Source organism: Formosa algae (assembly GCF_001439665.1).
In the GTDB taxonomy this organism is placed as follows: Bacteria; Bacteroidota; Bacteroidia; order Flavobacteriales; family Flavobacteriaceae; genus Formosa; species Formosa algae.
In genome coordinates, this window is record NZ_LMAK01000014.1 from 173015 (window position 1) to 275779 (window position 102765).

Genomic DNA, 102765 nt, shown 5'->3' on the forward strand with positions numbered 1-102765 from the left:
TCTCTGGGCGAAAAACAACACTAGTGTATCAGGCTAATACCATTCCAAAAGAAGTCGAATTGTGGTATACAACACATTTTTATAAGTTTCAGGATGAAGTGAATACATTAGCAGATTTAGCTAATAAGTCTACATCTGTTAACGATTATGATGCCTTGAGGACGCAGATAAAAAAGACACGATTAATTTATAAAAACATAGAATTTATATTCGATTATTACCAAACACCTTACAACGGAACATATATTAATGGGGCACCGTTACCTAAAATAAGCGAATATTTTGAAGCCGATCAAGTAATTGCGCCTTGCGGATTACAAGCTTTAGATGAAGCTGTATTTGAAGTAGAATCCATAGAAAACTTAAATCATATAAAAGATTTGGTTACAGGCTTAAAAACGCGTGTAGATTTTATTACAAAAACACATTTACCCATTCAGTTAAAATCCAGTCAAATTATAGAATGCATACGGTCAGGAATGGTCCGTATTTTTACATTAGGTGTTACAGGTTACGATACACCGGGTTCTGTAAACGGAATAGAAGAAAGTTTACAGAGTATGAAAAGTATGGAACAGGCCTTTATGTTTTTTGAACATGGGATGTATGCAGAAGCAAAGCCTAAATTTAAGCAGATAAAACGACTTTTTAAAAGCGGACAAAAAATGCTTAACGGCCAGACTAATTTTAATGATTTAAATAGATTAGTGTTTTTAAAAGAGGTGGTTAATCCATTGTATTCTGAGTTATTAGAATTTCAGAATGAAAATAATATTAAACTAGAGCCATATAAAAAGCATGCGCAAGACTATCAGGCAAAGAACATTTTTAATATCAATTTTTTAAAGTCTAATTTCTTCTCAGAATTGGTGTATTTACCTCTAGATAATCCAAAAACCATTGCATTAGGTGAGCTGTTGTTTAAAGATCCACAGCTTTCCAATAAAAATATAATGTCTTGCTTAACTTGTCATAATCCAGAAAAAGCTTTTACAGATGGTTTACCTAAGAGTAGATCAAATAGAGCAGGCGTTTTTACTTCGAGAAATTCTCCTACAATTTTAAATGCAGGATATTCTACACGTTATTTTTTAGATATGCGTGCTTTTGATCTTGAAAAACAAGTGATGCATGTGGTCGATAACGATTTAGAGTTTAATACCGATTTTAAAACTATTGTTAGAAAGTTAAATTCAAATTCTGAATATGTCAATATGTTTAAAGCGGCTTATGGCGACATCAGTAAGGTTTATATTAATGAAAGGTCGGTTAGCAACGCGCTTGCAGCTTATGTAAATTCTCTAAAATCGTTTAATAGTGCATTCGACCAATATGTTAGAAACGAAAGTGATGAATATCCAGAAGATGCCAAACGCGGATTTAATTTATTTATGGGAAAAGCAGCTTGTGGCAGTTGCCATTTTGCTCCGATGTTTAACGGAACCATTCCTCCGTTTTATTTAGATTCGGAATCTGAAGTGTTAGGGATTACACAAGGTTTTGATAGCATCAATCCAAAATTAGATACAGATTTAGGCCGTATGAATAATGGATTATCAGGAGATCATCAACCTTACTACAAGAATTCATTTAAGACGGTCACGATCAGAAATATTGCTTTAACAGCACCTTATATGCATAATGGGTCTTTTGAAACTTTAGAAGAGGTGTTAGAGTTTTATAATCTTGGAGGTGGAGCAGGAATGGGTTTAGAGGTAGAAAATCAGACCTTGCCGGACACACCATTAGATTTGTCTAAACAAGATATTAAAGATATTATTGCCTTTATGGAAACCCTTACAGATGTTTCTGAATATGTGAATTAATAAGGGAAAAAAGACACCGTTTAATTACATGAAAAAGCCAAATACAATCGTTGCATTTGGCTTTTTTTATACTTTTAAAACACTTGTGTCTATACAGTTTTATTTTAAGGTCTAAATTCTTTTTTCTTGATCCCGAAACGATATTGTAATCCTGTTAAGATAAAACGTTGTTCGTCAGACAAGCTATATTCACCTCTAACCATCCAATTTTTACTAAGCTGTAGATTAAACCCCATCTGAAACGTTAAAGTCTGTGCTAATTCTTTACGAATTTGATAGTCTACTTTTGTAGAAAATAACCCACTTTCATTTACTTTATCTTCAATAGTCTGTAAAGCCTGGTTTTGAGCTTGTAATTTTATTTTTTCGGCTGCACTTGTTCCGGGCGCATCTATGATTTCTTGATTGCTTGCTATTTTTTCATCTACTGCATCATTAAAAGTGGCATCTAATTCAGGAAAGACTTCATCTAATCCTATAGATCCCGAATTTCCTTTGGCACCTACAAAGTTTCTATACATGGTTCCAGCATATGGAGCAATATAAAAATCAGGATTTTTGTCTGATAATCGGAATCGATATCCTGCTCTAGCAGATAAGGTTGCATATCCCACTTGATTTTCTAACAATTCTGTATTGGTACGCGAGTAGTTAAAATCTGTACTTACAAAGTAATTATTCCAACCAAAAACTAAGGTTGTACCAATACCATAAGTTGTGGCATCAAACTCTACCTTAGAAGAAAATTCAGGTAATTGTAAAATGATTTCACCAGTTGCATCTTTCCATGTAGGTTGAAGAGCAACTTGTGTTCCTCCGGTTACTGTAGAAAATAAACCATACACATTCATAAAAGGTAAAACCCAAGCATCTGCTCTAAAATTTACACCGTTTGTGGTGGCAGTTACTTTTGTAAAGTTTAAAGTTTCTACATTCAATACATCAGTAAAATCTTTTCCACCGACTTCTAAACCAAATTCTGTAATGTCTAAATCCATAAACACATTTACATAATTTAGGTTTAAACCAAAAGGAAGTTGTAATTGATCTGCCATACCACGATCTGCAACTTTTTGTCCCCAAACGGGCAACACATAAGGGTAAGCAATAGAATCTTTTTCTTGAGAGTATCCGTTAGTAGCTAAGCAGCATATAGCTAGTAAGCAGAGTATAAATTGTTTCATACTAATTATAAGGTTGGTTTGTGATTTATAGCGAATTAAATATAATTAATTTGTCATGTTTTACTACCAAATTAATTAAAATCTGATCTTAATTTTATGTGTTAAATTTCACTTAAATTGAGTGGACTAAAATATGTAACCTTTTTTTACAAACCAAGAAGAGTAATATAAATATGTATATAGTAAGGTGTTAGTGTGTTGTTTTGTTAATAATTTCGCTTAGCTTTTTCTGCTTAATAGTGCTAATTTAGATGGTTTTAATAGCCTAAGATTAAGATGCTTAATTTTAAATATTGTTTAGTTGTTTTTTTTATTTAATACAGCATTTTCTTCCTCGGTTAACAGTCTAGAATGAATTAAAAATCGTAATCCTAAAGGGATTTCTAAAGAGAAACTCGCACCACGGCCTTCGGTAACATCTACAGTTAAATGTGTGTGTTTCCAATATTCAAATTGATCCTGATTCATATAAAAATTTACACCTTGTAACGTCCCTAACAGAATGTCACTTTCGTCTATATACATATCGTCTTTTTCTAATAACATCGGTGCAGATCCATCGCAACAACCTCCACTTTGATGAAATATTAGAGCTCCATGTTTTGCTTTTAATGTGTTTAAAACCTTTGTGGCGGTTTCAGTTATTGCTATTCTATCCATAATTTTAAAATTAAAAAGGCTACCATATTTTTAATTTATAGGATAGCCTTATTCACTATTAACCAACAACTATTACTATTAAAAGAATCCTAATTTATTTTTATCATAAGAGATTAACATGTTTTTGGTTTGACGATAGTAATTCAGCATCATAACATGGTTTTCTCTTCCGAAGCCAGATTTTTTATAGCCTCCAAATGGTGCATGAGCTGGATACGCATGATAACAGTTTACCCAAACACGACCAGCTTTAATGGCTCTAGGAATTTGATAGAGTTGATGTGCATCTCGCGTCCACACACCAGCACCCAATCCATATAAAGTGTCGTTAGCAATCTCTATGGCTTCAGCTTCATCTTTAAATTTTGCAACACAAGCTACAGGTCCGAAAATTTCTTCTTGAAATATGCGCATTTTATTATGACCTTCAAATAGGGTAGGTTTAATATAGAAACCCTTTGCTAAGTTTCCATCTAGAATATTAGCTTCTCCACCCGTGAGTATTTTAGCACCTTCTTCCTTTCCAATATCAAAATACGATTGTATTTTTTCATATTGATCGTTAGAAGCTTGAGCGCCCACCATAGTATTTACATCGTATGGATCTGCCTGAATAATGGCATTAGTTCGTTCTACCACACGAGCCATAAAGGCATCATAAATATCTTCTTGGACCAAAATTCTTGAAGGACAGGTACACACTTCACCTTGATTAAACGCAAATAATACAGCACCTTCAATAGCTTTATCTAAAAAAGCATCGTCTGCATCCATAACAGAATTAAAGAAAATATTAGGCGATTTACCACCTAATTCCATAGTCACCGGATTTAAGTTTTTAGAGGCGTATTGCATAATTAATTGTCCGGTAGTCGTTTCGCCTGTAAATGCCACTTTATCTACGCGAGCACTAGAGGCTAAGGGTTTTCCTGCTTCTGGTCCAAAACCATGAATAATATTTACCACACCTGGAGGAAAAACATCCGCAATTTTTTCCATTAGAAATGTTGCCGAAGAAGGTGTTTGTTCGGCTGGTTTTAAAACCACACAATTTCCTGTAACTAAAGCAGGAGGTAATTTCCAAGATAACATTAGTAACGGAAAATTCCATGGAATAATTTGTCCAACGACCCCTAAAGGTTCTTTAATATTCATAGATAATGTGTGTTGGTCTAATTCTGTAGCACTTCCTTCTTCAGAACGAATACAGGCTGCGAAATATCGCCAATGGTCTACAGCTAAAGGAATATCTGCATTTAAGGTTTCGCGTATGGGTTTGCCGTTATCGCAGGTTTCAATTAAGGCAAATGCTTCTAAATGTGCTTCAATAATATCTGCAACTTTATTGAGTAATGCGGCACGAGTTGCAGCAGGAGTATGTCCCCAAGAGTCTTTAGCCGCATTGGCTGCATCTAAAGCCAATTCTATATCTTCTTTTTGCGATCGTGGATATTTTGCTATTAAACTGTTATCTACGGGCGAGGTATTCTCGAAATATTGTCCGCCCAATGGCGCAACAAATTTTCCGTTTATAAAATTGTCGTATTTCTCTTTGAATTCTGGCTTTGAATAATTCATTTAAAATGATGTTAAATTATTAAATAAGTAATTTTTTGATTAAATAAATGTGTTATATTTATTTTTAGTAAAGTTATTTTGTTAAATATGAATTCACTTGAACATATTTATCATAATTTTGAACATATCTATTGTTTCCTAATTATCTAATATCATTTTAAAGGTTTGCCCATGAAATCCATATTAAATCATCATAAGAAATTTAGAAAACTTACCACTTTGGTTGAGAATAGGACGACGTATACAGCCGATTATGCCGAATTGAATATTTACGAAACCCATACGTATGCAGAGAAAGTGTCTTTAACATTTAATTTTCCCATTATTGCCAGTATGCTTACCGGAAAGAAAATTATGCATATTGATGGATTTGAAGCATTTGATTTTTATCCAGGAGAATCGTTTGTAATGCCAAAGCAAAAAGAAATGATAATAGACTTTCCGTTAGCGACATTAGAAAATCCTACGCAATGTTTGGCCTTGGGTATAGATGCTTTTAAAATTAATGAAGTGGTCGAAAAATTCAATCAGCAAGTGGCCATTGAAAAAGAAAATTGTAATTGGACACTAGATGATACGGCGTCTCATTTAATAAACAATATAGATGTTAATCATTTAATTAAGCGCTTAACCTATACCTTTATTAACAACAATAAATCTAAAGATGTGTTATTAGATTTAATGATTCAAGAATTAATAATACGCTTGTTGCAAACTAAAGCCAAGTCTTTAATTATTAACGATCCCAATCAGATTTTTAATGATACTAGAATGGGCACAGTTATTAAATACATAAAAAATAATTTAACAAATAAAGATATCACTGTAGATATACTTGCTAAAATAGCATATATGAGTACGTCTCATTTTCATAAACAATTTAAAAACACTCTAGGGATTTCTCCTATTGATTACATTAATTCTGAAAAGATTAAATTTTCTAAAAAGCTTATTAAAGAGTCTAAAGACTTTAGAATGTCTGACATTGCTTTTAAATCTGGTTTTAATAATACGAGTTATTTTAACAGACAATTTAAAAAGATGGAATTAATGACACCTCAGCAATTTAAAAAATCCATAAGTACTTAAATATTGCAGGAACTCTAATAAATATGTGTTTTATTTGTTTTTTAATAACAGTTACATATAATAATGAACGAGTATTTTAAACGTATTCAAAATCTAGTTTATAACCAATTAAATTTGACTGTTTCAGAATTTAGTACAGATGTTGAAAGCAAGTCTTACAATGCTTGTCAATTTAAACTTAATGGTTTACATATTATAAGTAGGCATGCCAAAATAACTCCAAAAAAAATCGGACAATTTGTTACGTGTTGGACACGCGATAAAAATGGTATTACAGTACCGTTTAATGAAAGCGATACCATAGATTATTTTGTTGTTAGTGTGAGTTCAGGTGTGTATTTCGGACAATTTGTGTTTCCTAAATCGGTTTTGATAACTCAAGGTATTTTATCTACAGAAGATAGAGACGGTAAACGCGCATTTAGAGTTTATCCAGAATGGGGTGTTCCACAAAGTAAACAGGCAATACAAACACAGCAATGGCAATTAGAATATTTTTATCAGATTCACGATGATATATATCTGAAAAGTGCATCAAAATTATACACTATATAAAGGCAGAATATACCTTTAAGTTCCGGTTAAAAAAAAAGCTATCAATTTACAATAGATGTAAATTGATAGCTTTTATATTGAACTATAATGGAGTATTTATAATTGGATTATTGTTCCATTAATTCGTAACCTTGATGTATGCCTTTTTCAATAGCAGGTACACCGCGTTCCATCCACATCGGTTTGGCTGCTCCTTTTAAGTAATAATCGAAAAATTGAGCCAATCTGATATTAAAATCTTTTCGGTTTTGAAATTGTAGTGGCCAGTGTGGTTCGCCGTTATAATTTAACAACCATGACGGTTTTCCTAATCGGCGTAATCCTGTAAAGAATTCTATACCTTGGTACCATGGCACGTGTCCGTCTGCATCATTATGCATAATTAACACTGGAGTGTTCACTTTATCTAAGTAAAAAATAGGAGAATTTTCTATATAACGCATTGGGTATTCCCAAGGTGTACCTCCAATTCTACTTTGTGTGTGTTCGTATTGAAACTGTCTGCTTAATCCTGTTCCCCAACGAATTCCGCCATAGGCGCTAATCATATTTGGTACAGGAGCTCCAGATTCTACAGCTTTAAATAAATCGGTTTTAGTTACTAAATACGCGATTTGATAACCACCCCAACTATGACCTTGTAACCCAATATTATCTTTGTCTATAAAGCCTTTGGCAACCATGGCAGAGACACCAGGCATTAAACAATTGTAAGCACTTTCTCCAGGGTATCCATCTTTGTATTCTATATCTGGATTAAAAATTACATATCCTCTACTAGCATAAAAGCTATAGTTTATAGTAGAGCGCCCATATGCAGGAGCTTTATGACGATATAATCCATCTGAACTTTTTTCATAAAAATTCACAATCATGGGGTACTTTTTATTTGGATCAAAATCTTCTGGTTTAATCAGCATACCAGTTAAAGGAATACCGTCTAGAGAGGTCCAAGTCACTAATTCAGCCGTTCCCCAATTGTAATCTTTTTGTTGTGGATTTGCATCACTAATTTTGATTTGCTTTTTAAACGTTAAATTAGAATATCTAATATCTGGAAATTCTGTAAAGGATTCTCTAGAGAAAATAACATCTGTATTATCTAGCGCTTTTATAGGTCTTGAATATCTGTAAGGCCCTTCTAATAATTGTTCTCCTTTCTTACGTTTAGCATTGTAAGTATAATATCCAGAATATTTATTGTCTTCGTTAAAAGTTGAAAACAACCAAGGTGTATTTACATCTAAAAAGCGCTCTTCATCATCTAACTCAACATATCTATATTGTGTTTTAGTAGCTTTTCCCGATGTCAATTTAGTCATATCTCCAGTATCTGGATTAATAGACCACACGTCGTATCTGTCGTAAACCAATAATGCACTGTCATCTGCTGTCCAACCTGCAGCACCGTAAGATCTTGGATAATTAGGCGTGTCGTTAAGTTCGTTATAAAATATTTTACCTTTAGTTAAATCCAGTTGTTTGCCTGTGCTAAGATTGTAGCTCACCCATGTGCTGTCTACTAAATTATAACCATAGGCATATTTTGCTTTCGGACTCAAACGGATACCGCCTGCAAAGTTTGTTATAATCGGTTTTGTTTCTCCTGTGTTTACATCTACAAGCGCATAATCTGATGCTCTTAAAGCGGTCCATTGGCGTGATAAGTCGTAAGGTTCAGACGTGCTCACTAAAACCTGATTGGCATTTCCTTCATCTCCAATTGAGGCATTTGGATATGTAGTAGTTGCTAATTGAACGATTTTTTTAGTATCCAGATGCAATACGGTTTCATAAGATTTCTTTTGATCGCGTTTTACATTCATTTCTTGTACGGTGTATAATTCAGGTTCGTTGTATGTCCATACTTCAACATTTACAATTTCTTCATCAATTAAGGTCGTATCTTTTAGAATAGAAGGTGTTGCTAATCCAAAATAGAGTTTAGATTCATTTTTAGAAAAATGGATTCTTCCGTCTGAAGACACACGGTAGCCTTTAGGCGCCGTTGTATTATTTAAGATTTGAGATGCTTTAGATTCTCCAGCAGACCAAACGTATAATTTGTTAGGACGTTCCTGTACTTTAGTCGAATCTAAATCTGCAATAAATCCAAGTTTATCACCAGAATCACTAAAACGTAATTGGTAATATTTTACCTGATCATGCCCTTCGAAAACCTGAGTATTTTCATTGTTTTCCAAATTCATAACAAAAGCTCCTGCAGCAAGTTTGTCGGCATCTCCTGTAGTTGTATATGCAAATCGTTGGCCTTCTTTTGCAAACGTATAGTTAGTCACATATTTTATAGTGTCTTCTTGTTGCGTCTTTAAATTTCTAAGCACTAAATGGTAACCATTGTCTTTACTCACTTTTTTAGGCCCTTTTTTCTTTTTTCCTTTAGCTAAAGTGTCTTTTACTTTATCATTAGAAAGGGTGTCTTTGCTTTTCTTTTTGTCTTTTTTTACTTCATCTAACATATAAGCCACATAACCAGACCATTTTTCTGGTACTTTATAAGACTTAATGTTTGCAATTTTATTTATGGTTTTAGATTCTAAATTATATATTGCTAAAGTGTCTTTAGGTAAGTCATTTTTCTTAACTTTTTTACGTTTTAGTGCTGTAATACTGTCTTTCCAAGCATTAATGGTAAATAAAGCATATTTAGAATCGGTTGTAAATGTTCCGTTTTTAGCACGATCATGCTCAAAGATTAGTTTAGCTTTAGCATCTTTAATTTTTAAGTAAAGATCTTCTTCACCTTCATTTAAAGTATACATTACATAATCACCATTTGGCGAAATAGTTTCGTCATCAATGGTTCTCCAAAGTCCGATATCGGATTGTTCTAGAGATTTTTTTTGGGAGTAGCTAAAGATGCTACAACAGAGTAATAGAGTAGAGATTACAAATTTCATTTAGTCATTTTTTTTTAAATATAATATAAATCAAAATAATATTCTGTTTTTAGGCTATATCCGACTCAAATTAACATTTATGATAAAAATACCCAGTCAAAATTGAATATTTGCATACCTTTTTGTGTTGTGTTTATGATTTTGTAAATGGCTATAATTTCTTAAATTTATAGATGTTGCTCGATATGAGTTGAAACTCTAATTACTTATGAAAAAAAATTGGCTAATATTAGGTATACTTTGTATGCTTTTACCTTTACAATTCTTAGGACAAACAGCGCAATTAAAAACGAACTTCAGACAATTTTATAACTTAGAAGCTATAGATACGCTTGAAGTAAAATCGTTATTACAAAGTTTATCAAATGATGGTTCTTGGGCCGATATTGATTATACCATGACTAGGAGAAGTAATTGGATGCCGATTAATCATTTAAAACGATTAAAAATGTTAGCCATAGCTTACAATAAAACTAGTGGTAAATATTATCAAGATAACGCAGTATCTGACGCCATCTTAAATGGTCTCAATTATTGGTGTAATCATAAGTTTCGGAGCGAAAATTGGTGGCAACAACAAATAGGTATTCCGCAAAATTTAGGATCTATTTTACTATTAGGCGAAACTTTTATACCAGAACAGACCATGCAGAAGGCTTTAAAACTTATGGATGCTAGTGAAATTGGGAAAACGGGGCAGAATAAAATTTGGTTGAGTGGTAATGTTTTTATGAGGGAATTATTAAGAGATCACGAAGCGGATTACATCACTGCTGCCTCGACTATACGTCAGATTTTAGTCCAATCTAAAGGAGACGAAGAAGGTTTACAGCCAGACTTTTCATTTCATCAACACGGTCCGCAACCTCAATTTGGAAATTATGGATTGCACTTTGCAGAAGATATGGTCATGTGGATGTTTATCTTCAATGGAACAACCTTGTCTTTTCCAGAATATAAAGTCGATTTAATGCGTAACTTTTTATTCAAAGGCCAGCAAAAAGTAGTGTATCACGGTAAATATGATATTTTGGCTAGTGGCAGACAATTGTTTCCGGAGTATGTAGATGGGAAAATTTATCGCGGAGCAAAAACCAAGTATGCGACGTTTGATAAAGTGAAAAATCAGTTTAATGCTTTTGATACTCATGTTAATCCCGATCAAGCTGCTGAAGGGTATACACATTTTCAAAATTCAGATTATTCGGTATATAGAACAGCTCAGTTTTTTTCGCCTGTACGGATGTCGTCTGCACGCATCATTGGTGCCGAAGCAGGGAATGGTGAAAATTTACAGGCGTATTATTTAGGAGATGGCACAAATCTGATCTATAGACGGGGAGATGAATATTATGAAATATATCCGGTTTGGGATTGGAAAAAATTACCAGGAACAACAGTAGTGCAAGACACCGTGAAATTACCTGTATTAGGTTGGGAAGGCTATAGGAATAATTCAGATTTTTCAGGAGGTTTGGCTGTTGAAAATATGGGAATAACAGCTTTTAAATATCGAAGAGATGGTGTGGCAGCAAATAAATCGTATGTGTTTAGAAACAATACGGTATATGCTTTAGGTTCTGGAATAACAAGTGCAAGAACAGATGAAGTAGTTACTTCTATAAATCAATCTCGATTACATGGACAAGTAATAGTAGATAGCACAGAAAAAGGTGTTACTAAAATTTGGCACGATAGCATAGCTTACTTGAGTTTAGACCATAAGGTATTACATTATACACAAGGACAAGTTCTTGGAAGTTGGCATAAAATACTGTCTTGGATGCCAGATATCGAAGTTAAAGATTCTATTTTTTATGCAGGTATTACTCATGGGGCTGAGCCTAAATCAGATCATTATGCTTATGTAAGTATGGTTGATGTTTCTGCTTCAGATATGGCTCAGACTCAAATTAAAGATTTAGCTCGTATCGTTATGCAGACAGATGCCGCACATGTTTTGGCGTTTAATAATGGTGAATTGATAACAATAAGTGCATTCGAACCATGTACAATTTCTTTAGACGCTACACAAGATCTTGTTTTTAATACGGCATGCTTAGCAACATTTAGCAAGCAAAATAAAGGTTGGTTGGTACATATATCAGATCCGACACAGACTTTGACAGAGGTTGTATTTACCATTTCAGGAGCATACACAAGCTCTAGTCAAAACACTTCTACAAAACAATCCAAAACAACAGTTCGTGTTACACTTCCTCAGGGTATGGAGATAGGAACAACAGTAGGTTTTAGTCTTGAAAAATAAAAAATAATTGTTTATCGATAATTAAAATATTGTTTATCGATAATTTTTTGTTTAGTTTTAACAGGTAAATAATTATCTATATGACTAAGACAATTGTATTTAAAACTTTAGTGGATTTTCTTTATATGCTACATGTATTAGGTTTAATCAGTATTTTATTCACGGTTCCTTTAGGGATTATCAACATTAATCAAGCAGATCTTAGTGTTTCAGATTGGACAATTTGGCATTGGAGTATCGTGGTGTTAACTTTTATAACATATACCGTATTTTTAAGAGGACTATATTTTCTTAGAAAAACGGCTAGATTTTTGTTATCCAATAAGTACTTTTCAAATCATATCATCGACAATTTGAAGCAGTCGGGATATCATTTTTTATACACAGGTTTACTTTCCGTAGGTGTTATTCTTATTGTATTTGTAAGTAAATTATATCAGGGTACATTTGAATTAATTTTTGATGACAACTTATTAATTCCGCTATTTATATCTATTATTGGATTGTTTTTTATCATTCAAAGCCATTCTTTACTTTTGGCTAAAGATTTTAAAGAAGAGAATGAATTAACTATTTAAATTATGGCTATAATAGTAAATCTAGATGTTATGTTAGCCAAACGCAAACTAAAAAGTAAAGATTTGGCAGAACGCATTGGTATTACCACGGCGAATATTTCTATTTTAAGATCAGGAAAAGCTAAAGCCATTCGGTTTTCAACATTAGAGGCCATATGTAAAGCACTCGATTGTCAGCCAGCAGATATACTCGAGTATTCGGAATCTGATATTAACGATTAAAAGAAGCACAATTTGAAAGACGCTCAAGAAACAAGTCATAGTTGGACCAAATGTAGCGCATGCCAAGGCCAAGGAAAAAAACGACGCAAACTAAATAAAAAAGCAAGACAACACTATCAGAATGCTTGCTTACATTTTGAACGTACAAAAAAAGGAACAGCTCCGGTAAAACCTAAAGGTAATTTATATACTTGCCCGGTTTGTTCAGGTTCGGGTATTGTAGCATCAGACCATGTGCTTTTGGCAGATACTGCACGCTATCCGCATATAGCTATTATTGGTGGAGGCATAGGAGGTATGGCATTGGCTGTCGCTTGTCTGCATCGGGGTATTCCGTTTACACTTTTTGAGCGGGATTCAAGTTTTAATGCCAGATCTCAAGGGTACGGACTTACATTACAACAAGCAAGTAAAGCCATGTCTGGTTTTGGTATTTCTAAATTAAAAGCAGGTATCGTTTCTACTAAGCATATAGTACATACTACAGACGGAACGATAATAGGGGAATGGGGCATGAGAAAGTGGCTAGAAACTAAAACGCAAGACACTTCCAAACGCACTAATGTACATATTGCACGGCAAGCTTTAAGACAGGAACTTATGGAACAGCTTCGCGGAGACGCTGTCGTAGAATGGAATTATCAATTAATTGATATAAAAGAGACGACAAACCATGAAGTAGATTTAAGTTTTATGGTTAATGGCGCTATAAAACACATTCAGACAAATCTAGTTGTTGGAGCAGATGGCATAAGAAGTACAGTTCGGAAATTAATTATTAAAGAACACATTACACCTTTGCGTTATTTAAATTGTATAGTTATTCTTGGCATTTGCCCATTATCTGAATTAGAAGATATAGAAAGTCCGTTGTTAGATGCTGCTACGGTATTTCAAACCGCTAATGGGAACGAACGTATTTACGTTATGCCATTTTCTAAAGACACTGTGATGTGGCAACTTAGTTTCCCTATGAATGAAAAGGAAGCTATAGCCTTAAGTGCTCAAGGTAAAACCGCTTTAAAACAAGAAGCTTCTAAACGTACACTTTGGCATACTCCAATTCCGGAAATTATTGCAGCCACATCAGAAGCCGACATATCTGGTTATCCTGTGTATGACAGAGCGTTGTTAACGGCAGACCTCATGAAAAACCATAAACAGATGACTTTGATAGGCGATGCTGCACATCCCATGAGTCCGTTTAAAGGGCAAGGTGCCAATCAGGCTTTATTAGATGCTTTGTCTTTAGCACGTGGTATTACTAAAGGTTGTAAGGCAACAGAGTCATGGAAGTTACACGGATTAAGAGCAAATGTGTTAACAGCATTCGAGTCTGAAATGTTAAGACGAAGTGCTACTAAAGTTAAAGATTCTGCTGCGGCAGCAACCTTTTTACATTCAGAGGTGGTATTAGATACTAGTGATGCTCCTAGAGGAAGCCGATTAAAATCAGATTTATAAAACCATTAAATTTTTTTAATCTCAATTCAATATATAATATGATTCAAAATAATGACACATAGATTTTACGCTAAAACTGAAAAAAAACAAAATCAATTAGTATTAAAAATTGGTTTAGGAGCCCTAATAGTCATCATCTTATCTTTTGTCCTAGCCTGGTATTTAGGGGTTTATGTTATCGGTTTTCTGGTGTTTTGGATTGCATTATCAATTATTGCTCCTTTTTTTGATACACCTTCACTTAAGAAAAGCGGAAATATAATCTATCATTCGCCACTGTTTCTGTCTGAAAAACCTAAAAAAGGTGTGGTTGTTATACATGGCGGCACTTTGTTTGATTATATTTTTGTTCTTGAAAATCAAATGAATGGTTCAGAACGTACTAAATTGATTCTTCAGCAGTATTTAGAAGGCCTGCTGAATTTTATAAATTACTGCGAAACTGAAAACGTGGAGCTCTTAAAAATTAGAGGCACGAGTTATATTATTAATGAAAACACAGCGACTCGTATTGGATTTAAAATTGAAAAGACCGATGCGGTTCAAAAATTAATATTAGCGTTTAATTATTTCAATCTATTGGTGTCCGCTTCTGTGGCAAAAAACAAACTTACCTTTCCAAATTTAAATGAAACCAAAACTTTTGAAGCTACACTTAATGCTTTATCAGCGCGTAAAGCGTACATCAGTAATTTGAATGATAAATTAAAGCAAGGAATTACTGAAAAGATATAATCATCATTTTGGAATTAAATAATATGGAACTCAAACTATTTTAAAAAAAGTTTCGTTGTTGTAATTCTATTGTGCTCGCGTTTATCTAAATTTAATCGTATTAATTGTTACCTGAGATTAAAATGATTAGAGAAATGCTACCTACAGATGGTCCTAGAGTTTTAGACATCTATAATATGGGATTAGAATCTAGAAATGCCACATTTGAGACTACGGTTCCGCTTTGGTCGGATTGGGATAAAAATCATTTAAAACATTCAAGATTTGTATGGGACGCAGATGGCGTTGTAATCGGTTGGGTGGCTTTATCTCCAGTATCTGCTAGGGTAATGTATCAAGGTGTGGTAGAAGTTAGTATTTATTTGGATACCAGTTGTGTTCAAAAAGGAATTGGGTCTTTATTAATGAACCATGTAATACAGTCTTCTGAAAATCATGGCATTTGGACTCTATATTCAAGTGTTTTTCCTGAAAATGAAGGCACATTAAAACTTCACGATAAATTCAACTTTAGATGTATTGGTTATAGAGAAAAAATAGCCAAACTAGATGGTGTTTGGAGAGATACGTTACTCTTAGAGCGCAGAAGTAGTGTAGTAGGTAAGGATTAAAAAAAAACAGTCAGATAAAACTATTTTTCATCTGACTGTTTTGGACTTTGTGTTTTAAAAAGCATTTATTGTTTTCTAATCCAGTATTGTGTTCTTCCAAAAAGCGACACGCCAAGAAAACCTCTCACTTTTAATTTGTTAGCATTTACAAGTTTTAAATAGCAGCTGTATACATCTCCAGATTCAGGATCTAAAATAGTACCATCACTGTATTCATCACCGTCCTTTTTTATATCTTCTATAATCACTAAGCCAATCATGGGATGATTTTTCTTTTCTCCTTCACATTTTTCACAAACAGAATCTTTATCACCAACAAATTTATCAATGATTTTAGCCGAGTATACATCGTTCGTTTCAGAAATTTCTATCAGTGCTTTTTTTTCATTGGTTTTATCATCGTAGGTTTCCCACTGTCCAACAATGTTTTGTGCCGAGACTGTAATGCTCATCGAGATTAAGAAAAATAAAAATAAGTGTTTCATCTAGTTATTGTTTTTAGTTTGTTTAATGTTTAAAATAAAAGCTCAAAATATATTAAATTATTAATAAAAGCAATGTTTTGTTGTGAAAACGTGTAAAATATTCCATAAGGTTAAAAATGTGATAGTTTTAAGAATGTTTTTTGATCGAAAACCATCTAGATTAGAACCCATTCAGTGTTAAAGATTCCTTAAAACAAAGTGTCAAATTAAACCTTTATCTAATTTCGTTATCCTAACACTCAGTATAACATATAACTTTATTACATTATAATGAAAAGACAAAAACACGTACTACGTTTAGTTTTGTTATGTATTACCCTTTTTAGCGGTGCAATTTATGCACAATCCAAAACGGCTTCAGATCTTGATACAATTACAGTTTATGATTTTGATGCTATTGAACCATTATTATACACAGATTCAGATACCATACATATTGTGAATTTTTGGGCCATGTGGTGCGCTCCTTGTGTAAAAGAATTACCGATTTTAAAAGCCTACGAAGAAAAACATCCTAATGTAAATGTATTACTCGTTAGTATGGACTTTCCAGAAAATATTGAATCTGATCTTAAACCATTTTTAAAAGAAAAAGGAATAACGTCTAAAGTCGTGATGTTAGACGATCCTGATGCTAATACTTGGATAGATAAAATAGATCCCAATTGGTCTGGAGCCATTCCTTTTACCATCATTTTTAATAAAGATAAACGCACCTTCCACGAAAGGGCATTTAAGAATTTAGAAGATTTAGAACAAGAAATACATAACACTTTAAATAATTAATACCAATGAAAACAAGACACATCGCTTTTGCCATTACTTTTTTAATGAGTAGCTTATTTATTCCTTTTAGTGCAACTGCACAAGATAGAAAAGGACCACCTCCAGGAGGCGGACATAGTCCAGTACAAACAGAAACTTTAGAAGAAGCTGGTGGATATCAGATTGGAGAGGTCGCTACAGATTTTAAACTAAAGAATGTAGATGGTAAGATGTTTTCTTTATCTGATATAAAAAATGCTAAAGGATACATTGTTGTATTCACTTGTAACGAATGTCCGTTTGCCAAAATGTACGAAGATCGTTTAATTGCTTTGCATAACGAATATGCTCCTAAAGGATATTCTGTAGTGGCGATTAACCCTAATGTGAATGAATCTAACACCAAAGAAAATTTTGCAGCGATGCAAAAAAGAGCAGCAGATAAAAAATTCCCATTTGTATATTTAGCAGACGAAGGGCAAAAGATATTTCCTCAATACGGTGCGTTAAGAACACCTCATGTATTTTTATTAGATCAGGATAAAAAAGTACAATATATTGGTACCATAGACGATAATGCAAGATCTGCAGAAGACGTGAAAGTAAAATATGTAGAAGATGCAATTCATGCCTTAGAAAACGGGAAGAAACCAGAACCTAATTTTACAAAAGCTATTGGTTGCCCAGTAAAGGCTATCTAAGAAATTAGGTAAATGTAATACATCAAGCATTCGTATGGCACATTAGCTATGCGAATGCTTTGTTGTTTAGTGTCATATGTTTCAAGTTTACGAGTATACAAGATGCAGATTTACAATTTTTTAAGTAGGAATTTATTATATTAGTTGAATCTTTAAATTGAACACGGTATTACTTATACATTAAAACCCACAGATTTAGATTTTAGAGCTGCAACGGCATCAGATTTAAATTTAACGTATGCGATTAAAACAAAATCTATTAAGCCTTATGTTGCTTCCATTTGGGGATGGGATAACGATTTTCAGTATCAGTACCATACAGAATGTTTCAATCCGTTAAACACACAAATTATTTGTTATAAAACAGAAGCTATTGGTTTCTTTAATCTTATAGAAGCTGAAACATTTTTTATTATTGAAAACTTACTTATCTCTGAAGATTTTCAGGGTTTGGGTATTGGAGAATTTGTTATGAATAGGATTCTTTCAGAAGCAATTAAAGATAAGAAGTCTGTGCGTTTACAAGTGTTCAAAATTAATACGAAAGCACTACAATTTTATAAAAGATTTGGTTTTAAATCCATTTCAACATCAGAACACCACATTCTTATGGAGAAATAATAGCACGATGATGTATTTGTTTTTAGATTATATTTAGTCTTTTAACGAACTAATACGTAAATACATGCTATTATTTGAAACCGATAGATTACAGGTTAAAGGCTTAACACAGAAAGATAAAGCATATTTTGCTGAGTTATTTACAGATCCTAAGGTTTTAGAATTAATTCCACAAAAGGCATTTACAGCAGCACAAATTACCCATCGTTTTAATAATAATTTGAATTTAGATTTAAGTCGGTTACAAAATGAGAAATGTGTTTTTGGGATTTACGAGATTGGACAATCTGAACTTATCGGCTTGTGTTTGTTTTTAATAAATGCTGACCAAGAATACGAATTGGGGTATCGTTTTAGAACAGCATTTTGGGGTAAAGGCTACGCCACAGAAACCACTAAAGGCATGTTAGACTATTATTTTAATATAATGCAAGTTGAAGCAGTGACTGCCGATGTTAATATTGCCAACCCAGCTTCTGTTAAGATTCTTCAAAAATTTATGTCACCAATACAATCGTTTTACAATGATAGAGATCACTGTACAGATAGACGATTTAAAATTCAAAAAGACGATTATTTAAAAGAGAATTATAAATTATAATTACAAAACAAGTTTGAAATTATACTTAACAATTTTTAAAACTAGGCGTGTTTAAAATGCTTTTGTAGCCGGCAAGTTTAGCTTCAATAGTTTTAGCTGTTTTAGTAATGGCCAAACCGCCTAAACCAGTACATCTAAGTGTATGGTGAATTGCATCTCCAACGCGTTTCATAGTTTCAATAACTTCATCTAAAGGTATTACTTGATCATAATCAGATAACGCCATATTAGCACTTGAAATAGCAGTGGAACTCGCCATTACATTTCTGTTTAAGCAAGGTGCTTCTACACGATCTGCAACGGTATCGCAAATTAAACCTAAAGAACTTTGCAATGCTATAGAAGCGGCAGCCAATGCGTGTTGTAAGGATCCGTTTTTTAAAACTACAAGTCCAGCGGCTGCCATTCCTGAAGCCGATCCGCATTCGCCCATACATCCGCCAACTTCAGCCGAAAATGTAGCGTGTTCTGTAATAAATACCCCAATAAGCCCCGCGGCTAACATGGCCTTAACAATATCGTCTTTTGGTAAATGTAGCACATCAGCAGTCCCAATTAAAGTGCCAGGAATGGCGCCACAAGAGCCGGCAGTAGGCGCAGCTACAATAACACCCATAGCACTTTTTACTTCCATAATGGCAGAGGTGTACATCGTACACGTATTTAAAACGTCTCCAGGAAGTAATGTCCCGTTTTCAAACTTCTGTTTAAATGTTAGAGATTGCGGTCCGAGAATACGGTCTTTATACTTGGTACCTTTCAAACCCGTAATCACAGCATTACGCATAACTTCTACAATATTACCCATTTTGTCTAAGACGTCTTGTGGTTTTATATGTCCTCTTATACTTTCATATTCTAAGGCCAATTCCCAAAGGTTTAAATTCTTATCTGCATTATAAATGAGCATGTCTTCTACAGTAATAAAAGGGACGCTTAGGTTTTTTCTAGATTTTATAGGAAGCACTGGTGTTATGGCTTTAATACTTTTAATATCCTTTAAGGTTGTAATCACTTGCTGTAATTCTGCTTGTAATGCTTTACTAGAACGTACAGAAATAAACTTTTGATTTCCAATGTGCATGTTAACTTCTCCTAAATTTTGATCTTGTAAAGTATTATAGATTGCTGAAGGTTTTTGAGTATATAGGAGTGTTACATAAAAATCGCCATACATACTAACTGTCGCTTGATCTATTTCTATAATCTCAATCATCCCACCACCTGTAGATATAGCGATTACTTGGTGTGTTTCCGTATTGTTTTTTAAAGTAATTTTATATGTATTGGGATGTGTTGCCGCGATATCATGAATATCAATTGTAATCTGTATGCCAGCGTCTTGAATATGATGTTCGTAATCTTTTAAGCGTTCGTCGTCTGCTTCCCAACCTAATAATCCGCCAAATAATCCCATATCCGAGCCTTGTCCGGAATGTGTGGTTGCTAAAGAGCCGTTTGGGTCAAATTCAATGTAAACCTCTTTAATATCGTTATTCATAATAGCTCTACATATTTTTCCAATACGTAAAGCTGCTGCACAATGCGAACTTGAAGGGCCTCTCATTACAGGTCCAATAACGTCATTAAATATACTTGGATACGATTTCATATTGATACTTAAATGATTAAGAGATTAGTACTAACAGCGGATATTTTTTGTATCGATTGTTTTAGATACACACATAAGTTGTGTTACAGTTTAAGTTGTTGGTTTCCAGTTCTTAATTTCTGTAGGTTTTAACTGAAATTTTCTTTTATACGAAGACTTTCAATTAAAAATCTAACCATTAAATGTAATAAAATTATCAATAGTCAATCCAATCAATTTTGCTTTGGTTAATATAGTATTAGTATTGGTTAGTATACTCAAAAAATGCAATCAGATAATATCTTAATATTGTTTCTATAAATCAGTTTGTAAATAGTTATACCACGTATAAGATTTTATAGAGCGCTTAACATTCTTACTCACTGAAATTCCAAAAGAATATATACATGAATACACATTCAGTAGCATTAATAGCTATTTTTTTAATGATTTTTCAAGCACAATCGCAGACTCCTAAAACATTAACTTTAGAAGATATTTATAAGAACAATACCTACAAGGAAAAAGGTTTTGGTCCAGTAAGATGGATGAAGGATAATAAAGGCTATTCAACATTAGAATCTAATTCTGAAGTAGGCGGAAAGGATATTGTAAAATATGATGCCAAGTCGGGTAAACGTACCATTTTGGTGTCTGCTACTCAATTAATACCTGAAGGCGAAACCAAAGCTTTAAAAATTTCAGACTATCAATGGTCTACAGACGATAGTAAGCTTCTTGTGTTTACCAATACAAAACGGGTTTGGAGATATAACACTAAAGGTGATTATTGGGTGCTTGATTTAGTAACTAATGAGTTAAAGCAATTGGGACCAAATTTACCAGAATCTACATTAATGTTTGCTAAATTCTCTCCAGATGCGACTAAAGTAGCTTTTGTAAGTGAACTAAATATTTTTGTTCAAGATCTTAAAACACAAACTGTAGAACAATTAACTACAGATGGAGGCGATCATATTATTAACGGAACTTTTGACTGGGTTTACGAGGAAGAATTAAGTTGTAGAGACGGTTTTAGATGGAGTCCAGATGGTGAAAACATTGCCTATTGGCAATCGAATACAGAAGGTGTGGGGACATTTTATATGATTAATAATATAGATTCTATTTACTCTAAACCTATACCAATGCCATATCCAAAAGTGGGAACAACATTGTCTGCTGTAAAAGTAGGAGTTATACCAGTTAAAGGTGGCGAGACTAAATGGTTTGATATTCCAGGCGATCCCAAAAATAATTATTTAGCACGTATGGATTTTATACCGAATTCTAACGAGGTTATGGTACAGCAATTAAATCGTTCGCAAAACGAAAATAAAGTTTGGATTGGTGATATAGAAACCATGAAACTTAATAATATACTAACAGAGACCGATGATGCCTTTTTAGATATCCATGATGATATTCGTTGGTTAGATAACGCCTCTTATTTTACATGGTCTAGCGAACGCGACGGTTGGTTACATCTATACAAAGTGTCTAGAGACGGTAAAGAGATTACACCAATTACTAAAGGTAATTTTGATGTCGTTAATATTAATAATATCGATGCAAAAGGCGGTTATGTGTATTATATCGCATCTCCAGGTAATTTTACACAACGTTACTTATATCGCAGTAAAATAAACGGAAAAGGAACCGCTCAGAGAATAACTCCAGTAAGTCAAGACGGACAAAGCAAATATCAAATATCTTCAGATGCTAAATGGGCCATTCAAACCTTCGAGAATACAACTACGCCTTCAGTGTTTTCACTTGTTAGTTTGCCTGCTCATAAAACAGTTAGAGTATTGGAAGATAATAGTGCTTTAAAACAAAAGTATGATGCTTTAGGTATTAATGATAAGGAATTTATAAAAGTTGATATTGGAGATGATGTGCTTGATGCGTGGATGATAAAACCTAAAGATTTTGATGCTTCCAAAAAATATCCTTTGTTCTTTTATGTGTATGGCGAACCTGCAGGATCTACTGTGCAAGATAATTGGGCTGGCGGAGATCTATGGCATCACTATATCGCAGATCAAGGGTATGTGGTAATTAGTGTAGATAATAGAGGAACAAAAACACCACGTGGTCGCGATTGGAGAAAATCTATTTATGGACAAATCGGAATATTAGCTTCAGAAGATCAATCTAAAGCTGCAACAGAAATTTTAAACACATATAATTTTTTAGATCCAGAACGCGTAGGTATTTGGGGATGGAGTGGAGGCGGACAAATGACGCTAAATTGCATGTTTAGATATCCGGAGATTTACAAATCTGGATTGGCCGTTTCATTTGTATCCGATCAACGTTTATACGATGCCACATATCAAGAACGCTACATGGGCTTATTAGAAGATAATGCAAAAGGGTATCATGATGGATCTCCTATAAACTATGCGCAAAATTTAGAAGGAAACTTAATGGTTATTCATGGAACTGCAGATGATAATGTGCACTATCAGAGTTACGAAATGTTGGTAGATCGATTAATAAAATATAATAAATTATTCTCTATGATGTCTTACCCAATGCGTTCTCATTCTATACACGAAAGAGAAAACACTTCGTATCATTTAAGAGAAACTATGGAAAAATACTGGAAAGCAAATTTACCTGCTGGTGGAAAATAATTAATACGTTTTTTACATTGTTTAAATCCCCCGTAATCACTCTGCATTTTATCTTGTAGAGTGATTTTTTTATGCATTAATATCCTCTAACTCTTCTATATTACTCTTTCTGTGCTGTAGGTAATAAGATGGCGATACGTGTTTTAATTCTTTAAATTTTCTGTTGAAGTTTGAAATGGATCGAAAGCCAGACAGATCAGAGATTTGTGCAACAGATAGGTCTTTATTTGTCTTTAACAATTGGCAAGCATGTTCTATGCGTAATTCAATTAAATATTTAAAAAAGGTTTTGTTTGTGCGTTGTTTAAAAAAACGACAAAAAGCATTTGGTGTCATATGTATTAGAGCCGATACTTTTTCTAAAGTTATATCATTCTGAAAATTATTAATAATATAATCAAATACAATTTGCATGCGCCTATCGTCTGTATTCGACATTTGTTTAGGGTAAATAAAATCGGTCAAAACCGTCATCTCACAATTGCACATTCGCCTCAATAATTTCAGAAAGATAATATACCGTAAAAGTGTAGTCGATTTTGGTAATTTAAGCATCAGTTTTTTTATAGACCTTGTTTTTGTTTTAGGTTTAAACCCAGACGTTGCTTTATTAAAAAACTGATGTAAATCTTCTAATTCAGAAATTTTTAAAAGATGATCTTTAAAAATGTGTTCAGAAAAAAATAATGAAATCATATGAGAATCACCTTCATTTTGTCCCATACTTTTAAATAAGTGCGGACTGTTGCTTCCTATTATAAAAATGTCGCCATCTGTATACGGATGAATACTATCAGATATAATTAACTTTCCATGACCTTTAACAATGTAAGCGACTTGTATCTCTTCATGTTGGTGTAGTTTATTGTAAAAAGCTTGGCCTTGATCCACTTCTACAACAAGATTCTCATTTATTTGCTTAGGAATTTTAAACGGATATACCTTCATGAGATTAAATATACAAACATTGATGATCTGTTTGTTCTGTTGGGTTAATATAGTATTGGTATCAGATAATTTTATATAATTTTTACATCAATACTATCCAAATTGATGCTTTATGAGTTTATAAAGCGTAGAAAAAGGCATCAGCTCTATAAATCTGTTAATATAGTCTCAATGTTGGCTAATATTCTTTTAACCACATACCGTTCTAAAAAGATATTTTTGATAGCTGATAACAACAGATTATATATGTTAGTACAATGGAAAGGCGTTATGCCAGCAGTGACAACTAAATTTACAGCAGAAGATAAGTTAGACTTACCCATGTTTATAAAAAATATTGAAGCTCAGGTAGAAGCAGGAGTTGAAGGTATTATTTTAGGAGGAACACTTGGTGAAGCAAGTACGCTTAATGATGAAGAAAAAAAGATTTTAATTGAAACGACGGTTAAGGTTGTTGATGGTAAAATTCCTGTGATTATTAATGTTGCAGAACAAACTACAAAAGGAGCTATTGAAGCTGCATATAAAGCAGAACAATACGGCGCAGTTGGATTAATGATGTTACCACCTATGCGTTATAAGGCTAACGATAGAGAAACGGTTACCTATTTCTCTGAAGTTGCAAAAAGCACGTCATTACCAATCATGATTTATAATAATCCGATAGATTACGGTATTGAAGTGACCTTGGATATGTTTGATGAACTCCAAAAATTTGAGAATATTCAAGCCATAAAAGAATCGACTCGAGATATCTCTAATATTACCAGAATTCGCAACCGCTTTGGAGATCGTTATAATGTACTTACAGGCGTAGATACTTTAGGATTAGAAAGCACGCTTATGGGAGCAGATGGTTGGGTTGCTGGATTGGTCTGTGCATTTCCTTCAGAAACAGTGGCTGTTTATAAATTAGCGCAAGCAGGCCAGATAAAGGCCGCATTAGACATTTACCGTTGGTTCTTGCCTATACTGGAATTAGATATTAGTCCGCAATTGGTACAAAATATTAAACTTGCAGAGGTTTATACCGGTATTGGTACGGAACACGTAAGAGCCCCAAGATTACCATTACATGGCGAAGAGCGCACACGCGTTATTAAAATACTAGAAGACGGATTAAAGACAAGGCCCGTACTTCCAGAATACAAACATTTATAACGATAATAAAATATATTGGAGCAGACAGATTTGATTACATAGCTGTATAATTTTAATTCTCCCTAAATTAAATATACTAAATATCAATCATTTCTATCTAACCCAATTAGTAAACCCTCTATTACATATTGCAGTGTAAACTGTAATAACATTAACCCTCTGTTTTGAACCGTTGTATGTCGGTTTAAAATTTAAAGCATTAAGTATGGATAAAACCATTATTTGATGCTTTTTTTGTGTCTATTGTTTACATTATATTTTTTAATACAAAACTGTAAGATTTAAGCGTTCTGAATAGGATATTGAAAAAGTAGATTATTATATGTCTATTTGTGATTCAGAATTTAAAAATAATTATTAATCAATGCCTTAGGAGTTAAATTTTATAAAATTTAATGAAAACTTATAACTAAAAATGTTCTATTGATTAGACTTAATGGTACATTTGCAGCAAAATTGTGAGCTGTAAAAGCTTTTAACAACAAAAGAGAAAGATTATGAATGCAATATTCACAGATGCTAGTTTTCAAAACATGATGAATGTAGCAAATCGTTACGGTATAAGCGTTAATGCGGTTACAGATTTAACACATGCACTCATGCTGAGTAATGGTACAATGGCACAATTTAATATTCCTGAATTAGGTGGCGGAGGTCAATGGATGCAAGGCGGAATGACTATGGTAGGAGATATGTTTAATAATCAGTTAAAATCTACTGTAGATGGGTTGTGTTACGAGTTGTCTAATTTAATTAATCAAGGTGCAATCCAATATAAGCCTTTACCAAAAATACAAAACCAAAATGGTTCTCAGTCTTCTGGAAATTGGTGGGGAGATTTAGGGTTTCCTAATTCTACAGGTAGCCAAAACGGTACGAGCTATGCGATTTTTAATAATATTAGACGTTTAGCAATACAAGATCATGGGAAAGTAACAGTATTCGATACGCTTGACAATCAAATTGGTGGAGTAGGACAGCAGCAAGGCGGAAATTATGGTATGAGTTTTACAAGCCAATATGGTACTGTAGATTTAAATACTTTACCTATTGTTTCTGGTGGTGATCAAAAACCACAGCAACAAAATGCACCTATAGTTCAAGACGCTATTCAAAATCAGCCTGAAGCGATAGAATTTACACCTCAAGTTCAAGAAGTGCCTAATGAAAATACTTCAGAATTAGAAGAGGATATTTTTGCTAAAATTGAAAAATTAGCGGGTTTAAAAGATAAAGGAATCCTTACTGAAAACGAATTTAATAGTAAGAAAACAGATTTATTAAACAGACTATAAAACGGTTTAATTGTTTAAGAAATTAAAAAGCGAGGTCCTAATGGCCTCGCTTTTTTTGTGTCATAGTTTAGAAATATGGTTGTAATTACTCATGCAATTTAAGTGATTACGAATCAGTTTTTTTATTTTACATTTCTAACTAATCGCACATAATTATTAATACGTTCTTCATTTTCTATAGCAGGACCATCTTTAATTTTAGTATCAAAACGTACGGCACCTGCACCATGAATATCCTCACCATCATGATCGACTGCATATCCAAAAGCAACGTAATCTGCAAAATACATTCCACTCACTCTTTCGCTACCAGCAGATGTACTTGTCCAGAAATATGGGTAATCTGTATGTCCAGCTTCATTTGTTATTTTAGAGATGTTAAACATAGTAGTGTCAATTGCAGGGAAAGCGCCTGTATATTCTACAATACTTTGTAGTTCTTTTACATTAGGTAAGCGCCAATCAGAATATCCTGCGTAATCTGCATTTTCAGCATAAGCAAGAGCAGCTTCCCAATTCATTCCTTTTCCACTATCGTTTTTAGCCCACATGAGTCCAGTGGCATTATCTGTAACGGTTTGATTACCGTTATCTTTAAAGTTATTTACACCATAAACGCCTCCACGAACAGCACGCACATAACGTCTGCCATCTAAAGCTTTAATATGTCCAGTCCAATCGTTAACAATAAAAGCTACTCTTGTGTTTGCTTCGGGAGTGTTCACTAAATAAAAATTACTAGACCAAGTATGTTGTTCTCTTTGCTCTTTTCCATCTTCACTAACCAAGTGAAAGTAATCTGTATTCACATAAGGCCAACCTACAGATTGATCTCGTATAGACCATAATTCTTTAATTGTTGGCATGCGCCAATCTGAGTATCCGCCAAGAGTAAGCGAATCTGTGTAGGTAAACGATTCTTCCCAACCTTTACTTTGTTCAGATTGATCTTGTGCCCACATTAATCCTGTGACATTATCGGTAACAGTACCATCTCCATTATCTGTATAAGACATTTTTTCACCAGCCTGATAATTTCCATCTTGACCATAATAAGCATCACCAATTTGTAATCCTGTTAATGTTTTTCCATAAGCATCATAAGTATGAGTTTGGCCTGTAGCTGTAAGGACATAATTATTTTCTGAAATATGCTGAGGTGTTTTATTCGGATCCATTTTAGCCAAAACTTCGGCTACTGTAGGTAATTGTTTATCGTTTCTGGGAGGTCTGCCTTCTCCGCCTCCCTCACCATTTGGTTTAGGAGCTTCATTAAATTCTGCTTCGGTAATAAAACCATCAGCATTGGTATCTATTTTTGAAAAGTCATTTTTTAAAGGGCCTTTAACTTCACTTTCTGCTAACTTTCCATCTTTGTTGGTGTCCATTTCTGCCATCATATCAGCAACATTTGGTCGTTCACCTTGCGGGCGATCTCCTTGTTGAGGTTTACCGTCTCCACCTGCATGCTGACGTTCTGTTTGTTCGGGTTCGCTAACTTGATCTTTTTTTTGTTTAGATCCAGAACCACAAGCTGTAAATAGGGCTAATGTTATAACAAGTAAGCCTACTTTAGTTATGCTTTGATATTTCATGATACTATAATTTAATTTTTGTTTCCATATATTTAGACCGATGGAAATTTAAAATCCTTCGCATTAATTTCTTTTTTTTCAAAAATTTTAAAATCAATATGCAAAAGGGAATTTTAGTCTTCTATAATTTTGATTTTTATCATTATTTATGTCCGGATTGTTTTTTAGCAGATTCTGCAACGTGATGATTTGAGTGCGCTGGCTGACTTTCTAAAGACTTTTTTTTAGAATCTGGTTTGCAGGCTGTAAATAGAACAATCGTTATAATAAGTAAGCTTGTTTTAGTTATGCTTTGATAATTCATGATAATATTTATTTTTTGTTTACATCTCTTTAGACCGGTGTAAATTTAAAATCCTTCGGTCACTTTATATTTTAAATAAAAAAAGCATCATCTAGAAATAGATGATGCTTTTACATATAACGCTTAAATCCTTTTTTAGTCTCGTGGCGGACCAGAAGCCGAATTTTTTTCTAATATGCTATTTAATGCTTCCTTTTTAAAACGTGCAAATTCAGAAACCTGATTCGTGTCTAGCATGCTTTTTATATCTAAAAAGTGTTGTTCTGTAGCTTGGATTTTTTCCATTTCAATTTTAGAAATTGTACTTAATAAAGTATCAGACGGTGTTTCAAAATATTGAGTAACAAGTCTCGATTCTTTTTTATATAAATTCACCATTTTGTTACGGTGCTCATGTGCAAAATCTAAAAAGGTTTGTTGTTGTGCTGCTGTTAAATTTAAAATTTCGATTGCTAAATCTTGAAATTTATCTTGCTGTGGTGGTTTAGGGTTAAACATAAATGTACCCATTTGCAAGAGATTAATCCCAAGAAGTAAGCCTATTATTAGTTTGTAAACAATATCTTTTTTCATCTTAATTCGTTTTATAAAGCACGTAATCGTTAAGTAATTCTGTAGTTTCAGAAGTACTATTGGTATCGGTGTTATTTTGTGTATTAAACACATGTATATTTATGGCAATTACAATACTAGCAGCAGCTGCTAACCAAACTAAACGTTGTAACGGAATAATTTTTACGTCATTCTCTTCTGGTAATTGTGCCGTGATTTTAGCAAACAAATCGGCACCTGGTTCGGCTTTTTTTATACCGTCCAAACTTTTTAAAATGTCGTCTGCCCATTGTTCTTCAGTTTCCATGTGTGTTGTTCTTTATATAGTTAGACCTTATTTTTTATGATTTCCTTCGGGATATATCGAAATTAATTTTTTCTTTAAATTGGTTTTAGCACGTTGCAATAAACTTTCTACAGATTTTACGGTTGTCTCCATAATATCTGCAACCTCTTGTTGCGGTAACCCTTCTACATAACTTAAAATAAAAGCTGTCTTCTGGGTAGCAATTAGCGTGTTAATTACCGAAAACAAATACTGTGCTTTTTCTTTATTTTCTAATAAAATACCTGGATGCTGAAAATCTATTTGGTGATAATCTTGAATTTCCAGATTTGATTTTGGTCGCCTGTTTCGCTTCTCAATTTGGTTAAGCGCTTTGTTTATAGTAATTCTATAAATCCATGTACTGACTTTGGATTGGCCTTTAAATGTGTTTGCTCGTTTAAAAATTGAGAGAAATACATCCTGAGTTATTTCTTCTGCTTCTTCTACATTTTGTAAATAGCCTAAGGCTGTATTATACACTTTGTTTTTATACAAAAGGTATAATTCCTGAAAGGCTTTTTGATTGCCTTTTGCTATCTGTATTAAAAGCTTCTGTTCGATGGTTTGGTTTTAAATAGTAAGACGCTGTTTGATATTGAAAAGTAGTAGACTTTGCGTTATTTTCCTAAGGAAAATTAGAAAATTACCAAAGCGTGATTTCACTGCACTACCATATGTTCTATGTTTTGCTTCTGTCTTCTAGAAATGGGTTATACATCATGATAGCGTGATTTTCTACAAGTACAGTTTCTGTTTCAGAGTCTGCAGTAATACAGCGTTTAATAATCTGGTTGTGCCTAGAGTAACCTCCCCATATTTGTTGCTTTATATGGTGATTTCGTTCTTCAATAGCATAAGAGGTGTTAAGTTTATTTTTAGAGAATAATTCGCCATGTAAATGAGTTTTGTCTAACCACAATTTAATGACAAAGCTGTTATGGGTTTCATTTTTAACTTGCAAATCTATATAGTTGTAAGACAAAGTTGCTCCAGCACCAAAAGGCACTTTTCTATTAATATCGGGGAATACATCAAAACCATGCCGATAGCGTTCTGTAATCGTTAGCGGACTGTGAGCGAAAATCCAAAACAGTAAATTTCCTAATTGGCAGAGTCCGCCACCAATGTCTTTATCCATTTTTCCGTTGTTTAAAACCAAACCTTCTAGATAGCCTTTCTGCTGTGTTGGTCTGCCCACCAATTTCCATAACGAAAAGTACTCGTTAGGTTTAATTTCTATCTGATTAAGATGTTGAATTGCTAATCTTAAATTGGTTCTCTTGTTCTCCTGTAAATACATATCTACATCTTTCAGCGGCCTTAAAATCAAAGATTGATGCTTAAATACGGTGTGTTTAAAATCTCTTTCTAAATGTTGTTTAGCATAATGTTTGCCAGCGAAGGCCCATTGCCACTTTCGTTTTAGTATAAAGTATTCCTTCCCTAAAATCTGTCTTAATCGGGTTCTTTTTTTAGGTTTATCAATGGCGTTCACAGGTGTTTTTAATTAGATTTGGTTGCTTTATATCAGGCTTCAAGTTGCTGAAGTACAAAATAAGCTTTTTCTTTTTTTCTACTTCTAATACTCTTCTTTTTTAGTGTTAGAAAGATCTATTTACTGAAGTTATGTCTTTAAGTTAATGAAAGTTGGTAATATGTAAAAAGCTCACCCATTCAAATAACTGAATAGTGAGCCTTCTATAATTGGGTATGATGTTATGTTTAGTCTTTGTCTAATCGGATAAAATCACCGTTTAATTCAAATTCTAATTCATAACCGTTATTTAATTCTACTTGTTGGTAGTTTGTTTCTAACTCCCAATCTGTAATAACTTGATTTGGATAATTGGTTGTAACATATTCTAAAATTAATTCTGGAATTACAGAATCTGGCAATGCTGTTATACCATCAATTTCAACGATTTCTAAATCGCTATTAAATTCTAATTGATAATTCAAATCTAATAGAACTTCGTAGGTTATACCGCTGTTTTCAGTTTCTTTTTCAGCTCGTGTAATGGTAGAAGTGTCGAAATGTGTAGATACATAAGTTGTGATTTCTGAAGGAATTTCATCGTCTGTAAGTAAGACTTCATTCGAGCTTCCATCATCGTCGCTACTGCAAGCGGTAAAAAATACTAAAGCAGAAAAAATCGATAATACTGTTGTTTTCGTTGTTGTTTTCATAGAAATTTGTGTCTTTTAATACTAAATGTGTCTTTTAAAAGTATTGTTTGTACAACAATCTCTTAATTTAAGACGTGTTTTAGTATTGCATTATTTTCTTTTTATAACACAAATATGATATGCAAATCTGGAAAGACTTTGGAATTTAGTTTTAAGATCTATTAATTTTTAAAATGAATAGAAAAATGATGTTCGTTCTGAATAAATTGATAGTTTAGTTTAAACTGATATAAGTCGCAAATAGCCTTACAGACTGCTAAACCAAGGCCTGTACTTTGCGTTTTAGATTCGTTTTTTGTAAAACGATTAAATATAGTTTTAGAATCGAGTGCTGTTTTTGCTCCAGTATTTATTATAGTAAACATTTGATGAGTAATTAAAATAATGATTTTCCCGTGTTCTATATTGTGGAAAATAGCATTCTTAATAAGATTTGAAATGAGTATATCTGCCAGAGAATCATTCATTTGAACCTGTACATTTGCAGCTTCTTCTATTTTAATTTCTATATGTTTAAATGCTGTGTATTCCGCAAACTGTTGGCAATGTGCTTTTGCAATAGTATTAATTGAAATACCTTCCTGTTGTATAAATTGTTTGTTTTCAATTTTAGTGAGCAGTAATAAGGTTTTGTTCAACTTTTTAAGACGGTCTGTCATTTGAATAACTTCAGAAATCGTTTTGGCATCATCGTGATTTAAGTGATCAGATTCTAACAATAATTCTAATTTATTCGTAATAATGGCAATCGGTGTTTGTAGCTCATGAGACGCATTTTCTGTGAATTCTTTTTGAGCTATAAACGCTTTCTTTGTATGATGGATTAAAGCGTTAGAAGCGTCTTGTAACTGTATAAATTCTTTGGTATTTGTAGTTACACTAATGGGCGAATTGTTTGTGTTTAGTCTGTAGTTTTTCAGGCTGTTAAGAATCTCGTAAAACGGATGCCATACTTTTCTTAAAACAAAATTATTTATAATAAATATGCATGCAATTAAAATAATAAAAAGCCAAAAAATACTATAAGAAGCATCTTCAATTAAATCGTCTTCCTCGATTAACGATGAAATTATTTTTAAGCGATAATAGTTGTTTTGATGTTTAAAAGTAGCGTGTAAAATACGTACAGGTTCTAAATCGTCTTCGTTGTGGCGGTACATTAAAGTATCTTTATAGACGTCTTTTCTAAACGGCACTTTTTGAGTAGAAATCGGGTGAATTTCAAAATTATTTCCCCCAAACTCTCGTTGTAAAAGTAGAGTGGAATCTGCTTTAATTTTTTGATAAATGAGGAGTTTATTATTCTCTAGACCGTCATCAATACTATCTCGAATTTCGTCTTTAATATTTATATAAAATAAAATAGACCACACGCCAATAATAACTAAAAAGGCTGATGAAAGATAGGTTAAGGATTGATTAAGTAATCTCATTTTTCAATTAATTTATAACCAATTCCGTACACGGTTTCTATGGCCATTTCAGCATTAGAATCTTCTAACTTTTTGCGTAAGTTTTTGATTTGATAGTATATAAAATCGAAATTATCGGCCTGATCTATATGGTCGCCCCAAACGTATTCTGCCAAGGCAGATTTAGTAATTAATCGGTTTTTATTTAAAGAAAAATAATTAAGAATATCGAATTCTTTTCGGTTTAAATGTACGTCGTGCTGGTTTACTTTTAATGTGCGTTCTTGTATATTGATAGTACAATTACCGAGTTGTACTTCAGACTTTCCATTGAAATATTTACGGCGTAATACAGCAGTTATTCTTGCGGTGAGTTCTGCAATATGAAAGGGTTTAGTTAAATAATCATCTGCACCTAAAGCAAGCCCTTTAAGTTTATCGTCTAAGGCATTTTTTGCAGAAATAATAATTACATTTTCAGATTTCCCCAATTGTTTTAAATGTTTTAGAAGATCTAAACCATTTCCATTTGGTAACATAATATCAAGAAGAATACAATCGTAATTATACATTGTAATTTTATCGCTGGCACTGGTAAAATCATGGGCTGTTTCAACCGTGTATTTTTCCTTCAGAAGCGATTTTTGTATCGTTTCGCGTAATTCAGCTTCGTCTTCAATGATTAGAATTTTCATTCTACAAAAATAATATTGAATTCTGTAAAACTTACGTTATAATGGGTTTATTTACTTGCTTTTAAAAAATTAGAAATCCTTTTTCTTTTGGTCGCACGCATCACAGCTTTTATTGAGATGACATTTAAAGGAAATTCTAAAAGCACATGTAAAAAACTTAAAAAATATAAGGCAATCAAGCCTGTTTTAAAGTCGTAAATACAAAGTCCTACAGCAGTAAGCCAAATCCCTATGATAAAAAACACACTTTTTTTGGTAATGGATGCTTTCCAACCAATGATAGATGTTTTAGAAAACCAATTGAGGTAGTGATACGTGTATGCAAAGGCTATAAAAATTTGAATTCTAACACCTATGTCAGATAAAGTTTCAAAGACATCATTTCGAAAATTGTTACAGACTTTGGCGATAAAAGCCTTAATCCCCATCATGTTTAAACTATTAAATTTTTCAAAAGTTGCTTTAGAAGGCGTATAATTAGTATAATCTAATGGAATATATGTAATAATGAAAGGTACTGAAAGTAGCAGTAATCCTAAATAAATGCCCAACTGACTTTTAGATTTTATAGCACCATAGATGATGAAAAAAAAGGTAAAAATATAGACATGAACTAATGTTGGAAGAAAAGCTCCAATTAGAAAGAATGGTTTAGGGACATATGTTATTGTAAAAAAAGAGACTAAAATAATGAGTGCTAATGCATATGCTAAAGCTTTGTTTGTTTTTAAAAAGAGTAAACTTATGGCAAATAAAAATCCGATAATAAGAAACATTTTAGTCTGTTTTCCTAGAATTAATAAACCATGTTCTATAGTTGGATTAAGGGGGATATTACTGAATATAATAATTGGGGCAATAGCAATTAAAGTAGCTAATACTAAAAAGACTAAAGCCCAATTTTTATGTGCGGTTAAAAAATAATTTTTGTCGCGTAGCCAGGTAATTTCCGTCAAGTAATGTAATGGTCCCAAAAAGGCATATGAAAACAAGAACAACTTAAAAGGCAACATTATCGCTGTAATTAGTGAAATAATTATCAGAAAAATATTTAATACATCTACGCGTTTTGTATTCATTTTGTGGTTAACTCTAAATTAAAATTGTCCTAATCTGTATACAAGTATGGTGTGTCTTTAGTGTACGACCTAAAGCCCCTATAAATATCTGATCTTAATCTTTTTCTATAACCAATTTTGAAAGCGCTCCAGGATAACCACGTTCTACTGCTAACTGCTCTGAGAGTATGTTAATGTCTTGAGTAGAAATGCGATCTAATAACACATTATTGTTGGTATGGTTTGATAGTTTAGAAATAATACCTTCTTCTTCCATATTGTTTATAATCTGGTTAGCAACAGTAAGAGCAGAAGAGGCTTTTATAATTTCACTTCTTGCATACGATTTACTTGGAAATTGTACTTCTCCAACTCTTAAACTTGGATCGTCCCCAGAAATTTGTTGTGCACCATACATTGGTGGTCCACCAACCGTTGCAGAACAAAAAGAAGGGATAAATTTACCCACAAAAGCAATGGCGTTTTCGGTTCTGTTTTTTACTTCTGCAGTATCCCAATGGCGTTCTAATTTCTGCTTAATCCCGGCGTTAAATTCAGGTTGTACTGTATCTGCTTTAGATTGAACTAAACCATTTTCAAATAATGTAATATCCTCGGTCATTCCGTGAATTTGATAATACTCATCACAATAGGGGGTAAGTTGTGCCATACCATGAGGTGTACCACGTTCCCCATGAAAAATAAGTTCTGGAATTAATCCCGGAATGGGATGCCACTTAGAGACATATGCGGCTTTAAATTCTATTAAACGTTCCGAATTTAAGTGCAAAGATTCATCAAAAGTCCCTGTTTTGAATCCGCTTGAGTTTACCAAATAGTTTACTTTGTACACTTGATCTTTGGTGCAAATTTCCCAATTATGGTCTAGATTTAAATCGCGGACATCTTTAATGTCTGTAACAAACGTATTTGTTTTTAAAGTACAGCTCTCAGATGCATTTAAAGCTAATTGTGCTTGTGCTGCCAATCTAAATAAATTCCAACCGTATTCCTGTACTAAAATTACAGGCGTTTTTAATTTATTGTAATCTACTATTTTAATGGCGTTAGACATCCATTCGTCTGCTGTTTGCGGACGTTTTACTGTAGGCGAATCTTTTATAGCATCTAAATCTGCTTGCTTATATATTTTATAATACTGTTCTGGAGCACCCAATATTTGGTTTTCAGGATCTTCTTCTATCAATTCCTTATAATAAGAAACCAACATGTCTAAACGACTCTCGATGTCCTCTACAGCATATTTTTCAGTTTTAGGAATACTTATAAATGTTGGTCTTTCATCTATAGATTGCGGAAACAAACGCGCCATCTCTATAGATTGTTTCATCAGTATTCTGCATTGCTCTTCAGAAATGTCTGGGTATAAGTTTCCACCTGCATGTAAATGGCAAAACGGAGGTCCGTTTACCACGCTGTTTTCTTGTTCAAACAAAATATTTTCAACACCATATTTTGCTAATTCTAGTGCAATTACAACACCAGAAACACCGCCACCAATAATACCAACATTGTAAATTTTATTCATATTAAAAAAGGTCTTGTAATTCTGAAAAAAGATCTGCTACCACTGTCGGCTTGTAATCTGCAATATTTTCGTTATAGTTGTAACCATAACTTACACCAATACTATCCATTTTAGCATTTTGAGCCGCCAAAATATCATTTTTAGAATCTCCAACCATAACGCTTTTCGCTACTGTAGTTTGCATACGTTCTACCAAGTGTAAAAGTGGAGCGGCATCAGGCTTTTTCTTAGATAAAGAATCTTCGCCAATCCAAGCCTCAAAATAATCTTTAATCTCTAGTGCTTCTAAAATTGGAGCAATAAAATCAAAAGGCTTATTGGTACAGATAGCTAAAGTATACCCTTTAGATTTTAATTTTTGTAATGTTTCTAGAACTCCTGGATACAAAAAAGTGTCTTTACAAGTTTCTTCTTTGTAAGCAGAAAAATATATATCGAAAGCTTCTTTTAAAAACGTTTCTGTTAAGTCTCTTTCAGGCAAAGCACGTTCTATAGCACGACGCACCAAAGGTTTTGCACCATTTCCTATAAAGGGTGTAACCTCTTCTATAGTTAAAGGAGCTGCGTTATATTGCGCTAGCATTTTATTGATAGCCAACGTTAAATCGGGAATACTATTGATGAGTGTTCCATCAAAATCGAATATGATTAGGTCTTTGTCTTTAAAATTCAAAATGCTTGTTTTTTATAACAAAGATGGGGAAGATTTAACAAATGAGGTGCTATTTAAGACAATTTTGACATCTAAAATAGGCGACTGCTTTAAGTTTTTTAGTAATAATAATTTATACTGTCAATTATTATTATATTCTTATTAAATGAAGTGTATTTGTGAATTTTACTTTTTATTTTAAGGGGAATTTTAGATGGCTTTTGGAATCTTAAAATATCATTATTTTCTACTTTTAGACTTCGCAAGTAATCTTAATATTTCAAGATATAACCAAATAATAGTAACCATAAGTCCAAAAGCAGCATACCATTCCATATACTTAGGCGCTTTCATTTCGGCTCCTTTTTCAATAAAATCGAAATCTACCACTAAATTTAAGGCCGCTATTATAACTACAAATAAGGAGAATATAATTCCTGAAATTGAATTATCATGAATGAAAGGTAAATTGAATCCTATAAATGAGCCAACCAATGAAACGATATAACACAAAGCAATTCCAGCTGTTGCTGATGCGACTATAAGTTTAAAATTTTCTGTAGCTTTAATTATGCCTAGTCTATAAATTATTAGTAAACTAAATAGTATACCAAAGGTTAATATAATGGCTTGAATGACAATTCCTGGGAACCTGGACTCCATTAATGCAGATAATCCTCCTATAGCTAATCCTTGTAATCCACAATAAATTGGTGCTAAATACGGCGCTGTAGTTTTCTTATAAATAATTAATACCGCTACACCAAAAGCAGTAAGAGAGGCTCCGAGCAAATATGGTTGTATACGTGTTATATCTTGGTTTTCTTGAAACAAGTTCCATGTATAATAAGCAGTGGCTAGTACTATAAATCCTAAAAAGGCTATTTTATTCACCGTACCATTTATGGTCATGACTTCGGTAATCTGACCTAAAGGTTGTGTTTTTGCAGTTGAAAAAACCTCTGATTTTAAGGCGGGGTTTTTAGATTTGAATAGGGACATAAAATATTGTAAAAAAGAGTGTTAAGTTAATGGGATTGTGCTTTTAAATACATACAGTAATCATTCCAAACCGGGGAATAGTTGGGGTCTAAAAACCAATTTATTCTCGATTTAGTGATGGTCTGGTTATTAAATTTTTCCCCATATAAAGCCATACTTTTATCGTTTTCAGATGCTAGCCATGTAACAAACGCCTCTTTAGAATTAAAAGTTATAATCGGGTCTTTAATACCGTAACCATCGTAAACTGTTCCTAAAACGGAGGTGTTTTCTTGGTAAAATATTCCTTGGCCACAATAGTCGCGATGTGCAAAATACAATCCATTTCTAGCAGATGCTTTAGTTAGTTTTTCAGCGACTTGTAAGCTAAGATCTTCACCATAATTTTCAGAATTTAAATTCCGGTATATTTTTAATTCTTTTTTATTGAGTTGTTTGAGCGTCATCTTAGGCATATGAACCGTTAAGTTTAAATTGGTCAGGTCTGTTACGTCTAATTGTACTTTAGAAGGCGTAAAAGTATGTTGTAAAAACCTAAATAAACTAAATTTTGAATGCATGTTGCGAAATTATAATGTTGCAGAAACGGGTTTATAAGTTAAGAGTATAGTCTTCTAGAGATTCTAATTTTTTAGCAACTAAAATGTTCCATTTTTCTTGAACATCTTCTAGGGTTGAATGCTTAGTCTCCGCATCATATAGGCGTTGGTAATTAATATAATCTTGGAATACTGTTTTATGAATGCGTCTGTAATCTGATTCTGAGACCTGTCCTATATTGCGTTTAACAAAATGTATTTCTTTTCTCATTTTTCTAGCAAAGAGTTCTGCAATATCAAAATGTAATTGTTCATGATCTATTATTGCACTACTGTCTGTACTTATCCATGAGAGATGTTTATAGAATTTGGCCAACACCCGATACTCATACTTACCATTTTTGTAAGCGGAAGGTATAATTATGATATTAGCACCTGTTAACGCTTTACCGGTAGCTTCAGCTGTTGCTTTTCCAAGAAAATCTGTTCTTTTTAATTTTCTGTTGGCTGTCCAAATAATACCTTCATCAGTGTCTAGTACTAATTTATCTACAGTCTGAGCACACAAATGAGTTGTATAACTTAAAATGATAAATAAAGGAATAAAGAAGACTTTAATCACGTGATTCATAGTATAAACTTACAAATTCTTAATACGAAACAAAGGTAATTATGTTTGATTTTATGACATGATTACCTTTGTTATATTGTATTTAAAATGTAAGACTGGTCTACAGTCTGTCTGTAAGTGTTTTAGGTAATATTCTTTCTAAAATGGCTTTCTGACTTTTTTCGATGACTAAAAATTTCCAATTGGTTTCTCCATTTTCAGAAATAGCATAAGCATCTTTTTTAGCATAAATATTATACACTTCGGTGTCTTTGTTATAAGAGACATTTTCTGCACCGAAGGTTTGGTCAAAAGAGGCTTTAGTTAGGCTTAATCTGTTGGCAGTTTGTGTTTCAGTTTCTTCTAAATCACTATTAATTTTTATATTCATTTCGCTAGAATACGTCAATAAAGCGTAATATTTAGATTCAATTTGTTCTGCATCTTCAACAGCTATAACCTTCGGGTCTATAATTTCAAACTCCATGGCCGGGTTATTAAATGTTTGTTCTAAAACTGTAATTAATTGCGCTTTTGGAATAATTTCAAAAAACTCTGGTGTAATGTAATCCATAGATTTTTCGAACTCCATATTCACAATATCATTTAAATAATTACTGAATTCAGACTCAATATTTTTTTTATAATCTTGCGCAAATCCAACCGTACAAAAGGTTAAAAATAAAAGTGTAATTACGTTGTGCTTTAAAGTCATAATGTAGATTTAAATTTTGGTTTGTTTTGCTAAAATACCGAATACAAAACTTTTAATTTATGTAAATGCTGAAAATATTAATTAAACGTTACAAATTAAAACAACTGATTGATTGCGATTTAAATGATAACTTATTCTGTAATGTCTTGCTTTAATGCGATGATATCTGAAAGCTTTTGCATTTCGCCTTTTACACCTTTTCTAATCACAATAAATAGAATAACCGCAATCACAATGTACGATACGTCTATAAAAACAATATTCCAAAGTGGCATATACTGACTAAATTCTGGGGTGATAAGGTAGAAGCCAACGGTATATAATATCACAATAATTGGAGCCACTACTTGATGAATCATGGTTCTGAATTTATGAAACGCTATGGTATGTTCTGTAGCCTTTAAAGAATTGTCTAGTATATTAATATGTTTGGCTTTTTGTATACTTTTTAATTCAATACCAATCCTAAATATTAAACCAAAAATCATTAATCCAGCACCTATTCTACTTAAGGTATATTGTACAGGTGCAACAAAATAAAAGAATAAAGAAATAACAATTAGAGTGGTTAGTAAAATGGTTATTGTACCATAATAGAACATGTAATTTTCTTTTTCTTTTGTTCTTATCTTTTTATATAAATTATCAAAATCAATGGTAGAAACATGTAGTTGATTCTTACTTGTATTCCAATGACTTTGTAGGGTTTTAAAATCGCTACTCATGGGTGTTTTGTTTTAAAATAGATTCTAGACGTTTCTTTATTCTGTGTGTTTTTACTCTTACGTTTATGGCGTTAATACCGATTACTTCGGCAATGCTGTTGTAATCCTGATTTTCTAAAACCATCATTATAATTAAACGATCTATTTTTTTTAATTGTCCGATGGCTTTATAGAGTTCTGGTATGTCGCTTTGTTTGCTGCTTTCTGTATGGTTGGTGTCGGATTGATTTTCAAGTTCTGATTCTGAAAAACGCCTCACTTTTTTGTCCTTTTTTACGTATTGTAAACACGTGTTTACTGTAATTCTGTAAATCCATGTTTTATAAGATGAAGCTCCACGAAATTTATCTAAATTATTCCAGACGCTAATAAATATATCTTGAGATAAATCGTTGGCTGTATCCTGATCTCCTTTTACAAAACCCAGACACATTTGTAAAACCATGGGATGATGTTGGCGGTAGATGGTTTCAAAAGATTCGTTTTTATTAGTTTTCATCGACAAGAAAATCATTTACAGATTTATAAAACCATTCCGGCTGATCGAACATTACAAAATGCTTAGAGTTACTAGCCATTTGTATTGTTTTGTTGGTTAAATTGGCATACTGTTTTTCATAATTTTGTTTAGCCACAATGACATCTGGAAAAGAAGCTCCTAAAATTAAAGTTTCGCAGCTAACGTCTTTTAAAGTTGGTCGTAAATCCAATTTTAATAAATCTGTGTAGCCATACACCCAAGTTTTACGATCTGCGTTTATCATCCAATTTGTAATAGCGTCTTGATTGTCTGTGTTAATTGTCATGTTCATGGCCATCATTTTAGCCATAGATTTAAATTGATCGACTTCCATATTTAGCATTTGAGTATTATACGGACTCTCGTAATAAAAATGTTCTGCTGGTACTTGTGGCATCATCACTTCACGCATACAAGGTAAGGCATCAACAATAATAATTTTAGAAATGGTATTTGGAAGTGCTGCAGCAATATCTACGGCTAAATTTCCTCCCATACTGTGTCCTATAATTATTACATTATTTAGTTTTTCAGTAGTAATATACGCTATTATTGCTTTTTTAATTGTGTCATACCAAGGCATTTCAATTGGAGCATGGCCATTAAAACCTGCATAAGATACGAAAAGAGACGAGTGTGCTGTGTTTATATGATTTGCAGTGTCTTTAAAAACAGATCCTGGTGTTGCAAAACCTGGAAGAAATAATATGGGCAGACCTTTACCGACAGTTTCTATAGTTATGGCTTTAGGTTCTGTGCGGTTTATGCATTCTATTTTTGCGAAACATTTAAAATTCAGTGCAGTATTGAATGTAAAAATACTTAAGACGATAATTTTGATACAAGTTTTCATATTACTATTGTTTTTAACGGTTTACACACCTTTGATTAAAAAAACAGTATTTGTTACACTTTAAAATTGATTTTTTTTAAAAATATCTGAATATAACAGATTTAAGTATGTAGAATAGAACTGAAGCAGGTTTTTAATCAATAGTTAATCAGTGTGTTATGTATGACAAATAAAAAAACACTACATCAATACATATTTTTAAGTATGCAGGATATAGTGTTTTAATTATAGGAATTTAAACTAAATATTAAAAAAGTAGTGGGATACGTGTTTTAGTGCTTTAGTTTCAGTTCGTCGCGTTTAGCTTCATCAGCTATGCTTTTTTGTTTCCAATAAGGCTCTTGCAAGCTGGCTTTTAAAGTTGCCGTGGTTACCAAACCATCTCCATTATCTTCAGTCCATCCCATAATTTTGTATGGAAACTGATTTTCTACATCAAAGGTTAATGTTCTATCAAGATTTAAGTATGTCACGGTATATTTAATTAGTTCCTGAGTTTCAGTTTTACTTATTGTGGCTTTAGAAGCATTCATTTTTTTATGAGATGACCGACTATAAATTGTCGACGGAATTATAGCAATTTCGCCTGCTTCTAATTGTCCGTTCTGAATGCGAATACGAGTCATTAAATCCTCTTCCAATAAAGCAACAGCTAATTCTCGAGTGTCGTCCCCTTCAGATTCAAAATAAGAGAATTGTTTAAAATTATACTTTTCTCCATCCAGATTAAGTTGTGTAAAAGTCTGTCCACACCATTCTTGTATACTGGTTGTAGACTTTAAAGTGAACGGATGTGATTTATAATCTATGGGTGTAAAAGTAGACGTGAGTATAGAGTAATCGTAAATTCCAGTTGTAAATTTACGCACATGGTTAAGTTTCATGACAGAAACCTGATCTGCTCCCGCAGTTTGTGGTCTATCTAATTTTACTTGTTTACTTAATGAAAAGGGCTCGGTTACAAAAATTAAAACCACTTCGCCATCACGAATCGTTCCGTATTTAGATTGCTTTAAAGTATAGCTACTAATCTCTGCTTTCCCGGAATACCAATACGATTTAAAATCGGTTGGTTTAGGTGTCTCATTAGTTTTTTTAGTAGTGTTAGATTCAGAAACTTCTGGATTTACAGTGGTCTTTTGCTCTTGTTTAGATTGACAGGATAATGTTGTAAATAAAGCTAAAAGGAGTAATATTTTATACATAAGAATAGTATTAAATTTAGTTTGTAATACGCATATAACTGTGTGAGCTATTTAGATTCAGACGTGTGTCTTGACTATAAATTACAAAAAATACTGTTCTATGTTGTAATCTTTTTCTATTCTGTTGATTTTTTAAATATTCATTTTGAATTTGTTTCCTTTTACCATTCTTCAAGTATAGACTTTTACAAGGCTTTATGCCCATTTTATCATCTTTCATATATTATTTTGAACGCTATTTTGAACTCTAAAGATAGAATGATTGAAGGTAATTAAAGGTTATAATTTTAGAACAATGTAAATATTTCTTTTATTTCATTTTACTTTTTGCGATAAAAAAATTAACGTCTTGCTGTTCTAATTTAGACTTAGGTAAGGTAAAGGCAAAGGTTTTTTTTAGATTTATAGTCAACCAAATTCTATCTTTTTTTACTTCTATATCCTTTACCCAATCCCAACTTTTATTTTCTATGAGATCTTTGTTAACGTGTTTAATTACAATGTTATCAGGATTAAAAGAAACTAAAGCATCAAAGTTTAGATGTTGTCCCATAGTTTTAGTACTATAATACTGTAAAGGCCATAATATAAAGATAATGATAAGAACATATATAGTAGTAGAAACGATGGGATGTGTACTATATATTGGCAATGTAATTCCCATAATTGCTGTAAGGAAGAGATATTTCCAAACAGATTTTTTTTAAAAGAAATGAATTTTAGATCTAAATATATTATTAAAATCAGAAACTAATCTGTATTCTCTCATTGTTGTTTTTTTGTTCAAATTTCAGATATATATACTTAGTATAATAGGCGAAGTGTATTAAATTTCCTGGGCATTTATAAACTGTGTGATTATATTTTCAATTGCACTATTTTTAAAATCAAACCAATCTTTACGATGGGGAGAATTATCTATTGCATATTTAAAATGACTAAAAGGCTTTTTTTGTTCAAGAATGGTGTTTAGTTCCATTTACAAAGGCTTATCTTTTAATTGTTCTGTAAACTTTTCCCATATTTTAAAGGATTGAAAACTATCTAATGGTTCTATTTTAGTAAATCGGCTTTTTTGTCTTCAATAGCATCTAATTGCTCCTGAAAGCTCTCTTTAAAAATATATTCATCTATAAATTCTGAAGAATCTGGAATGGCAATTATTTCGCCTGTTTTCACATTAAAGTAGCACATACATCCGCAATCTAATTCTTGCGCAATGTTTTTAAAAATCTTGCAGAGATACTTTTATTATTTTAAGTTATTTTTAATAATCTAAAGTTATAAGAAAAAATATATAGGAGTCTCAGTATTGTGTTTAAATACCAAACTAATATGTGTTAAACTCATTTATAATATCTTTTAATTGCAGTTTTAAATCTTCTCCGGTATCAAACACCATTTGCTCATTACTAGGAAAATCTATTGGTCTATTACGTAATAGTTCGCGATCTTCTTTAATTAAGGCACGTTCGTCTTTTTGATCGTATCTGTTTTTTCTATAATATTCGGCATATCTGTTTTCAAAAATAAAACCACTATCTATAGGGAAGTTGTCTATAACCTGATTCGTTTTTAAATCGGTATACACCACGTTTGCTAAAATTTGAGCTTCTTTACTTTGTACGGTTTCTATAAACCTGTAATTAATGTTTATAATTTTATCTTCTTTGATGAAATTCCCTAAACTGTCCTTTACAGGATTTCCTTTTCTATCTTTTTTGTAAGTCGTACCATCTACAATTTTACGTTCTCTAAAAATTTCACGCTGATTAATACGCTCTGGAGAAACATTAATTTGCCTTAAATTAAGTTGCATGGCATAGTCATAGTTTACATTTTGTGCTTTTTGAGCATGATACACACTCCATTGTTTGTCTAAACCGTAGGTTTCAAAATTCAATAAGTCGTTTTGTAAACGGTTTGGAATTATTTGCCGTGTTTGATTGTTTATGGTGACCAAAATATAATCTATACCTCTTATCTGTGCATCGTTTATAAGTTGATAGGTGTTTTTGTAATTTGGAGATATTTGATTTAAATACACTAAATTATCGTAGGCTTGACGAATATCTGTTTTGTTTTTAGACGCAATTAATTTTAAGCTACTTGTATAAATATAACCTGAAAGATTTTTTTTAGATTCAATAGTTAATTGGTTATAATCTTTAAAATTGAAAGTTACATCTTTGCCATCGACGCTTAATGGTAAAATAGGTTTTATAGCCTCTTGTCTTGAGCTTAAAGTGTTATATAAGTCGAAAATTTCTTGATAATTTTCAGGATTACCATCCATTTTTAAATAAGTTATTTTACTTAAATCTCGTGCTTCCCCCTTCGTAAATGCATCTTCAAGCATGATAATAAATTCAGCTTTACGTTTTTTTTCTTTATTGTTTTGAAGCTTATCTATTGCTGTATATATGGCATAATCGTAATCTCCAGAATACACTGCCTTTTCTACCTGTTTAGCCGTGTTACAAGCTATTAAAGTTAACGATGTTAAAAGTATAAGTAAAGTTCTTTTCATAGTTTGGAAATGTAATGATAATTACTACATGTCAATAGTAGTGCCAAAAAAACTTTCTAAATTACTTTAGAAGATTATAAGTGTTTTCTAATTGTTGTTTTGTGTTTTTATTAATCAGTCTGAAGAGATAACAAAATATTTGATTTTAGACATTTAAATAAAGTTATTAATTTGATAGCTAGAAACTTATGTAGTATTCTTAATACGCGCTAAGATTTTGTGTTTCAGAACTAAAGTTCAATAAATTCCTCATCACTTAAAGTTTTTAAGAATGCGATAAGATTTTCTTTTTCTGTATCTGTAAGCGGAATTCTGTTTTCATTTTCTTTTAAAATCGGATCGAGATTATCGGCATCTAAAACGCCTGCATCTAAATAATCTAATAGATCTGTTAAGCTTTGAAACTGACCGAAACTTCCGTAAGGAGCTGTATATTCAATATTTCTTAGCGATGGGACGCGGAAACTCATATAATCGTCTAACTCTAAAGAGACTCTAGCGCGTCCGCCCTCTTCGGTATCTGGATTTAAAGGAAATCCAATATTTCTAAAACTTTGGTCGGTAAATAATTCGGTACTGTGACAACTGATGCATTTATCTTGAAAGACAGTATACCCAGCGGCTTCTTGTTCTGTAAACGTTTCGCCTTCTTCTCGTTTTACTTTATCGTATTTACTGTTAGCAGATATTAAGGTGTACTCGTATTGGGCAATACTATTATAAATCCCATCTGCGGTAATCCCTTCTCCATTAAAAGCCTTGTTAAACAGTTCTTCATAAGAACCTTCGGCTTCAAGTTTAGCAATTACTTCTAAAATTGATGAATCCATTTCTTCATAAGTTATAATAGGTACTAATGGCTGATCTTCTAATTGTAGTTTACTTCCGTCCCAATTATAAAAATTCATAAATGCCATGTTTTGTATAGAAGGTGCGTTTCGAAGTCCGATGCGGCCTTCTATTCCAATTCCTTTTGCATTGTGATCTGCAAAGGCATTTTCTTGCATATGGCAACTCGCGCACGAGATGGTATTATCTGCACTCAATAAGGTTTCATTAAATAGTTTCTCTCCCAATTCTACGCCATAAACAGTAGGTACATTAGTATATACTGTACTATTAAATTCTGGAAAACCGAAAGGAATATCTATGGTGACTTCAGAGTTAACGTAAGACACAATTTCCGAACTATCGTCACTACACCCAAATACTATTAAAAGTAGGGCAATATGTCTTAAGATGTTTTTCATGTTTATGGTTTAGAGAGACTAAATTAAGAGTCGGCTAAATGTATTTTATAGCCGACTCCTAAGATGTTTTGTATTAGTTTTCTACTTCAATGATAGAGAACATTCCAGTGATATCTGTAGTTTCATTTCCACCAATATTATCTACAAACTTCTCCATTTCTGTTGCTGTATGTGCACTTGGAGTAGCATTATTAGTAATATCTGATGTAGTGACTAAAGTAATGCTATAGCTGTTTCCGCTTAATAAATAATCAAAGTCAGCTTCAATTTTAATTGTCGGTCCGTTGCTTCCAACAACAGCAGTAGTTGGTAAGTCTAAGGTGATATCTCTATACGCATCTACACCTTGTGTATAACTACCTTCTTCTCCTTCAAGGGTACTTCCTGAATGGAAAGACAATTCTTTGTTATCTGTATCGTAAAACCCTTCAATTTTAGTAAAACGATATCCTGTTCCCCATTCCCAGTGCATCTCTGTATCGTTTGCTCCAGCAGTTGCATAAAATTCAGGGAAACTAACTTCGTCTAAAGTGTTTAAATCAGATCTTACACCTAATCCAAATTTAATTTGGCTGTACTCATCTGTAGGAATATCACTTAAAACATATTGTAAAGTCTCTTTTTTAGATTGGTCTACTACGGTAGCACCAGTATCTAAATTGTTGATATTGTAAGGAATTTCTGTGCCGTCTGTTTTAATTAAACGAATGTTACTAATTACATATTTTAATTCTGCAAAGTGGTGTACTTGTCCTTGATCTGAAGTGTTTACTGTAGCTTCTGTAGATGTGTCGTCTCCTAATACAATTGTGGTTCCAGAGAAAGTGTTTGTAAATTCTAAGGTCACTTCATTTGCTACGGGCATATCGTCATCACTACACGATAAAATGGATAATGATGCGCATACTAACAAAGCATAAATTTTAAGATTTTTCATTTTTTTTGATTTAATAGTTGATTTGAATTTTGGGTTTGTGTTATAAATTAATTTTTAGAGATGTAAAGATATTACGTCCCATTCTTGGGATATTTCCCCAGTCTGCATACGTACTGTAATACGTGTTAAATACATTTTCGGCACCTACTTGTAAGACTGTTTTTTTGTTTTTAATAAAAAAGGTGTAATCTGCAGAAACGTTCCAATTGGTATAAGACGGTGTTTCGTCTTCACCATATTCTGGACTGTAGTCTATTTGTTTTAAATCGCCATTAAGTGCTGTTAAGATTCCGAATTTCTGATAAGAAAAATGTAACGAGGTTTGATAACTTAACGGACGGATAAAGGGTAAATTATTTTTATTTTCATCTAATCCTCTAGCATAGGTTAAGGTCCCTTTCCAATGTAAATTTTGTAAAATGCTATAATCTGCACTTACAGAAAAATTGAATAAAGTAGCGTGATCTAAAGAGGTGTAGCCTTTAACACCAACCGACTGATAATTCATTGGACTTCCTGAACTAAGTATTCTACCAATAATATAATTCTGAATATAGAAATAGTTTACTTTAGCTTGAATATTTCCTTTTGCATGTGTAAAACCTGCACTAGCATTGGCCTCGTAAGACACTTCGTTTTCCAAATCTGGATCTCCTATATAATCATATCTATCAAAGCTATTGTAGATATAATAGCCATAACCTTCGGAAACCGATGGCGCTCTATGTCCGTAACCACCACCTGCAGAAAAATCGAATCCTCCAGTGTTTAGTTGGTAAGTGGTATATAAGTTTGGTAGAAAACGGGTTTTTTCTTGAGAAGCTCCAGGATGGAAAATACGGTTGAATTCTACATATTTTGAATAGTTATAATTTACACCTAAAGTCCCACCAAAAAGCAACTGACTATGAGCAGAGATGTCCCAAGAATTTGTCATAGATAATCCTGCATAGCGTGTTGTTACCCAAGGCCAACTGTAAGCAAACATAGTTGTTTCGCTATAGTCTTGCGGATACATACGCATTTCTGCAATAGATAAATTATCGTAAGCATTAAGCTGTATTTCTGATGCATAATTTTCGGAATTTAAATTTATTTTAGACACTAAACCATAGGTTGTGCTCCAACCTGGCATATCCATATGCACTAAGTTTTCTGGACGAGTGGTATCGTCCATATAATGCTCTATAGCGTTAAAATATAATTTAGTATCCCAAACTTTTATCAGTTTGTCTTCAAAAAACTGCTTGTAAGCTACAGAAGTTATCAGGGCTCTAGATAGCGATAAATCCATAGGTAAGGCAGGATATCCTACATCATTAGCTCTATCAAAAATAGCATCGACACGTACCGAAGATAAGTCACTTGTTTTATAAGCCAACCCTAAAGACGTATTGAATTTAGTAAATTGAGAGTGGTCTACTTCATCATTATTCCCATCGGTATAATTTTTAGCTTTTCTAAACGAAATACTTCCATCTGCTACGAGTTTTTCACTGGAATATGATACATTTCCAAGATTAAAGAACTGGTTGTTATTAAACTCGTAACCGGCTTGATAGGCACCATCCCATGTGTTTTTAGTACCGAAAGCAGTACTTTTTCGTTTTAAGTCTATACTCCCGGCTACTGTTGCACCGTGTAAACTACCCTGTTGCCCAGATTTAATATCAATTTCAGATAAATTATTGCTTTCTACATACGAGGTTACAGGATCCATTTTATCTGTACAAGCTCCAAAAACATGCATGCCATCAATAGTGACTAAAGAACGCTCTGTACTCATATTATTTAAAAGCGGTTCCCATGCATAAGCTCCACGTTTTATAAAGCTTATATTATCAGACGATGCTAAAAACTCATCTACAGAAACAGCCATTTTCATATCTGTTTCAATTTTGGTTTTCTTAGCTGCAATAACAAGAACTTCGTCTAAAAGCACATCAGAACTATCCCTAACGATGGGTGTGTTTTGTGCTTGAACAAAGCCTCCTAAAAGCAGTAAGATTAGTGTAAGTTGTCTCATCGCTCTAGAATAAAATATCGATATACAGTTCGCTACGTTCACCTTCAATTCCTGGTGTAAATTCTGTAGAAACTTCAGTACCTTTTATCGTGTTTCCATCTGCATCTTGAAAAATAAAATTCAAGGTCCAATTCCCTGTCATGGTATAATTTACTACACCGTGATATAGGCTATCTGTGTCTTGAGTTAAGTCTTCATTATTAGGTGAAGAATGATTTCCCATAGACGGTTCTGGCATTCTTGGGTCTAACACTAACGTATGATTTTGAACTATAGAGTAGGAGTACTGCGTAAGATCTGGGAATGTTCCAGCTTCACTTTCAGGCGTATTGTACTTGTAAATACCGGCAACCAGATCATTTTCCGACACTCCTGGACTTTGCGGAGCCACTAGCGCAATAATATATTGTTCCTGGTCATTTCCAGTAAAGGCAGTCATATTAAGATTCATATTGGTTTGTTCTTCAACAGTAAAGGGTTGATTAATAGCGTACGTTTGCGAACTCTCCTGAAAATCGATATATGCCTGCCAGCTTACTGTACTATCACTTTCACTTGTAAATACCACATAGCCTAAATAATAGCCTTCTGTAGCATCGTATTCTAAATTATATTGGTGCGGACAAGAACTTTTATTTCCGTTAGCATCGGTCTGAATAGGTAAAAAAGTAACCGCTACATCTTCTAAATTTGTAAGCGTTTCTGAATTACTAATTTTTAGATGAATTTCGTTATAGCCCTTATAAAGGGTTCCGTTTAAGGCTTCAATACTAATGGTGTAATCTCCACTATTTGTAGTTGTTACCTCTTCGAATTCTATATATTCTGTAGTATCTGTACTTAATTCTGCCTCGTAATCTGTTTTCTCTACGGTACACGCTGTGAGCACCACGAAAACCACCATTACAATACCTTGTAAAAGTTTCATGTGTTATAGACTTTTTTATTAAAAAACTATTGAAAATACGATAACATAAGCCGTACATACACATTACTTTTCTATTAAAAGTGCAGTGTAGTTTAGGTTTTACTACAGTTGTTATTGTAAATATTATCGTAAGAGATTTTACATAGAAATACACAAATTGAATACACTACGCGACTATTGCTTTATAATGTAGTTAGCTTAATCATATCGTGACATATCATGTTTTTAGTTGAAATACAATAAAACATAACACAACACGAACCACTAACTATATAATATATTTAGTTTATGCGTAATTTAAAATTTAGGAACTTTTATGTATATATTGAAACTATACGAGAGGTGGATGAAATACAAAATTTACATAGTGGAAGTTGTAAATTTTACTGTAAAAAGATGCTGTTTTTAGTGGCTGTTCTTTAGGAAAGAACAAATCATAATTAAATTTTGAGTTCTGAAAGAAAACTAACGTATTTTCGAAAGAAATAGATCCTCCTTTATCGTTATTCCCTTTTTCAGTATCTGAAGCTTTAGCAAGTTGTTCTTTTAAATGACATTTTCCGTTACATTGCAGTTCGGGTACGTCTTTATTTTCACAAAGTTCGTTTACTATATAATCGTAAAATGCAGCGTATTCCACTAAAGGGATTAGTGGTTTTACCATTAGAAATATTGCTAAAAGTAGACTTGCTGTTTTCACTTCGCGAATTTCAATAATTTTTTTAAAGTTTCCTAATCTTAAAACCGCTATAATAGTTAATGTTTTATACGAGGCGTTAAAATAGTGTGAATTAATATGTTGTTAATTACTATAATACAGTGTGTTATATTTGTTTGTTGAAAGTGTTTATGTTAATAAAAATAAAAGACCTTTTAATCTTAATTTAGGTATGATGTCTCTGTAATAGGTCTGTAAAATTTCTCAAATCAGTTTTATTTTAAATCAGAAGCAGTTAAAAGTTGTCGTTTTTCTTTTTTTTCTATAAAATGATTAACCATTTTGTAAATGAAAATAACGGCATTAAGAAGACTAAACCATAGGTGTGTTTTTTCATCATCATATCCAATTGAAGCAATCATACAATCGATTATAGTGCCGTTAATAATAGTGGCATATTTTTACTTGTTTTGCTTTGTCTAATAATTCATGATCTGTTAATTCAGGAGGTTTAAAATTTTAGATATGGACGTCGAATGTTGTCTTTATAACCTTAATCTTGGTTTAGCTTAAATTTTGTCTCTATGGTTTTATGATCTTCATTATAAAAAGTAACGTCAATTTTTATGTTCCAAGTCGTATTAGATATTTTTTCTCCGCTTATGGTTCCTACTGGATCTACGTCTTTAGTTTCATCATATTCAAAAAAACAGAAACACGATTTTGTATATACAGCATCAATAGCGACTAATTCAGTATCAGTGTAAGAGAACTGTTCTAACTCTGGATCGATCTCGAATTTTATCCATTCTGTAAATCCAGAATCTGACATGTTTAAATCTACTCCGGCATCATATCTGTATTCAAAAACTAATTTTTCCCCAGGGTTAACTTCACCATATTGTATATAGCTTTCAGTATCATAAGACACTACAGTTAATTCACTATTTTCAGTAAAGGTATAATCGTAAGTAGGTCCATATCCATCATCATCATTATTACAAGCAAATAAAAATAAACTGAATATAGCAATAAGGTAATACTTTTTCATACTGTATGGATTAAAGGTTAGCGTTGATTTTAAATAGATTGCTTATTCGGTTTTAATTAATTTATAGGTAAAGTTTCCTAAATTATTTTTATAAGCAGAGAATACTAATGAATCTTCAGTCTTTGTATAGGTGTAGCTTCCGCTAAGAATAAGATTCCAATCGAAATTTGCTGTCCAAAAATTTCCATCATAACATTCTAAAGTTTCTGTATTACTACTAAAGCTTCCGCTACCACCAGCTGGGAAATAATTTTCGTTTCCGCTAGATATGTAAGTGTCATCAGTATAAAATTGAACAGTTACCGGGTTAGAATACATTGTACTGTCGTTATATATTACAGTAAATTCTCCGGTATAATTTCCGTATAAAAGGGCATTGTTAGTCGTGTCATCATCTGAATTACAAGAAGAACTTAGTAATAAAAGGACAGATGTTATAACCAGGTAAAAGTTTTTCATCATTGCTGTTTATTAAAAGATGGCAATGTATAAAAAAGGTTGCGTTAAAAACGGTGTTATATTTGTTAACGTACTAAAATATAGACAATTTAGACTCTGTAGTGAAAGCTTCAAGAAATTTCATCCCTTTAAAAGAATTCCCATTTTTATTCAATTTTGGACTCCAAACTGCGATGGTATATTGATCGGGATGAACAGCTACAATACCACCCCCAACACCACTTTTTCCGGGTAATCCAACTTCGAAAGCAAATTCTCCCGACTCGTCGTAAAACCCGCAAGTTTGCATTAAGGCATTAATACGTTTTGACTGACGTTCGGTAAGAATTTCTTCTTTGCTATATGTACAACACCCATTGTTCGCTAGGAATAAAAACAGTTCAGAAAGTTCTTTACAATTCATCTCGAGAGAGCATAAATTAAAATAAAAATCTAAGACTTCGTCAGGTTCATTATTAATATTTCCTAATGACTTAATGAAATTACATAAGGCAATATTTCTGTAGCCTACTTTTTTCTCAGATTCGGCAATTTTACTACAATAATTAATGTTTGGATTATTAGAAATGCGTCTTACAAATTCTAAAAAGTCTTGTTTAGGATGATCTAATTCAGATACTAAGATGTCTGAAATGACTAAAGCACCCGCATTGATAAATGGGTTTCTGGGAATTCCATGTTCAACCTCTAATTGTAATAACGAATTAAAGGCATTTCCAGAAGGTTCTACATCTACACGTTCCCAGATTTTTTTTCCTAAAATTTTATAAGCAAGCACTAACGATAAAACTTTAGCAATACTCTGAATTGAGAATTTTTCAAGCGCATCTCCCATACCAAATCCTTGCTGATCCATTGTGGTAATATGTACTCCAAATTTTTCAGGATCTATATTTGCCAATTCTGGAATATACGCTGCTAAATGGCCTTCGTTTTCTATGCCTTTAACTTGATTGAAGCAGTCTGTAATAATATCTTTAAAATTCACGAGTCTTTCTATTTATTTGTAACTTATGTTAAGTTACGCTTAACAAAGAGCGAATGTAATAAATACAAACGGAATACAAACTATATGATGAATTTAGCACAAATTCTATGTTTTTAAAGCACTTGTCTACATCGGTTTGTATGTATTAATAATAAAGCTTATTTAGTATAAGCACCAGAAGAATAGGTTAACTCGTAACTGTGGGTGTAAATTTCGAATACAATTCCGAAAGGATCTTCTACATAACACATTTTAAAAGGTTTTTCTTCAGGGTAATAGGCTCTAATTGGCATACGTTGTTTTCCGCCGTAAGCCACAATTTTATCTATTAAATCTTCGATGTTTGGATCTTGAATACTAAAGTGGAATAATCCGGTGTTAAACGGACTAAACTCTGGTGCGTCTTTAACGCCATGAGGAAATGAGAAAATCTCTATACCAACACCATCTGAAGTCGAGAGGTGTGCAATTTCAAACGTCTCCCAATCTTCGCCAAACACATCGATACACATAATTCCTATGGCTGTGTCTTTTTCCTTTTTAATGGTTGACGGTTCCATTATGGTGTACCAGCCCATAACTTCTGTATAAAATTGTACTGCTTTTTTAATATCCGGAACGGTGATTCCTATATGTGAAAATGATTTTGGATAATCTTGTTTTACTGACATAATATCTAATTTAGAATACAAATTTAGATTATATTTGTCTGTTTGGCAAGTACTTACTAAAAAGTAGTATAGTTACCTAAAGTAGTAAAATAATGATTATCAAGTAAATAAAAATTAATTTTGAACAAAGAAAATAACTGTCCGCTTAATTACACCATGAATTTAATAGGTACAAAATGGAAGCCTTTAATATTATTTCATCTTTTAGAAGGCGATTTACGTTCTGGAGTTTTACAAAAACATATTTCTGGTATATCTAATAAAATGTTTACACAAACCGTTAGAGAATTAGAAAAAGACGGTTTGCTTTGCAGAACTGTGTATCCTGTTGTTCCACCAAAAGTGGAATATGGTTTAACGGCTCGTGGGAAATCTTTAGAAACTATTTTAAGAGGTCTGGATGCTTGGGGAGAAAAAGATTGGAAACAGTTATAATCTTAGTTAGTAAATAAAGGATTTAATCTAAAAGAATCCCATAAATATACTAACATAATACACACCTGTAAGTATAAAGACAATGCCCGCTAGAAACCGCATGATTTTCTCAATTTTTGTAATTCTACTGTAAAAAACACCAATTTTTCCAGCCGTAAAAGCCAATAGATAGGTGAATAAAATGACAGGTAATCCGGTTCCAAAAGCGAAAATTACAGGTAAATATAAGCCGTCTGCAGAAGTAATTGTCATGGGAATAAGCATACCAAAAAACAGAGCGCCACTATATGGACAAAAAGCTAATGCGAATACCACACCAATTATAAAAGCACCTAAAAGCCCTTGATCTTTAAATTTATTGGTGAATTTTTCTTGAATATTAGATGTCTTGAAAAAAGGAATTTTAATAACGTTTAGCATGATGAGTCCAATAAGAATTAATAACGGACCTAAATATTTTTCGCCATGCTGATTAAAGAACCGTGCCACATGAAATTTATTGGCTCCGAAATATAAAATTATTCCAATAACCGTGTAACTAAATGCTCTTCCTAAAGCATAGAGTATGCCACTTAAAAACACGTTACGCTTGCTAGAAATCTGTTTAGAGATATATGCCGTTGCCGTGATATTGGTCGCTAATGGGCACGGACTAATAGCTGTCATTAGTCCGAGTACAAAAGCCGATAATATGGGAATGTTGTATTGCGCTATTAACAATTCTAATACATCCATTTATAATGTATTTAAGGCTGTGTTAATTTTAGCTTTCAATCCTTCAGAAAAAGCTTCTTGATCGGTACCATTCATAAAGGCAAATTCTGTTAAATCTATGTGTTGTTCTTGTCCGTTAGTAATTACATTTAATATTAAAGCAGTTCCTGCTGCTTCAAATTTTTCAGCAATAGTTGCATTGCCTTTATCATCTACATTAATGACTTGAAACGTCACTTTATTGTCTTTTAATTCATTTGCAAAATAGGTGTCCAAAGTATATTTTGTATTGGCTTCTATAGCTTTACACGTCATACATCTGTGTGTAGAGTGGAAGTCCATCACTTCTATTTTAGATATAGATTGGTCTATAGTTTGGTCTGGTTCCTTTGTTTGTGTGTTGCAGGCCGTTAATAAAAAAGAAAAGATTAAAACGACTAAAAAATTGATTGCTTTCATAGTTTAAAAAATTAATGAGTTACAAGTAGATTTATTTTTGTTGAGGATATCGGTTTTTGTATAATCGTGTTTTACTAACGGATTCCATTTAAAATTTGTGAGTTCGGTAACTGTAAAATTGGTTTCAGAATCTGTAGTGAGTAAATGTTGTGAAAATTGATTTTCTAAAGTTTTAAGTGTCTCTAAATCGCAAGATGAAAGTGTACCTTTAATGGCTTTAGCACCCATAAAATCTATTTCTGGAGGTTTAACACCCAGATTCATCTGGATTCTTACGGTTATTAGATTGTCTATTCTTTGCATAATGTAAAATCCATTTGTTATTGAATCATCTACATAAAAGGAATTGTATTGATAACGTCCTCCGGTAAGATAGATGGCCGCATCTGTAAGGCAAGGCGAACTTTTGCTAACTATACGCGTGTTGGTTCTGTCTATAATTCCATTAGGATATAAGACATGCATTCCGGCTTTAATTCCTAAAAAACCTTGAACAAGTCCGTCGCATAAATGTCCATGATAATGTTCTAAACCCTGAAGATTTATGTCGTGTTCTAGAGTTAACTGTCCTTTAGAAAAATCGGTATCTAGTACAGTAATTTTTGGTGTTGTAGTCTGATTTTGTTGTTCATGACCTTTGGACTGACAACTTATTACTGTACTTAAAATTAGTATCACTACAATATTTTTCATAACACCATATTAAATAAGAATCCAGAAAATATGATGGCAAGTGTTACTACACCAAAGAAGATGGCAATTAACTTTAAAGACATTACTTTTTTAAGTAAAGTAGCCTCAGGCAAGGATAAACCAACAGTTCCCATCATAAATGCAATAGCAGTTCCTAGTGGCACACCTTTAGCAACAAAAACTTGAATAATAGGTACAACACCTGCTGCATTAGCATACATAGGTACGGCAAAAATTACAGCTAGAGGAACAGTCCACCATTGGCCACCACCTAAAAATTCATTAAAAAAGTTTTCAGGAACATAACCATGCATGGCACCACCAATTGCGACACCAATAATAATATATAAAATCACGCCTTTTATAATGTCCCAGGCACTCTGTGTAATTTCTGGCAACCGTTGTTTAAAGGTTCGTTTTTCTTCTTGGTAATGGTCGTGTTGATTTTTTTGAGCCATGATATTTTTAACCCAATCGGAAAGTAGGGGTTCTAAATTAAATTTACCTAAAACCCAACCACCAACAGTTCCTAATATAATACCAGAAACAGTATAAATTAAAGTCGCATTTACACCAAACATACCTAAAAACATAGCTACAGCAACTTCATTGACTAAAGGCGATGTGATTAAAAAGGAGAAGGTGACTCCTAGCGGAATTCCGCCTTGTACAAAACCAATAAATAGTGGTACAGAAGAGCAAGAACAGAAAGGGGTTATGGCTCCGAAAATGGAAGAGAATAGATATTCTAATCCATAGAGTTTGTTTTTATTCAGGTAGTTTTTTAAGCGTTCTATTGGGAAATAGGTATTCACAATTCCCATAATGAATACGATTATAAACAATAGAATTAGGATTTTAATGGTATCGTACACAAAGAAATTTAAGGTTGATCCTAAGTGTGTATCTGCTCCAATATTTAAAACAGAATAAATTAACCAGTCTGCGAAATGTTGTAACCAATCAAACATTTTAAAGCGTTTTTATAGTTCCAGTAATGGCACAAGATAATTTTACTGTATTATAAATTGTACCGTGTTTCTCGATGTTTTTTTTTAGTAAATCTACATTCAGCTTTTCATCGGTGCTGTAAATTTTCAAATCATAATGTATGTTCTCCATCCTTGGCGGATGCTCTAAACGCGCTGCTTGGACATGTACAGTTGCTTTTGTATAACTAAAATTCATCATTTTAGAAAAGCGTTCTACATTTTTAAGCATACATGCAGAAAAAGAACCTAAGAATAGTTCTGCAGGATTTGGTAAAGTGTCTGCAGTTTCGGGTGTCGTACCAAAATCTATTCTTGAAGATTTGATATGGATCTCTGCATCCTGATTTGAAACTGAAGATGCGTTGATTTGGTAGTTCATGGCTTTTATTTTAGAAGATCCAATACTTCAGTTTTTGATGGCACTCTACCTTTTATAGTAATGACATCATCAATTACCAATGCAGGTGTGGTCATGACATTATAGGTCATGATTTTCATGATATCTTCTACTTTCTCAACGGTTGCATCTATATTGTTTTCAGAGATTACATCTTTTACAACGCCTGTCATTGCTTGACATTTTGGACAACCTGTTCCTAAAATTTTAACTACTTTACTCATAATATTACTATTTGTTTATCGCCAATAAACGATATGATTATTAAAAAAATATCAATCAAAAAACTGTTGAAATAGTGATTTAGCCAACTTCCAATTGTCTTGATTAATACAATATTTGATTTTAGGGGATTTTAATTCACCTTGGATCAATCCCGCATTTTTTAATTCTTTAAGATGCTGAGAAATTGTAGACTGTGCTAAAGGGAATACCTCGACTAAATCGCCTGTAAAACAGCAAGACTGTGCGTCTAAATGTTTTAAAATGGCAATACGTGTGGGGTGTGCTAAAGCTTTAGCAAATTTTGCTAGGGCTTCTGTGTCTTCTTTATACTCAATATGTTCTAAACTTCTTTTCATATCTTATATCGCAAATATACGATTTGTTTTTTTATATTATTGTGACTTATGTCACATAAACAGTTTTTTTATAAAAATAAATAAAATAAAAATTCTAAATATTAAAACATATACACCATGATTTAGTTGGGTTTGACGATTATTTTTATTCATTAAACATAACTTTAAAACGTAGTGATATATCTTTTTTTCACTATGAATTCATTTGAAAACACAATTATTAATCGTAATATTACAATGAATAGCTGTGACTCATATATTAAACATTTTGAAATATATATTCAGAGTTATAATAGACATTAGTTGTACGTAAATTAAAATTAAATATCATGAGCAAGAAACAAGATTTAAAAGACATTGTAAAGGCACGATATGCTAAAATAGCAGCACAAGACAAAGCAGAGAATGCTTCATCCTGTTGTGGCGCAACGCCGACTACAAACAAAGTGTATAATATTATGATGGATGATTATTCTGAAACTAAAGGATATGTAGCAGATGCAGATTTGGGTTTAGGTTGCGGATTACCTACACAATTTGCTAAAATTAAAGCTGGAGATACTGTAATTGATTTAGGATCTGGTGCAGGTAACGATTGTTTTGTAGCTCGACATGAAACCGGTACAACAGGTAAAGTGATTGGTATAGATTTTACGCCTATAATGATAGAAAAAGCCAGACTTAATGCAGAAAAGTTAGGCTACAATAACGTTGAATTTAGAACAGGAGATATAGATAATATGCCTGTAAATAATGATGTGGCAGATGTAATTGTGAGTAATTGTGTACTTAATTTAGTGCCAGATAAACAAAAAGTTATACATGAAATTTACAGAGTTTTAAAACCTAACGGGCATTTTAGTGTTTCGGATATTGTACTTACAGGAGAACTTCCTAAAGCCTTACAAGAAGATGCCGAAATGTACGCCGGTTGTGTTGCAGGTGCTATACAACGCAGTGAATACTTGAAATTAATCGCTGATGAAGGCTTTAAAAATATTCAAATTCAAAAAGAAAAGCCGATAGTTATTCCTAATGATATTTTAAGTAAATATATCTCGGAAGCCGAAGTAAATGCTTTTAATAATGGTGGTGCAGGTATTTTTAGTATTACCGTATATGCAGAAAAACCTGAAACTTTTGAAACCCCAAAGCCATTAGACTTTTCTGAAGCAGATACAACAAGTTGTTGTTCTCCATCTGCAGGATGTTGCTAAAGTATGTAAGATTATTTATTAAGCACTAGATATATTAAGCAATAAAATCTAGTGCTTTTATTTAAGTATCTATCTGTGGTGTAGTCCCTCTTTTATCTATCTCTAATGCAATGTTATAAAACGTTCTAAAATCTTTACTATTGTATTTTGCTCGCATAGCCGATAACACATCTACCAAACTTAGACTGCACCAATCCCAAAGCATAGTATCAAAATTATATTTGTACATCTGTGAACCAACTTCTTTGCGTATAGCCTCAACTTCTGTAATATGTATTCCGTTTTCTGCTAGTTTTTCGGTGATTCTTTTTTCATCTTCAGGCGTAAATTCAGTGTCTAAATAAGGTTCCAAAATCCAATCCCAATTCCATCGGTGTTTTACTAATGGAATATGATGTTGTTTGGCAAATTGTTTTAAGGCATCTTTTTGAGAGGAAGATATAAAAATAATATCCTTTTCGATTTCTAGACTACAGATTCCAAAATCTAGACTGATAGCATCAATTGTATGGGGTAAAATGCGTTTATTAGGATAGGCTATTGAAGGTTCAAACGGATATTCTGTAATAAGAATATGGTGTTCTGAAATTTCAGATTGACCAACTCCACAAAGTAACATTTTAACATCTTTATATTTTGTGTTATAAAAATCGTCTAAAACGGACGTTTCTGCCTTCGATTTAAATATATGTTTAAAGAAATTCAAGTGTTTAGAATAAAATTAATGTTCAGAATTTAAAACCGATTGTATGGTCTCTAAATTTCCGTCGACATCACTAGGAACCTTAAGGTCTAAAATATCACACATTAAAGGATAGATATTAATGTTTTGAGTGGACGGTATAACGAAGCCCGATTTAAATGCAGGACCATTGGCGTAAAAAATGCCATGCATATCTTTTTGTTTCGGATCGTATCCATGCACACCAACAGCTTTTATGCCGCCATTCTTCATATCTTCAATACGTTGCGTTTTAGAAAAGTAATAGCCATAATCGGGTATAATTTGTATTTTCCCCCAATCTTTATTTTGAGGTGAATATTCAAAACCAGGCGTATTTTCCGTTGTATAGACTTTAAAATGATGTTCTTTTGGTTTCAATTCTTCTAGTATTGCATCAATAGAAACTCCAGTATTGGGATGAATATCGAGTATGGCACCATTATCTACAATGGTATATAATTCCGTAATAGTAAGCATTTCAATCGGTAAAAAATGAGAGGCTTCTACGGTTGTCATTCCGTGATCTGAAACAATTATAATATTTACATCAAGACCTGTAGCTGCAACACCATCAAATAAATCACCTAAATTTTTATCTAAATGCATTAATGCACGTTCTAGTTGTTCATGATTATCTGGACTATAACGGTGCCCTATATCATCCATATCAGAGAAATACATGGTAATTAAATGTGGACGTTCTTTTTCAGGTAAGGCTAGCCATTTTAAGGATTCTGAAACCCGTTCTTCATTTTTAATTTTACTATCATAACTATGATAATAAGTGGGATGAATACCCTGAATGTTGGCTTCTGTTCCTACAAAAAAGTAACTGGCCGAGACCATATCTGCTTTGTCGGCTAGTACCCAAATAGGTGTGCCTCCATAAAATTCGCCATCTTCAACTTGCGCTCTATTTCCTATGCTATAGTTGGTGTTTTTTTTGTAACTATAAAATGAATTTCCGATAATACCATGTTTATCCGGATACATTCCGGTTGCAATAGAGTAATGATTTGGAAATGTTTTAGATGGAAAAGCAGGAATAAGCGATTCTGCTTTTACACCATTTTCTATAAACTTAGTTAGATGTGGTGGTTTATATTGATCGACATAATCCCAACGAAAACCATCTAAGGATACCAAAATAACATAAGGTTTCTTTATAGATGCTTTAGAATTGGTTGTTAAACTCGTAGAGTCTGTTACGGTTTTACTTGATTTACATGAACTACATATAAAAGGAAGTAGTACTAAAAGTAGGAGGTAAGTAACTTTTTTAGTCATGGTATGTTTATAAGGGATATACTGAATGCTATACAAATTTAAACATATTTTTACATCCTAATTTTTTAAGAACTTAAAGTTATATTAAATATAACGCTAACTTATTTTTTGAGAGGAGTTCGGGTTCCGCCATGGCCACCAGCAACTATAACCATAATCTTTATACTGAGAATGATAAATTTGAAAAACTGAAGCACTGGATTCATCATTCTAAATCGCATTCTAGGTGATATTCTTTGCATGATTTTATTCTTTTTTAAATGTGTTTTGGATGTTAAAACTTTGAATAGAAATTCTCTTTTTTAATCCATTGATTTGTGTTTAATTATTATTCTAAAATCACTTTACTTAAGTTTGATGCCTATTCCGGAATCACTTTATTAAGTTTGATTCCTATTCCGGAATCAACCACCAAAATGGTTTCATTTTTGCTTTGTATAAGAAGGCATAATGTAGCATGAGTTTAAGCCAATGCCCTGCTAACCCTATGGCTCCAAAGGTTTTTCCTAAATGTCGACCATGCGAATCTGGATATTTTACAAAATCAGGTACAATAGGGTAAGTAGTTATACTCACACCGCTTCCGTTCCAGAATCCAAATCCAGCAGAAGCAATACAAGCTGCCCCCATATTTCCCATAGAACCTTTATGGTTTAGGGATGCTTTACCGTTTTTAATGCTGTCTATAATATTCTCGGCTACTAATTTGGCTGTAATTCCTGATGGCATTCCTGTTCGTGGTGGAGCAGGAGCAATTACAGTCCCATTTTTACTGGTTCTGGGTTTAGAAATGGCATGTGGTGGTGCAAATGCAATTCCAGGCGCAAAGATGTTTGTATAACTAGGGTTCTGATAGGTTTCTGGCCAATCTTGAACTTTCCATTCTTCGTAAGGTTTTGGTGTGTAGTCAGCATCAACAATCATAAAACCTTTAAACAGTTTTTCTGTGATATCGTGTTCTTGCTTATCATAAGCTTTAAACCCATGTCCTGAGAATGCAGGAATAAGCATCGCAAAATCGTAGGTTTCAGATTTTTGTTCACCATCTAAGTTTTCGTAATGCGCAATACCGTTTTCAATTTTATTTACGGCTACACCTAAAATCCATTTAATGCCTCGGTCTTCAAAAATCATTTCAACCAATTCACTAGATTTCATAATCATGTCTCCATAACTCATCAAGACACCATCCATTCCAAAATCACCTAATTGGTATTCGTTAGAAATCCATGTTACTTCTGCCATGTCTCTAACTTTATGTTTACGTAATTCTTTTTCTACATTTAAAATGTATTCAAAAGCAGCACCTTGACAGGTCGATTTTGCATGTCCTGTACCAATTAATATTTTAGCTTTTTTACCTGCTTTCATGTGCTGTATGGCAGCATTTAATCCTTTCCAAGCGTGTTCTGCATGCGAATAGGTACAGACAGAATACGTTTTGTGTTGTCCTGGAATTAAACCTTCTGTAGCTTCAAAATTTAATTTTGGTCCCGTGGCATTAATAAGGTAATCGTAAGTTACTTTTTCTATTTGTCCTTTGTTAGATCCGTTTACATATTCTGATAATACATAAGGTTTTTCTTCTTTAGAGTCGCCTTCAGGGTGAAATGAAACGACTTTAGCTTGCTTAAAAGTAATCCCTTTCTTTTTATATAAAGGCGCTAACGGAAACAAGATTTTTTCAGCTTTCATTCTTCCAATACCAACCCAAATATTAGACGGTACCCATTGGTAATTACTGTTAGGAGATACTACGACTACTTCGTGTGTATTGGATAGTTTTCTGCGCAAATGTGTTGCTGCAACATGACCGGCAATACCTGCACCTAAAATGACAATTTTAGACATATTATTTAATTTTAATTAAAGGTAACTTCAATTAAAACTCTAAACAGTTACTTTGGTTACATAGGTTATTTAATTTGTCTTTTTATAACTCCAAACGGCAAGACCATTCATAATTAAAGCATAAAGTGTTGTTTTTAAAAGATTTGGTAAGATGTCTGAAAAGCCAGAACCTTTTAACATAACCATACGAATAACCTCGACAAAATATTTTACAGGATTAAATTCTGTGAGGTGTTGTGCCCATTTAGGCATACTATCTATGGGCGTAAATAGTCCACTCATAAGAATAAAAATCACGACAAAAAACCAAGAAATAAACATAGCCTGTTGCTGGGTATCTGTAAAATTAGAAATGAATAATCCCATTCCTAAAACAACTAAAATGTAAATAGACGTGTACAAATAGAGTAGAGGTAAACTTCCTAGAAAGGGAATGTTAAATATAAGTCTTGCGAGAACTAAACCTACAGTTAATAATCCCATACCAATAACCCAAAACGGAAATAATTTACCGATAATAAACTGATTTTTTTTAATAGGTGTTACATTAATTTGCTCTAACGTTCCTATTTCTTTTTCGCGAACAATATTCATCCCCGATAAAAATAAAGTAATCATGGTAACCAATAATACTAAGATTCCTGGCACCATATATGTTTTATAGTTTAAGGTTTCGTTATACCAAAATAACGGAATGGTTTCTATAATTTCAGGTTGTACGAATTGATCTGACGTTTGTGTTAATTCTACTTTTAAACGCGTATTAAAACGTTGAATAAGTTGCGTGACATATACATTTTCTACTCCGGCAGCTGCACCATCAATGGCATTTATAGTAATGCCTAAAGTATTGTATTGGTCTTTTTGTAGGTCACGTTCAAAATATAAAGGAATATTTAGAAGAACATCTATATCACCTCTTAGTATTGCCGAACTAGCTAAATTTTCTGAAGGATAATGTCTAATTACATTAAAATAAGATGAAGCATTAAAAGTCTCTATTAAAGCGCGAGATGTTGAGGAATGATCCTGATCTATATAACCAAATTTAATGTGATTTACTTCAAAAGTTGCCGCATTGGATAATATAATGAGTTGCATTATTGGCATTACAAAAATGATAGGGAGCATCCCTTTATTTCTAAAGATTTGTTTGAATTCCTTTTGAATGATGTATAAAATCGTTTTCATTATTCTAATCTGATTTTATAATTCTTTACGCTTAATACGATAAAAAACACAGTCATTCCTATTAAAATTAAAGTCTCTTTCCATATAAATTGAATGCCTACACCTTTTAGCATAATGCCTTTTATAATGATGATAAACCATTTTGCAGGAATAATATTACTTATAAGCTGAAGCGGTAAAGGCATGCTTGAAATGGGGAATATAAAACCGGATAACAAAATTACAGGTAGCATTAATCCCATTAAAGAAATCATCATTGCGGTTTGTTGAGTTTCTGAAATAGTTGAAATTAAAATACCCAAAGACAATGCTGTAATAATAAACAATACACTTTCTAATCCTAATAATAAAATACTACCTTGAATAGGCATTTTAAAAATAAATAGACTTAATGTAACTATAATAATAGCATTTATAATGGATAGAAATATATAAGGGAAAACTTTACCTACAATAACCTGAATGGGTTTAATTGGCGAAACTAGAAGGATTTCCATAGTACCTAGTTCTTTTTCTTTGGTTATAGAAATAGACGTCATCATAGCCGAGACTAACATTAAAATGATGGTCATTACGCCGGGAACAAACATATATACACTCTTTAACTCTGGATTAAACACCATTCGTGTTTGAGGTATAATTTGGTAGTTTAAAGTAATATCTTGATTGATTTCTTTTTGATACTGAATAAGGATCGCATTTAAATAATTACTAATTGTGTTTGCAGTATTTGGGTCTGTGGCATCTGTGATTAATTGAATGGACGCCTGATGTTCTTTAACGAGTTTTTTGCTAAAATCATTTTCAAAATTTAAGACGGCTTTGATTTTTCCTTTTTTAAAGATAGCTTCTATATCAGATTCTTTTTCAATATATTGATTGATATTAAAGTGTTTAGATGCTGATATTTTATTAATAATTTCTGTTGTATTGATATCTTTAGCATGATCTAAAATCGCAATATCAACGTTGTTGATTTCATTGGTGATGGCGAAACCAAATAACATAATTTGAGCGATAGGCATCCCAAAGAGGATAAATAAGGAACGTTTATCTCTAAAAATATGGTAAAATTCTTTTGTTATGAAGCCTTTAAATCTTTTCATCTTTTATTCCTGAGATAACAGGAATCTTTTTAATTAATACTTTTATTTTCTATGGATATTACAGAGGTTAATTTTTTATAATCTATTTAACTTTTTAAAAACACCTTTGGTGAGGATATCTATATTATACCGTTTTCAATATTATTCTGTATGTCTCGCTAATTTCAAAAACACATCATTCATATGTTCTACTTTAAATTGTGCTTTCAGTTTTTTAGGTGTGTCTAAAGCTTCAATTTTACCATTCACCATAATAGAAACGCGGTCACAATATTCAGCTTCATCCATATAATGTGTGGTAACAAAAACAGTGGTGCCTTGGTTCGCTGCTTTGTAAATCATTTCCCAAAACTGCCGTCTGGTAATAGGATCTACACCACCGGTGGGTTCGTCTAAAAACACAATTTTAGGATTGTGTAGTAAAGACACTGAAAACGATAGTTTTTGTTTCCAACCCAATGGTAAAGCACCAACTAACTTGTTGGCCACATCTACTAATCCTAATTCTTCAATTAAATGTTTAGATTTTTCTTTTATAATTTTTCTAGATAATCCATAAATACCTCCAAAAAATGCAATGTTTTCTTTTACAGTTAAATCGTCGTACAAGGCAAATTTCTGACTCATATAACCAATGTTTTTTTTGATGTCTTCGGCGTGCTTATAGACATCAAATCCAGCGATAGTGGCTTCACCAGAAGTGGGTTTTGAAATGCCAATTAACATTTTCATAGCGGTAGTTTTTCCTGCGCCATTTGCTCCTAAAAACCCAAATATTTCTCCCTTTTTAACTTCAAAACTTATCGCATTTACAGCTGTAAAATTGCCAAAGGTTTTGGTTAAACGTTCTACTTGTATAACATTTTCGTTGCTCATGTTGTTGCTAATTCCATAAATGTATCTTCTATTGTAGGCAATGTTTTTTCAATTTTAATTTCAGACAAACTTTTAGATTCCAGATATGCTTTTAAATCTGCCATATTAAAATCTGTTCTGCTATCTGTATAATGTACAAATGCTCCAAACGGATACACACTATGCTGATGTTTGTACTGTTTAAGTACATTTATAAGCTGATACATGTTGTGAGCACTCACATTATAAATATCTTTTTTATGGTGTGAAATCATTGCTTTTGGTGTATCAATTTGTAAAATTTCACCATCTTGTATTAGTGCTATTCTATCGCATAATGCGGCTTCATCCATGTAGGGAGTAGATACTAAAATGGTAATGTGTTTTTGTTGTAAACGCTTCAGCATTTCCCAAAATTCTTTTCTTGAAACGGGATCCACTCCCGTTGTGGGCTCATCTAAAAACAGAACTTTAGGTTTATGTATTAATGCACAACATAATGCCAATTTTTGTTTCATACCACCTGATAATTGCCCTGCACGACGGTTTTTGAAAGGTTCTATTTGAACATATATATCTTTAATAAGCTCGTAATTTTCTTCCAGAGTTGTATTAAATATCGTAGCGAAAAAATTTAAATTTTCTTCAATAGTTAAATCTTGATATAACGAAAATTTTCCGGGCATATAACCTACACAGTTTCGAATATCCTTATAGTCTGTAACCACATCAAAACCGGTAACGCTAGCAGTTCCCGAATTTGCTTTGAGTAATGTGGTTAAAATTCTAAACAGTGTTGTTTTACCTGCACCATCTGGACCAATTAGTCCAAAAAGCTCTCCAGATTTCACATTAAAAGACACGTCTTTTAAGGCTTCGACATTCTTATAAGATTTTGATATGTTGGTTACCGTAATACTCATTAGTTTGCGGTTAACCAAAGTTCTGCTGGCATGCCTATTTTTAGACTACCATCGTTAATAACTTTTACTTTTACAGCATAAACCAATGCGATTCGTTCTTCTTTAGTTTGAATTATTTTAGGTGTAAATTCTGCTTCTGAAGCCACCCAACTAATTTTTCCATCGTACGATTTCATGCTATCTTCTCCATCTATTTTAACGGTTACAGACTGACCAATTTTAATGTTTGCTAACTGAGTTTCACTAATATAAACTCGGAGTTCCATATGTTGTAAATCTGCAATTTTATAAAGCGGTTTTCCAAAGGCTGTAATTTCATTTGTTTCAGCATATTTAGTTAAAACCGTTCCGTTTATGGGATTCACAATTTTACTTTTTAAAATTTGATCATCAATTAGTTTTAATTGCACATCTATAGTCTTTAATTCGTTAACTACGGGAGCATTCTGTATTTCTATACTTTTAATCTGATTATTAATAACATCTATTTCTCCATTTACATTATCTAATTGCTGTTGTGTTGCGGCACGATCTTTAATTAAATTTTGTGTACGGATTTTATTTGTGTTTGCAGTTTTTAATTTAGACTTTAAAACGGCTATCTGAGATAAAACACCTCTAGATTTAGAACTTATTACTGCTTTGGAAAGGTGTAATTGTTCGCGCTCTAATGCCAACGGTATAGTATCTATATAGCCAATGTATTGTTCTGCTTCTAAGAGGTCGCCCTCTTCGAGATTAAACTGCAACAGTTTGCCTTTGTTTTCTGCTGAGATCGTGATTTCTGTCGCTTCAAAATTGCCATAACCATCTGCTTTTTGGTCATCGTTTCCGCAAGCTAGTAAGCTCAAAGCCGCTAGGTAGAGCCCGAAAATATATATATTATGTTTCATTTTATTATTGCCCTTTAATGATGTTATAATTCGCTTTTGCCAGTTCTAACTGAATTTTATGTGCAGCCAATGTCTGTTCATCTTCATATAAATTAGTAAGTTCTATAAGGTATGCAGATGCTGTAATAACACCGTTTTGTAACTGTGAAGCTGCTGTTTGCAACACGGTTTCTCGTAATGTAACAATCTGTTTATCCGAACTAATAAAATCCTCAATTTTATTAATTTCGTCTTGTTGCTTGTTTAGTTCTATATTGGTGTTAAGTTTAAAAATCTCAGTTTCATTTTCAATGATATCTTTTGTAATCGATAAAGATTCTCGTTGTTTTTTATTTGCATTCCAATCGAAAACATTCCAGTTTAGTTTCAATCCAACGGTATAAAAAGGTTGAAAGGAATTATCGAGTATATTTAAACCTGGATTCCCATAACCACCTGTTGCAAATCCAAGTAATTTAGGAGCATTCTGTTTTGAAATTAAGTTTTCCGAATTTTCAATTTCATCTTTTTTAAGTTGAAATACATCCAATTCTGGTCTGCTAATTTGATGTTGTATATCGTGCACTACAATAGGAGTTTCAAATACAATTGAAGCATCTAATGGAAACGTGATTAACGTTGAAAGCGTCTCTATAAGTGTCTTTTTATTACTGTTTACAGCTTTGGATTGCTGATCAACCTTTAATAATTCAGCTTCTAACACATTATCTGAACTTGGTACTACACTCCCGTTTTTAATACCAGATTGAATTTCTTTTAGTTTCGCTTCAAGTAATGTGTGTTTTGCTTTTAATAATGCATCTGATTCTTGTGCTAATAAGATGGAAAAGTAAAGTTGATTGATTTGTAATTTAAGTTGGTATAATTGGACTTCAATTTGTTTTTGTTTGGTTTTAAGTTGAGCCGATTTTAAATCTAATGCAGCAGTTGTAGCACCACCATTATAAATAAGTTGATTTACAGTTACTGTAGCACGGTATTGATCTTTGTTTAAAGGTTCAACTCCTGACATGGCAACAGGAAATTCAATGACTTCTGATTGGTATGTAGCATAGGCATCTAAATCAATTTTTGGTAATTTAGAAGTAGAAATAACAGCTGCTTCTAATTTATTTTGAGCTTCTAAAAGCTCTGTTTGCTTCACCAATGGGTAATTTTGGGTCACTAATTGGTAACACGTTTCTAAAGAAATTTGCTCTTGTGCTTGTATTTGGAATGTAAATAAGACTAATAATATACAGCTTAGATATTTCATGTTAATTCTTCTTAATGGCGTTAATAATAAAGCTGGAGACTTCGGTTTCTCGTTCAGCCATTAATTGGCTATAAGTTTCATTTTCCGAATTTGTAAAAGCCATTAATAAGGGCTTGGCGAGAAATGGAAATACATTTAATGCCATAATATTAATAAATAACTGTTCTGCACTAATGGGCTTTATAATGCCTGCTTGTATGTCTTTATTTAATTGATATTTAAACTTATCCAGATTAGGAAAATTTGGGTTTTCTTTCATTTTTATCATAAAATCAGGATTCCGATTGAGTTCTTGAATGATAAAATTTGGGATATACGGATGTTGAAGTATAAATGAGATATAACTTGATGTAAAGTTTTTAATTTTATCTTCAATAGACGATTCATCATTTAAAATAGCCTTTAACTGTGGTGCTAATAATGAAAAAGCATTGTTAAATACAGCTTCAAACAATAATTGCTTACTTCTAAAATAGTAGTGTAACATGGCTTTGTTAATTCCTGCTTGATCTGCAATTTCTTGCATTCGAGCCCCGTCCATTCCTTTAGATTGAAATACAAATTTTGCAGCTTCTAATATTTGTTGCTCTGTGTTTTCGTCTTTCGATTTTTTCATGTTAACTATTTAGTTTAACCATTTGGTTAACAAAAATACAAAAAATAATCAAACGCGTTGAATTTGATTATTTTATATTTATAATAAGATGTTAGTGTGTAACTTAAATTACATTGTGTATATCTTAGACGTTGTACTTTTAGGGTACTAATTTAAACCGTTTATCATGCGAGGAGATTCTAACACCACGATGTATATTATTGCAGGCATTGTAATGCTGCACTTTATTGTTGGCTTTATTTGGCTTATTTATAAACTCACGAATAATAAAAAAGACTAATCGTATCTATACCATGTTTGTAATTAATTATAGACCTTGATACTTGGGGCTATAATATGTATAGAAAAACTATCAAGCATTTAACTTTTTATAGAGTGTTTTAGCTAGTATTAGTCCGAGTATTCCGCCTAAAGCAGAGGTGATACAGTTTACAATAAATAATGTACTATGAAATGTTCCGTCTGCCATAATAGACCAAGGATCGAAACCTAATCTACCAAAAGTTTTAATAAAAAATATACTCCCAAAAACACCAGCTAATGTATTTCCTGTAAAGCCAAACGTATACTTATGCCTAAAAGCTCCGTATACGTTTGCAGCAATAATACCTATAAAAATACTAATTAATGAAATTAAAGTACCAGTCATAATTGTGTGATTTACAATTAGTGTTCACCATAACCTACATCATCCATTTTTCCGTTAAATACTTTGTATTGTATAAACATATAAGCGGCGACTAAAACTGCAGCAATAACAAACCAATACACACCAACATTTAGTCCGTATTCATGAGCAGCTACATTATATAAAGTTAAATCTGGATTAATGTTATTTGTTGAAGGCAATACTTTTGGAAAAATAGAAGCCACTGTAGATGTTAATCCACCAAATAAAAACAAGGAAGAATATACAAATCCGACACCATGCTTTTTAAATGATTTAACTTTAAATAAACCAAATAACCCAGTTAAAGTAATGATAGGGAAAATGGCTAACCATGGATCTGTAATGAAATTTCGGAAGGGTTCAGGGTCTATGATGTGCCAAATTGCAATTGAAATGATAACTAAAGCTAAGAGTACAAAATTTAAATAAAAGACAACTTTTTTTAGTTTTTCATTTAAATCGGAATTGGTTTTATAAATAATCCAATTGGCACCATGTATGGTTAAAGCAACCACACTAATAATACCTAATAATAAAGTAAACCAATCGATAACACCGAGTTCTTCGGAGTGCGGACTAAAACTAGGGTTCCATAGTGGTAGAAAGAAATAATGCGCTTCGTGTGTTGAAACTCCATCTACAACACCACCTAAATTTACACCACGAACTATATTGCCTAATGCGACACCAAAAAAGAGAGCGAGTAACAAACTAGATATACCAAAGGCTTTATCCCATATGGCTTCCCACATTTTGTTGTGAACTTGGCCTCTTAACTCCAGACCAATGGCTCTAAATATAAGTAACCATAAAATCATCATTAATGGCAAATAAAACCCACTAAACGATGATGCATAAAGCGTAGGGAATGCAAAAAATAACACCCCTCCAGAAGCTATTAACCATACTTCATTGGCATCCCAAAACGGACCAATAGCATTTGTAATGGCTTTTTTATCTTTTTCTGTTTTAGAAAAAAATAAGTGAATAATGCCTGCTCCAAAATCGTAACCATCTAAAATTACATATACAGCTAACATTGTCATTAAAACGATATACCAAAATAATTCCATTCTTAGTGTTGATTTAGTTGTGGTCCTTTATTAATAATTTTTCCTGCTAACATTAAAAATAATAAGCCGAGTAATAAATACAGTCCGATAAAGCCTAATAAAGTAAATAATGTGTTTCCAGATGATACGGTTGGAGATGCTCCAGCAGATGTGCGTAATAAGTTATATACTAACCAAGGTTGTCTGCCCAATTCTGCGGTGTACCATCCTGTTGTATTTGCTATATATGGAAAAGGTAACATAAATAACAGTGCCCATAAAATCCATTTAGTAGTATATAATTTTTTTCTGAATAATTGTATAACGGCTAAAAGCATTAACCCAATAAATATAGTTCCTAAACCAACCATTATATGATAGGCATAATACAAGCCAGGAATATTTGTTGGATACACAGACGGGTCGAATTCGTTAAGACCTTTAATTTCTGCATTCCAATCTTGATAGGTTAAAAAGCTTAAAATATTAGGAACAGCAATTTTATTATCTAATTTCTTTTCAAGCATATTAGGCTGACCAATTAATACAATTTCAGATCCGCCTTCTTCTGTTTCAAAAATACCTTCCATAGCAGCGAAAGTTACTGGCTGATGTTTAACTACGTTTTTTGCAGCCAAATCTCCTGTAGGAAAAGCAACTAACAAACTAGATATTAATCCGAAAATAACACCTGTCTTTACAAATAGTTTTCCGAAATCGTGATGTTTATCGTTTAATAAATAGAAGGCTCCAATCGCAGCAACTACAAATGATGAAGTAACCATAGACGCCGCTTGATTATGTAAGTACGATGGTAATAACCATGGATTAGAAAAAAGTGCTCCAAAATTGTTTAAAACAAATTTACCATTTTCTAAGACCTCATAACCAACAGGATATTGCATCCAAGAGTGCGTGGCAATAATAAGGTAACCACTTGCCCAAGAGCCTAAAAAGACCAGAAACCCAGTTACAAAATGTAATTTATGTCCTAAGAGTTTTTCGCCAAATAAAAAGAGTCCTAAAAAGGACGATTCTAAAAAGAAGGAGAACATACCTTCCATAGCCAATGTTTGTCCTATAATACCACCTGTAAGTTCTGAAAACTTAGCCCAATTGGTACCAAATTGAAACTCCATTGGAATACCGGTTACCACACCCATAGCAAAATTAAGTGCGAAAATTTTCATCCAGAATTTAGCAGCATCATTGTACTGATCTACTTTTGTTCTTAAAAATTTCCATTTAAAATAGACTATCAATAGGGATAATCCCATGGTGAGTTGAGGAAAGAGGTAATGAAATGTGATAGTAAACGCAAATTGCATTCTATCATAAAAGAGCATGTCTTCCATATTCTGTGTTTTAGACTATAAAAATACAAAGCAAGACTTAATTAAAAGGTAACTTTTATTACATAAATTCAAACTCTTTTTATAACTCCTGACATATCAGAAAGGTGGCTTGTTTTAGATGTATTAAATTTTAACACCAATACAACGAATCACTTGGGCTTTACCAATATGATAACTGCCTTCAGAGAGTTCGATGGTTTGTTCTTCAAGTAATGTAAATTTTAATCCTTTGAACTCCGCTTTAATTTCTTCAATAGAAAATAGCATATCTTCATTTTTTGGTCCGCCAGAAGAATATTGCAATTGCGCTTTAGCAAAACACTCGAAAATTAAGGTGCCTCCCTGTTTTAAAAATTTAAGAATATGCTGATGTGCCTGCTTACGCATATCTGCAGGGAAGTGGGTATAACACAAGGCAATTGCATCAAATGTTTTATCTGTTTGAAATTCTAAAACTCCACTAATATCATAATCAATAGTAACAGCTTTCATATTTGCCAATTGTAAAGCTTTTTCTTTTCCTTTTAAGCTGATATCAAAAGCATGAGCTGTCCAACCTTTAGAGGCTGCATATACTGCATTTCGACCTTCACCTTCGGCAGGAAGCAATACGGTTCCAGTTGGTAATGAATCTAATGTAGATTTAAAAAAGGTATTAGGCTGGGTACCGTATGCAAAATCATCTTCAGCATAACGTGCGTCCCAAAATTCTAGAGGCGTATTTTTCATAAGGGGTTATATAAATCGTCGCGTTTTTGTTTTATAAGTCTTGTATTCTGGAAACATGTGTTGTAATAGCTCTTCTTCGTATTTTGATTTAAAATAGAAAAGCACCCACAGGGACAAACCAATTAGTAGTTTAAATACAGAGGCATTAAACATCGCGTAACCTAAGGTAATTGCTAAAATACCTGTGTAAATAGGATGCCTGCTAATTTTAAAAGCTCCAGTTGTTCTAAGCGTACTCTTAACTTTAGGAGTAGGAAAAGGCGAAATTTTGGTATTGATTTGTAGTACCGCAACTAGGCTTAATATAAACCCTAAAGAGGTTAAAAGTAAACCAAAGTATTGTAGGCCTTCAGGTAAATTGACTTCTACGAATTTTAAAGGCAACATATAAATGATAAAAAGCACAAGCTGTAGGCCTACAAATACAAAATCTTTTAGAGTGGGATGTCCTGTTTTCAATAGGTTTATAATAGGTTTTATTTAAAATTAGTTACAGCATCACTCAAATCGTAAACAGAAACTTGTTCGGTAATATTAGACACTATACTACTTCCGGCAGCACTTCTGTAACCACCAGCACAATGTACTACTATGGGTTTATCTGTAGGAATTTTATCTTTTTCTTCTCTTAACTGATTTAACGGAATAGCTAAGGCATTTTTAAATATTTTACCTTCATCTACTTCGCTTTTGTTTCTAATATCTAGTATGGTATATTGGTCTTGATGTTGTTTAAAATCGTCTAAATTTAAGAGTTCCGATTGTTCAGAGGTTACATTTCCTAAGGTCATTAATCCTAATAATTGCGTTTCGTAACCAATCTTAGCAATTCGATTTAAAATGGTTTCACGTTCTTCAGTAGAATTTAAAACCACATAAAAAGATTCTTCAGGTTTTACTATTGAACCCAACCACGTTTCAAATTTATCATTTTCTGATTCAGCCATAATATTAAAACTATGTGCTAAATGGTTTTGCTTATAATCTGCTTGATTTCTAATATCAATAATTAAAGCGTCGTATGTAATATTAGTATCAACTTTAAAATGAAATTTTGTTTTGGAAATACTGGACTCTAAATTTTCTGCTCCTTTTTTATTGATGTCTACATTATAGCCAAAATAGGAAGGAATAAAAGGTTGATCTTTTAAAATATGTGCAACAAAATCTGCTTCAGTCATAGATTTAAATGCCCAATTTTCTAGACGTTCTTTTCCTAATGTGCTCGAGGCATCTTTACTCATATTTTTACCGCATAACGAACCGGCTCCGTGAGCAGGATATACTTTAGTGTGGTCTGGCAAATGATTAAATTTTTGTGTGATGGTAGCATACATCTGTTTGGCTAATTCTTCACGTTTAGCTTTCATATTTCCTGCTTTTTCTCTTAAGTCAGGTCTCCCTACATCTCCAATAAACAAAGTGTCTCCAGAAAACATGGCGTAATTATCAGCATGATCTTGCGCAATAATAGTAATACTGTCTGGAGAATGTCCTGGAGAGTTTATGGCTGTAAAAGTTACTTGTCCTAGGTTAAAAGTATCTCCGTCATCAAAAGTGATATGAGGATAATCTGCACTAACAAGTTGACTGACATAAATATCTGCTCCCGTTTCTTTATGAAGTTGTAAATGACTACTCACAAAATCGGCATGCGGATGCGTTTCGAATACCGCTACTATTTTTGCGTTATGTTTTTCTGCTAGTTTGTAATATTGCTTTACCTGCCTTGAAGGGTCGACTAGGGCAATTTTTTGCTCACTAATTATAGCATAAGAATAATGAGCTAATGGCTTATCTTCAAATTGTATAATATTCATCTTCTTTCTTTTTTACTTATAAAATATAATATAAAAATTCGGTCTAATGGTAATGTTAAGACCGAATTTCTACAAGTTTTAAATGTTTTTCTTAGCTAAATACCAATCTACTTTTTCCAAAGAATCGTCTTCTAATCTATTATTTAACTCATCTAAAGTTTTAGGAGGTCCAACGATAACTTTATCACCTTTTTTCCAGTCTAAAGGCATGGCAACTTTATATTTGTCTGAAGTTTGAAGGGCTTCTAAAGCTCTTAAAATTTCGTCCATGTTACGACCTACATTTAAAGGGTAATACATAACCAAACGTATTTTTTTTATAGGATCTATAAAAAATACGGCTCTTACGGCTGCGGTTTCACTTTCGTTAGGTTGTAGCATACCATAAAGCTTAGATACTTTCATATCTATATCTGCAATAATTGGAAAATCAAAGTACACGCCAGTGTGTTCTCTAACGTTTTGTACCCAACCTAAGTGCGCATGTATACTATCTATACTTAATCCTAGTAGTTCGGTGTTTAAGGCTGTAAATTCGTCTTTTCTAGTTGCAAATCCACTCATTTCTGTGGTGCAAACGGGTGTAAAATCTGCTGGGTGGGAAAACATTACAATCCATTTGTCTTTAGCAAAATCAGACATTTTAATTTTACCTTTTGTAGTTATTGCATCAAAATCTGGAGCAGTATCTCCAATTCTTGGCATGCCATAACTTTTTTCTGGAGTTTCAATTACTTCTGTTGTATCCATAATTAAAGTATTTAAATTATTTATTACAAATATAAGTAACTATAGTTTTTTGTTATGTAATGAATGTTACTGCCAGACAATTATTTTAGTAGTACTATTAAATTATTTTTCTGTTTAAAGCGGCAAATTATCTTTTGTAACGTACGTCATGATTTTTGTCAGTTTCAGAATTATTTTATTGCTTTAAATTTAGCATACATGAAATTACTTCCCTCTTTTGTAACGACTATACTCGTGTTATTAATTTTATTTAATAGCACTATAGTATCGTTTACATATGCGTACTATACTTTAGATCGAACCACTTTTATAGATGTATTTTGTGTAAATAGAGATAAGCCAGAATTACTTTGTAATGGGAAATGTCAGTTAAAAAAAGTTTTGGAGACTCAAGATTCTGAACAAAATATACCTGAGCGTATTATAAATTTTAAAGATTTATATTTTAACTTTAATCTACTTAATCACTACAATTTCTGTAACTATTCCATTATTGAATCGCAAGATATAATGGTTTATAACAACCTATATGCTTTTAAGCCGCTACAAGTTTGCTTTCATCCGCCTAGATTATAGTATTTAATTATATAGGTCGTTTTTACGACCACAACACATATAAATACATATAAATTTTATGATATGAAAACATTTTGCAGTGTGCTTCTATGCATGCTAGTTACTGCTGTATCTTATAGTCAGATACAAAACGACTCTAAAAAAGATACCATTTCCATTAAAACCACAACCTTAAATGAAGTCATTATAACGGGAAACTTAACAACAGATCCAGTACTTTCTGTAGTTACAAACGATTATCAAGAACAGATTGTACAGCCCAAAAACGTAGCCGATTTGTTTAATGGTATTAATGGTTTTTCTGTGATTAAAAGAGGAAATTATGCCATAGATCCGGCATTTAGAGCCTCTCAATACGAACAACTTAATATTCAGTACGATGGTGGTACCAAGGCTATGCATGCTTGTCCAAACCGTATGGATCCTATTACCACACATATTATTCCTGAAGATATTTCTAAAATTGAAATAATTAAAGGGCCTTATACTGTGCGTTATGGAGCAACTTTTGGAGGTCTAATTAATCTAGTAACACAAAAGCCAGATTATGGAGACTATGGTATTCATGGTAAAGTCTCTGCAGGTTATGAAACTAACGGAAATGCTTTAGTAAACCTCGCACAATTAGAATATATACAAGAAAATTATGATATAGTCGCTCATGCTGGCTATCGAGATTTTGGAAATTATGAGAATGGCGACGATGTCGAAATTCCATCCTCTTTTAGAAGCACAGATTATGGTGTGAAACTAGGTTATAATTTAAGCGAAGACCAACGTTTACAAGCCAATTGGAGACAATCTTATGGTCGTGATGTTTTACACGCTGCGTTACCAATGGATACGGATTATGATAATAGCAGTATTTTATCTTTAGATTATACATTAAGTAATCTTAGTACCACGATAAACGCATTAACAGCTAAGGCGTATTATAGTTATGTAGATCATTTAATGACTAACAATAGAAGACCATCATTTACAACCACAGGAGCATCATCTGCCGTTGATGCAACAACCATAGGAGGGAAGTTAGAACTAAACTATAAGCCTTTTAAGAATTTCAATATGTTTTCAGGCCTAGATGCAATGCATGTGGCACGTGATGGAAACAGAATTCGAGAGGTTAAAATTAAAAATGGTGTTACATTAGACACGCCTTTACTATTTACAGATAAGATTTGGCAAGATTCTTATGTTACTGATTTAGGTGTGTTTACGGAAGCAAAATATAATATCAATCTGCATACTATTTTTACCGCTGGTTTGCGTTACGACCAAGTAATTTCTGATATACAAGATCCTGAAGACGATTTTGCCGCCATGTACGATTTAGAAAAACGTACAGAACATAATTTAAGTGGTACAATTTCTATGAAAACGTATGTGACTGATGGTTTTACTTTAGAAGCTGCTTATGGCCGAGGTGTACGCTCTGCAAATATGATGGAACGCTTTATTAATCATTTTTCTGTAGGTCAGGATGCCTACGAATATATTGGGAATCCAGATTTAAAAGCAGAAGTCAATAATCAGTTTGAAATTGGTTTTAAAGGGAAATTGCCGTTAACAAATGGATTTGATAGTTTTAACTATGAGACTTCATTTTATTATGCCTTTTATGATAACTACATAGTGGGCGTTATAGATGAAGATTTAACTCGAAAATTTAATCCAACTTCTGAACCCGTAAACCCAAAAGTCTATCAAAATATAGATGAAGCCTATAAAACAGGTTTTGAAGTAATGGCACAACTCGATTTTTTACAGGACTATTATTTTAAAGCAGCAAGCGCTTATGTTTACACAAGAAACAAAGATTTAGTTGAAGCTTTGCCCTTAACACCGCCTTTAACGCATACGTTTACACTTGGAATGACACGTGCCAAATTATGGGCAAATGTACAATACAATGTGGTGTCTAAGCAGGATCATATCTCTATAAGTTTTGGAGAAACAGTGACAGAGGCTTACGAAACTTTAGATTTACGCTTTGGATTAAATCCTATTAAAAACGTGACTTTAGGTCTTGCTGTGCTAAATATTTTTGATGAAACATATAGTAATCATTTAAACTTTTCCTATTCTAATCAAGCTGATTTTGATAGTACTCCAATAACTGAACCTGGAAGGAATTTTTCAGCTTTTTTGCAATATAAATTTTAAATTAAATCATAAAAAAAGCGGTAGTATTTTAACTATACTACCGCTTTTTTAAAGACTATTTATTTATCGAATGTAATACTCCACATTCCTCTCACTTCATTTTCAGAATAATCAATGGCTTTATCTTTGGGGTATAAACGTAACACCTTATTTAAAGTTGCAACATCCATTGTAGTATTGGGTGTTCCATGACATTGTAAACACATGGTATTGGTGGTTATAGGGTAGTAGACATGAACTTTATTGTCTATATCTTTAACAATTGGTTTGGGTTGCCCATTGTTTGCTATAACTGTTTTAAAAGTTGAAATATATTCAAGCTCTTCTGTATTGGCTTTGTTATTTTGATTTCTTGGTTTATCAGTCACCCGTCTAATGTTTGCATGTTGGGCTACAGCCATACTATCTGTTAATCGATAAGCTTGTTCGTTACAAAACGATAGCGCTTCCAACACACCATCTTTCTGAATGCTTCCCATTAAATTTTTACCTATAACAGCCTGAGTTGCCATTGCGTATTCCAATCCACGTTGGCCATAAGATTCTTGAGTGTTGTTTTTAGATTGTTGCGTTTGCAAACCATAGCCTTTTCCTCTGTTTTGACCATTTTGTTTATGTTCTTGCTGATAATGACTTTCGAACCATTCTGGCTGATCGATTTCAAAAGTGTACATATAGTCTGCAATTTGCGTAATGGTTTCTTCAGGAAATGGCATATTGGGCATTACACCATAGCGCTGTACAGCGCCGTACATGATGGCATTATCTTTATTTGGGTTTTTAAACCAATTTAACATGGCCGCAGTAAAGGCTTCATTAGAGCTGTTCTGCATTAAATAACGCTTTTTAACCGCTATCATAGGAGGAGCATTTCTGCTGTTTTCATCTGCAGTAGGACTGTGGCAAATGTAACAGTTTGTTTCCATCAGTTTTTTACCTGGGTGTTCTGTTGCTTGTAAATTTTTAGTCACTAAATCGGTAGTTTTTTTCTTGTCATAAAAATTGCAACTCACTAAAAACACAGTACATACAAGGTATAAGACACTATTTTTCATTGGAAATAAGTTTGTATGAAAATACAATCTATAATCAATAAAAAAGGTAACATATGTTACATTACCACAGTTATATTTTTAATGCTATGCTTTTAAAACTTTAAGTGTTGTTTTTTGTACAATACAATCTGTAATTGCATCCCAAAGTGCAATTCTTTTTTCTAAAGCGTGTTTAGCCACAGTTAAGGTTTCTTCCCATTTTTGGTCGTCGTCTTTACAAAGTTCAGCAACCATTTTTAACGATAATGGGCCGTGCTCGTCACCATCTAATTCAATATGACGTTGTAAATAATAGATGAGTTTATTATACGAATTATGCTCAGATCCCGAATGTTTTAAAATTTCAATAAACATATCCGGAATAACATCTTCACGCCCAAATGTAAAGGCAGAAGCCACAACGTGTGCCTTGTTACTAGCTATAGCGTCAAAAGAAAATGTTACAAAATCTGAAACTCTGCGATCTAAGTCAATCGTTTCTAAAGCAGTCGCTACCGATTGTCCAGTTTCTATTTGTTTAATAAATCCTTCTATTTTAGAGGTTTGTGCTTGAGCTTGTACCATCGCATCTAGATACATCTCAAAATGACTTTTAGGTTCTCCTAATTCGTTAACATCACTTTCTTCGCCTAATACAATTTCATTTATAAATCTAGAAAGCGTTGCGTTTTTGGATGGAATCCAAGGTGTTTGTACGTGTGTAAGCTGAATTTGTAATTGTTTTAAAAGCGACATAAAATCCCATACGGCATAGACATGGTGTTCCATAAAAATTTTAATATCTTCTATGGTCTCCAAACTGCTGTACAGTTTGTGATTTTTTAGTTGATGTCTTAAATCAGAAATTTCTGTTTCTATGAAAGATATACGAGCTTGAGTATCTATTTGATGCATGAAAATTTGAGTTTAATCTTGTAATTAAACGTGTAAATAACGCCTTCCAATGGGATTTATACAAGTTTAAAAATGTTAAATAAATATCAAAATTAAGCTCGTTATTAACAAGAAAGAAGAATTTAAATCCTACACCTTAAGTATGAGTAGGTTATCGTGCACTCCATTGCAATGAAGAGTTTATAGGATGTAATTAACTTGTATTATTTCGAGATCAATGCACTTAATATTCAATTAAAGCGTATACACATCATGAGTTTTTGCTATTTTAAATCCGTTATGAATGATGGATCTTGTAGCTTCACTTAATGGATCTAAAGCAGGATTTGTATGGTTAAAATGAATGAAAATAATTTTATTTTTATCCTCTACACTTAAATTTTTAAAATGCTCAAGACTTTCAATAACAAACGGATGTGGAATTTGAGATATGTCTCTTGTATTCATTTCAAGTCCGCTATAAAAAGTCGCGTCTAAAAAGGCATAATCTACTTTTTTTATCTCTTCTTTAATATCCTTTTCCCAAACTCTCCATTTATTAATATCTGGAATGAACAACGCTGTTTTGTTTGGGCCTTTAATTTTATATCCTACGGTTTCAGAGTATTCATCTCTATGTGTGACTAAAAATGGAATAACCTCTATAGAATTTGATAGCTTAACAGGTTCTTCAGCAACCATTGTATTTAAAATGATATTTTGCCGATTTACAAGCTGACTCCATGGTCCGTTGTTGCTTAAATAATCTTTCATTCTGGGCATAACAAATACTGGTAATCCCTTAGCATCTATAGACTCTTTTCCAAAATACATGAGTCCAGAGTAGTGTCCAGTATGTGCATGTGTTAAAAAAATACCATCTACAATTTCTTTCTTACTTTTTGGCTCGTATTGGGTAAGCCATTTCATTTGTGTAACAATATCTGGAGAAGCATCAAATAAATATGTTTTGTCATTTCCAGCGTCTATTAAACCTAAAGATGTGATTTTTCGATTCGGGTCTGGATTATCGAATAGATCTTTACAACAGTCTTTGGTACAGCCCATTTGCGGAGAGCCCGCATCTTGAATAGTCCCCAAAACAACGATAGAAGTTTGGTCTATACTAAATATAGAATCTGCTTCAGCAGAGGGATTAATTGATTTCTTCCCTGTACAGGAAGTAAGAAGGATTAATATAAAAAGGATGTGATATGTCTTCATTTTTGTTTTTTTGAGGGAACCAATAGTTTGGCTTTATTGTACTGTTTTGTCTCGCATATCAATCAGGAGATGTAATATTCTAAATAGGGAAGGGCATTACATTCTATTTTGGCAATATAAACCTCACAAAACTTAGGATTTGTTTTTATGTTTTCAGAGGTTTGATTACCAGTAATTTGATATCCTGAATTACCTTTAAGATACGAAATTTCTGTGAAAAAAGCACTAAAAGATGACGTGATAATTTTAGGTTTTTCTTCACTTGTATCTGAGTTTATTTTTGTTTCAGAATAAAGGTAGGTAGCACCGTTTTGCTCTTTAAAATTTATAGATTCTAGTGTTGTTGATTTTAATTCAAGACGTTTTTTATGATAGAGGTCTTTAGAAAGGGCATTTCTTTTTAAATTAAAGTCTAACAGATACGATTCGTATTCTAAATTGTTGCTTATTTTTATTGTTAGGGACTTAAAGATACTAAGAAACAATGCAGAAATATCTGTACTAGGAGAATTCGTGTTTTGAGCCGTAACATTTACAATACATAGCCAAAAGCCAAGTATAAATGCTTGTATGTTTATCATGTTTAGTGAGGTTAAGTCTTCAGTTATTTGGGGATAATTGATACTTATAAGTTGTAAAAATAGGAATTTTTTACAATAAGCAATAAATCTTTAAGTTTTCTTCTTTGATTGTTAGTTTTTATTCAATTTATATTAAAAGTGAATTTATATACGAACTGGAATAGATTCAGAATTTTAGATCTCTAGAACGCTTATGCTGTAGTGTATAACAAGTTTAAGGAGATAAAAAATGAAGAGGACTAGTATTTAAAAATCATCATTTATTTCTACCCAATATCCGTTTGGATCTTGAAAATAGACTTGTTTAATACCATCTTTTCTAACATAATCTTTATTTGGTGTATCTAACCAATCCGTATACTCAATATTAAGCGCGTTTAAATGCGATACAAATAAGGAAACATTAGCTGTAGTTAATGCAAAATGTACTGCTTTATTGGTTTTAATTTCAGCATTTGGTCTGGGGATTAAATGCAGCTGTTTATTTTCTCCTAAAGACAACCATCGGGTTTTAGAGTTAGATGCCGTGTTTTTAATCTCTTTTAGGTACAGCACTTTTTTGTAAAATTGAACTGCTTCATCGACATCTTTTACAGAAAGTGCAATATGATTGAAAGAAAAAGTAAGCATATTTTATTATTTTTTGAGATTCAAATATCTATAATAAATTTATAATATCAAGATTTAAAGTTAAGAATCAGACTGTAAGCATTGTATGCTCTAGATTATTTAAATGTCATTTTTATAAACTAAAAACAAGCCTAATCATCTTAATTGTATGATGATTTTAGACTTGTCTTCTAAATTATAATATATAAGATCTGCTGTTACAAAATTAAATGTCTGTAAAGATCTCTGTTTTTGGTAATCTAGATTTTGGTAAATCGGCATTAAAATCAGTATCTGCTCTAAAACCAACACCAACCATAACGGTTGCAGTATATCCTTTTGCTCTTAAACCAAATTCTTCGTCTAGTGCTTTCATATCTATTCCTTCCATGGGTACAGTATCTATACCTAAAGCAGCAGTACCTAGTAAAAAGTTACCAATATTTAAATATACTTGTTTTTCCATCCAGTGCTGTGCATCTTTAAGATCGTATTTATGGATGTTAGTAAATAACTGTTTTGCTCCTAAGTTCTGCGCTTTATATTCCGGTGTAGCAAAACGTCCGTCTTCGTCTTCAATATGGGTTACATGCTCAAGATAGTCGTTTGAGATTTCTGTTTTGGCACAAAATAATATTACGTGAGACGCATCTAAAACTTTAGGTTCGTTAAAGCTGAAAAAACCTTGTGTTCCTTTTGCTAATCTCTTTTTCCCTGCTTCTGTTTTTGCAATAATAAAATGCCAAGGTTGTGAATTAATAGACGAGGCACTCATTTGTAAAAGCGTTTTTATATCGTTTTCTTGTTCTGAAGATAATTTTTTAGACCCATCAAAAGCCTTAACAGTATATCTCCAGTTTAAAATGTCTGAAATATTAATCTCATTGTGTGGTTTTGAACTCATAGGAATATATTTTACTTTATACTATATTAATTATAGTCACAAACTTAAGTATAGTTGTTTGGTTTTGCAATAACGGTCAAAAAGGATAGTATCAAAAAACAAGTGTAAATAATTGAATTTTAGATTTCTATTCAAAAATTGGAATTAAAAAATTTGATTTGTAATCTTTTGGTTTACTGTTTAAATTGGAGAATACCTTACAGTATGCCTTTAGCTGATGTCCTCGGTTTAAAATCTTAATATTTGGCTCGAACACCGTTTTATAATAATAATTAGACTGATTATTTAATAATCCGCCTTTCTTTTTAATATAGGAATAAAGGGTGTGTATTACAGCATTCTCTTCAGCATATATAAAATTTGTTTTGCCACGATATAGTTTTATTGGTAAAATGTGTTCATCTGCGGTGTAGGCATAATCTATATAATTATGAAGCATTTCGTGGGCAATAGAAACGGGTAATCCTTCCGTCATATGCAATTCGTAATTTTTCCAAGGATTAGATGCGTTATAAATGGGTTTAGAACCTAAATCTGATTGCCCCAATATATTAATATCATGAATATTAATTACCGAAATATTATTCCACTGAGCTATAGGTGGATTCGTGTTAGGCAAAGTGCCACGATACATAAAAATGGTATTGTTAGACGATATATAAGCAGGATTATCGTTAAAAGCTATCCAAAATTTTTGATTGGCATTCACTAACGGTACAAATGCAGGAGCATCGGTTATATAAGTTTTGGTAGCGCTTATAAGTTTCTCATACAATTCCGGATACCTTTCTTGTAGTATAATGATGCTTCTAATGGCATAATATACATTTTTCTGATCTATCGCTTGATCTTGTTTGGTCGTGATTATAAAATCGCCATAAGTGTAAAAATGAGCTTTCCAAGTCAGGTGATCTAATTTATCGGGATACCAGTTATTGTAAGTGCCAAATAAGCCTGTGTCGTTCGGGAATTTACGTCCTAAATACTGTAGTTTTTTTGTATTAATAGGAATCTCAATGTCAGAAGTTAACACATCTTGTTTAATTGCTTGAGCGACCAATTTAGAAAGTTCTGAATCTATGGCTTCTAAACTTAAAGGCTTTTGATTAAAATCTGAAGCGGTTGTTATCCAACTTAAGTCATGTTTATCAAGATTTAAACGTGTGGTACTAGGTTTGTCTTGCGCGCAAGCCGTTGTTAACATAAAAAGACTTAAGCAAACAACCCAAACAGATTTCATAAGTATAGCTTATTTCGTGATGATGTAATGCGCCATATCTACACCAGTATTTCCAGTTACACTATCGTAAGCATATATAATGACTTCGTAATCTCCGGTTTTTTCTAGTTTTAAATCGCCTTCAAATATATTTGTTGTGACAAAATCCAGAGGGACTTCAGACATTATTTCATTTTTTAATTTCACAATGGCTTTCACTTCAATTTGCTCAGAATTCCACATTCCACCTTCATTAATTGGGCAGCCACACATCATTACAACTTTAGCTTTTAGCTTTAAAGGCTCAGCTTTTATAGATTTTAGGGACATGTTTTTAGTGCTGTCTGGAGATTGAATATCGACTAAAAATCCTGGGATTTCAAGAACAACACCTTCACCCAAAACATCTTTTCCTGGAATTAACCACATGTCTGTGCTCGCACTAACTCTAGCGTTTTCATCTGCTATAGTCGAGTAGACTTCAATAGTAATAAATACTGGTTCGTTAATATCTATAGTAGCTAAAAACTTGGCTGTTTTGTCATCTGTAATACGCATACCTCGCGTATAAGGTGTTTTCATGATTAGATCTGTACTACCAGTTGAACCTTCAGTTTTACCTTGAGCTAAAATAGCATTGGTCATTTTATTTCTTATAATCACTTCAGCGCCTCCTAAAGACGATCCAATAAATTTGGCATCTTTAGCTTTTGCTCTCACTATAATTTTAGTATCTGTGGCAAAAGCGGAAAGGTTAATTAAAAATATAAAGCAAGCGGCTAATATGTATTTCATGAGTTTTTAAGGTATAAAGATGAGTAAATCTGCTATTACAAATATAACAGTTTTATTAGAGATGAAGTGGTGTAAGAGCAACGATTAGAGGCCGAAAACAGATTAAGACGCCCTTAATTTGAATACTTTACTCATGATTATTCTTTGAAGTGTATGATAATTTTACGTACTAATATTGTTTTTTAGGTTTAAGAATCCCAATCATTTGACCTAAACCAATCCCTATATACGAGCTGTCTTTATTTAAAATAAGTAGGGGCGATACGGTAAAACCATAGAATCTGGATATCGGAAATTCTATTTTAGGATTTAGTATAAAACTGGCCGTGGAATGTTTTCTGTAATTCCAAGTATAGTTTTCTGAAAGAAATGCGCTATCTGTGTATTGCCAATTTTCTGGTTGTCTTATTATGGTATAACCTGCACCTACAGAAAGGTTCAGCCTTATGGTACCGCTGTTATTAAGGTTGTAGATTTTACCAACTCCCATTTGAATAGTCTCTAGCTGATCGTATGGATTTTCAAAACCAAATGAAAAAAGACCACCTAAACCAGATGAATAATCTTTTGGCTGCGATTTAGGTGTTCTAATATGTCCTGTATATCCTAGTTTAAAGGAATAGGTTTGATTGTATACATAATTTAAATTTAGATTCATGCCGATATAATTTCCAAAATTGATTTCACCAGAAGTATATATACTATGCTGATTGGCGAATTGCGCATGCGCCCTATTGAAAAATAGGCCACTAATTAAAATGATGTACACACGTATTTTCATGAATTTTAAAATTTGGGGGCTTTAAAACAATAAATATTTAAATTAGAAAAAAGATACTATTTATAGCGGTTAAGATGTGTAATGTTTTCGTTATATTTTTATAATTCTGATAGTATAAGTGTAAATGAAAACCATTAAGGCACCGCAATGATATACTTGTTTGCTAAAGCAGTGTCTTGCCAAAAGGCGAGATCGAATGTCCAATATGGAGTGTCTTCATATAAGGTATGATAATGCCCCCAAGAATATTGAAACGCATAGGTTTGTTGTGTGTTTTCAAGATGTATAGTGCCAAAAAGATAAGCCGTTGTGGTACCGCTAACACGCCCGGTATGGAGTTCTGATTTGTCTATAGTAATTTCTGTACCGATAGGGATTTCGGCAATAATTTCCAATCCCGAATCCATTCCAAAGGTATTACCATCTTCTAAATGGTAACTATAATCTGCATGTATAGGTGTATCGGGATCTTTTAGAATTTGGATATGTCGTTTTGTAGTGAGTTTTTTGTTTACAATCTCCACAAATGGTTCTTCCTTAGAGACATCTTTATATTTAGGTGTACTTAAAGTATAGAAAAAAATAACCATAACGCTTAGACCACAAACCAAAAGGATAATAGAGACAATGAGGATTTTTTTCATACTTATTATATTATTAAGCTATTTTGGATGTTTGTTTATCATTTTATGGTTAGTCTGCAATCTTCATTAATTCAATATACAATTGATCTAAAAACATTTGTTGATTAGCATCTTCACTAAAATAACGTTGATAACTGACACTACACGATTCAATATCGGCAAGATTATTTTTATTACAAGACCAGTCGTTTGCATCTTTTACAGTTATACTTAAACTGTTACTACAGCTTTGCCACTGTTTAGAGAAAGGTGTTTCTTGGTCTGCAGCTAATGCGCTAAAATCTGCATTAACGGTATAACCCGTCATGTCTGTATTAAAAAACTTATAAATAGAAGTAATTGGTACGCCTCCCCAATTGATATAGTTGCCTTTTTCAAACGAAAGTTCTGTAATATCTGCTTCTTTAAGTAATTTGTCTTGCTCCATTTTTTGCCAGAAATAGCGTTGTTTATATCGTATTGTCGTGCCTTTTGGTATGTTTAGGTGTTTAATAATTATGGGCGCTTTGGTTATATAAAACGGACTTTTATCGACAGTATGTGTAGAATACATGGATGCCGATGCTTTAAGATAGGCGTAAAAGTAACCTCCAACTATGAGTATAAGTACTCCTAATATAATCAGTATCTTTTTTGTATTCATTGGTTATAGATGTCTTACTTTTAATTTAGATAACCTCTATCTGCTGTAAAAATGTCGTTAAATTTTTATAAAAGTAGTTTAGATTTAACAGTTAAATATACACAATTACCCTAATCACATGTAAAGATTCGTAGACTTACAGTGATTTTCTCTAAAGATAAAGCTTCGGTGATAACAAAAAAAAGCTTACACCATCGTCATGTTGATGGTGTAAGCTTATTATGATATTGTTGGAGAGATAATTGCTAGGAGAAGTAACTCTGGAATTCTTTACCAACTGCTAATTACTATTTTAAATATTATCGTCCGCCATTATCTCCTGTAGGACCTAAATCGCCACCAATTTGTGTTACGGTGCTATTTACAGTAAATTCATTTCCAGTGTCACTTCCGCCAGTATATGTTCCTGAAGTGTAAAGTCCGTTAACTTCTGTTCCATTACTTACAGTTCCTCCTGTATAGATTTTGTAGGTTGTTCCCGTTACTAATTTTGCATTAGAGTAAATTATAGTATTTACTTTATAAGGCACTAGATAAGTTAGGGCTTCTGTTCCATCTTCAGACTGAATATTTAATAGTGAATTGGCGCTTGTTCCATCAAAAACAACTGTGTTTTGTGTACTTACACTTGTTGTTGGAAAAGAAGAGTTTAAAGCTAGTCCTAAAATAGTTCCTCCAGTAATTTTAAATGTATTATCGTCGGTATCAAAACTTCCATCAGGTTCATCTTTTCTAATGGCAATCCCAATGGTTGTTCCTCCTGTAACGGTAATTCCTGTATTACTATCTATAGCATCGTTTAAGGTACTATAAACATAAGTGTTTCCTCCATTAATGTATAAGTGTCCGATAGCATTAAGGCCATCATCGTAGGCATTAATATTTATAGTTCCGTCGTTTATGGTCATGATACCTTTAGATTCTATTCCTTCACCTTTAGAGGTTGTGATTGTAAAAGTTCCTCCGTTTATAGTTACGTTAGGTGTGATGGATTCGTCTGGTTCATCTTCATCATCAATATCATAAGACGCTGCAATTCCGTCATCAACAGCATTGATGTTAAAAGTACCGTCGTTTATTATAATATATCCTTCTTCACAGTCCATACCATCGCTATCTGCCGTTAAATTAAGTGTTCCGCCATCTACAATAATATAATCGTTAGTATGTAGTCCATCAGACGCTGCTTCAGATACGGTGATTGTTCCACTAATTACTCTAATATAATCATCGCTTGCAATACCGTGTTTGTATTGTCCTGCTACGTTCAAGGATCCAGAACCACTAAATACTAATTGACCTTCACTAAAAAAGGTGGCTTTTGCATCTTCATCATCAGGGATATCGCTATAAGTTGCAGCATCGGTTAAGTTGTTTGTCCCTTCTAATATGACAAAAATAGTTTTAGACGATTGAATATTAATCGCTGGTCCGTCTGTATTGGTGATGCTTAAATCTGTTAATGATAATTTGAATTTTTTATCACTATACATTTTCAGCATACCATCTGTAGTAGTTCCAGAAACTTCGTAAGCTACTTCTGAAATGGATGAATTTACAGTTACATCTGCACCGTCTTGAGTTATTACTACATCGTCTGGTACGGGATTTGTAACGGTTACCGACGATTCTGAAAATACAATTTGTATTGTATTCTCGAAGGTGGCGTTTTCTACTAAATCATCTTCATCTGCTCCATTGTTGTCGGTATCGCCTTCTGGCGTGCCGGTGGTGTTGGTGTCTGTGATTGTAACATCTTCAGATAATGTAATCGATTCGTTGTTGTCATCACTACTACAAGCTGTAAACATAGCTAATACCATAGTAAATAGAGCTGCTTGTTTTAATGTTAAGTACTTCATAATTCTAATTGTTTTTAATCAACATGTTATTGTTATGCAGAGACATAAACCATTGAACGTTTAAGTAGCAGATTTTTAATTTGTTTTATATTGTAGGTAGTATAAACTAGACACAAGTATAAAATAACACCACTCAAAAACTTTAAATGTTGTGTTATATTGTCTCACTTTCATTGTTTTGTAGTACAAGTATATGAACAAGATGTTATTAAAATGTTACCAATCTGTGAACCCGCTCTATTTTTAAGTGAATAGACCGTATTGTACGATGGTTTAAATGGGATAAAATGGTCTTTTTAAAGCGATATGGATTATTGTCTAAAACAGAACCTTAGCGTAACAGTTTTAACTGTTATGAATGACTTTAAAATCGAAGCATATGGTAAGGCAACTTGCAGAACTTGAATTAGAACTAATTTTGACAGATTTGTAATGCAAAAGCTTTAACACGATCCCAATCTGTATATTCTATCGGAGTTTTAGATGATGTTGGACCGCCTGTCATTTTCATAATTATTTTAATCATGATACGATCCAAGATGTTGTAAGACTTATAGTCTAAAGTGCCAGCAAAAACATCTTTGCGTGTCGGAGTCCACTTTAATTCTTTAAAGAATTTAATGACGTACGGATTGTTATAATACCTATTTTTATCAGGTTTTCGAGCCACTAAATTCACCGAAAAGAAAGAGGTATCTATTAGCTCTAATTCCGGCTTATAATTTTGAATAAAAGCAGCAACCTTTTTACTATGTGTTCCATACCTGATACTGGCTCCGATTACAACTTTAGAGTATTGAGATAGGGGATAGGGAAAGTCAGAAATTTCGCAGAGATCTGTGCTATAACTAAAGTCTTGAAGGTATTCTGCAATGCGCCGACAGATTTTCAAGGTTTGTCCGTCTGTCGTCGCATATAAAATGGCAATGCGCTTATTCATGTTAATCTATCACGTCTAATTGTCGTTTTACATAATCTATGTAACGTGATTTTTTAAATACAAACCATTGCTGTCTAAAATGGTCTGAATTTTCTATTTGCCATTTAAAATTTTTAAACGGATTAGATGTATTTAAGGCTTCTAACAGTGTGTCTTTAAATACAGTATCTTTTAGTTGTGTAGCAAAATCTTCCATAACCTTATACATGTTATGGTTATCCATTTTTTCAAATTCAATATAATCAGTTGGATTACTATTCAATTTAGCCATATCGTCTTCCCAATCTTCAACATCAAGATCCATCCAATCGTCTTGGTGCATTATAGATTTTAATTCTCCGGTGTCTTTATGTAAATAACATCGCATACCACAATCTAAATCATCTGCGATTTCTTTTATTATAGTGTCAGATACTTTCATTGTTGTTATGTTTATAATTTTCTTTATCCTTTTTTTACTCTAACAAATATTAACTTATGTCTGCTTTTACTGTTTTCCCTTTGTTCGATTTCGAATTTATCTATAGATTTTATAAGCGGAGTTAATTTATCAAACCCATAATTCCTAGAATCAAAATTCGGACGTTTCTTTTGTAGAGAACTACCAACATCGCCTAAGAATGCCCATCCATCTTCATCAGATAAATCTTTAATTGTCGATGAAATTAAGTTTATATCCTTAGTCGTAATGCTATCTATAGTGTGTTCATTAGATTCCTTACTTTCTGTTTTTTCTTCGGTCTGTTTATTAAGAATTTCTATATAGATAAATTTATCGCAGGCCACTATAAAAGGGTTAGGTGTCTTTTTTTCTCCAATACCAATCACTTCCATACCAGCTTCTCTTAATCTGGTGGCTAATCGTGTAAAATCACTATCACTAGATACTAAGCAAAACCCGTTGACTTTACCACTATATAAAATATCCATAGCATCAATAATCATGGCAGAATCTGTCGCATTTTTTCCTGTAGTATAACCGTATTGTTGGATAGGCGTAATGGCATTCTCAAGGAGTAAATGCTTCCATTTAGATAAATTTGGCTTTGTCCAATCGCCATAAATTCTTTTAATCGTTGGATTGCCATATTTAGTAATTTCTTCCATCATTTCTTTAACATGAGCAGAAGGAATATTGTCACCGTCTATTAAAACGGCTAAATTTATATTTTGAATCATTGTATATCTTTTTGTTGTTCAGAAACAAGTCCTGAAATATGGCAATAGCTTAAAAAATGAATCAAGCTAATAGTATGATTTACCATATTATATGTTTTGTTGTCTAAAGATAAATGTAATCTTGTTTATTCGTACAAATTATTCGTACTTTTTATAACGAATTTTATACTGTTGGTAGCTGACCGTTTTTGTGGTAAATTTTAAATGTTGAATCATTGCAGATGCATATATAACATAAAAAAAGCTGTGATTAACTTGCGTAAATCACAGCTTTAAAAAACGTACTAAATTTAGACGTTTAAACTATTTAATTTTTGATTACTTTTTTAGTTACAGACGAATATGCTGTATTGATCTGAATAAAGTAAATACCACTAGTTTTGTTTAATAAAGACACTTTAATTTTTGAGTCTTTTACATCTGATATGGTATCTATAACTTTTCCTGTAATATCTGATACTAAAACACTTTGTATAGATTGACTTGTATTGTCAATAATCGCAAAGTCTGAAGTTGGGTTAGGATAAAGATGAATATACGCCACATCTGAATCTGATACACTTAAAGCTTCATCTTCAGAAATAAAATGAGGTTCTCTTCCTGTGGTTGTACTGTTTAAAGCAAAAAAGAATACACCGTCGTTATAGGCATAAAAACGCTTAGGTTTGTTTTCATCATCTTCTGTGATTATAACGGCTTCGGTACCATCTTCTGTTCCGTCTGAAATCCATAAATTTGTATTAAAACTACCACCAGCAGACATGTATATGTATTTATCTGTAGCATAAATTTCTGAAGGTAATACAAAACCACTTGAGCTTCCAGAGGCAATATCTTTAACCATATAGGTTCCAGAATCTGTACCATCACTAGTCCATAATTCAATACCATTGGCTCCATCATCACCTTTATAATATAATTTATTATTGAAAACTACTTTGTTTTGAGGTGTATATCCTTCACTTCCAGGTTCTGCATCTAAAACTAATTGAGTACCTGTTTCTGTACCATCGGTTATCCATAATTCTGCACCATAAGTAGCATCGCTACCTGCAAAAAATGCCTGATCTCCAATTACGGTAAAGGCAGGTTCATTAAGATTATTCGTGGTTGGTCTATTTAACGTTTTAATTTGTACGGTTCCCGCTGCTGTACCATCTGTTGTCCATATGGCATTGCTATTATCCCAAAACACTACTTTATCATTTAATGTTACTAAGTCGCCTGGATCTAAATCACCATTTATTTCAACAGTTCCAGCTTCTGTACCATCTGTTTTCCATAACCCCTCTATACAAGAAAATATAAGTTCATCATTAAGAATGGCATAGTCTTCTGGGTTGCTGCTTACAAAAGAAAATCTAATGTTTTTTACTAGAGCTGTTCCTGCTTCAGTACCGTCTGTAGACCATAATTCGTAGCCTTCATCATCAGATATTCCTGTAAAATAAACCTTGTCTTTAAACACGATAAAGCTTGAAGAACTTGCAAATGATGAAAAAGACACACCATCTGAGGCACCAGGATAGATATCGGTTACCATTTGCGTATTTTCAGCAACACCATCTGTAATCCACCATTCTATACCATTGGTTCCATTGTCTGCCGTAAAAACCAATTTATCGTTTATAATATAAAAATTGTCACAATCAGATCCCGCAGATCCTGGATTAATATCGAAGAATAATGAAGTGGTTGTACCGTCATACATCCATAATTCCGTCCCATTAACACCATCATTTGCTGTAAAATACAAGTTGCCTTTAAATTCAATCATAGATTTTGCCGAGGCTAAAGACACATCAGAATCTCCTGTTGGATTTATGTCACTTATAAGACTTGGGGTCTGCGCATTTGCTAAGAAACATGTTAATAAAGCATAAACTAGTAGGTAATTTTTTCTCATAATTATTAAATTTAATTTTTATGAATATAGTAAATTACTTACAACAGCTGCTGTGTCTTATATCTGTTGATGCCTTATTCTAACCGAAATTGTATAGTTTTCTCTCGATTAATACATCAGGTAATTAATGTGTTTTAAAAATTAATCTCAAACTTCTTATTTTTAAATAGTCATAACCGGCTTGCGTATAGTTTATTATGAATTTTTAAGGACCATTAAAAAAAAATTAAATTCACAGAAATTTATTTTTTGAAGTCGTTAAGGTATTGAAATCCCTCATTGAAAATAAATTTATTTTTTTTCAGATTATTCTTTATTTGTAAATAAAAACTTACAAATAAGAGGTTGGATCTCGTAAAAACCTCGATGAAATGTTTATATTTTTAGTTGAATTGAAAATATAGATGTGTTTCTATGTTTCACTTTATGGTTTTCAACATTTCTATTTAGGTATAGCAGGGTTTATTTTTGAAAAGTATAGATGTCAATTTGTTTTTTATCGACCTGATCTTTTGTAATGTGTTTAACCACTTTTTTAGTGAAACTTGGGGTTTTAATATAATAGATAAATTCGCCTGTTTCTGAAGCGATGTAATTCACTTTTAAGATATTGTTTCCTTCAATTAATGTTAAGTCTGTAAGTCCGCCAGAACCCCCAAAAGCTCTTAATGGATTTTCGTTTATTACGGTATGAAAAAATGAGATAGGTTCAGAAAATACAAAAGCTGCATCTGCATTACCTAAACTGGGTGCTTTATCTGGATTGTGATTATAGAATGTTGAACTGACACTTCCAGATGTTTTTTCACTAGAAAAATAGTAAAGTGGAGGGATTTCATTCACCGAGGTTAAGGCAAAACTGAATGGCATAGCGTTATTTGTCTTTTGCTTGAATTGTAAAGAAATGGTATTTTCGCCTTCTTTTAAAACAAATGCTATCTGATCTTTAAACATGGCAGGTAAGTCTGAGACTTGATCTTTTAAAGGATGGTTTTCGTTACAAATTTTTAGACTAGAAACATTGCCATTTCCTATAACAATACCATTTATGCTAAGTTGTACATCGTAACTGTTGTTATTTCCATGAACAAATAATTTTACAGGTTCTATGTCTTTGGTTGTCATATTTAAAAGGAAAAAAGAGGTTAAGATTAATACGCTTATTTTATTTAACATTGGTGTGTTGTTTTCTGAATTTTATATGACTTTTAGCGAGCTAAGAAGATTTTAAGTTTATCAAAAACCGATTAAAAAGCAGTGCTCAATTAGCCATATTTTGAAATGCAAATTTATCAAATAACAATAGAATATAGCTTCATTACATACGTTTTGTAAATAGGAGGGACGTCTTTTTTAGTTAAATATGATGCGGTTTTACGGTTTAAAGGTTTGATTATAATTGTTATATGTGTCTTGTAAATGCTTGGATAAAAAACTAATAAATCCCTGAATTCGGGGGTGCTTATACTTTTTGCAATAGCTACATTTGTATATGCTTTTTAAGCCCCAGAACATCATGCTCTTTCTATGTGTATGCTTCACCTCGTTGTGTATGGCACAATCTGCTGCGACTATAAGCAGAGAGAATGAAAAAGTAGACTCATTATACTATTATTTTAATAATGGCTCAGATAAAAAAGCTTACCAACAGGCTCAACACCTCTTAACTAAATTTAAAAACAATAAAGCTTTAGCGAACACCAATTTATTACTGGCCTATTACCATAATAAATATGCCGCTATAGATTCGTCTATTTATTATACCCATCAAGCCCTTAAAAGTAAAAGCACTGTAAACGATTCTTTAGGGATTCGTTTAACCATATTGGCCTATCAGTTACTCGCTATGAACAATAAAAAAAAAGGGCTATATCACGAAAGTAAAAAGTGGCACATTAAGGGGGCAGAACTCAGTGAGAAATACAACGAGACCAATTTGTATTATTCGCATTTACATGGTTTAGCAAGTACGTATATTGCTTTTGGAAAGTATCAGCAAGCTTTAGACCTTTTAGAACAATGTATTGCATATTCTAATGACGATGAGATTATTTTAGGTAGTTATATTAATTTAGGAACTATTTATTCATCTTTAAATAAATACAACATATCCAATAATTATTTACAGAAAGCCAAAGAGATTTGCGAGAAAGATCCTTATAGAACGCAAGCTTTAGCGAATGTGATGTTTAATATTGGAGATAATTATATAAACAACGGAGAGACTAATAAGGCGTTAATGCAATTTTATGATGCTAAAGATTTAAGCTTTAAAAATAAGTTTTACGATTTAGAATTAATTATTACAGATAAAATTGGAACCTTGTTATATAATGAAAGAAGAGATCATGATGCGCTTTTAATTTTTACAAGTGCCATACCAAAAGCCATGAGTTTAGGGTCTTTAGATGTGCTGATGCATAGTTACCTTATGCTTGAAAAAATTTCGGTTAGAAAAGACGACTATAATAAAGCCTATACTTACGGCAAGCGCTATTATCAAATAAAAGATTCTATAGAACATTCTCAAAAAGAACAAGAGATTAATAGTTTAGAAGTTAAGTTTGAAACTTTAGAAAAGGAAAAAAAGATAAAACTTTTACAAGTAGAGAACTTAAAAAAAACTTTAAATATTAAGAATAAAGATGCCGATATAGAAAAGTATAAACTACAACAAGCCATAATTGCAAAACAAAACGAAAATCAAGTTTTACTTTTACAAAACGGGGTCGAAAAACGTAAAAACGAAATTGCATTACTAAAAGAACGCGAAGCATTAAAGGCCGTAGAGTTAGATCGAGAAAAGACGGTTAAGTATATAGTTTTGGTTGCTTTTTTTATACTTCTTGTGCCAATTGTGGCGCTTTTAATTATTTACTATCAAAAATTACAGGCTCAAGGTCTGCTTAATTTAAAAGAGAAAGAAATAAACGTGCAGCGGGTTAATTCTTTAAAGAAAGATCAAGAATTAAAATTAATTAAAGCGTCTGTAGAAGGACAAAATCAAGAACGAAAAAAAATTGCTCAAGAGATGCACGACAGTGTTGGTGGTAACTTGGCGGCCATAAAACTTCAATTTAGTCAGCTTACACATCAACCTGAAAAAATGGAATTAATTTACAGTCAGCTAGACGATACGTATGAGCAAGTTCGTAATTTATCTCATAACTTATTACCAAAAAAAATCATAGAAAACGACTTTGTATTTCTTATTAAAGAATACATTTATACGGTAGAAGGGGCGAGTGAAATTAATGTCAACGTTTCTTTTTTTGATGAAGAAAAAATAAACGGACTTAATAAAATATTGCAAAACGAATTATTTTCAATATTTCAAGAATTAACAACCAATACTATTAAATACGCCAAAGCCAAAACCATAGATATACAGTTAGACCTTTTAAACGATTGTGTGTTTTTTATATATGAAGACGACGGTGTGGGTTTCGATGTATCAAAAACCACTTTAGGGATTGGCTTAACCAACATAAAGAACAGAATAGAAAATTATAACGGGACATTACATATAGATTCTAAACTCGATAGAGGAACCAGTATTAATATAGAAATTCCATTAAATGAACACATACATGAAGCATAACCTGATTATAGCCGACGATCATAAAATGTTTTTAGATGGCTTATTAAGTATTCTAAATACAGAAGGAAATTACAATATTTTATATACGGCAAAGCATGGAGGTCATGTTCAAAAATATATATCTATAAATACTGAAGAAAAAATTGATCTTGTTATCACAGATGTTACCATGCCCGAAGTAGATGGAATTGCGCTAAACAAATGGATAAAACAGACGTCTAGTGATATTAAAACCTTGGTGGTTAGTATGCATAATACACCAGATATTATAGACGATCTTATTGAAAACAATGTTGATGGGTATCTACAAAAAAATGCACAAAAAGAGGAATTTCTAAAAGCCATAGAAACCATTTTAAGTGGTGAAAAATATTTTTCGAAAGACATTAAAGATATTTATCTTCAAAATAAGTTCGAAAAAAATAAAGACAGAGAAGTAAAGCTGACAAAGCGTGAAGTAGAAGTCATTTCGCTTATCGCTGAAGAGTTTACAACTCAAGAAATTGCAGATCAGTTGTTTTTAAGTAAGCATACTATTGAAAGTTACCGAAAAAACCTGATTACCAAACTCAATGTTAGAAACCTAGCTGGACTCACAAAATACGCCATAAAAAAAGGCTATGTATCGTAGTCTATCACACACCTATTAATATATCAAGGCACTATTTATAGTGTCTTTTTTTTACGCAATTTTTTTAAACTCAGGTATAAGTCTAGAAATGAGAATGTAATACGATTTTTCAGTTTTATTTTAACTATAAAATGTTTTTTTAACGATATAAAACAAAATCTAATCCAATGTTAAGTGATTGAATTTTAGGATTTAAGCACATACTACCCTGTTTTCAGGGGGATGCAATTTCACTACATAGTGGGATAAGTAGTAGAGGCTATTCGTCTAAATTTGCTTAAGAATATGAGAGACATCAAAAAAAAAAAAGAGGATGCTTTCATTAATAAAACTAACCCTTAAAAAACAACATTATGATTTTCGGAATTACACTTATCTTATTAAGTATTATCGCAGTACCATCTTTATTATTATCTAAAAAACCAGATGCTAAAGAACTTTTAGCAAAAATAGAACCTTACCAAGGTTGGATCGGATTAATATTATGTTTTTATGGAGTATGGGGAATAGTATTTTCAATTTTAAACTTAGGATGGATTAGTACATTTCCTATTTGGTGGGGAACGTTATTAGCCGGTAACATTATTCAAGCAGTTTTAGGCTTTATGTTAGGCTTTAGTTTAATTAATACTTATGTATTATCTAAAAATGAAGCAGCTAAAGAGAAAGCAGTCATTTTAAGAGAAAAATTAGCACCAAAACAAGGAAAACTAGGTCTTATTGGAATTTTTGTAGGTGTTTGGATGATTGTTGCTAACATCTTATTCTTTTAATAAACACAACTAAATATATATATTATGAGAACTATAATTTATGCACTTATCGTCCTATTAACTTTACCAACTTTTGCTCAAGACAGTAATCATACCATTGAAGTTTTGGGAGAAGTTGAAAAAGAAGTATTGCCCGAGTATTATAACATTATAATCACTTTACAGGATGTTACAGTTTACGAATCTCAAGGCGAAATGGTAGTAACACCTTTAGAATCTGTCCAACAAAATTTCACAAAAAAGTTAAAAGCATCAGGAATAGATTTTAATCGATTTATAAGAAATACATATTACGAGTTTGCAATGTCTTATTCGCAAGGTAAAGCCACTGCTTGCTATAATTTACAAACATCAGATCAGGACGAAGTTAGAACAATATTACAACTTAAATCGGCAGGAGTGTCTATTGCGAATATAGATATGGAACCTATAAAGTTTTCAGATGCACAATTGGTAGATCTTTCTGTACAAGCCATTGAAAATGCAAAAGTAAAAGCGCAAGCTATTGCTAAAAAAATGAATAAATCTATTGGAGAAATTGTTAGCATTTCAGATCCTAATACAAGTCAACAATATATACAAACTTACGGTGTATCGAAAACTCAAACGCATAGCGTTACTGTATCTTTTGAATTGAAGTAAAAACGAATGTCTATATATAACAAAACACAAAATTAAATATGAAAATTAAATTACTAGTATTATCAGTATTCGCTTGCTGTTCATTTTTTAATGCAGAAGCTCAAAAATTATCAAAGTTTGGAAGTTCAATAGAGAAAAAAATTGGACCAAAAACCATTAAAGTACCTTACACAGATGTTATCTCTTATTTAGGATATGCAGAAGCAGGAAATGAAGATGAAGTTGTAGATGGTAAAAAATTCTATTATATCTACATATGGATTCCAGCTGTGGCACCAGAATTAGGAGTAAGAATGCTTTCTCCTGTAGCTAAAACTAAAGTTAAAGATGCTATTGAGTCTGCTGCCTATACAGAAAATAAATCTTCTAGCGATTATTTTGATACTTACATTACTTTAGAGCGTTCTACTATTTTTAAAGCAGAAGATATCTCTGAAGATGCTGTTAAAAGCGCAACGTGGACAAAACTTGCGAGTAATGACGATAGTAGTGAAATGCCAAAACAACCAAGCGGAAGTAGCTATAATTCTTTATTAAGATACGAAAGTGAAGTAGGAAGTCCTACAAAAGCTTTAACAGCTGGTTTATACCGTATTGGTTTTACAACATACAAAACAGGAGAAGTTAAAGGAACTTTTTTAGCAGAAGTTGCTGCTCCAGTGAAATTACCTGGTGTTGTTATGGCTAAAACTATTGAAGATCTTAAAAAAGGATTATAACCCTAAAACAGACATTCGTTTTTATAATAAGCCTCACTTTATATTTGTAAAGTGGGGCTTTTTTATGTATGCTTTATTTAATACATTATTAGATAAATTGTGCTGGTTCATATCTTTTAAAGTGGCATTATCACTACAGATTTCTAATATAAATCTCCTAATAACTATTAAATCAATAGACTAAGTGTACCTTAAATTATGAGTTCTCAAATATTATTTAAAAAAGGTATGTTTAACGGTGTATAAATAGAGAAAAGGAACTTTGAGGATTAAAATTTTAAATTATAATCTTTATTCTCTTTATATTTGCACGCTCTCAGGCTCTAATCATGTTTACTTGCTAGTTGTAAATGTGATTTAGTTTTCTTTTAGTCAGTAGGTTATAAGCAAAACAATGTGTTGTAGTATAAAGTGTTTGTAATTGGTATTGATTTATAGTAGATGTTTTTTTAACTCTTCTTTTGCAAACATCTCAAAAAACTATTTATTTTGGCTTTATATAATAACGTAATATTGTGGTCTGAAAGTGAAGCAGAAATGTCTTTTTTTAACATGGGATAAAATACATATGTAGCCATTTGTATTAAAAAAGATGTTTGTGAGATTTGCAAATGAATTATAAAGAATGAAAAAAAGTATAGTATTTCTACTCCTATTATTTTCTATAGCAGTACAAGCTCAGGAGGTAGTATTAATACCTAATATTAATCCAAGTGTCAGGCATTTAAGTCAGAGATTACAAGGTGATACATTATTATTACATACAGAAAGAGGCATCACTAAAGTAGAGTTTATAGGTGGTAAAGACACGCATACTTATTATGTAGACGATACAGATATACAGTTACCAACTAATTATTTAAGAACAGGTAAATACGCTGTGGCAGTAAGTTCTGAGGGCAATTTAATTATGCTTAATTTAGCCGTAAAACGCCTTTTTAAACCGGACACTTTAGATATGGTAAAGTACGATCGTAAAAAAGTTGTTATAGTAGTGCCTTATAATATATCTGATGGTAGAGAATTTAAACCTGCTTACGATAGTGATACTATTTATGTTAAAGAAACCAGAGACGAATATAAAATTAGATTGAGAGAAGAACAACAGTAAAATTTCATCTTATTATGTAAAGTTTTCATCTCTAAGCTTGAAGATATTTCTGAAAAAGATCGATTGTTTTTTTTGAGTAAATCTATTATTAATCTGTTTCAGTTTAAGTAAATAGGAGGTTTGCCAAGTTTTCTTCAGCACATTTAAATTGTCTGTAAAGGCATCTCTAGTATTTTTCATAATATCATACAAATCAGTTAGTGGTTCTAAGTATTATTAATCAGAATTCTAAACTAGATTTCTGTTTAAATCATATGATATAAAA

General features: G+C 32.5%; 107 protein-coding genes (1 of these 107 running past the window's edge). 26 read left to right on the top strand and 81 right to left on the bottom strand.

Annotation, left to right across the window (positions count from 1 at the left end; translation table 11 throughout):
• On the top strand, positions 1 to 1826 hold the 3' portion of the coding sequence (locus tag AST99_RS05665) for a cytochrome-c peroxidase (protein WP_083495609.1). It extends 52 nt beyond the left edge of the window; 1826 of the gene's 1878 nt are visible here — the last part of the coding sequence; its start codon lies off the left edge, out of view; it ends in the stop codon at positions 1824 to 1826.
• Between the two features lie 104 nt (positions 1827 to 1930).
• On the opposite strand, the gene AST99_RS05670 is transcribed toward AST99_RS05665, so the two are convergent.
• From AST99_RS05670 to AST99_RS05680, 3 genes are all read right to left on the bottom strand, one after another.
• Positions 1931 to 3010: a hypothetical protein gene (locus AST99_RS05670; RefSeq protein ID WP_057780069.1), complete on the bottom strand. Its 1080-nt coding sequence runs from the start codon at positions 3008 to 3010 to the stop codon at positions 1931 to 1933.
• A gap of 297 nt (positions 3011 to 3307) precedes the next feature.
• Positions 3308 to 3670 carry a DUF779 domain-containing protein gene (locus AST99_RS05675; RefSeq protein ID WP_057780071.1) on the bottom strand — a complete coding sequence of 121 codons (363 nt, stop codon included), beginning with the start codon at positions 3668 to 3670 and terminating at the stop codon, positions 3308 to 3310.
• A 78-nt stretch (positions 3671 to 3748) separates the two neighbouring features.
• Positions 3749 to 5248, bottom strand: a complete 1500-nt coding sequence (locus AST99_RS05680) for an aldehyde dehydrogenase family protein (RefSeq protein ID WP_057780074.1) — start codon at positions 5246 to 5248, stop codon at positions 3749 to 3751.
• Between the two features lie 171 nt (positions 5249 to 5419).
• Between AST99_RS05680 and AST99_RS05685 the strand changes: the two genes are divergently transcribed.
• Together AST99_RS05685 and AST99_RS05690 are read left to right on the top strand one after the other, a co-directional pair.
• Complete coding sequence (locus tag AST99_RS05685) at positions 5420 to 6337, top strand: AraC family transcriptional regulator (RefSeq protein ID WP_057780076.1); 918 nt, start codon at positions 5420 to 5422, stop codon at positions 6335 to 6337.
• A gap of 114 nt (positions 6338 to 6451) precedes the next feature.
• Positions 6452 to 6892, top strand: coding sequence for a MepB family protein (locus AST99_RS05690; protein WP_232301585.1), 441 nt, complete (start codon positions 6452 to 6454; stop codon positions 6890 to 6892).
• Between the two features lie 107 nt (positions 6893 to 6999).
• Here AST99_RS05690 and AST99_RS05695 read toward each other — a convergent pair whose 3' ends face one another.
• Positions 7000 to 9813, bottom strand: a complete 2814-nt coding sequence (locus tag AST99_RS05695) for an alpha/beta hydrolase family protein (protein ID WP_057780080.1) — start codon at positions 9811 to 9813, stop codon at positions 7000 to 7002.
• 208 nt (positions 9814 to 10021) lie between these two features.
• Between AST99_RS05695 and AST99_RS05700 the strand changes: the two genes are divergently transcribed.
• From AST99_RS05700 to AST99_RS05725, 6 genes are all read left to right on the top strand, one after another.
• Positions 10022 to 12082: a polysaccharide lyase family 8 super-sandwich domain-containing protein gene (locus tag AST99_RS05700; protein ID WP_057780082.1), complete on the top strand. Its 2061-nt coding sequence runs from the start codon at positions 10022 to 10024 to the stop codon at positions 12080 to 12082.
• Positions 12083 to 12162: 80 nt separating this feature from the next.
• Entirely contained in the window at positions 12163 to 12660 is a 498-nt protein-coding gene (locus AST99_RS05705; RefSeq protein ID WP_057780084.1) for a DUF2975 domain-containing protein, read from the top strand.
• A 3-nt stretch (positions 12661 to 12663) separates the two neighbouring features.
• Positions 12664 to 12882: a helix-turn-helix domain-containing protein gene (locus AST99_RS05710; RefSeq protein ID WP_057780086.1), complete on the top strand. Its 219-nt coding sequence runs from the start codon at positions 12664 to 12666 to the stop codon at positions 12880 to 12882.
• A 12-nt stretch (positions 12883 to 12894) separates the two neighbouring features.
• On the top strand, positions 12895 to 14346 hold the full coding sequence (locus tag AST99_RS05715; protein ID WP_057780088.1) for an FAD-dependent oxidoreductase: 1452 nt from the start codon (positions 12895 to 12897) through the stop codon (positions 14344 to 14346).
• 51 nt (positions 14347 to 14397) lie between these two features.
• A complete protein-coding gene (locus AST99_RS05720; protein ID WP_057780090.1) occupies positions 14398 to 15081 on the top strand; it encodes a hypothetical protein in 684 nt (227 codons plus the stop codon).
• Between the two features lie 122 nt (positions 15082 to 15203).
• Positions 15204 to 15692 (top strand): GNAT family N-acetyltransferase, encoded by a 489-nt coding sequence (locus AST99_RS05725; protein WP_057780092.1) that lies wholly within the window; start codon positions 15204 to 15206, stop codon positions 15690 to 15692.
• Between the two features lie 65 nt (positions 15693 to 15757).
• Here AST99_RS05725 and AST99_RS05730 read toward each other — a convergent pair whose 3' ends face one another.
• A complete protein-coding gene (locus AST99_RS05730) occupies positions 15758 to 16177 on the bottom strand; it encodes a DUF2147 domain-containing protein (protein ID WP_057780094.1) in 420 nt (139 codons plus the stop codon).
• Positions 16178 to 16447: 270 nt separating this feature from the next.
• Between AST99_RS05730 and AST99_RS05735 the strand changes: the two genes are divergently transcribed.
• The 4 genes from AST99_RS05735 (at position 16448) to AST99_RS05745 (ending at position 18865) form a co-directional block, all read left to right on the top strand.
• Positions 16448 to 16963 carry a TlpA family protein disulfide reductase gene (locus AST99_RS05735; RefSeq protein ID WP_057780096.1) on the top strand — a complete coding sequence of 172 codons (516 nt, stop codon included), beginning with the start codon at positions 16448 to 16450 and terminating at the stop codon, positions 16961 to 16963.
• Positions 16964 to 16968: 5 nt separating this feature from the next.
• The gene (locus AST99_RS05740; RefSeq protein WP_057780098.1) at positions 16969 to 17643 is read left to right on the top strand and encodes a thioredoxin family protein; all 675 of its coding nucleotides are present in this window, start codon (positions 16969 to 16971) and stop codon (positions 17641 to 17643) included.
• Positions 17644 to 17922: 279 nt separating this feature from the next.
• The gene (locus AST99_RS19000; RefSeq protein ID WP_420842213.1) at positions 17923 to 18264 is read left to right on the top strand and encodes a GNAT family N-acetyltransferase; all 342 of its coding nucleotides are present in this window, start codon (positions 17923 to 17925) and stop codon (positions 18262 to 18264) included.
• Between the two features lie 64 nt (positions 18265 to 18328).
• Positions 18329 to 18865, top strand: a complete 537-nt coding sequence (locus AST99_RS05745; protein ID WP_057780100.1) for a GNAT family N-acetyltransferase — start codon at positions 18329 to 18331, stop codon at positions 18863 to 18865.
• A gap of 25 nt (positions 18866 to 18890) precedes the next feature.
• Here the strand turns inward: AST99_RS05745 and AST99_RS05750 are convergent, their stop codons facing one another.
• The gene (locus AST99_RS05750) at positions 18891 to 20477 is read right to left on the bottom strand and encodes an L-serine ammonia-lyase, iron-sulfur-dependent, subunit alpha (protein ID WP_057780102.1); all 1587 of its coding nucleotides are present in this window, start codon (positions 20475 to 20477) and stop codon (positions 18891 to 18893) included.
• A gap of 386 nt (positions 20478 to 20863) precedes the next feature.
• On the opposite strand from AST99_RS05750, the gene AST99_RS05755 reads away from it, so the two are divergent.
• Positions 20864 to 23098, top strand: coding sequence for a S9 family peptidase (locus AST99_RS05755; protein WP_057780103.1), 2235 nt, complete (start codon positions 20864 to 20866; stop codon positions 23096 to 23098).
• 69 nt (positions 23099 to 23167) lie between these two features.
• On the opposite strand, the gene AST99_RS05760 is transcribed toward AST99_RS05755, so the two are convergent.
• The gene (locus AST99_RS05760) at positions 23168 to 24046 is read right to left on the bottom strand and encodes an AraC family transcriptional regulator (protein ID WP_057780111.1); all 879 of its coding nucleotides are present in this window, start codon (positions 24044 to 24046) and stop codon (positions 23168 to 23170) included.
• 246 nt (positions 24047 to 24292) lie between these two features.
• On the opposite strand from AST99_RS05760, the gene AST99_RS05765 reads away from it, so the two are divergent.
• Positions 24293 to 25207 (top strand): dihydrodipicolinate synthase family protein, encoded by a 915-nt coding sequence (locus tag AST99_RS05765; RefSeq protein WP_057780114.1) that lies wholly within the window; start codon positions 24293 to 24295, stop codon positions 25205 to 25207.
• 497 nt (positions 25208 to 25704) lie between these two features.
• Complete coding sequence (locus tag AST99_RS05770) at positions 25705 to 26502, top strand: SHOCT domain-containing protein (protein ID WP_057780116.1); 798 nt, start codon at positions 25705 to 25707, stop codon at positions 26500 to 26502.
• Between the two features lie 122 nt (positions 26503 to 26624).
• Here AST99_RS05770 and AST99_RS05775 read toward each other — a convergent pair whose 3' ends face one another.
• The 33 genes from AST99_RS05775 to AST99_RS05930 form a co-directional block, all read right to left on the bottom strand.
• A complete protein-coding gene (locus AST99_RS05775) occupies positions 26625 to 28097 on the bottom strand; it encodes an Lcl domain-containing protein (protein WP_057780117.1) in 1473 nt (490 codons plus the stop codon).
• Positions 28098 to 28239: 142 nt separating this feature from the next.
• A complete protein-coding gene (locus AST99_RS18555; RefSeq protein ID WP_157486309.1) occupies positions 28240 to 28401 on the bottom strand; it encodes a hypothetical protein in 162 nt (53 codons plus the stop codon).
• Between the two features lie 135 nt (positions 28402 to 28536).
• The gene (locus tag AST99_RS05780) at positions 28537 to 28974 is read right to left on the bottom strand and encodes a hypothetical protein (RefSeq protein ID WP_057780119.1); all 438 of its coding nucleotides are present in this window, start codon (positions 28972 to 28974) and stop codon (positions 28537 to 28539) included.
• A gap of 1 nt (position 28975) precedes the next feature.
• A complete protein-coding gene (locus AST99_RS05785) occupies positions 28976 to 29260 on the bottom strand; it encodes a hypothetical protein (protein ID WP_057780122.1) in 285 nt (94 codons plus the stop codon).
• A gap of 27 nt (positions 29261 to 29287) precedes the next feature.
• The gene (locus tag AST99_RS05790; protein ID WP_057780124.1) at positions 29288 to 29842 is read right to left on the bottom strand and encodes an RNA polymerase sigma factor; all 555 of its coding nucleotides are present in this window, start codon (positions 29840 to 29842) and stop codon (positions 29288 to 29290) included.
• Between the two features lie 118 nt (positions 29843 to 29960).
• Positions 29961 to 30776, bottom strand: a complete 816-nt coding sequence (locus AST99_RS05795) for a VanW family protein (protein WP_057780125.1) — start codon at positions 30774 to 30776, stop codon at positions 29961 to 29963.
• A 227-nt stretch (positions 30777 to 31003) separates the two neighbouring features.
• Positions 31004 to 31468, bottom strand: coding sequence for a PepSY-like domain-containing protein (locus tag AST99_RS05800; protein WP_057780127.1), 465 nt, complete (start codon positions 31466 to 31468; stop codon positions 31004 to 31006).
• 161 nt (positions 31469 to 31629) lie between these two features.
• Positions 31630 to 32901 (bottom strand): sensor histidine kinase, encoded by a 1272-nt coding sequence (locus AST99_RS05805; protein ID WP_057780129.1) that lies wholly within the window; start codon positions 32899 to 32901, stop codon positions 31630 to 31632.
• Entirely contained in the window at positions 32898 to 33575 is a 678-nt protein-coding gene (locus AST99_RS05810) for a response regulator transcription factor (RefSeq protein ID WP_057780130.1), read from the bottom strand. The genes AST99_RS05805 and AST99_RS05810 overlap by 4 nt, the downstream gene beginning before the upstream one ends.
• 47 nt (positions 33576 to 33622) lie before the next feature.
• Positions 33623 to 34654, bottom strand: coding sequence for a hypothetical protein (locus tag AST99_RS05815; RefSeq protein WP_057780132.1), 1032 nt, complete (start codon positions 34652 to 34654; stop codon positions 33623 to 33625).
• A gap of 94 nt (positions 34655 to 34748) precedes the next feature.
• Complete coding sequence (locus AST99_RS05820; protein WP_057780134.1) at positions 34749 to 36182, bottom strand: FAD-dependent oxidoreductase; 1434 nt, start codon at positions 36180 to 36182, stop codon at positions 34749 to 34751.
• 1 nt (position 36183) lies between these two features.
• Positions 36184 to 36855: a phosphoglycolate phosphatase gene (locus AST99_RS05825; RefSeq protein WP_057780135.1), complete on the bottom strand. Its 672-nt coding sequence runs from the start codon at positions 36853 to 36855 to the stop codon at positions 36184 to 36186.
• A gap of 219 nt (positions 36856 to 37074) precedes the next feature.
• Positions 37075 to 37836 (bottom strand): Bax inhibitor-1/YccA family protein, encoded by a 762-nt coding sequence (locus tag AST99_RS05830; RefSeq protein WP_057780138.1) that lies wholly within the window; start codon positions 37834 to 37836, stop codon positions 37075 to 37077.
• A gap of 26 nt (positions 37837 to 37862) precedes the next feature.
• On the bottom strand, positions 37863 to 38396 hold the full coding sequence (locus tag AST99_RS05835) for a hypothetical protein (protein WP_057780140.1): 534 nt from the start codon (positions 38394 to 38396) through the stop codon (positions 37863 to 37865).
• A gap of 31 nt (positions 38397 to 38427) precedes the next feature.
• Positions 38428 to 39006, bottom strand: a complete 579-nt coding sequence (locus AST99_RS05840) for a DUF922 domain-containing protein (RefSeq protein WP_057780142.1) — start codon at positions 39004 to 39006, stop codon at positions 38428 to 38430.
• Between the two features lie 100 nt (positions 39007 to 39106).
• Positions 39107 to 39700 (bottom strand): hypothetical protein, encoded by a 594-nt coding sequence (locus AST99_RS05845; RefSeq protein ID WP_057780144.1) that lies wholly within the window; start codon positions 39698 to 39700, stop codon positions 39107 to 39109.
• Positions 39701 to 39831: 131 nt separating this feature from the next.
• Positions 39832 to 40425, bottom strand: coding sequence for a hypothetical protein (locus AST99_RS05850; RefSeq protein ID WP_057780145.1), 594 nt, complete (start codon positions 40423 to 40425; stop codon positions 39832 to 39834).
• Positions 40418 to 40924: an RNA polymerase sigma factor gene (locus AST99_RS05855; RefSeq protein WP_057780147.1), complete on the bottom strand. Its 507-nt coding sequence runs from the start codon at positions 40922 to 40924 to the stop codon at positions 40418 to 40420. The genes AST99_RS05850 and AST99_RS05855 overlap by 8 nt, the downstream gene beginning before the upstream one ends.
• A complete protein-coding gene (locus tag AST99_RS05860; RefSeq protein WP_057780150.1) occupies positions 40914 to 41798 on the bottom strand; it encodes an alpha/beta fold hydrolase in 885 nt (294 codons plus the stop codon). The genes AST99_RS05855 and AST99_RS05860 overlap by 11 nt, the downstream gene beginning before the upstream one ends.
• A gap of 272 nt (positions 41799 to 42070) precedes the next feature.
• The gene (locus AST99_RS05865) at positions 42071 to 43003 is read right to left on the bottom strand and encodes a hypothetical protein (protein WP_057780153.1); all 933 of its coding nucleotides are present in this window, start codon (positions 43001 to 43003) and stop codon (positions 42071 to 42073) included.
• Positions 43004 to 43313: 310 nt separating this feature from the next.
• Positions 43314 to 43556: a hypothetical protein gene (locus tag AST99_RS05875; RefSeq protein ID WP_057780156.1), complete on the bottom strand. Its 243-nt coding sequence runs from the start codon at positions 43554 to 43556 to the stop codon at positions 43314 to 43316.
• 273 nt (positions 43557 to 43829) lie between these two features.
• Positions 43830 to 43982 carry a hypothetical protein gene (locus AST99_RS18835; protein WP_232301587.1) on the bottom strand — a complete coding sequence of 51 codons (153 nt, stop codon included), beginning with the start codon at positions 43980 to 43982 and terminating at the stop codon, positions 43830 to 43832.
• 74 nt (positions 43983 to 44056) lie between these two features.
• Positions 44057 to 44197: a hypothetical protein gene (locus AST99_RS18840; protein WP_232301588.1), complete on the bottom strand. Its 141-nt coding sequence runs from the start codon at positions 44195 to 44197 to the stop codon at positions 44057 to 44059.
• Positions 44198 to 44333: 136 nt separating this feature from the next.
• Entirely contained in the window at positions 44334 to 45533 is a 1200-nt protein-coding gene (locus AST99_RS05885) for a hypothetical protein (RefSeq protein ID WP_057780158.1), read from the bottom strand.
• 230 nt (positions 45534 to 45763) lie between these two features.
• Complete coding sequence (locus AST99_RS05890; RefSeq protein WP_057780160.1) at positions 45764 to 46783, bottom strand: cytochrome-c peroxidase; 1020 nt, start codon at positions 46781 to 46783, stop codon at positions 45764 to 45766.
• A 73-nt stretch (positions 46784 to 46856) separates the two neighbouring features.
• Positions 46857 to 47720: an MbnP family protein gene (locus tag AST99_RS05895; protein WP_057780162.1), complete on the bottom strand. Its 864-nt coding sequence runs from the start codon at positions 47718 to 47720 to the stop codon at positions 46857 to 46859.
• 40 nt (positions 47721 to 47760) lie between these two features.
• The gene (locus tag AST99_RS05900) at positions 47761 to 49746 is read right to left on the bottom strand and encodes a TonB-dependent receptor plug domain-containing protein (RefSeq protein WP_057780163.1); all 1986 of its coding nucleotides are present in this window, start codon (positions 49744 to 49746) and stop codon (positions 47761 to 47763) included.
• A gap of 4 nt (positions 49747 to 49750) precedes the next feature.
• Positions 49751 to 50674 (bottom strand): hypothetical protein, encoded by a 924-nt coding sequence (locus AST99_RS05905; protein ID WP_057780165.1) that lies wholly within the window; start codon positions 50672 to 50674, stop codon positions 49751 to 49753.
• A gap of 331 nt (positions 50675 to 51005) precedes the next feature.
• The gene (locus AST99_RS05910; RefSeq protein WP_146035165.1) at positions 51006 to 51374 is read right to left on the bottom strand and encodes a hypothetical protein; all 369 of its coding nucleotides are present in this window, start codon (positions 51372 to 51374) and stop codon (positions 51006 to 51008) included.
• A 511-nt stretch (positions 51375 to 51885) separates the two neighbouring features.
• Positions 51886 to 52383 carry a hypothetical protein gene (locus tag AST99_RS05915; RefSeq protein WP_057780169.1) on the bottom strand — a complete coding sequence of 166 codons (498 nt, stop codon included), beginning with the start codon at positions 52381 to 52383 and terminating at the stop codon, positions 51886 to 51888.
• Positions 52384 to 52425: 42 nt separating this feature from the next.
• On the bottom strand, positions 52426 to 52842 hold the full coding sequence (locus AST99_RS05920) for a hypothetical protein (RefSeq protein WP_057780171.1): 417 nt from the start codon (positions 52840 to 52842) through the stop codon (positions 52426 to 52428).
• Positions 52843 to 52915: 73 nt separating this feature from the next.
• On the bottom strand, positions 52916 to 53830 hold the full coding sequence (locus AST99_RS05925; protein WP_057780173.1) for a glutaminase: 915 nt from the start codon (positions 53828 to 53830) through the stop codon (positions 52916 to 52918).
• A gap of 158 nt (positions 53831 to 53988) precedes the next feature.
• Entirely contained in the window at positions 53989 to 54501 is a 513-nt protein-coding gene (locus AST99_RS05930; RefSeq protein ID WP_057780175.1) for a VOC family protein, read from the bottom strand.
• 156 nt (positions 54502 to 54657) lie between these two features.
• Between AST99_RS05930 and AST99_RS05935 the strand changes: the two genes are divergently transcribed.
• Complete coding sequence (locus AST99_RS05935; protein ID WP_057780177.1) at positions 54658 to 54936, top strand: winged helix-turn-helix transcriptional regulator; 279 nt, start codon at positions 54658 to 54660, stop codon at positions 54934 to 54936.
• 27 nt (positions 54937 to 54963) lie between these two features.
• Here AST99_RS05935 and AST99_RS05940 read toward each other — a convergent pair whose 3' ends face one another.
• The 7 genes from AST99_RS05940 to AST99_RS05970 are packed head-to-tail and all read right to left on the bottom strand — an operon-like array spanning position 54964 to position 58772.
• Positions 54964 to 55671 (bottom strand): aromatic aminobenezylarsenical efflux permease ArsG family transporter, encoded by a 708-nt coding sequence (locus AST99_RS05940; RefSeq protein ID WP_057780180.1) that lies wholly within the window; start codon positions 55669 to 55671, stop codon positions 54964 to 54966.
• On the bottom strand, positions 55672 to 56109 hold the full coding sequence (locus tag AST99_RS05945; protein ID WP_057780182.1) for a nitrophenyl compound nitroreductase subunit ArsF family protein: 438 nt from the start codon (positions 56107 to 56109) through the stop codon (positions 55672 to 55674). It abuts the gene before it with no gap.
• 3 nt (positions 56110 to 56112) lie between these two features.
• Positions 56113 to 56802, bottom strand: coding sequence for a formylmethanofuran dehydrogenase subunit E family protein (locus AST99_RS05950; RefSeq protein ID WP_057780183.1), 690 nt, complete (start codon positions 56800 to 56802; stop codon positions 56113 to 56115).
• Entirely contained in the window at positions 56799 to 57773 is a 975-nt protein-coding gene (locus tag AST99_RS05955; RefSeq protein ID WP_057780186.1) for a permease, read from the bottom strand. The genes AST99_RS05950 and AST99_RS05955 overlap by 4 nt, the downstream gene beginning before the upstream one ends.
• Position 57774: 1 nt before the next feature.
• On the bottom strand, positions 57775 to 58173 hold the full coding sequence (locus tag AST99_RS05960; RefSeq protein ID WP_057780188.1) for an OsmC family protein: 399 nt from the start codon (positions 58171 to 58173) through the stop codon (positions 57775 to 57777).
• 5 nt (positions 58174 to 58178) lie between these two features.
• Positions 58179 to 58415, bottom strand: a complete 237-nt coding sequence (locus tag AST99_RS05965) for a thioredoxin family protein (protein WP_057780190.1) — start codon at positions 58413 to 58415, stop codon at positions 58179 to 58181.
• Between the two features lie 51 nt (positions 58416 to 58466).
• The gene (locus tag AST99_RS05970; protein WP_057780192.1) at positions 58467 to 58772 is read right to left on the bottom strand and encodes an ArsR/SmtB family transcription factor; all 306 of its coding nucleotides are present in this window, start codon (positions 58770 to 58772) and stop codon (positions 58467 to 58469) included.
• 329 nt (positions 58773 to 59101) lie between these two features.
• On the opposite strand from AST99_RS05970, the gene AST99_RS05975 reads away from it, so the two are divergent.
• A complete protein-coding gene (locus AST99_RS05975; RefSeq protein ID WP_057780194.1) occupies positions 59102 to 59989 on the top strand; it encodes an arsenite methyltransferase in 888 nt (295 codons plus the stop codon).
• Between the two features lie 61 nt (positions 59990 to 60050).
• Here the strand turns inward: AST99_RS05975 and AST99_RS05980 are convergent, their stop codons facing one another.
• From AST99_RS05980 to AST99_RS06060, 17 genes are all read right to left on the bottom strand, one after another.
• A complete protein-coding gene (locus tag AST99_RS05980) occupies positions 60051 to 60695 on the bottom strand; it encodes a hypothetical protein (RefSeq protein WP_057780196.1) in 645 nt (214 codons plus the stop codon).
• Between the two features lie 15 nt (positions 60696 to 60710).
• Positions 60711 to 62000, bottom strand: coding sequence for an alkaline phosphatase family protein (locus AST99_RS05985; RefSeq protein ID WP_057780198.1), 1290 nt, complete (start codon positions 61998 to 62000; stop codon positions 60711 to 60713).
• Between the two features lie 393 nt (positions 62001 to 62393).
• On the bottom strand, positions 62394 to 63851 hold the full coding sequence (locus AST99_RS05990) for an NAD(P)/FAD-dependent oxidoreductase (protein ID WP_057780200.1): 1458 nt from the start codon (positions 63849 to 63851) through the stop codon (positions 62394 to 62396).
• A gap of 69 nt (positions 63852 to 63920) precedes the next feature.
• Positions 63921 to 65042 carry an ABC transporter permease gene (locus tag AST99_RS05995; RefSeq protein ID WP_057780202.1) on the bottom strand — a complete coding sequence of 374 codons (1122 nt, stop codon included), beginning with the start codon at positions 65040 to 65042 and terminating at the stop codon, positions 63921 to 63923.
• Positions 65042 to 66148, bottom strand: a complete 1107-nt coding sequence (locus tag AST99_RS06000; protein WP_057780204.1) for an ABC transporter permease — start codon at positions 66146 to 66148, stop codon at positions 65042 to 65044. Before AST99_RS06000 ends, AST99_RS05995 begins: the two co-directional genes overlap by 1 nt.
• Before the next feature lie 141 nt (positions 66149 to 66289).
• Positions 66290 to 67024: an ABC transporter ATP-binding protein gene (locus AST99_RS06005; RefSeq protein WP_057780206.1), complete on the bottom strand. Its 735-nt coding sequence runs from the start codon at positions 67022 to 67024 to the stop codon at positions 66290 to 66292.
• Positions 67021 to 67926, bottom strand: a complete 906-nt coding sequence (locus AST99_RS06010) for an ABC transporter ATP-binding protein (RefSeq protein ID WP_057780208.1) — start codon at positions 67924 to 67926, stop codon at positions 67021 to 67023. The genes AST99_RS06005 and AST99_RS06010 overlap by 4 nt, the downstream gene beginning before the upstream one ends.
• A complete protein-coding gene (locus tag AST99_RS06015; protein ID WP_057780210.1) occupies positions 67926 to 68819 on the bottom strand; it encodes an HlyD family secretion protein in 894 nt (297 codons plus the stop codon). Before AST99_RS06015 ends, AST99_RS06010 begins: the two co-directional genes overlap by 1 nt.
• A gap of 4 nt (positions 68820 to 68823) precedes the next feature.
• Complete coding sequence (locus AST99_RS06020) at positions 68824 to 70074, bottom strand: TolC family protein (RefSeq protein WP_057780212.1); 1251 nt, start codon at positions 70072 to 70074, stop codon at positions 68824 to 68826.
• A 1-nt stretch (position 70075) separates the two neighbouring features.
• On the bottom strand, positions 70076 to 70690 hold the full coding sequence (locus AST99_RS06025) for a TetR/AcrR family transcriptional regulator (protein ID WP_057780214.1): 615 nt from the start codon (positions 70688 to 70690) through the stop codon (positions 70076 to 70078).
• A 352-nt stretch (positions 70691 to 71042) separates the two neighbouring features.
• Positions 71043 to 71339 (bottom strand): hypothetical protein, encoded by a 297-nt coding sequence (locus AST99_RS06030; protein WP_057780217.1) that lies wholly within the window; start codon positions 71337 to 71339, stop codon positions 71043 to 71045.
• Between the two features lie 17 nt (positions 71340 to 71356).
• Complete coding sequence (gene cydB / locus AST99_RS06035) at positions 71357 to 72433, bottom strand: cytochrome d ubiquinol oxidase subunit II (RefSeq protein WP_057780219.1); 1077 nt, start codon at positions 72431 to 72433, stop codon at positions 71357 to 71359.
• Positions 72434 to 72435: 2 nt separating this feature from the next.
• Positions 72436 to 73767, bottom strand: a complete 1332-nt coding sequence (locus tag AST99_RS06040; RefSeq protein WP_057780221.1) for a cytochrome ubiquinol oxidase subunit I — start codon at positions 73765 to 73767, stop codon at positions 72436 to 72438.
• A gap of 123 nt (positions 73768 to 73890) precedes the next feature.
• On the bottom strand, positions 73891 to 74496 hold the full coding sequence (locus AST99_RS06045; RefSeq protein WP_057780223.1) for a class I SAM-dependent methyltransferase: 606 nt from the start codon (positions 74494 to 74496) through the stop codon (positions 73891 to 73893).
• A gap of 6 nt (positions 74497 to 74502) precedes the next feature.
• On the bottom strand, positions 74503 to 74955 hold the full coding sequence (locus AST99_RS06050) for a methyltransferase family protein (protein ID WP_057780225.1): 453 nt from the start codon (positions 74953 to 74955) through the stop codon (positions 74503 to 74505).
• Positions 74956 to 74972: 17 nt separating this feature from the next.
• Positions 74973 to 76316: an MBL fold metallo-hydrolase gene (locus AST99_RS06055; protein ID WP_057780227.1), complete on the bottom strand. Its 1344-nt coding sequence runs from the start codon at positions 76314 to 76316 to the stop codon at positions 74973 to 74975.
• 78 nt (positions 76317 to 76394) lie between these two features.
• Positions 76395 to 77066, bottom strand: a complete 672-nt coding sequence (locus tag AST99_RS06060) for a peroxiredoxin (protein ID WP_057780229.1) — start codon at positions 77064 to 77066, stop codon at positions 76395 to 76397.
• A gap of 198 nt (positions 77067 to 77264) precedes the next feature.
• On the opposite strand from AST99_RS06060, the gene AST99_RS06065 reads away from it, so the two are divergent.
• Both AST99_RS06065 and AST99_RS06070 read left to right on the top strand, forming a co-directional pair.
• Positions 77265 to 77642 carry a hypothetical protein gene (locus AST99_RS06065; RefSeq protein WP_157486310.1) on the top strand — a complete coding sequence of 126 codons (378 nt, stop codon included), beginning with the start codon at positions 77265 to 77267 and terminating at the stop codon, positions 77640 to 77642.
• Positions 77643 to 77705: 63 nt separating this feature from the next.
• Positions 77706 to 79808 (top strand): TonB-dependent receptor domain-containing protein, encoded by a 2103-nt coding sequence (locus AST99_RS06070; protein ID WP_157486311.1) that lies wholly within the window; start codon positions 77706 to 77708, stop codon positions 79806 to 79808.
• 59 nt (positions 79809 to 79867) lie between these two features.
• On the opposite strand, the gene AST99_RS06075 is transcribed toward AST99_RS06070, so the two are convergent.
• The 17 genes from AST99_RS06075 to AST99_RS06155 form a co-directional block, all read right to left on the bottom strand.
• A complete protein-coding gene (locus AST99_RS06075; RefSeq protein ID WP_057780236.1) occupies positions 79868 to 80863 on the bottom strand; it encodes a c-type heme family protein in 996 nt (331 codons plus the stop codon).
• A gap of 84 nt (positions 80864 to 80947) precedes the next feature.
• Positions 80948 to 81757, bottom strand: coding sequence for a DUF3050 domain-containing protein (locus tag AST99_RS06080; protein ID WP_057780238.1), 810 nt, complete (start codon positions 81755 to 81757; stop codon positions 80948 to 80950).
• Positions 81758 to 81991: 234 nt separating this feature from the next.
• A complete protein-coding gene (locus tag AST99_RS06085) occupies positions 81992 to 82960 on the bottom strand; it encodes an MBL fold metallo-hydrolase (protein WP_057780240.1) in 969 nt (322 codons plus the stop codon).
• 62 nt (positions 82961 to 83022) lie between these two features.
• A complete protein-coding gene (locus tag AST99_RS06090; RefSeq protein WP_057780242.1) occupies positions 83023 to 83541 on the bottom strand; it encodes a hypothetical protein in 519 nt (172 codons plus the stop codon).
• 246 nt (positions 83542 to 83787) lie between these two features.
• On the bottom strand, positions 83788 to 84171 hold the full coding sequence (locus AST99_RS06095; RefSeq protein WP_057780243.1) for a VOC family protein: 384 nt from the start codon (positions 84169 to 84171) through the stop codon (positions 83788 to 83790).
• A 205-nt stretch (positions 84172 to 84376) separates the two neighbouring features.
• Positions 84377 to 85054 (bottom strand): oxygen-insensitive NAD(P)H nitroreductase, encoded by a 678-nt coding sequence (gene nfsB / locus AST99_RS06100; RefSeq protein ID WP_232301590.1) that lies wholly within the window; start codon positions 85052 to 85054, stop codon positions 84377 to 84379.
• Between the two features lie 127 nt (positions 85055 to 85181).
• Positions 85182 to 86294 (bottom strand): hypothetical protein, encoded by a 1113-nt coding sequence (locus AST99_RS06105; RefSeq protein WP_157486312.1) that lies wholly within the window; start codon positions 86292 to 86294, stop codon positions 85182 to 85184.
• Between the two features lie 9 nt (positions 86295 to 86303).
• Positions 86304 to 87068: a hypothetical protein gene (locus tag AST99_RS06110; protein WP_057780247.1), complete on the bottom strand. Its 765-nt coding sequence runs from the start codon at positions 87066 to 87068 to the stop codon at positions 86304 to 86306.
• 169 nt (positions 87069 to 87237) lie between these two features.
• On the bottom strand, positions 87238 to 87849 hold the full coding sequence (locus AST99_RS06115) for a hypothetical protein (protein ID WP_057780249.1): 612 nt from the start codon (positions 87847 to 87849) through the stop codon (positions 87238 to 87240).
• A 134-nt stretch (positions 87850 to 87983) separates the two neighbouring features.
• A complete protein-coding gene (locus AST99_RS06120; protein ID WP_157486313.1) occupies positions 87984 to 88493 on the bottom strand; it encodes a hypothetical protein in 510 nt (169 codons plus the stop codon).
• A 49-nt stretch (positions 88494 to 88542) separates the two neighbouring features.
• Positions 88543 to 89136, bottom strand: coding sequence for a hypothetical protein (locus AST99_RS06125; RefSeq protein ID WP_157486314.1), 594 nt, complete (start codon positions 89134 to 89136; stop codon positions 88543 to 88545).
• A 299-nt stretch (positions 89137 to 89435) separates the two neighbouring features.
• On the bottom strand, positions 89436 to 90998 hold the full coding sequence (locus AST99_RS06130; RefSeq protein WP_057780256.1) for a carbohydrate-binding domain-containing protein: 1563 nt from the start codon (positions 90996 to 90998) through the stop codon (positions 89436 to 89438).
• A gap of 412 nt (positions 90999 to 91410) precedes the next feature.
• Positions 91411 to 91938, bottom strand: a complete 528-nt coding sequence (gene hemG, locus AST99_RS06135) for a menaquinone-dependent protoporphyrinogen IX dehydrogenase (protein WP_057780258.1) — start codon at positions 91936 to 91938, stop codon at positions 91411 to 91413.
• A 1-nt stretch (position 91939) separates the two neighbouring features.
• Positions 91940 to 92359, bottom strand: a complete 420-nt coding sequence (locus AST99_RS06140; protein WP_057780259.1) for a UPF0158 family protein — start codon at positions 92357 to 92359, stop codon at positions 91940 to 91942.
• A gap of 23 nt (positions 92360 to 92382) precedes the next feature.
• Positions 92383 to 93117: an NYN domain-containing protein gene (locus AST99_RS06145; RefSeq protein ID WP_057780262.1), complete on the bottom strand. Its 735-nt coding sequence runs from the start codon at positions 93115 to 93117 to the stop codon at positions 92383 to 92385.
• Positions 93118 to 93424: 307 nt separating this feature from the next.
• Positions 93425 to 95023 (bottom strand): T9SS type A sorting domain-containing protein, encoded by a 1599-nt coding sequence (locus AST99_RS06150; protein WP_057780264.1) that lies wholly within the window; start codon positions 95021 to 95023, stop codon positions 93425 to 93427.
• A gap of 462 nt (positions 95024 to 95485) precedes the next feature.
• Positions 95486 to 96148: a hypothetical protein gene (locus AST99_RS06155; protein WP_057780265.1), complete on the bottom strand. Its 663-nt coding sequence runs from the start codon at positions 96146 to 96148 to the stop codon at positions 95486 to 95488.
• Between the two features lie 427 nt (positions 96149 to 96575).
• Here AST99_RS06155 and AST99_RS06160 point away from each other — a divergent pair, with 427 nt between their 5' ends.
• The 6 genes from AST99_RS06160 (at position 96576) to AST99_RS06185 (ending at position 102500) form a co-directional block, all read left to right on the top strand.
• Entirely contained in the window at positions 96576 to 98624 is a 2049-nt protein-coding gene (locus tag AST99_RS06160; RefSeq protein ID WP_057780268.1) for a tetratricopeptide repeat-containing sensor histidine kinase, read from the top strand.
• Positions 98614 to 99255 (top strand): response regulator transcription factor, encoded by a 642-nt coding sequence (locus AST99_RS06165; protein ID WP_057780270.1) that lies wholly within the window; start codon positions 98614 to 98616, stop codon positions 99253 to 99255. The genes AST99_RS06160 and AST99_RS06165 overlap by 11 nt, the downstream gene beginning before the upstream one ends.
• A gap of 353 nt (positions 99256 to 99608) precedes the next feature.
• A complete protein-coding gene (locus AST99_RS06170) occupies positions 99609 to 100028 on the top strand; it encodes a hypothetical protein (protein ID WP_057780272.1) in 420 nt (139 codons plus the stop codon).
• Between the two features lie 24 nt (positions 100029 to 100052).
• Entirely contained in the window at positions 100053 to 100670 is a 618-nt protein-coding gene (locus AST99_RS06175) for an SIMPL domain-containing protein (RefSeq protein ID WP_057780274.1), read from the top strand.
• A gap of 38 nt (positions 100671 to 100708) precedes the next feature.
• Positions 100709 to 101389 (top strand): Lipl32 family lipoprotein, encoded by a 681-nt coding sequence (locus AST99_RS06180; protein WP_057780276.1) that lies wholly within the window; start codon positions 100709 to 100711, stop codon positions 101387 to 101389.
• Positions 101390 to 102014: 625 nt separating this feature from the next.
• Entirely contained in the window at positions 102015 to 102500 is a 486-nt protein-coding gene (locus AST99_RS06185; RefSeq protein WP_057780278.1) for a hypothetical protein, read from the top strand.
• Positions 102501 to 102765 lie beyond the last annotated feature (265 nt).

Coding starts and splice junctions, on each gene's coding strand:
- AST99_RS05700 (WP_057780082.1), top strand. CDS start 10,022: ATGAAAAAAAATTGGCTAATATTAGGTATACTTTGTATGCTTTTACCT.
- AST99_RS05750 (WP_057780102.1), bottom strand. CDS start 20,477: ATGAAATCGTATCCAAGTATATTTAATGACGTTATTGGACCTGTAATG.
- AST99_RS05685 (WP_057780076.1), top strand. CDS start 5,420: ATGAAATCCATATTAAATCATCATAAGAAATTTAGAAAACTTACCACT.
- AST99_RS18555 (WP_157486309.1), bottom strand. CDS start 28,401: ATGAATTATCAAAGCATAACTAAAACAAGCTTACTTATTATAACGATT.
- AST99_RS05680 (WP_057780074.1), bottom strand. CDS start 5,248: ATGAATTATTCAAAGCCAGAATTCAAAGAGAAATACGACAATTTTATA.
- nfsB (WP_232301590.1), bottom strand. CDS start 85,054: ATGAGTTCAAAACCACACAATGAGATTAATATTTCAGACATTTTAAAC.
- AST99_RS05695 (WP_057780080.1), bottom strand. CDS start 9,813: ATGAAATTTGTAATCTCTACTCTATTACTCTGTTGTAGCATCTTTAGC.
- AST99_RS05725 (WP_057780092.1), top strand. CDS start 15,204: ATGATTAGAGAAATGCTACCTACAGATGGTCCTAGAGTTTTAGACATC.
- AST99_RS05805 (WP_057780129.1), bottom strand. CDS start 32,901: ATGAGATTACTTAATCAATCCTTAACCTATCTTTCATCAGCCTTTTTA.
- AST99_RS06120 (WP_157486313.1), bottom strand. CDS start 88,493: ATGAAAAAAATCCTCATTGTCTCTATTATCCTTTTGGTTTGTGGTCTA.
- AST99_RS05840 (WP_057780142.1), bottom strand. CDS start 39,006: ATGAATCACGTGATTAAAGTCTTCTTTATTCCTTTATTTATCATTTTA.
- AST99_RS06005 (WP_057780206.1), bottom strand. CDS start 67,024: ATGAGCAACGAAAATGTTATACAAGTAGAACGTTTAACCAAAACCTTT.
- AST99_RS06090 (WP_057780242.1), bottom strand. CDS start 83,541: ATGATAAACATACAAGCATTTATACTTGGCTTTTGGCTATGTATTGTA.
- AST99_RS05830 (WP_057780138.1), bottom strand. CDS start 37,836: ATGTCCCTATTCAAATCTAAAAACCCCGCCTTAAAATCAGAGGTTTTT.
- AST99_RS06085 (WP_057780240.1), bottom strand. CDS start 82,960: ATGAAGACATATCACATCCTTTTTATATTAATCCTTCTTACTTCCTGT.
- AST99_RS06075 (WP_057780236.1), bottom strand. CDS start 80,863: ATGAAAAATAGTGTCTTATACCTTGTATGTACTGTGTTTTTAGTGAGT.
- AST99_RS06055 (WP_057780227.1), bottom strand. CDS start 76,316: ATGAATATTATACAATTTGAAGATAAGCCATTAGCTCATTATTCTTAT.
- AST99_RS06025 (WP_057780214.1), bottom strand. CDS start 70,690: ATGAAAAAATCGAAAGACGAAAACACAGAGCAACAAATATTAGAAGCT.
- hemG (WP_057780258.1), bottom strand. CDS start 91,938: ATGAATAAGCGCATTGCCATTTTATATGCGACGACAGACGGACAAACC.
- AST99_RS05905 (WP_057780165.1), bottom strand. CDS start 50,674: ATGAAACTTTTACAAGGTATTGTAATGGTGGTTTTCGTGGTGCTCACA.
- AST99_RS05800 (WP_057780127.1), bottom strand. CDS start 31,468: ATGAAAACAACAACGAAAACAACAGTATTATCGATTTTTTCTGCTTTA.
- AST99_RS06175 (WP_057780274.1), top strand. CDS start 100,053: ATGAGAACTATAATTTATGCACTTATCGTCCTATTAACTTTACCAACT.
- AST99_RS05710 (WP_057780086.1), top strand. CDS start 12,664: ATGGCTATAATAGTAAATCTAGATGTTATGTTAGCCAAACGCAAACTA.
- AST99_RS05965 (WP_057780190.1), bottom strand. CDS start 58,415: ATGAGTAAAGTAGTTAAAATTTTAGGAACAGGTTGTCCAAAATGTCAA.
- AST99_RS18835 (WP_232301587.1), bottom strand. CDS start 43,982: ATGGAACTAAACACCATTCTTGAACAAAAAAAGCCTTTTAGTCATTTT.
- AST99_RS05860 (WP_057780150.1), bottom strand. CDS start 41,798: ATGAAAACTTGTATCAAAATTATCGTCTTAAGTATTTTTACATTCAAT.
- AST99_RS05960 (WP_057780188.1), bottom strand. CDS start 58,173: ATGAACTACCAAATCAACGCATCTTCAGTTTCAAATCAGGATGCAGAG.
- AST99_RS06015 (WP_057780210.1), bottom strand. CDS start 68,819: ATGAAACATAATATATATATTTTCGGGCTCTACCTAGCGGCTTTGAGC.
- AST99_RS05850 (WP_057780145.1), bottom strand. CDS start 40,425: ATGAGTAGCGATTTTAAAACCCTACAAAGTCATTGGAATACAAGTAAG.
- AST99_RS05835 (WP_057780140.1), bottom strand. CDS start 38,396: ATGCATTCAAAATTTAGTTTATTTAGGTTTTTACAACATACTTTTACG.
- AST99_RS05970 (WP_057780192.1), bottom strand. CDS start 58,772: ATGAAAAGAAGTTTAGAACATATTGAGTATAAAGAAGACACAGAAGCC.
- AST99_RS06110 (WP_057780247.1), bottom strand. CDS start 87,068: ATGAAATACATATTAGCCGCTTGCTTTATATTTTTAATTAACCTTTCC.
- AST99_RS06160 (WP_057780268.1), top strand. CDS start 96,576: ATGGCACAATCTGCTGCGACTATAAGCAGAGAGAATGAAAAAGTAGAC.
- AST99_RS06080 (WP_057780238.1), bottom strand. CDS start 81,757: ATGCATCAAATAGATACTCAAGCTCGTATATCTTTCATAGAAACAGAA.
- AST99_RS05990 (WP_057780200.1), bottom strand. CDS start 63,851: ATGTCTAAAATTGTCATTTTAGGTGCAGGTATTGCCGGTCATGTTGCA.
- cydB (WP_057780219.1), bottom strand. CDS start 72,433: ATGGAATTATTTTGGTATATCGTTTTAATGACAATGTTAGCTGTATAT.
- AST99_RS06030 (WP_057780217.1), bottom strand. CDS start 71,339: ATGACTGGTACTTTAATTTCATTAATTAGTATTTTTATAGGTATTATT.
- AST99_RS05855 (WP_057780147.1), bottom strand. CDS start 40,924: ATGAAAACTAATAAAAACGAATCTTTTGAAACCATCTACCGCCAACAT.
- AST99_RS18840 (WP_232301588.1), bottom strand. CDS start 44,197: ATGTGCTACTTTAATGTGAAAACAGGCGAAATAATTGCCATTCCAGAT.
- AST99_RS05730 (WP_057780094.1), bottom strand. CDS start 16,177: ATGAAACACTTATTTTTATTTTTCTTAATCTCGATGAGCATTACAGTC.
- AST99_RS06060 (WP_057780229.1), bottom strand. CDS start 77,066: ATGGATACAACAGAAGTAATTGAAACTCCAGAAAAAAGTTATGGCATG.
- AST99_RS05770 (WP_057780116.1), top strand. CDS start 25,705: ATGAATGCAATATTCACAGATGCTAGTTTTCAAAACATGATGAATGTA.
- AST99_RS06040 (WP_057780221.1), bottom strand. CDS start 73,767: ATGGAAGACATGCTCTTTTATGATAGAATGCAATTTGCGTTTACTATC.
- AST99_RS05885 (WP_057780158.1), bottom strand. CDS start 45,533: ATGAAAAGAACTTTACTTATACTTTTAACATCGTTAACTTTAATAGCT.
- AST99_RS06000 (WP_057780204.1), bottom strand. CDS start 66,148: ATGAAAAGATTTAAAGGCTTCATAACAAAAGAATTTTACCATATTTTT.
- AST99_RS05955 (WP_057780186.1), bottom strand. CDS start 57,773: ATGTTTGATTGGTTACAACATTTCGCAGACTGGTTAATTTATTCTGTT.
- AST99_RS06020 (WP_057780212.1), bottom strand. CDS start 70,074: ATGAAATATCTAAGCTGTATATTATTAGTCTTATTTACATTCCAAATA.
- AST99_RS06180 (WP_057780276.1), top strand. CDS start 100,709: ATGAAAATTAAATTACTAGTATTATCAGTATTCGCTTGCTGTTCATTT.
- AST99_RS06115 (WP_057780249.1), bottom strand. CDS start 87,849: ATGAAAATACGTGTGTACATCATTTTAATTAGTGGCCTATTTTTCAAT.
- AST99_RS05875 (WP_057780156.1), bottom strand. CDS start 43,556: ATGGGACAACATCTAAACTTTGATGCTTTAGTTTCTTTTAATCCTGAT.
- AST99_RS06010 (WP_057780208.1), bottom strand. CDS start 67,926: ATGAGTATTACGGTAACCAACATATCAAAATCTTATAAGAATGTCGAA.
- AST99_RS06125 (WP_157486314.1), bottom strand. CDS start 89,136: ATGAATACAAAAAAGATACTGATTATATTAGGAGTACTTATACTCATA.
- AST99_RS05760 (WP_057780111.1), bottom strand. CDS start 24,046: ATGAAGGTATATCCGTTTAAAATTCCTAAGCAAATAAATGAGAATCTT.
- AST99_RS06170 (WP_057780272.1), top strand. CDS start 99,609: ATGATTTTCGGAATTACACTTATCTTATTAAGTATTATCGCAGTACCA.
- AST99_RS05780 (WP_057780119.1), bottom strand. CDS start 28,974: ATGAAAAAAGATATTGTTTACAAACTAATAATAGGCTTACTTCTTGGG.
- AST99_RS06185 (WP_057780278.1), top strand. CDS start 102,015: ATGAAAAAAAGTATAGTATTTCTACTCCTATTATTTTCTATAGCAGTA.
- AST99_RS05735 (WP_057780096.1), top strand. CDS start 16,448: ATGAAAAGACAAAAACACGTACTACGTTTAGTTTTGTTATGTATTACC.
- AST99_RS05985 (WP_057780198.1), bottom strand. CDS start 62,000: ATGACTAAAAAAGTTACTTACCTCCTACTTTTAGTACTACTTCCTTTT.
- AST99_RS05865 (WP_057780153.1), bottom strand. CDS start 43,003: ATGTATAAAATATTACTCCTTTTAGCTTTATTTACAACATTATCCTGT.
- AST99_RS05755 (WP_057780103.1), top strand. CDS start 20,864: ATGAATACACATTCAGTAGCATTAATAGCTATTTTTTTAATGATTTTT.
- AST99_RS05975 (WP_057780194.1), top strand. CDS start 59,102: ATGAGCAAGAAACAAGATTTAAAAGACATTGTAAAGGCACGATATGCT.
- AST99_RS06130 (WP_057780256.1), bottom strand. CDS start 90,998: ATGAAGTACTTAACATTAAAACAAGCAGCTCTATTTACTATGGTATTA.
- AST99_RS06140 (WP_057780259.1), bottom strand. CDS start 92,359: ATGAAAGTATCTGACACTATAATAAAAGAAATCGCAGATGATTTAGAT.
- AST99_RS05920 (WP_057780171.1), bottom strand. CDS start 52,842: ATGAAAAACTTTTACCTGGTTATAACATCTGTCCTTTTATTACTAAGT.
- AST99_RS05720 (WP_057780090.1), top strand. CDS start 14,398: ATGACACATAGATTTTACGCTAAAACTGAAAAAAAACAAAATCAATTA.
- AST99_RS05950 (WP_057780183.1), bottom strand. CDS start 56,802: ATGAAAAATATTGTAGTGATACTAATTTTAAGTACAGTAATAAGTTGT.
- AST99_RS05935 (WP_057780177.1), top strand. CDS start 54,658: ATGAATTTAATAGGTACAAAATGGAAGCCTTTAATATTATTTCATCTT.
- AST99_RS05670 (WP_057780069.1), bottom strand. CDS start 3,010: ATGAAACAATTTATACTCTGCTTACTAGCTATATGCTGCTTAGCTACT.
- AST99_RS05945 (WP_057780182.1), bottom strand. CDS start 56,109: ATGAAAGCAATCAATTTTTTAGTCGTTTTAATCTTTTCTTTTTTATTA.
- AST99_RS05740 (WP_057780098.1), top strand. CDS start 16,969: ATGAAAACAAGACACATCGCTTTTGCCATTACTTTTTTAATGAGTAGC.
- AST99_RS05900 (WP_057780163.1), bottom strand. CDS start 49,746: ATGAGACAACTTACACTAATCTTACTGCTTTTAGGAGGCTTTGTTCAA.
- AST99_RS05890 (WP_057780160.1), bottom strand. CDS start 46,783: ATGAAAAACATCTTAAGACATATTGCCCTACTTTTAATAGTATTTGGG.
- AST99_RS06065 (WP_157486310.1), top strand. CDS start 77,265: ATGAAATTACTTCCCTCTTTTGTAACGACTATACTCGTGTTATTAATT.
- AST99_RS05815 (WP_057780132.1), bottom strand. CDS start 34,654: ATGAATACAAAACGCGTAGATGTATTAAATATTTTTCTGATAATTATT.
- AST99_RS05745 (WP_057780100.1), top strand. CDS start 18,329: ATGCTATTATTTGAAACCGATAGATTACAGGTTAAAGGCTTAACACAG.
- AST99_RS05705 (WP_057780084.1), top strand. CDS start 12,163: ATGACTAAGACAATTGTATTTAAAACTTTAGTGGATTTTCTTTATATG.
- AST99_RS05785 (WP_057780122.1), bottom strand. CDS start 29,260: ATGGAAACTGAAGAACAATGGGCAGACGACATTTTAAAAAGTTTGGAC.
- AST99_RS05930 (WP_057780175.1), bottom strand. CDS start 54,501: ATGTCAGTAAAACAAGATTATCCAAAATCATTTTCACATATAGGAATC.
- AST99_RS05940 (WP_057780180.1), bottom strand. CDS start 55,671: ATGGATGTATTAGAATTGTTAATAGCGCAATACAACATTCCCATATTA.
- AST99_RS06070 (WP_157486311.1), top strand. CDS start 77,706: ATGAAAACATTTTGCAGTGTGCTTCTATGCATGCTAGTTACTGCTGTA.
- AST99_RS06105 (WP_157486312.1), bottom strand. CDS start 86,294: ATGAAATCTGTTTGGGTTGTTTGCTTAAGTCTTTTTATGTTAACAACG.
- AST99_RS05820 (WP_057780134.1), bottom strand. CDS start 36,182: ATGAATAAAATTTACAATGTTGGTATTATTGGTGGCGGTGTTTCTGGT.
- AST99_RS06165 (WP_057780270.1), top strand. CDS start 98,614: ATGAAGCATAACCTGATTATAGCCGACGATCATAAAATGTTTTTAGAT.
- AST99_RS05810 (WP_057780130.1), bottom strand. CDS start 33,575: ATGAAAATTCTAATCATTGAAGACGAAGCTGAATTACGCGAAACGATA.
- AST99_RS06095 (WP_057780243.1), bottom strand. CDS start 84,171: ATGCTTACTTTTTCTTTCAATCATATTGCACTTTCTGTAAAAGATGTC.
- AST99_RS06045 (WP_057780223.1), bottom strand. CDS start 74,496: ATGAAAAATACGCCTCTAGAATTTTGGGACGCACGTTATGCTGAAGAT.
- AST99_RS05765 (WP_057780114.1), top strand. CDS start 24,293: ATGTTAGTACAATGGAAAGGCGTTATGCCAGCAGTGACAACTAAATTT.
- AST99_RS05895 (WP_057780162.1), bottom strand. CDS start 47,720: ATGAAAAATCTTAAAATTTATGCTTTGTTAGTATGCGCATCATTATCC.
- AST99_RS06155 (WP_057780265.1), bottom strand. CDS start 96,148: ATGACAACCAAAGACATAGAACCTGTAAAATTATTTGTTCATGGAAAT.
- AST99_RS05995 (WP_057780202.1), bottom strand. CDS start 65,042: ATGAAAACGATTTTATACATCATTCAAAAGGAATTCAAACAAATCTTT.
- AST99_RS06145 (WP_057780262.1), bottom strand. CDS start 93,117: ATGATTCAAAATATAAATTTAGCCGTTTTAATAGACGGTGACAATATT.
- AST99_RS05845 (WP_057780144.1), bottom strand. CDS start 39,700: ATGACTTTAAAGCACAACGTAATTACACTTTTATTTTTAACCTTTTGT.
- AST99_RS05775 (WP_057780117.1), bottom strand. CDS start 28,097: ATGAAATATCAAAGCATAACTAAAGTAGGCTTACTTGTTATAACATTA.
- AST99_RS05675 (WP_057780071.1), bottom strand. CDS start 3,670: ATGGATAGAATAGCAATAACTGAAACCGCCACAAAGGTTTTAAACACA.
- AST99_RS06150 (WP_057780264.1), bottom strand. CDS start 95,023: ATGAGAAAAAATTACCTACTAGTTTATGCTTTATTAACATGTTTCTTA.
- AST99_RS05915 (WP_057780169.1), bottom strand. CDS start 52,383: ATGAAAAAGTATTACCTTATTGCTATATTCAGTTTATTTTTATTTGCT.